Origin of the sequence: Allosphingosinicella deserti (assembly GCF_003012735.1) — a bacterium.
Taxonomy (GTDB): Bacteria; Pseudomonadota; Alphaproteobacteria; order Sphingomonadales; family Sphingomonadaceae; genus Allosphingosinicella; species Allosphingosinicella deserti.
This window is the reverse complement of record NZ_PXYI01000008.1, coordinates 1-110809: the sequence shown is the minus strand read 5'-3', so window position 1 is coordinate 110809 and position 110809 is coordinate 1. Positions and strand designations below refer to the sequence as shown.

The 110809-nt window shown below is 66.2% G+C and carries 118 protein-coding genes (1 of these 118 cut by a window edge); 34 read left to right on the top strand and 84 right to left on the bottom strand.

Translation table 11 applies throughout. From position 1 onward, the window contains the following. Positions 1-603, bottom strand: the 5' portion of a protein-coding gene (locus tag C7I55_RS21435; RefSeq protein WP_106515076.1) for a 3-hydroxybutyrate dehydrogenase. It extends 183 nt beyond the left edge of the window; the window shows 603 of its 786 coding nt (coding positions 1-603); its start codon is at positions 601-603; its stop codon lies off the left edge, out of view. A 156-nt stretch (positions 604-759) separates the two neighbouring features. Between C7I55_RS21435 and ypfJ the strand changes: the two genes are divergently transcribed. Beyond that, a complete protein-coding gene (gene ypfJ, locus C7I55_RS21430) occupies positions 760-1689 on the top strand; it encodes a KPN_02809 family neutral zinc metallopeptidase (RefSeq protein WP_106515075.1) in 930 nt (309 codons plus the stop codon). 43 nt (positions 1690-1732) lie between these two features. Here the strand turns inward: ypfJ and C7I55_RS21425 are convergent, their stop codons facing one another. After that, positions 1733-2260: an O-acetyl-ADP-ribose deacetylase gene (locus C7I55_RS21425; RefSeq protein ID WP_106515074.1), complete on the bottom strand. Its 528-nt coding sequence runs from the start codon at positions 2258-2260 to the stop codon at positions 1733-1735. Then, positions 2257-2949 (bottom strand): type 1 glutamine amidotransferase, encoded by a 693-nt coding sequence (locus C7I55_RS21420; protein WP_106515073.1) that lies wholly within the window; start codon positions 2947-2949, stop codon positions 2257-2259. The genes C7I55_RS21425 and C7I55_RS21420 overlap by 4 nt, the downstream gene beginning before the upstream one ends. Positions 2950-3116: 167 nt before the next feature. Between C7I55_RS21420 and wrbA the strand changes: the two genes are divergently transcribed. The 3 genes from wrbA (at position 3117) to C7I55_RS21405 (ending at position 5998) form a co-directional block, all read left to right on the top strand. Further along, positions 3117-3716 (top strand): NAD(P)H:quinone oxidoreductase, encoded by a 600-nt coding sequence (gene wrbA, locus C7I55_RS21415; protein WP_106515072.1) that lies wholly within the window; start codon positions 3117-3119, stop codon positions 3714-3716. A gap of 124 nt (positions 3717-3840) precedes the next feature. Continuing rightward, positions 3841-4587, top strand: coding sequence for a class I SAM-dependent methyltransferase (locus C7I55_RS21410; RefSeq protein WP_106515071.1), 747 nt, complete (start codon positions 3841-3843; stop codon positions 4585-4587). Positions 4588-4696: 109 nt separating this feature from the next. Then, positions 4697-5998, top strand: coding sequence for an MFS transporter (locus tag C7I55_RS21405; RefSeq protein WP_199192990.1), 1302 nt, complete (start codon positions 4697-4699; stop codon positions 5996-5998). On the opposite strand, the gene C7I55_RS21400 is transcribed toward C7I55_RS21405, so the two are convergent. From C7I55_RS21400 to C7I55_RS21380, 5 genes are read right to left on the bottom strand one after another with little or no spacing between them, the layout of a single operon-like run. Next, entirely contained in the window at positions 5973-7337 is a 1365-nt protein-coding gene (locus tag C7I55_RS21400; protein ID WP_106515070.1) for a cytochrome P450, read from the bottom strand. The genes C7I55_RS21405 and C7I55_RS21400 overlap by 26 nt on opposite strands. A 47-nt stretch (positions 7338-7384) precedes the next feature. Next, positions 7385-10822, bottom strand: coding sequence for a chromosome segregation protein SMC (gene smc, locus C7I55_RS21395; RefSeq protein WP_106515069.1), 3438 nt, complete (start codon positions 10820-10822; stop codon positions 7385-7387). A 31-nt stretch (positions 10823-10853) separates the two neighbouring features. Next, positions 10854-11573, bottom strand: coding sequence for a thioredoxin domain-containing protein (locus tag C7I55_RS21390; RefSeq protein WP_106515068.1), 720 nt, complete (start codon positions 11571-11573; stop codon positions 10854-10856). Continuing rightward, on the bottom strand, positions 11570-12313 hold the full coding sequence (locus tag C7I55_RS21385; RefSeq protein ID WP_106515067.1) for a thioredoxin domain-containing protein: 744 nt from the start codon (positions 12311-12313) through the stop codon (positions 11570-11572). The genes C7I55_RS21390 and C7I55_RS21385 overlap by 4 nt, the downstream gene beginning before the upstream one ends. Then, positions 12310-12927 carry a DUF721 domain-containing protein gene (locus C7I55_RS21380; RefSeq protein ID WP_408640622.1) on the bottom strand — a complete coding sequence of 206 codons (618 nt, stop codon included), beginning with the start codon at positions 12925-12927 and terminating at the stop codon, positions 12310-12312. Before C7I55_RS21380 ends, C7I55_RS21385 begins: the two co-directional genes overlap by 4 nt. Here C7I55_RS21380 and mutY point away from each other — a divergent pair. From mutY to C7I55_RS21360, 4 genes are all read left to right on the top strand, one after another. Next, positions 12912-13916, top strand: coding sequence for an A/G-specific adenine glycosylase (mutY, locus tag C7I55_RS21375; RefSeq protein WP_106515066.1), 1005 nt, complete (start codon positions 12912-12914; stop codon positions 13914-13916). The two genes, C7I55_RS21380 and mutY, sit on opposite strands and share 16 nt — an antisense overlap. Continuing rightward, the gene (gene nudC, locus C7I55_RS21370) at positions 13913-14848 is read left to right on the top strand and encodes an NAD(+) diphosphatase (RefSeq protein ID WP_106515065.1); all 936 of its coding nucleotides are present in this window, start codon (positions 13913-13915) and stop codon (positions 14846-14848) included. Before mutY ends, nudC begins: the two co-directional genes overlap by 4 nt. A gap of 93 nt (positions 14849-14941) precedes the next feature. After that, positions 14942-15664: a c-type cytochrome gene (locus C7I55_RS21365; RefSeq protein WP_106515064.1), complete on the top strand. Its 723-nt coding sequence runs from the start codon at positions 14942-14944 to the stop codon at positions 15662-15664. A 13-nt stretch (positions 15665-15677) separates the two neighbouring features. Next, entirely contained in the window at positions 15678-16124 is a 447-nt protein-coding gene (locus C7I55_RS21360; RefSeq protein WP_106515063.1) for a DUF1801 domain-containing protein, read from the top strand. A 15-nt stretch (positions 16125-16139) separates the two neighbouring features. Here the strand turns inward: C7I55_RS21360 and C7I55_RS21355 are convergent, their stop codons facing one another. From C7I55_RS21355 to C7I55_RS21345, 3 genes are read right to left on the bottom strand one after another with little or no spacing between them, the layout of a single operon-like run. Further along, complete coding sequence (locus tag C7I55_RS21355; protein ID WP_106515062.1) at positions 16140-16937, bottom strand: hypothetical protein; 798 nt, start codon at positions 16935-16937, stop codon at positions 16140-16142. Positions 16938-16939: 2 nt separating this feature from the next. Then, positions 16940-17824 carry an LOG family protein gene (locus C7I55_RS21350; RefSeq protein ID WP_106515061.1) on the bottom strand — a complete coding sequence of 295 codons (885 nt, stop codon included), beginning with the start codon at positions 17822-17824 and terminating at the stop codon, positions 16940-16942. A gap of 10 nt (positions 17825-17834) precedes the next feature. After that, positions 17835-18476, bottom strand: coding sequence for an extensin family protein (locus C7I55_RS21345; protein WP_106515060.1), 642 nt, complete (start codon positions 18474-18476; stop codon positions 17835-17837). A gap of 179 nt (positions 18477-18655) precedes the next feature. On the opposite strand from C7I55_RS21345, the gene C7I55_RS21340 reads away from it, so the two are divergent. Next, complete coding sequence (locus C7I55_RS21340) at positions 18656-19339, top strand: DUF2059 domain-containing protein (RefSeq protein ID WP_106515059.1); 684 nt, start codon at positions 18656-18658, stop codon at positions 19337-19339. Between the two features lie 56 nt (positions 19340-19395). Here C7I55_RS21340 and C7I55_RS21335 read toward each other — a convergent pair whose 3' ends face one another. Further along, entirely contained in the window at positions 19396-20409 is a 1014-nt protein-coding gene (locus C7I55_RS21335) for a zinc-binding alcohol dehydrogenase family protein (RefSeq protein ID WP_106515058.1), read from the bottom strand. A 142-nt stretch (positions 20410-20551) separates the two neighbouring features. On the opposite strand from C7I55_RS21335, the gene C7I55_RS21330 reads away from it, so the two are divergent. Next, positions 20552-21445, top strand: a complete 894-nt coding sequence (locus tag C7I55_RS21330; RefSeq protein WP_233222341.1) for a LysR family transcriptional regulator — start codon at positions 20552-20554, stop codon at positions 21443-21445. Between the two features lie 17 nt (positions 21446-21462). On the opposite strand, the gene C7I55_RS21325 is transcribed toward C7I55_RS21330, so the two are convergent. Continuing rightward, the gene (locus tag C7I55_RS21325; protein WP_146151103.1) at positions 21463-22302 is read right to left on the bottom strand and encodes a hypothetical protein; all 840 of its coding nucleotides are present in this window, start codon (positions 22300-22302) and stop codon (positions 21463-21465) included. A 186-nt stretch (positions 22303-22488) separates the two neighbouring features. On the opposite strand from C7I55_RS21325, the gene C7I55_RS21320 reads away from it, so the two are divergent. From C7I55_RS21320 to serA, 5 genes are all read left to right on the top strand, one after another. After that, positions 22489-23262 (top strand): ATP-binding cassette domain-containing protein, encoded by a 774-nt coding sequence (locus tag C7I55_RS21320; RefSeq protein ID WP_106515056.1) that lies wholly within the window; start codon positions 22489-22491, stop codon positions 23260-23262. After that, positions 23259-24803, top strand: a complete 1545-nt coding sequence (locus C7I55_RS21315; RefSeq protein ID WP_106515055.1) for an ABC transporter permease/substrate-binding protein — start codon at positions 23259-23261, stop codon at positions 24801-24803. Before C7I55_RS21320 ends, C7I55_RS21315 begins: the two co-directional genes overlap by 4 nt. 71 nt (positions 24804-24874) lie before the next feature. Further along, positions 24875-26221, top strand: coding sequence for an MATE family efflux transporter (locus tag C7I55_RS21310; RefSeq protein ID WP_106515054.1), 1347 nt, complete (start codon positions 24875-24877; stop codon positions 26219-26221). Positions 26222-26353: 132 nt separating this feature from the next. After that, the gene (locus tag C7I55_RS21305; protein WP_106515053.1) at positions 26354-27508 is read left to right on the top strand and encodes a phosphoserine transaminase; all 1155 of its coding nucleotides are present in this window, start codon (positions 26354-26356) and stop codon (positions 27506-27508) included. 147 nt (positions 27509-27655) lie between these two features. Beyond that, on the top strand, positions 27656-29233 hold the full coding sequence (gene serA / locus C7I55_RS21300; protein WP_106515052.1) for a phosphoglycerate dehydrogenase: 1578 nt from the start codon (positions 27656-27658) through the stop codon (positions 29231-29233). Positions 29234-29288: 55 nt separating this feature from the next. Here the strand turns inward: serA and C7I55_RS21295 are convergent, their stop codons facing one another. Then, the gene (locus C7I55_RS21295; protein WP_158266527.1) at positions 29289-29900 is read right to left on the bottom strand and encodes a PH domain-containing protein; all 612 of its coding nucleotides are present in this window, start codon (positions 29898-29900) and stop codon (positions 29289-29291) included. 155 nt (positions 29901-30055) lie between these two features. Here C7I55_RS21295 and C7I55_RS21290 point away from each other — a divergent pair, with 155 nt between their 5' ends. From C7I55_RS21290 to C7I55_RS21280, 3 genes are all read left to right on the top strand, one after another. Next, positions 30056-30376 carry an OmpA family protein gene (locus tag C7I55_RS21290; RefSeq protein WP_158266526.1) on the top strand — a complete coding sequence of 107 codons (321 nt, stop codon included), beginning with the start codon at positions 30056-30058 and terminating at the stop codon, positions 30374-30376. A 161-nt stretch (positions 30377-30537) separates the two neighbouring features. After that, entirely contained in the window at positions 30538-31827 is a 1290-nt protein-coding gene (locus C7I55_RS21285) for an adenylosuccinate synthase (RefSeq protein WP_106515049.1), read from the top strand. A gap of 13 nt (positions 31828-31840) precedes the next feature. Beyond that, positions 31841-32590, top strand: a complete 750-nt coding sequence (locus tag C7I55_RS21280; RefSeq protein WP_106515048.1) for a class I SAM-dependent methyltransferase — start codon at positions 31841-31843, stop codon at positions 32588-32590. Between the two features lie 39 nt (positions 32591-32629). On the opposite strand, the gene C7I55_RS21275 is transcribed toward C7I55_RS21280, so the two are convergent. The 6 genes from C7I55_RS21275 to C7I55_RS21250 all read right to left on the bottom strand — a co-directional run bounded on the left by C7I55_RS21275 (position 32630) and on the right by C7I55_RS21250 (position 37248). After that, positions 32630-32908, bottom strand: a complete 279-nt coding sequence (locus C7I55_RS21275; protein WP_199192986.1) for an acylphosphatase — start codon at positions 32906-32908, stop codon at positions 32630-32632. Next, positions 32905-33975, bottom strand: coding sequence for a chorismate synthase (gene aroC / locus C7I55_RS21270; RefSeq protein ID WP_106515046.1), 1071 nt, complete (start codon positions 33973-33975; stop codon positions 32905-32907). Before aroC ends, C7I55_RS21275 begins: the two co-directional genes overlap by 4 nt. After that, positions 33972-34523, bottom strand: coding sequence for a GNAT family N-acetyltransferase (locus tag C7I55_RS21265; RefSeq protein WP_199192984.1), 552 nt, complete (start codon positions 34521-34523; stop codon positions 33972-33974). The genes aroC and C7I55_RS21265 overlap by 4 nt, the downstream gene beginning before the upstream one ends. Next, the gene (gene fabI / locus C7I55_RS21260) at positions 34520-35323 is read right to left on the bottom strand and encodes an enoyl-ACP reductase FabI (RefSeq protein WP_106515045.1); all 804 of its coding nucleotides are present in this window, start codon (positions 35321-35323) and stop codon (positions 34520-34522) included. Before fabI ends, C7I55_RS21265 begins: the two co-directional genes overlap by 4 nt. Then, positions 35320-36201: a YihY/virulence factor BrkB family protein gene (locus tag C7I55_RS21255; RefSeq protein WP_106515187.1), complete on the bottom strand. Its 882-nt coding sequence runs from the start codon at positions 36199-36201 to the stop codon at positions 35320-35322. Before C7I55_RS21255 ends, fabI begins: the two co-directional genes overlap by 4 nt. 93 nt (positions 36202-36294) lie before the next feature. Next, a complete protein-coding gene (locus C7I55_RS21250) occupies positions 36295-37248 on the bottom strand; it encodes a DnaJ C-terminal domain-containing protein (RefSeq protein ID WP_106515044.1) in 954 nt (317 codons plus the stop codon). 131 nt (positions 37249-37379) lie between these two features. Here C7I55_RS21250 and pdxH point away from each other — a divergent pair, with 131 nt between their 5' ends. From pdxH to C7I55_RS21230, 4 genes are all read left to right on the top strand, one after another. After that, a complete protein-coding gene (gene pdxH / locus C7I55_RS21245; RefSeq protein ID WP_106515043.1) occupies positions 37380-37958 on the top strand; it encodes a pyridoxamine 5'-phosphate oxidase in 579 nt (192 codons plus the stop codon). Beyond that, on the top strand, positions 37955-38920 hold the full coding sequence (locus C7I55_RS21240; protein ID WP_106515042.1) for a cation diffusion facilitator family transporter: 966 nt from the start codon (positions 37955-37957) through the stop codon (positions 38918-38920). Before pdxH ends, C7I55_RS21240 begins: the two co-directional genes overlap by 4 nt. A 208-nt stretch (positions 38921-39128) precedes the next feature. Then, the gene (locus C7I55_RS21235; RefSeq protein WP_106515041.1) at positions 39129-39965 is read left to right on the top strand and encodes a PhzF family phenazine biosynthesis protein; all 837 of its coding nucleotides are present in this window, start codon (positions 39129-39131) and stop codon (positions 39963-39965) included. Positions 39966-40046: 81 nt separating this feature from the next. Beyond that, positions 40047-41150 carry an NADH:flavin oxidoreductase/NADH oxidase gene (locus C7I55_RS21230; protein ID WP_106515040.1) on the top strand — a complete coding sequence of 368 codons (1104 nt, stop codon included), beginning with the start codon at positions 40047-40049 and terminating at the stop codon, positions 41148-41150. Positions 41151-41175: 25 nt separating this feature from the next. Here the strand turns inward: C7I55_RS21230 and C7I55_RS21225 are convergent, their stop codons facing one another. The 4 genes from C7I55_RS21225 to C7I55_RS21210 form a co-directional block, all read right to left on the bottom strand. Then, positions 41176-41643, bottom strand: coding sequence for an NUDIX domain-containing protein (locus C7I55_RS21225; RefSeq protein WP_106515039.1), 468 nt, complete (start codon positions 41641-41643; stop codon positions 41176-41178). Further along, positions 41640-42674 carry a sensor histidine kinase gene (locus C7I55_RS21220; protein ID WP_106515038.1) on the bottom strand — a complete coding sequence of 345 codons (1035 nt, stop codon included), beginning with the start codon at positions 42672-42674 and terminating at the stop codon, positions 41640-41642. Before C7I55_RS21220 ends, C7I55_RS21225 begins: the two co-directional genes overlap by 4 nt. 296 nt (positions 42675-42970) lie before the next feature. Further along, on the bottom strand, positions 42971-43285 hold the full coding sequence (locus tag C7I55_RS21215; RefSeq protein WP_106515037.1) for a hypothetical protein: 315 nt from the start codon (positions 43283-43285) through the stop codon (positions 42971-42973). A gap of 130 nt (positions 43286-43415) precedes the next feature. Next, positions 43416-43769 carry a PH domain-containing protein gene (locus C7I55_RS21210; protein ID WP_158266525.1) on the bottom strand — a complete coding sequence of 118 codons (354 nt, stop codon included), beginning with the start codon at positions 43767-43769 and terminating at the stop codon, positions 43416-43418. Between the two features lie 415 nt (positions 43770-44184). Between C7I55_RS21210 and C7I55_RS21205 the strand changes: the two genes are divergently transcribed. The 4 genes from C7I55_RS21205 to C7I55_RS21190 all read left to right on the top strand — a co-directional run bounded on the left by C7I55_RS21205 (position 44185) and on the right by C7I55_RS21190 (position 50864). Next, positions 44185-47376 (top strand): TonB-dependent receptor, encoded by a 3192-nt coding sequence (locus C7I55_RS21205; RefSeq protein ID WP_106515035.1) that lies wholly within the window; start codon positions 44185-44187, stop codon positions 47374-47376. A 191-nt stretch (positions 47377-47567) separates the two neighbouring features. Next, positions 47568-48326 carry a SapC family protein gene (locus C7I55_RS21200; RefSeq protein WP_106515034.1) on the top strand — a complete coding sequence of 253 codons (759 nt, stop codon included), beginning with the start codon at positions 47568-47570 and terminating at the stop codon, positions 48324-48326. A gap of 8 nt (positions 48327-48334) precedes the next feature. Continuing rightward, on the top strand, positions 48335-49354 hold the full coding sequence (locus C7I55_RS21195; protein ID WP_233222339.1) for a cupin-like domain-containing protein: 1020 nt from the start codon (positions 48335-48337) through the stop codon (positions 49352-49354). 19 nt (positions 49355-49373) lie between these two features. Continuing rightward, positions 49374-50864 carry a tryptophan halogenase family protein gene (locus C7I55_RS21190; protein WP_106515032.1) on the top strand — a complete coding sequence of 497 codons (1491 nt, stop codon included), beginning with the start codon at positions 49374-49376 and terminating at the stop codon, positions 50862-50864. 18 nt (positions 50865-50882) lie between these two features. On the opposite strand, the gene C7I55_RS21185 is transcribed toward C7I55_RS21190, so the two are convergent. Further along, positions 50883-53210 (bottom strand): putative bifunctional diguanylate cyclase/phosphodiesterase, encoded by a 2328-nt coding sequence (locus C7I55_RS21185; protein ID WP_106515031.1) that lies wholly within the window; start codon positions 53208-53210, stop codon positions 50883-50885. Between the two features lie 13 nt (positions 53211-53223). Then, positions 53224-55371 carry a FecR domain-containing protein gene (locus C7I55_RS29295; RefSeq protein ID WP_106515030.1) on the bottom strand — a complete coding sequence of 716 codons (2148 nt, stop codon included), beginning with the start codon at positions 55369-55371 and terminating at the stop codon, positions 53224-53226. 245 nt (positions 55372-55616) lie between these two features. Here C7I55_RS29295 and C7I55_RS28280 point away from each other — a divergent pair, with 245 nt between their 5' ends. After that, complete coding sequence (locus C7I55_RS28280) at positions 55617-55775, top strand: hypothetical protein (RefSeq protein ID WP_158266524.1); 159 nt, start codon at positions 55617-55619, stop codon at positions 55773-55775. A gap of 55 nt (positions 55776-55830) precedes the next feature. Here the strand turns inward: C7I55_RS28280 and virB11 are convergent, their stop codons facing one another. The 8 genes from virB11 to C7I55_RS21140 form a co-directional block, all read right to left on the bottom strand. Continuing rightward, complete coding sequence (gene virB11 / locus C7I55_RS21175; protein WP_106515029.1) at positions 55831-56838, bottom strand: P-type DNA transfer ATPase VirB11; 1008 nt, start codon at positions 56836-56838, stop codon at positions 55831-55833. Next, on the bottom strand, positions 56835-57947 hold the full coding sequence (locus C7I55_RS29290; RefSeq protein WP_269845229.1) for a TrbI/VirB10 family protein: 1113 nt from the start codon (positions 57945-57947) through the stop codon (positions 56835-56837). Before C7I55_RS29290 ends, virB11 begins: the two co-directional genes overlap by 4 nt. Continuing rightward, entirely contained in the window at positions 57947-58645 is a 699-nt protein-coding gene (locus tag C7I55_RS28275; protein WP_158266523.1) for a TrbG/VirB9 family P-type conjugative transfer protein, read from the bottom strand. The genes C7I55_RS29290 and C7I55_RS28275 overlap by 1 nt, the downstream gene beginning before the upstream one ends. Then, positions 58642-59484, bottom strand: a complete 843-nt coding sequence (locus C7I55_RS21160; protein ID WP_106515028.1) for a virB8 family protein — start codon at positions 59482-59484, stop codon at positions 58642-58644. The genes C7I55_RS28275 and C7I55_RS21160 overlap by 4 nt, the downstream gene beginning before the upstream one ends. Further along, positions 59481-60770: a type IV secretion system protein gene (locus C7I55_RS21155; RefSeq protein WP_106515027.1), complete on the bottom strand. Its 1290-nt coding sequence runs from the start codon at positions 60768-60770 to the stop codon at positions 59481-59483. The genes C7I55_RS21160 and C7I55_RS21155 overlap by 4 nt, the downstream gene beginning before the upstream one ends. Next, entirely contained in the window at positions 60770-63142 is a 2373-nt protein-coding gene (locus tag C7I55_RS21150; protein ID WP_106515026.1) for a VirB4 family type IV secretion/conjugal transfer ATPase, read from the bottom strand. The genes C7I55_RS21155 and C7I55_RS21150 overlap by 1 nt, the downstream gene beginning before the upstream one ends. Continuing rightward, entirely contained in the window at positions 63121-63405 is a 285-nt protein-coding gene (locus C7I55_RS21145; RefSeq protein ID WP_106515025.1) for a type IV secretion system protein VirB3, read from the bottom strand. The genes C7I55_RS21150 and C7I55_RS21145 overlap by 22 nt, the downstream gene beginning before the upstream one ends. Before the next feature lie 96 nt (positions 63406-63501). Further along, positions 63502-63792: a TrbC/VirB2 family protein gene (locus C7I55_RS21140; protein WP_269845232.1), complete on the bottom strand. Its 291-nt coding sequence runs from the start codon at positions 63790-63792 to the stop codon at positions 63502-63504. 402 nt (positions 63793-64194) lie between these two features. On the opposite strand from C7I55_RS21140, the gene C7I55_RS21135 reads away from it, so the two are divergent. Continuing rightward, on the top strand, positions 64195-65091 hold the full coding sequence (locus tag C7I55_RS21135) for a phytanoyl-CoA dioxygenase family protein (protein WP_158266522.1): 897 nt from the start codon (positions 64195-64197) through the stop codon (positions 65089-65091). Positions 65092-65157: 66 nt separating this feature from the next. Here the strand turns inward: C7I55_RS21135 and C7I55_RS21130 are convergent, their stop codons facing one another. From C7I55_RS21130 to C7I55_RS21115, 4 genes are all read right to left on the bottom strand, one after another. After that, positions 65158-65649: a hypothetical protein gene (locus tag C7I55_RS21130; protein WP_106515023.1), complete on the bottom strand. Its 492-nt coding sequence runs from the start codon at positions 65647-65649 to the stop codon at positions 65158-65160. 101 nt (positions 65650-65750) lie between these two features. Beyond that, on the bottom strand, positions 65751-66377 hold the full coding sequence (locus C7I55_RS21125; protein ID WP_106515022.1) for an HAD hydrolase-like protein: 627 nt from the start codon (positions 66375-66377) through the stop codon (positions 65751-65753). 30 nt (positions 66378-66407) lie between these two features. Then, on the bottom strand, positions 66408-66809 hold the full coding sequence (locus C7I55_RS21120) for a hypothetical protein (RefSeq protein ID WP_106515021.1): 402 nt from the start codon (positions 66807-66809) through the stop codon (positions 66408-66410). Positions 66810-66875: 66 nt separating this feature from the next. Continuing rightward, complete coding sequence (locus tag C7I55_RS21115) at positions 66876-69047, bottom strand: prolyl oligopeptidase family serine peptidase (RefSeq protein ID WP_106515020.1); 2172 nt, start codon at positions 69045-69047, stop codon at positions 66876-66878. Between the two features lie 138 nt (positions 69048-69185). On the opposite strand from C7I55_RS21115, the gene C7I55_RS21110 reads away from it, so the two are divergent. Then, positions 69186-70691, top strand: coding sequence for an FAD-dependent oxidoreductase (locus tag C7I55_RS21110; protein WP_106515019.1), 1506 nt, complete (start codon positions 69186-69188; stop codon positions 70689-70691). Between the two features lie 95 nt (positions 70692-70786). Beyond that, on the top strand, positions 70787-71230 hold the full coding sequence (locus C7I55_RS21105; protein WP_106515018.1) for a cell envelope integrity protein TolA: 444 nt from the start codon (positions 70787-70789) through the stop codon (positions 71228-71230). A gap of 16 nt (positions 71231-71246) precedes the next feature. Here C7I55_RS21105 and C7I55_RS21100 read toward each other — a convergent pair whose 3' ends face one another. The 6 genes from C7I55_RS21100 to C7I55_RS21075 form a co-directional block, all read right to left on the bottom strand. Further along, complete coding sequence (locus tag C7I55_RS21100) at positions 71247-71633, bottom strand: hypothetical protein (protein ID WP_106515017.1); 387 nt, start codon at positions 71631-71633, stop codon at positions 71247-71249. Positions 71634-71899: 266 nt separating this feature from the next. Further along, positions 71900-72295: a hypothetical protein gene (locus tag C7I55_RS21095; RefSeq protein ID WP_106515016.1), complete on the bottom strand. Its 396-nt coding sequence runs from the start codon at positions 72293-72295 to the stop codon at positions 71900-71902. A 59-nt stretch (positions 72296-72354) separates the two neighbouring features. Then, on the bottom strand, positions 72355-72804 hold the full coding sequence (locus tag C7I55_RS21090; protein WP_233222338.1) for an ExbD/TolR family protein: 450 nt from the start codon (positions 72802-72804) through the stop codon (positions 72355-72357). An 82-nt stretch (positions 72805-72886) separates the two neighbouring features. After that, positions 72887-73390: a hypothetical protein gene (locus C7I55_RS21085; protein ID WP_106515015.1), complete on the bottom strand. Its 504-nt coding sequence runs from the start codon at positions 73388-73390 to the stop codon at positions 72887-72889. A 23-nt stretch (positions 73391-73413) separates the two neighbouring features. Continuing rightward, positions 73414-75756, bottom strand: coding sequence for a putative bifunctional diguanylate cyclase/phosphodiesterase (locus C7I55_RS21080; RefSeq protein ID WP_158266521.1), 2343 nt, complete (start codon positions 75754-75756; stop codon positions 73414-73416). A gap of 91 nt (positions 75757-75847) precedes the next feature. Beyond that, positions 75848-76450, bottom strand: a complete 603-nt coding sequence (locus tag C7I55_RS21075) for a YdeI/OmpD-associated family protein (protein WP_106515013.1) — start codon at positions 76448-76450, stop codon at positions 75848-75850. 137 nt (positions 76451-76587) lie between these two features. Here C7I55_RS21075 and C7I55_RS21070 point away from each other — a divergent pair, with 137 nt between their 5' ends. Beyond that, the gene (locus C7I55_RS21070) at positions 76588-76833 is read left to right on the top strand and encodes a KTSC domain-containing protein (protein WP_199192979.1); all 246 of its coding nucleotides are present in this window, start codon (positions 76588-76590) and stop codon (positions 76831-76833) included. Here the strand turns inward: C7I55_RS21070 and C7I55_RS21065 are convergent. After that, positions 76823-79819, bottom strand: coding sequence for a VIT domain-containing protein (locus tag C7I55_RS21065; protein WP_158266520.1), 2997 nt, complete (start codon positions 79817-79819; stop codon positions 76823-76825). The two genes, C7I55_RS21070 and C7I55_RS21065, sit on opposite strands and share 11 nt — an antisense overlap. Positions 79820-79953: 134 nt before the next feature. Beyond that, complete coding sequence (locus C7I55_RS21060) at positions 79954-81105, bottom strand: aromatic ring-hydroxylating oxygenase subunit alpha (protein WP_106515011.1); 1152 nt, start codon at positions 81103-81105, stop codon at positions 79954-79956. Between the two features lie 74 nt (positions 81106-81179). Between C7I55_RS21060 and C7I55_RS21055 the strand changes: the two genes are divergently transcribed. Continuing rightward, positions 81180-81584, top strand: coding sequence for an MAPEG family protein (locus C7I55_RS21055; protein ID WP_106515181.1), 405 nt, complete (start codon positions 81180-81182; stop codon positions 81582-81584). On the opposite strand, the gene C7I55_RS21050 is transcribed toward C7I55_RS21055, so the two are convergent. Both C7I55_RS21050 and rarD read right to left on the bottom strand, forming a co-directional pair. Next, positions 81573-82028: a hypothetical protein gene (locus C7I55_RS21050; RefSeq protein WP_106515010.1), complete on the bottom strand. Its 456-nt coding sequence runs from the start codon at positions 82026-82028 to the stop codon at positions 81573-81575. The two genes, C7I55_RS21055 and C7I55_RS21050, sit on opposite strands and share 12 nt — an antisense overlap. A 41-nt stretch (positions 82029-82069) precedes the next feature. Next, complete coding sequence (rarD, locus tag C7I55_RS21045; RefSeq protein WP_233222337.1) at positions 82070-82987, bottom strand: EamA family transporter RarD; 918 nt, start codon at positions 82985-82987, stop codon at positions 82070-82072. Positions 82988-83094: 107 nt separating this feature from the next. Here rarD and C7I55_RS21040 point away from each other — a divergent pair, with 107 nt between their 5' ends. Then, complete coding sequence (locus C7I55_RS21040; RefSeq protein WP_106515008.1) at positions 83095-83481, top strand: ribose-phosphate pyrophosphokinase; 387 nt, start codon at positions 83095-83097, stop codon at positions 83479-83481. 63 nt (positions 83482-83544) lie between these two features. Further along, positions 83545-84207, top strand: coding sequence for a hypothetical protein (locus C7I55_RS21035; protein WP_106515007.1), 663 nt, complete (start codon positions 83545-83547; stop codon positions 84205-84207). 73 nt (positions 84208-84280) lie between these two features. Here the strand turns inward: C7I55_RS21035 and C7I55_RS21030 are convergent, their stop codons facing one another. From C7I55_RS21030 to C7I55_RS20855, 36 genes are all read right to left on the bottom strand, one after another. Next, entirely contained in the window at positions 84281-84931 is a 651-nt protein-coding gene (locus C7I55_RS21030) for an adenylate kinase (protein ID WP_106515006.1), read from the bottom strand. A gap of 31 nt (positions 84932-84962) precedes the next feature. Then, a complete protein-coding gene (gene secY / locus C7I55_RS21025) occupies positions 84963-86321 on the bottom strand; it encodes a preprotein translocase subunit SecY (protein ID WP_106515005.1) in 1359 nt (452 codons plus the stop codon). Between the two features lie 107 nt (positions 86322-86428). After that, positions 86429-86950 carry a 50S ribosomal protein L15 gene (gene rplO, locus C7I55_RS21020; RefSeq protein WP_106515004.1) on the bottom strand — a complete coding sequence of 174 codons (522 nt, stop codon included), beginning with the start codon at positions 86948-86950 and terminating at the stop codon, positions 86429-86431. Positions 86951-87145: 195 nt separating this feature from the next. Then, positions 87146-87322: a 50S ribosomal protein L30 gene (gene rpmD, locus C7I55_RS21015; RefSeq protein ID WP_106515003.1), complete on the bottom strand. Its 177-nt coding sequence runs from the start codon at positions 87320-87322 to the stop codon at positions 87146-87148. Positions 87323-87327: 5 nt separating this feature from the next. After that, positions 87328-88065 (bottom strand): 30S ribosomal protein S5, encoded by a 738-nt coding sequence (rpsE, locus tag C7I55_RS21010; protein ID WP_106515002.1) that lies wholly within the window; start codon positions 88063-88065, stop codon positions 87328-87330. Next, the gene (gene rplR, locus C7I55_RS21005) at positions 88066-88419 is read right to left on the bottom strand and encodes a 50S ribosomal protein L18 (RefSeq protein ID WP_106515001.1); all 354 of its coding nucleotides are present in this window, start codon (positions 88417-88419) and stop codon (positions 88066-88068) included. Between the two features lie 3 nt (positions 88420-88422). Next, complete coding sequence (rplF, locus tag C7I55_RS21000; RefSeq protein ID WP_106515000.1) at positions 88423-88956, bottom strand: 50S ribosomal protein L6; 534 nt, start codon at positions 88954-88956, stop codon at positions 88423-88425. Continuing rightward, positions 88956-89351: a 30S ribosomal protein S8 gene (rpsH, locus tag C7I55_RS20995; protein WP_106514999.1), complete on the bottom strand. Its 396-nt coding sequence runs from the start codon at positions 89349-89351 to the stop codon at positions 88956-88958. The genes rplF and rpsH overlap by 1 nt, the downstream gene beginning before the upstream one ends. 10 nt (positions 89352-89361) lie before the next feature. Next, entirely contained in the window at positions 89362-89667 is a 306-nt protein-coding gene (rpsN, locus tag C7I55_RS20990; RefSeq protein WP_106514998.1) for a 30S ribosomal protein S14, read from the bottom strand. A gap of 41 nt (positions 89668-89708) precedes the next feature. Beyond that, entirely contained in the window at positions 89709-90293 is a 585-nt protein-coding gene (gene rplE / locus C7I55_RS20985) for a 50S ribosomal protein L5 (protein WP_106514997.1), read from the bottom strand. Beyond that, a complete protein-coding gene (gene rplX, locus C7I55_RS20980; RefSeq protein ID WP_106514996.1) occupies positions 90286-90606 on the bottom strand; it encodes a 50S ribosomal protein L24 in 321 nt (106 codons plus the stop codon). The genes rplE and rplX overlap by 8 nt, the downstream gene beginning before the upstream one ends. Before the next feature lie 4 nt (positions 90607-90610). Then, entirely contained in the window at positions 90611-90979 is a 369-nt protein-coding gene (gene rplN, locus C7I55_RS20975; protein ID WP_106514995.1) for a 50S ribosomal protein L14, read from the bottom strand. Between the two features lie 68 nt (positions 90980-91047). Beyond that, positions 91048-91317, bottom strand: a complete 270-nt coding sequence (rpsQ, locus tag C7I55_RS20970) for a 30S ribosomal protein S17 (RefSeq protein ID WP_106514994.1) — start codon at positions 91315-91317, stop codon at positions 91048-91050. A gap of 12 nt (positions 91318-91329) precedes the next feature. After that, the gene (rpmC, locus tag C7I55_RS20965) at positions 91330-91533 is read right to left on the bottom strand and encodes a 50S ribosomal protein L29 (RefSeq protein ID WP_106514993.1); all 204 of its coding nucleotides are present in this window, start codon (positions 91531-91533) and stop codon (positions 91330-91332) included. A 2-nt stretch (positions 91534-91535) separates the two neighbouring features. Then, positions 91536-91967: a 50S ribosomal protein L16 gene (rplP, locus tag C7I55_RS20960; RefSeq protein ID WP_106514992.1), complete on the bottom strand. Its 432-nt coding sequence runs from the start codon at positions 91965-91967 to the stop codon at positions 91536-91538. Between the two features lie 15 nt (positions 91968-91982). Further along, positions 91983-92678: a 30S ribosomal protein S3 gene (gene rpsC / locus C7I55_RS20955; RefSeq protein WP_106514991.1), complete on the bottom strand. Its 696-nt coding sequence runs from the start codon at positions 92676-92678 to the stop codon at positions 91983-91985. Positions 92679-92681: 3 nt separating this feature from the next. After that, the gene (rplV, locus tag C7I55_RS20950) at positions 92682-93059 is read right to left on the bottom strand and encodes a 50S ribosomal protein L22 (RefSeq protein WP_106514990.1); all 378 of its coding nucleotides are present in this window, start codon (positions 93057-93059) and stop codon (positions 92682-92684) included. Between the two features lie 3 nt (positions 93060-93062). Then, positions 93063-93338: a 30S ribosomal protein S19 gene (gene rpsS, locus C7I55_RS20945; RefSeq protein ID WP_106514989.1), complete on the bottom strand. Its 276-nt coding sequence runs from the start codon at positions 93336-93338 to the stop codon at positions 93063-93065. Positions 93339-93340: 2 nt separating this feature from the next. Beyond that, complete coding sequence (rplB, locus tag C7I55_RS20940) at positions 93341-94177, bottom strand: 50S ribosomal protein L2 (RefSeq protein ID WP_106514988.1); 837 nt, start codon at positions 94175-94177, stop codon at positions 93341-93343. A 13-nt stretch (positions 94178-94190) separates the two neighbouring features. Further along, on the bottom strand, positions 94191-94508 hold the full coding sequence (locus C7I55_RS20935; RefSeq protein WP_106514987.1) for a 50S ribosomal protein L23: 318 nt from the start codon (positions 94506-94508) through the stop codon (positions 94191-94193). Then, positions 94501-95127 carry a 50S ribosomal protein L4 gene (gene rplD / locus C7I55_RS20930; RefSeq protein WP_106514986.1) on the bottom strand — a complete coding sequence of 209 codons (627 nt, stop codon included), beginning with the start codon at positions 95125-95127 and terminating at the stop codon, positions 94501-94503. Before rplD ends, C7I55_RS20935 begins: the two co-directional genes overlap by 8 nt. A gap of 3 nt (positions 95128-95130) precedes the next feature. Next, positions 95131-95862 (bottom strand): 50S ribosomal protein L3, encoded by a 732-nt coding sequence (gene rplC, locus C7I55_RS20925; protein ID WP_106514985.1) that lies wholly within the window; start codon positions 95860-95862, stop codon positions 95131-95133. Positions 95863-96125: 263 nt separating this feature from the next. Further along, on the bottom strand, positions 96126-96437 hold the full coding sequence (rpsJ, locus tag C7I55_RS20920; protein WP_028969184.1) for a 30S ribosomal protein S10: 312 nt from the start codon (positions 96435-96437) through the stop codon (positions 96126-96128). 145 nt (positions 96438-96582) lie between these two features. Continuing rightward, positions 96583-97773, bottom strand: coding sequence for an elongation factor Tu (tuf, locus tag C7I55_RS20915; protein ID WP_106514984.1), 1191 nt, complete (start codon positions 97771-97773; stop codon positions 96583-96585). A 45-nt stretch (positions 97774-97818) separates the two neighbouring features. Beyond that, positions 97819-99891 (bottom strand): elongation factor G, encoded by a 2073-nt coding sequence (gene fusA / locus C7I55_RS20910; protein WP_106514983.1) that lies wholly within the window; start codon positions 99889-99891, stop codon positions 97819-97821. A gap of 59 nt (positions 99892-99950) precedes the next feature. Next, positions 99951-100421 carry a 30S ribosomal protein S7 gene (gene rpsG / locus C7I55_RS20905; protein ID WP_106514982.1) on the bottom strand — a complete coding sequence of 157 codons (471 nt, stop codon included), beginning with the start codon at positions 100419-100421 and terminating at the stop codon, positions 99951-99953. A 33-nt stretch (positions 100422-100454) separates the two neighbouring features. Continuing rightward, positions 100455-100826, bottom strand: a complete 372-nt coding sequence (rpsL, locus tag C7I55_RS20900; protein ID WP_028969180.1) for a 30S ribosomal protein S12 — start codon at positions 100824-100826, stop codon at positions 100455-100457. A gap of 550 nt (positions 100827-101376) precedes the next feature. After that, complete coding sequence (locus C7I55_RS20895) at positions 101377-101778, bottom strand: cupin domain-containing protein (RefSeq protein WP_106514981.1); 402 nt, start codon at positions 101776-101778, stop codon at positions 101377-101379. Between the two features lie 72 nt (positions 101779-101850). After that, positions 101851-102606: a MerR family transcriptional regulator gene (locus C7I55_RS20890; protein ID WP_106514980.1), complete on the bottom strand. Its 756-nt coding sequence runs from the start codon at positions 102604-102606 to the stop codon at positions 101851-101853. Positions 102607-102667: 61 nt separating this feature from the next. Continuing rightward, a complete protein-coding gene (locus C7I55_RS20885) occupies positions 102668-102997 on the bottom strand; it encodes a DUF3140 domain-containing protein (protein ID WP_106514979.1) in 330 nt (109 codons plus the stop codon). Beyond that, complete coding sequence (locus tag C7I55_RS20880; protein WP_106514978.1) at positions 102994-104271, bottom strand: Xaa-Pro dipeptidase; 1278 nt, start codon at positions 104269-104271, stop codon at positions 102994-102996. The genes C7I55_RS20885 and C7I55_RS20880 overlap by 4 nt, the downstream gene beginning before the upstream one ends. A 79-nt stretch (positions 104272-104350) precedes the next feature. After that, a complete protein-coding gene (locus C7I55_RS20875) occupies positions 104351-105769 on the bottom strand; it encodes an Nramp family divalent metal transporter (RefSeq protein WP_199192977.1) in 1419 nt (472 codons plus the stop codon). After that, positions 105766-107838 carry an amidohydrolase family protein gene (locus C7I55_RS20870; RefSeq protein WP_106514977.1) on the bottom strand — a complete coding sequence of 691 codons (2073 nt, stop codon included), beginning with the start codon at positions 107836-107838 and terminating at the stop codon, positions 105766-105768. Before C7I55_RS20870 ends, C7I55_RS20875 begins: the two co-directional genes overlap by 4 nt. 116 nt (positions 107839-107954) lie before the next feature. Further along, positions 107955-109337, bottom strand: coding sequence for a dihydrolipoyl dehydrogenase (gene lpdA / locus C7I55_RS20865; protein WP_106514976.1), 1383 nt, complete (start codon positions 109335-109337; stop codon positions 107955-107957). 71 nt (positions 109338-109408) lie between these two features. After that, positions 109409-110008: a hypothetical protein gene (locus C7I55_RS20860; protein ID WP_106514975.1), complete on the bottom strand. Its 600-nt coding sequence runs from the start codon at positions 110006-110008 to the stop codon at positions 109409-109411. Then, a partial coding sequence (locus C7I55_RS20855) for a 2-oxo acid dehydrogenase subunit E2 (protein WP_199192975.1) occupies positions 110005-110809 on the bottom strand: 805 nt, incomplete at its 5' end. The genes C7I55_RS20855 and C7I55_RS20860, both read right to left, overlap by 4 nt.

The window sequence follows — 110809 nt, the reverse complement described above, 5'->3', positions numbered from 1 at the left end:
CGTGTCCGGGATTTGATTCTCGACCAGCGGCGTCCATACATAGCCGGGGCTGATGCAGTTCACCGTCACGCCCGACGTCGCCGTTTCCAGCGCCACCGCCTTGGTGAGGCCGGCGATGCCGTGCTTGGTCGCGACATAGGGCGCCTTGTTGGGGCTGGCGACGAGGCTGTGCGCGGAGGCGGTGTTGATGATCCTGCCCCAGCCCTTGGCCTTCATCGCCGGCAAGGCGAGCCGCGTGGTGTGGAAGACGGCGGAGAGATTGAGCGCGATGATCAGATCCCATTGATCGGGCGGGAATTGGTCGATCGGCGCAACATGCTGCATGCCGGCATTGTTGATCAGGATGTCGATCGCGCCGAACGCCTCGGCGGCCTGATCGATCATCCGTTCGATCGCGGCGGGGTCGGTGAGATCGGCATTGCTGTAGAGCGCCTGGCCGCCGCTCGCCTCCGCAAGGCCCGTGCGGATCTCCTCGATCGCGGCCTCGTCGCCGAAGCCGTTGACGACGACGTTCGCGCCCTCGGCGGCGAGCGCCTGGGCGCAGGCGAGGCCGATTCCCGACGTGGATCCGGTAACGAGAGCGGTCTTTCCGTTGAGGAGCATGCGCGGACATCCTTGGCTGAGGTCCGCCGCTCTTTCCCGCGTGCGGGCGCGATTTGCAACCGCACGCCCATCCTGCGCATTCTCCCGGTTCGTACCCAGGAAGTCCGCATTCCGGCCCGCGCCGGGAGTGGGTCTTCGCAACAGGAAGTGAGCCGGATGCGCCTCGATGATTATCGGACGAGCGACAATGTCAGCGATCAGCGCGGGCAGAGTTTCGGCGGTGGCGGCGGCTTCGGCGGCGGCGGCGGCCTGTTCGGGATGCTGTTCGGCCTGGTGCTGAGCCGCTTCGGGATCGGCGGCGTGCTGATCCTCCTGCTCGGTTATTGCGCGCTGACCACCCTTGGCGGTGGCGGCGGCGGAACGCGCGGCGTCGGCGGGACGCAGGTGGCGCAGACGGGAACACGCGGCGGCGCCAATGCGCAGGAATCCTGCGCGCTCGATGCGGCGAGCAAATTCTCCTGCCAGGTGCTCGCCAATACGGAGGACACCTGGACCCGCATCTTCCAGGCCCAGGGCCAGAAATATCAGCCGGCCGGTTTCGTCTTCTACGGCGGCACCGGCCGCTCCGGCTGCGGCGCCGCCCAGTCGGCGATGGGGCCGTTCTACTGCCCGACCGACAATCGCATCTATCTCGACACCAGCTTCTACGGCGAGCTCCAGAACCGGTTCGGCGCCGCCGGAGACTTCGCCCAGGCCTATGTCATCGCCCACGAAGTCGGCCATCACCTCCAGTTCCTGACCGGCACCCTGACCCGCGCCCACGAGCAGCAGCAGAGCGTTTCGAGCCGCGAGGGCAATGCCATCCAGGTGCGCGTGGAATTGCAGGCCGATTGCTATGCCGGAGTCTGGGCCGCCAATGCCAAGGATGCGCAGGGCCGCGCGGCGCTGGAGCCGGGCGACATCCAGGAGGGTCTTCGCGCCGCCCAGGCGATCGGCGACGATACGCTTCAGCGCCAGGCGCAGGGCCGCGTCGTCCCCGAAGCCTTCACCCACGGCAGCGCCGAGCAGCGTCAGCGCTGGCTGAAGCGCGGCCTCGAGAGCGGCGATCCGGCGAGCTGCGACACGTTCGGCGCAGCGACGGTTTAAGGCGCCCCCTCTCTCCTACCTCTCTCGCGCAACGGGCGAGAGGTTAAGGGTTGGCGCCTTGTTCTTCGTCCACGGACCTCTGGAAGATTTCGGTGGCAGCGGGGCTGAAGCAGACGAACAAGATTTCGTCGAAGGCGTCCGGTGTCGCGGCGATTTCCGCGGCGACGGTCTCGGCGGCCACCTTTGCGGCGGCTTCGACGGGATAGCCGTATATTCCAGTGGAGATTGCCGGGAAGGCGATGGTGCGCAGGCTGTGCCGCCGGGCGAGCGCGAGGCTGTTGCGGTAGCAGCGGGCGAGCGTCTCGGGCTCATTCTTGCCGCCGCCGTGCCAGACCGGACCGACGGTGTGGATGACGTGCGCGGCCGGTAGTCGGTAGCCCCTCGTGATCTTCGCCTCGCCGGCCGGGCATCCGCCAAGCGTGCGGCACTCGGCGAGAAGATCGGGCCCGGCGGCGCGGTGGATCGCGCCGTCGACGCCGCCGCCGCCGAGCAGGCTCGAATTGGCGGCGTTGACGATCGCATCCAAGGCGAGCCTGGTGATGTCCGCCTCGATCGCCCGCCACTCGGTCATGCCGGCTCTTCCTTCAGAAAGCTGCGGATCCAGCCGCCGACGCAGGCGCTGTCGTTCGGGCGATCGAGCGAGGCGATCGCTGCGTCCGGATCGGGCAGGCGCGCACGCCGGCTCTCGACGAGAGCCTTGGCGAAGGCCGGATCGAATTCCGGGTGGAATTGCATCGAGAGCGCCGGCTGATCGGTGTAGGCGAGCATTCCGAACGGGCTGAAATCGTTGCCGGCGAGCACCTCGGCATGCGGCGGCGGCACCACGATCTGATCCTGGTGCGAGGCCGGCACCGACACGGCGGCTTCGCCGTTCATGAACGGGCGGCGCGCCTGGACGTCAAGCGTTTGCAGGCCGACGCCCCAGCCCCGTTCGGACTTCTCGACCTTGCCGCCGAACGCCTCGGCCATGATCTGGTGGCCGAAGCAGATGCCGACGATCCTGGCCTTTCCCTTGGCGGCGCGCAGGAACGCCTTGAGCGGATCGATCCAGGGATGATCCTCATACACACCCGCCGGCGAGCCGGTGACCAGATAGGCTGGGTAATCCTCGGGTCGCGCGGGCAACTCGCCGGCGGCGACGTCGTATGTCACCGTTTCGAAGCCGGGGCCGAGCAGATCGGCGAACATCTCGGGATAGGTGCCGAAGCGGCCGGCAAGGTCGGCGGGCGGCTTGCCGGTTTCGAGGATGGCGATGCGCATTGCTGCTATCTAGGAGCAGGCACGGGTTGAAGCCAGCTCCGCCTATGACTCAGCTCTTCCAGAATTTCGAACAGATCCTTCGAACTTATTCGGCTTTCTCGTCGCGGACAATGAGCCGATGGAGGACGTGCCGGCGGGTCCGCCGCGCACGCTTCGAGGAGGGTCACATGGCCAAGGTGCTGGTTCTGTATTATTCGTCTTACGGTCATATCGAGAAGATGGCGGAAGCGGTGGCGGAAGGCGCACGCCGCGGCGGCGCCGAAGTCGACATCAAGCGCGTGCCGGAGACCGTTCCCGAAGAGATTGCGCGCAACGCCCATTTCAAGCTCGATCAGGCGGCACCGATCGCGACGGTCGCCGACCTCGAACATTATGATGCGATCGTCGTCGGCACCGGCACCCGCTTCGGCCGGATGTCGTCGCAGATGGCGGCCTTCCTCGATCAGGCCGGCGGCCTGTGGGCGCGCGGCGCGCTCAACGGCAAGGTCGGCGGCGCCTTCACCTCGACCGCCAGCCAGCATGGCGGCCAGGAGACGACCCTGTTCTCGATCATCACCAACCTCCTCCACTTCGGAATGACGATCGTCGGTCTGCCCTACAGCCATGCCGGCCAGATGAGCGTCGACGAGATCGTCGGCGGCGCGCCTTATGGCGCGACCACCGTCGCCGCCGGTGACGGATCGCGCCAGCCGACCGAAATCGATCTCAACGGTGCGATGCACCAGGGCGAACTGATCGCGATCACCGCCGGCAAATTGTTCGGCTGATCGCGCGCGCGGCTTCGGTGCCCCTCCCGCCGAAGTCGCGCCTCTCCGCCGCGACGAAGGTCGACCGCGGCTTTGAACCGTCGCCGGAATGGTTCATGATGCAGCGAAACAGGAGAGAGTCGCGATGAGGCTGGTATCGATATCCGCAGGACTGCTGATGGCGCTCGCTGCGCCCGCCGCGGCCCAGACCGTTCCTTCCTCGATCAAGGCCGCGCTTGCCGACAGCAAGCGGCCCGAAGCGGATCGGGCGCGCGACTCGGTCCGAAAGCCCGGCGAGCTGCTCGCCTTTGCGGAGATCGCCCCGGGCGACAAGGTGGCCGACTTCATCATGGGCGGCGGCTATTTCACCCGGATCCTCGCCGCCGCGGTCGGGCCCAAGGGCCATGTCTACGCCTATCAGCCGGCCGAATTCATCCAGTACAAGGCATCGTACGGAACCGATCAGGATACAGCCGTCGCCGGCTACACGAACGTCACGCCTTCGCGCGTGTCGCTCGCCGCAGTCGCCTTTCCCGAACCGCTCGATGCGATCGTGACGGTGCAGAATTATCACGATCTGCACCTCAAGATGTCGCCTCCGGGCTTTGCCCTGAGCGTCGCCAAGACGCTCCACAACTCGCTGAAGCCGGGTGGCGTGCTGCTGGTCGTCGACCATGTCGCCAATGCCGATCCGGAGTTCAAGGCGCCCGACAGCCTCCACCGCATCGATCCCGCCGCAGCCCGCGCGGAGATCGAAAGCGCGGGGTTCACCTACGAAGGCGCGCTGCCGATCCTCGCCAATCCGGCCGACCCGCACACGACAAACGTCTTCGATCCGTCGATCCGCGGCAAGACCGACCAGTTCGTCTTCAAGTTCCGCAGAGCTGAATAGGCCGGACCAGGAGGACGGGCGCCGAAAAATAACCGCCACCAGCGGAGCAACGGTGGACTTCCGCGCCGTCTCGCGGCCTTATGCGGCAGGTTCGCGTGCGGGAGGCCTGGTGACTTCAGTTTCGGACAATGTGGACGGCCCGCCGGACCTCACCCATCGGCAGTGGCGGATGGTCGTGCTCGCGGCGCTGGGCGGCGGCCTCGAATATTATGACTTCATCGTATACGGGATCTTCGCGCAGGCGATCGCCGCCGCCTTCTTCCCGGCTGGCGCGCCCGCCGCGGCGCTCACCCTTTCGCTTGCGGTGTTCGCCGTCGGCTATCTCGCCCGTCCGCTCGGCGGAATGGTCTCCAGCCATTTCGGCGACCGCTATGGGCGCAAAACGGTGTTCGTGGTCACCGTCTTCACCATGTCGCTGTGCACGCTGGCGATCGGCCTGATCCCGACCTATGCCCAATGGGGCCTTGCCGCGACCTTGCTGCTGGTGTTGCTGCGCTTCGTTCAGGGGCTCTGCATCGGTGGAGAACTGCCGGGTGCGATCACCTTCGTGGTCGAGACCGCGCAGCGGCGTCCCGGCTTCGCCTGCGGCATCGTCTTTGCTCTCGTCAACGCCGGTGTGCTGCTCGCCGCTTTCGTCAATCTCGCGCTCGGCGCCTGGCTGCCGCCGGAGGCGATGCTGGACTATGGGTGGCGGATCGCATTCCTGTTCGGCGGCGTGCTCGGGCTGGTGAGCTTCTGGCTCCGCCGCAATCTGGAGGAGACTCCCGAATTCCTGCGCATCCGGCACGACGCCGCGCAGCAGCCGGTCCGCGAAGTGGTGCGCGATCATCGCGGCGCGATCCTGCTCGGCTGCTGCGTAGTGGCGCTGACCGCGGGCTTCAACGGGCTGCTGTTCGCGCACATGCCGGCCTATCTCGGCCAGGTGCTCGCCTATCCGAGGCAGGAGGTGGCGATCGCGATGAACGTCGCTTTGCTGGCGATGTCGCTGTCGCTGCTCGCCGCCTCGTGGCTGGCGGACCGGATGCCGCCGCAGCGGCTGCTGCGGGCATCGTCCCTGCTGCTGATCGTCGGCGGACCGATGGGCTATGCCCTGCTCGCGCGCGGGGATGCCGATCTGCTGCTGGTGCTGCCGCTGCTCGCGATAGCGGTCGCCGGCGCCAATGGCAGTTTCGCCTATCTGCTCGCGCGGCTGTTTCCGGCACGCGTGCGCTTCAGCGGAGTCGCCTTGTCGCTCAACATCAGCTTCACCTTACTAAGCGGATTGGGGCCGCTTGCCGCCAATGCGCTGATCGACGCCACCGGCTGGCGCGCCGCACCGGGACTGATCGTCGGCGCCGTCGCGCTGATCGGCCTGGCGGCGAGCTTCGCGTCGCGCGGGGCCGGAGTCAGCCGGAGCGACGCGAGAGGATGAGCGGCAGGCCGCCCGCAGGCCGCAAGGTGACCATTCCTGAGGGGCGGACATCGCGCCCGGGCAGCGGCGCGAAGCGCCACCCGGCGAGCCAGTAAGCCAGCACGCTCAGCATTTCCGCCGTCGCGAAGCGCAGCCCGACGCAGACCCGCGGACCGCCGCCGAACGGGATATATTGGAAGCGGTGACGGGTCGCTCTGGCATCCTCACGCCAGCGATCGGGAATGAACGCGTCCGGATCTTCCCAGAGCGACCGGTGGCGATGGATGATCCACGGCCAGATCGACACGAAATCGCCGGCCCGGATCGGATGGTCGCCGATGCGATCGTCGGCCACCGCCTGGCGATCGAAGCGTGGCACCGGCGGATAGAGCCGCATCGATTCCTCGAGCACCCGGCGGAGCAAGGGCAACCGCTCGGCGAGGCTCGAGTCCGCGGGCGCGGCGGCGAGCGCCTCCCGTGCCTCGGCGCTCACTTGCTCCTGCAGAGCCGCCTGTTCTGAAAGCAGGAACAGCGTCCAGGTCATCGCATTGGCGGTGGTCTCGTGCCCCGCGACGTAGAAGGTCGCGGCATTGTCGACCGCCAGCGCCTGCGCGTCCTCCGCCGGGAAGCGCGCGTCGAGCGCCGATATCATGTGGCTGAGGAAGTCGTCGCCAGGCCGCTGCCGGCGATCGTTGACCACCGCGCTCAACGTCTCGCGCAGATAGAGCTGGCCGCGCCGCCCGCGCCGGCCCTTGGCGGTGAGCGGTATCAGCGGCAGGCCGAGCAGGACCTGCAGCCGCGCGCCGCCCACCCCTTCGAGCGCGGCGGCGATGTGACCCATCGCCTCCGCGCCGGTGAGCCTAGGATCGCCGCCGAACAGGGCATCGGAGATCACCCGCATCGTCGTCGCCGTCGAAACTTCGGCCATGTCGATCGTGCAGCCGCTGCCCCAGCCGGCCATCGCCTGTTCGGCGGCCCGCGCGAAGGACGGGAACAGCGCGTCGACGGCGGCGGGCGCGAAACTGGCGGCGACGATCCGCCGCTGATCGCGCCACAAATTTCCGTCCGAGCTCAGCAGGCCGCGGCCGATGCTCGGCATCAGCAGCTTCTTGACCAGATCCGGCTTCTGATAATTGGCGGCATTGTCCAGCATGACATGCTGGACGAGCGCGGGATCGAGCGGGATGTGGACTCGGTGGCCGAGCACGGTGCGCTCGAAATGCGGGATCTCGAACGCGCGCTTCGACCAGCCGAACACGGCATTGCGCGCCCGCTCGCCGACGAATCCGCGCCAGACCGGGACCGGACCGTCGGGACGGGGCGGATGCGGCGGGACGTAGCGGAACATGGGTGCGGTCATGAGGTCCGTTCTTGCTGTTTGGCCCGTCGCCTTGCTGAGGGGCGATTTCACTCCGCGGCAAGCAGGCGTTCGGCGCTGCCGAGATCGACGCTGACCAGGCGGCTGACGCCCTTTTCGATCATGGTCACGCCGAAGAGACGGTGCATGCGGCTCATCGTCACCGCATTGTGGGTGACGATCAGATAGCGGGTCTCGGTCTCGCCGGTCATGCGATCGAGCAGATCGCAGAAGCGCTCGATATTGGCGTCGTCGAGCGGCGCGTCGACTTCGTCGAGGACGCAGATTGGCGCGGGATTGGTCAGGAACAAGGCGAAGATCAGCGCCACCGCAGTCAGCGCCTGCTCGCCGCCGGAGAGCAGGGTGAGCGTCGACAGGCGCTTGCCCGGCGGCTGGGCGAGAATCTCGAGGCCCGCTTCCAGCGGATCCTCGGACTCGACGAGTTCGAGATGGGCCTGGCCGCCTTCGAACAAGGTCGTGAACAGGCTGCGGAAATGCCGGTCCACGGCTTCGAAGGCAGCGAGCAGGCGCAGCCGGCCCTCGCGGTTGAGGCTGCCGATCGAGCCGCGCAGGCGGTTGATGGCGAGCCCGAGTTCCTCGCGCTCGGCGAGGCTGGCGCTGCGCGTCTCCTCCAGTTCGGCAAGCTCCCGCTCCGCGACGAGATTGACCGGGCCGATGCGCTCGCGCTCGGTGCTGAGGCGCTCGTGGCGGGTCGCTTCCTCGGCCGACGGCTCGATCGTCGCATCGTCGAAGCCGACCTTGTCCGGCAGCAGCGGTGGCGGACATTCGAAGCGCTCGCCGGAAATGCGGCCCATCTCCATGCGGCGCAATTCCTGGTTCTCGTGGCGGGCGACGGCGCCGGCGCGGCCTTCGCGCGCCGTGGCCAGGAGTTCTCCAACTTCGGCGAGCAGCGCGTCGGCCTTCCGCAGAGCCGCCTCCGCTTCGCGCTCGGCGACGGCCGCGGCTTCGGCCGTGCGGGTCGCCTCCAGATAGTCTGCTTCCATCGCTTCGAGCCGACGCGCCAGCGCCTCGGGCGCGCCGGCGAGGCTCTCCGCCTCCTCCTCCGCCTCGGCGATCCGCTTGGCCATGTCTGCCTGGCGCTTGCCTGCTTCGGAGGCGCGGACAGTCCAGTCGGCGGCTTCCTTGCGGGCCGCGTCGGCGCGCTGGCGATCGGCGCTGATCGCCCGCGCTTGGGTTGCCGCCTCGGCGCGCACGTCGGCGAGCCCGCGCTGCGCGGTTTCCGCGCTGGTGCGAAGTGCTGCGACCTGCGCCTCGGTCGCGCGCGCGTCCGGCAGCGCTTCGACGACCTTTCCGGCATCGGCAAAAGCGGTACGCGCGTCGGCAAGGTCGGCGGCGGCCTGCTCGATCCGCTCGGCGAGCCCGGTGCGGCGCATCTCCAGCCGCTCGATCTCGACTCGGGCGCTGTCCTCGGCGCGCGTCGCGTCGCGGATCGCGCTCGTCGCTTCGGCCTCGCTGCGGCGAGCGGCGTCGGCGGCGTCCCGCGCCTTCTGCATCTCCGCAAGCGCAGCGGCGATGCGCCCCTTCGCCTCCTCGACGGCCGCAAAGGCCGTGGGCAAAGCTGCCTGCAATTCGGCGAGGCGATTGACCCGGATCAGCCGCTCCGCCGCTGCCGCGCCGACGCCGGTCGCGACATAGCCGTCCCAACGCCGCAGCCGCCCGTCGCGTGTGACGAGCCGCTGGCCGACGGCGAGCGGGCGACCATCATCCTCGTCGACGACGCCGATCTGCGCGAGGCGGCGATGCAGGACTGCCGGCGCCTCGACATGGTCGAGCAGCCGCTCGCAGCCCGGCGGAAGCGGGGGATCGCTTTCCTCGATATCGGCGCCAGTCCAGCGCCGGGCGGCATCGCCCCGGACGACTGCGTCGAGATCGTCGCCGAGCGCCGCGGCGAGGGCGCGCTCGAATCCGGGCGCCGCCTTCAAATGGTGGATGGCGCGGTCACCGGTCGCGCCTTCGACCGCCTTGGCGAGCGCCCGCGCTTCCGATTCGAGCGCCGCATGGGCGGCCCGCGCCGCAGCGCCTTCGCTCTCGGCCGCGTCGCGCGCCGCCGCCGCCTGCTGGCGCGCCGTCTCGGCCGCGGCGATCGCTCCGGCCGCTTCCGCCTGCTTCTTCTCGGCCTGCTCGCGCTTGCCGCGCGCTGCCTGCAGGGTCTCGACCAGAGGTATCTCGTCGCCGAGCGCCTGCAGTTGCTGGGCGAGCCGCTGTGCCTCGATCTCGGCGCGGGCGAGCTTGCCTCGTGCCGCCTCCAGCGCCGCCAGGGCGACGCGGGCCTCGGCCTGCTCGGCCGCCTGGACGGTGCGCGCCTTGCCGAGTTCCGCCTCCGCGGCGCGGGCGGCATCCTCGGCCTCGACGGTGCGGATATCGATCGTGCCGCGTGCCGCCTCGGCGGCGGCGAGTCGGATTTCGATCTCCTCGCTTTCCCGCGCGAGTCGTTCGAGGGCCGCCTTGGCATCCTCGGCGAGCGCGGCCTCGCGGACCCGGTCGGCGGCGAGCGTCGCCTGGCGCGCGGTCAGGTCCTTGATCCGGCGCGCGACCATGTCGCGTTCGGCGCGCACGCTGGCGAGGCTGTGTCCGAGGGCGGTTGCGGCGTCGCGCGCACCCTGGGCGGCCTTGCGCCTGTCGGCGACCGCTTCGGCGGCCCCGGTCTGTCGTGCGGCGGCGACCCTCTGCGCATCGGCAGCGCGATCGACCGCGGCGACGGCGGCCTCGGCTTCCTTCTTCGCCGCATCCGCTGCATTCGCCGCTTCGCGCCAGCGGGCGAAGATCATCCGTGCCTCGGCGATGCGGATCTGATCGGAGAGCTTGCGGTAACGCTCGGCAGCCTTGGCCTGGCGGCGCAGCGCGGCCGCACGATTCTCCATGTCGCCCATCAGCTCGTCGAGCCGGGTGAGATTGGCCTCCGCCGCGCGCAATTTCTGCTCGGCATCCTTGCGGCGCACGTGGAGCCCGGAGATGCCGGCTGCTTCCTCAAGCATCGCGCGGCGCTCGGTCGGCTTGGCCGCGATGATCGCACTGATCTTGCCCTGGCTGACCAAGGCCGGCGAGTGGGCGCCGGTTGCGGCGTCGGCGAACAGCAAGGCCACGTCCTTGGCGCGGACATCACGGCCGTTGACCCGGTAGGCAGAGCCGGCGCCGCGCTCGATCCGCCGGGTGATCTCGACATCGCCGGGCGGAGCGAGCGCGACGTCGCCCGACACCTCCTCGGTCGGGCGCTCGACGAGCATGCTCACTTCGGCGAAATCGCGTGCCGGGCGCTGGGCGGTGCCGGCGAAGATGACATCGTCCATGCCGGCGCCGCGCATCGACTTGGGCGAGCTTTCGCCCATCACCCAGCGGATTGCCTCCAGCACGTTCGATTTGCCGCAGCCATTCGGGCCCACGACGCCGGTCAGGCCCGGCTCGATGCGCAGTTCGGCGGGCTCGACGAAGCTCTTGAAGCCGGAAAGCTTCAGCCGCTTTATCTGCATCCCCGCCCCCCCAGGCGCATGGTCCTGCTCCTTATCCGCCGGCCTGTCGGATTTCGGGTTCGATGGCGGACCAATCGTCGGCGCGCACCATCTTGCCGTTGACGAAGAAAGTCGGCGTGCCCTGAACTCCCTGTGCCGCAGCGGCTTCCGCCATCTTTTCGAGGCGGGCGAGCGCTGCCGGGTCGGCGAGGCAGGCCTTGCCCTTTTGCGGCGTGACGCCGGCGGCGGCCGCAATCTGGGTGAGCCCGCCGATGTCGGCGATGCGTGCCAGCCGCTCGGCCTCCGGCAAGGTCTTCAACTTGTCCTTCTCGGCTTGCGGAAGGCCGCTGATCCTGCCGATCCATTGCGGCTGCGCCGCGTAGAGGCTCTCGGTCAGACGAAAGTAGTTGGCCGGCGCCGCGCAGCGCGAGAGCAGAGTGGCGGTGACGTCGATGCCGTTCAGCACGAAGTTGCGGAATTCGAAGCTGACCTTTCCGGTGCGCACCCTGGCTTCCAGTGCTGCCTTCGCACTGGCGTTGAAATGGGCGCAATGCGGGCAGGTGAGCGAGCCATATTCGACGAGCTTCACCGGCGCCGCCGGATTGCCCATGCGGTAGCCGCCCTCGGCCGTCGTCACGATTGTCTTGGTCCAATCGCGGGCGGGCGCAGCCGCCTTGCGGGCCGGCGCGGCGCCGGCGGGTACGAGCGCGGCCGAAAGCCCGCCGGCCAGGGCGACTGCGCCGAGCGCCAGGATCAGACCGCGCCGAATCACTTGATCGCAGCCTGGATGAGCGGCTCGAGCGTCGGCCAGGCGCCTGCCTCGACGCGCTCGTTATTGATCACGAAGCTCGGCGTGCCCTGAATGTCATATTGCTTCGCATCCGCCTCGTTCTGCTGGACGAACCGCTGGATCTGCGCCTGATCGGTGAGGCATGCCTGGGCCTTCGATGCGGGAACGCCGCGCACCTTGGCGAACTGATCGAGCCCCGCCGCCTTTGCGAAGCCGAGCGCCGGAGTGGGTGACGCGCCGATCTGCTGCTGCTGCTCCGGCGTCAGAGCGGCGGCCTTGCCGAACCATTCCTCCTGCGACGCGAAGAACTGGTCGCTTAGCGGGAAGAAGGCGGCGGCGCCGTTGCAGCGCGCCAGCAGGGCAGCGGCAAGATCGACCGGATCGCGCACGACGTTGCGGAACTCGAAGCTCACCTGACCCGACTTCACATATTTGCTGACGATCACCGGCGCGCCTTGCTCGGAGAATTCGGCACAATGCGGACAGGTCAGCGATCCGAACTCGATCAGCTTCACCGGCGCATTGGGATTGCCCATGACGAACCCGCCCTGCGGCGTTTCGCTGACCACCTGCGTCCAGTCGCCGCCGTTCGGCGCCGGGATCTGCTTGAGAGGCACGTTCTGGGCGACCGCGCCCTGATTGTTGGAGGCGGCGTCGTCGCTGCCGCAGCCCGCAAGCAGGAGTGCGAGTGCCGCGAGCGCGGTGCCGGTCAAAGCCTTCATTTCTTCTTCTCTCCAATTCTTCCCACGATCGGAAGGGCAACGGTGACCCCGAGGCCCTGCCCTTCGCCTGCCGCAACGCCACGCGCAAGCGCCTCCATCACGGTGCGAAGCTCCGGATCGGCGATCTCTCGCAGCGAGTCGCTCATTTCCTGAGGGATCGGCCGCAGCGAAGGCGGAGCAACTCTCGACTTGGAGCGCTGCACCTGAACGATGCCTTGCCGGAACTGCACCCGGGTCACCGCCTCGTAGCCGAAGAAACGGTTCACCCGTTCGATGATCACAGGAACCACATGCTGCATGACCGGTGCATGCGCGCCTTCGACGACCAGGGTGAGCACACCGTTCGAGCGGCGTCCCGGCGGAAAGCGAATCGATTCGGGCGAGGAAACGCCGGCATAGCGATCACCGACGATCTCCTTCCAGCGGCTGACGATCGAGGATTGGACGAAACCGAAGCGCCGGAAAGCGGCACCGCCGATTTCCGGCAGCATGTCGGAGACGCTGCGTGCACGGCCTGCGCGCGGCGCCGCCTGCTGCTCCTTCTTCTTCGTCGTCCCGCCCGATTTGCCCATGCGGCCAAGCATGGCATAGGCGGCCCATGTCCGTCGATGCATCAATTGCGCTGCTCAGCTGGTATGCTGTGGATAAGAGGCAACTTCCGTGGCGCGCCGAGCCCGGCGAGACTCCGGATCCGTACCGGATCTGGCTGTCCGAAATCATGCTCCAGCAGACCACCGTCGCGGCGGTGCGCCCCTATTTCGACAAGTTCACGTCGCGCTGGCCCAGTGTCGAAGCGCTCGCCGCAGCCGAGGATTCGGAGATCATGGCAGCGTGGGCCGGCCTTGGTTATTATGCCCGGGCGCGCAACCTCGTCGCTTGCGCTCGCAGGGTCGCCGGAGAGCATGGCGGGCGCTTTCCTGATAACGAAGCCGAGCTCCGGAAGCTGCCCGGGATCGGCCGCTACACTGCCGCCGCGATCGCAGCCATCGCCTTCGGACGGCGAGCCGTGGTGGTCGACGCCAATGTCGAGCGGGTCGTCTCACGCCTGTTCGCGGTCGACGCGCCACTGCCCGGCGCCCGCGAGCGGCTCTATGCGCTCACCGAGACGATCACGCCCGAGACGCAATCCGGCGATTTCGCCCAGGCGATGATGGATCTCGGCTCGGCGATCTGCACGCCCCGCGCGCCGGATTGCGGCCGCTGCCCGCTCGCCCCGCTGTGCGCCGCGCGCGCCGCCGGAACCCAGGCGATTTATCCGGTCAAGGCCGCCAAGGCGCCGAAGCCGCGCCGCGACGGCGTTGCCTATTGGCTGGAGCATGACGGCCATGTCCGGCTGGTGCGGCGCCCGGCCAAGGGCCTGCTCGGCGGGATGCTCGCCCTTCCCACCGACGACGCTCCAGCGGAAGCGGCGTGGCGGGAGGCCGGCAGCGTCGATCACGTCTTCACCCATTTCGCGCTGACCATGCGCCTGCTCTGCGCCGAATCGGACCGGCGCGATCCCGACGGCATCTGGTGGCCCATCGCCCGGATCGGCGAAGCAGGTCTGCCCACCCTTTTCGCGCGGCTTGCCGCCCGCGGCAGCGAATGGAGGAATGCGGCATGACCCGCACTGGATTTACCGGCGCGTCGATCGACCGGGCCGACAATCTCAGACTGGACGAGGGGCGCGTGGCCGAGCTCGCCGCGCATGAGGGTGCGTTGCTGATGCAGCTCGAAGGGCTCGATCCGGTGCTCGACGCCGAGGGACGGCTGACCTGGTCGCCGCTGAACGGCGCGGCCGAGCGAATCTTCCTCGGGCTGCAGGGCGAAGTGCCCTTGTTCGCGCCCTTGATCCGGACCGAGCCCGGGCAGCGCGCCTGGAGCGTCTTCGGCCTGCTCGCGCGCATGGCGGCCGAGGATGCGGCCTTGTGGGGCGGCGCCAAGAGCCTGATCGAGTGGCATAACCGCCATCTTTTCTGCGGCGTCTGCGGCACTGCGACCGCGGTGTACCGCGCCGGCTGGGGCCGCCGCTGCGGAAACTGCGGTGCCGATCACTTCCCGCGGGTCGACCCGGTGGTGATCATGCTCGCCGAATATGACGGCAAGGTGCTGCTGGCCCGGCAGCCGCAATATCCGCCGCGTCGTTATTCGGCGCTCGCCGGCTTCATCGAGCCGGGCGAATCAGTCGAGGAAGCGGTCGCACGCGAGATCATGGAGGAGGCCGGAATCGGCGTCCGCAACGTCCGCTACGTCGCAAGCCAGCCCTGGCCCTTCCCCGGCCAGCTGATGATGGCCTGCGTTGCGGAAGCGCTCAGCGACGCGATCGTCCTCGACACGACCGAACTCGAGCACGGCTTCTGGGCGTCGCGCGACGAGGTCCGCGCGGCATTGGCCGGCGAACGCGACGCGCCTTTCCTGGCGCCGCCGCCCTTCGCCATTGCGTACACCTTGCTCCGCTGGTGGGTGGACGAAGGCCGCGCCGGGGCAGCGCATGCATCCTCGAAGGGCATGCGGTTCAGCAGCGATCAAGGTTCATCGGAACCGGATGCGCTTTGAGCCGCTTGCCCGTTGGCGCAGCCCCTTCTAAAGGGGCTGCCGAATTCCCATCCGCGCGCATTCCTTGCGCGCCCCTGGAGGTCTGAACACGGCATGGACAATCGCAACAATACGATTGCGGGCTGGGTGCTCGGCGCGGGCATCGTCGCGCTCGGCGCCTCGATCGTTACCGCGGAGATGTTCAAGGCGGAACGACCTGAAAAGATGGGCTATCCGATCGAGGGTGTAACCGGCGCCGAGGGTGCCGAAGGCGGTGCCGAGGCCGAGCAGCCGATCGCCAATCTGATGGCGTCCGCCGACATCGCCAAGGGAGAAGCGGTGTTCAAGAAGTGCACGGCCTGCCACACCGCGAACCAGGGCGGCGCCAATGGCACCGGCCCCAATCTGTTCGGCGTGATGGGCAAGCCGATCGGCAAGCATGCGGCCGGGTTCGCTTACTCGCCGGCCCTGTCCGGCCATGGCGGCACCTGGGGCTTCGAGGAAATGAGCCAGTGGCTGAAGTCGCCGCGCGACTTCGCCCCCGGCACCAAGATGACCTTCGCCGGCCTCGGCAAGCCCGAGGACCGCGCCAATCTGATCGCCTGGCTGAACGCGCAGGGCAGCAACCTGCCGCTTCCCGCCCCCGTCGCCGCTGCGGGCAACCCCGCCCAGGCCGCGGCCGAAGCCGCCGACCAGCCGGCGGCGGGCGACAAGGGTGAGGACGAGCCGGTGCTCAACGAGGCGACGGCCGCCGGCGCCAAGGGCGGCGCCAGCAACATCCACGGCGACGGCGCACCGACGGTGGACGGCCGCGCCGGCCAGCAGAAGACGCAATGACGGAGCGGGGGTGATGGTCTCGAGCCAGGCCGCCACCCCCGAAGCCTATCTGGCGGAGCTCGAGCCGGAGCGCGCCGCGTTCGTCGCCCGCTTGCGCGACCTGATCAACGCGAACCTCCCGAGCGGTTACGAGGAGCGGATGAACTGGGGGATGATCTCCTGGGAAGTGCCGCTGTCGCGCTACCCGAACACGTACAACGGACAGCCGCTCGGTTACGCGGCGCTGGCGGCTCAGAAGAATTTCACCGCCCTCTACCTCACCTGCGTCTACGCCTCCGAAGAGCGGACCGAGCGCCTCAAGCGCGACTGGGCGAGCGCCGGCAAGCGGCTCGACATGGGCAAATCATGCCTGCGCCTGAAGGGCCCGCAGGATCTTGCCGAAGAGGTGCTGGCGGCGACGATCCGGGCCGTGCCGGTAGATGTGCTGATCGCCGAGCATGAGCGTGCGCGGGCCCGTTGATCGAAATCACATTCGTCAGCTGGCGCCGTATTGGGCAAGGTCGACCGCTCCGACCGCCGCCGGGATGTCGGGATGCAATCTCGCCAGTGCCTTCGTTGCCCGCCGCAGATCGCTTTCGAGATAGGTCTTGAGGAATGGCGCGGCCGTCAGCGGATCGCGACCATATAGCCGCTCCACGATGGCAAGGCCGGTGACGAGCGCCTGCTCGCTCAGATAGCCCTGCGTTCGCGACGACCAGCCCTGCAGCCCGTCCGACTGGAACTGCGCGAAATTGCGGGCGCTGTTGGCAAGGAAGATGCCGAATCCCATCCACGTGGCAGCAAGATCAGTGTGGAGCTCGTGCAGGTCCCATCCGCCCGGAGGATCGGTCGCGGCCGTGCTCATCAGATAATGGGCAAGCTCGTGCGCGAGGGTTGCTATCATCGCCGTAGTATCGTTCGCCAACTCCGGATTGTAGGTGATGACCACCTTTGGGATGCCGTCCTCGCCGGTGATCTGAAAGGTGCCGCATGGCGCCGGCGCGTCCTCATGGCGAAGAAGCAGCGCCGGCCCGATTTGGGCTGGACGGTCACGCCGGCCCGCTTGCAGCTCACACGGCCAGTCCTCCATGCCTGCGGCGGCGCGGACATGTTCGAAAAGATCCGCAATCCGTCCGTGACCCTGGCGTGAGGAGGCGGGAAAGAAGGCTGGGCTCGGGAGCACCAGGGGCCGAGCGGCGCTCCCGAATTCAAGCCGCAACCACTTGAACGTGGCGAATTGCCATTCGAGTTCGTCCCGATCGATCGAGAGGCGCGCCCCGAACAGCGAAAGCATGGCTATTTGCAGAGCTCCACCGGCAGATCACGCGCGTGGTAATATTCGCAGACGAACTGCCAGGCCTCGTCGGCGGTTTCGACGAAGTGGAACAGGTCGAGATCCTTGTGGGCGATCACGCCTTCCTCGGCGAGCGCCTCGAACCCGACCACACGCTCCCAGAATTCGCGGCCGAACAGCAGGATCGGCAGCGGCTTGACCTTACCGGTCTGGATGAGGGTGAGCAGCTCGAAGAATTCGTCGAACGTGCCGAAGCCGCCCGGGAACACCGCCACGGCGCGGGCCCGGAGCAGGAAGTGCATCTTTCGCAGCGCGAAATAATGGAACTGGAAGCTCAGCGACGGCGTGACATAGGGATTGGGCATCTGCTCGTGCGGGAGCACGATGTTGAGGCCGATCGATTCCGCCCCGACATCGCAGGCGCCGCGATTCGCAGCTTCCATGATCGACGGGCCGCCGCCGGAGCAGACGACGAAATGACGCTGCCCGTCCGGGCCCTTGTCGACCCGGCTGCACAGCCGCGCGAGCTTTCGCGCTTCGTCATAATATTTCGACTTGGCCTTGAGCCGCTCGGCGACCAGCCGCTGACTGTCGGTCGCCGCGGCCGCGAGCAGCGCATCGGCTTTCTCCGGCTCCGGAATGCGGGCGGATCCGTACATCACGAAGGTGGAGCCGATCCTGGCTTCGTCGAGCAGCAATTCGGGCTTGAGCAGCTCGAGCTGGAAGCGGACGGGGCGCAGATCCTCGCGGAGCAGGAAATCCATGTCCTGAAAGGCGAGGCGGTAGGCCGCATCGGCTGTCTGGGGCGCCGGGGTCGGCTGGTTGGCAACTTCGGCTTCTTCGCGGGCGCGCTGAAAGACGCGCGTGGGGGGAACGATTTCGGTCATGGCGCGGCCTTTAGCGGCAATACGGGCCGCGTCCCATGTCGAAATGCAGGTGATCGCGGTGGAAGGCGTTGGCATCGGGGCCGAGCACGATCCCGAAGCGGCGGCAGCCCGCCTGATGTACCGCGCGCAGGAATCGCCGGACATCCTCGTCTGGCCCGTTCCAACCGGCGAGCACGGTGATCCGTCGCCCATCCTCCAGCACGAATGCCGCGATGTCCACGGCGTTGGCGCGGCCGTGCTCGCTGAGCTTGTTGCCTTGCTGCCCGTTGACCGGCCGGCAGGCATAGGTGCCGAAACTTTCGATCTTGATCACCCGGCTGTTGAGCCAGACCCGCGCATTGGTCTGCAGCGCCTCGCGGGTCCAGCGGGCGAACTGGCGCGCCACCGGACAGGTCATCGATTTCAGGTTGGTGGTCGGTGTGCCGATGTCGAGCAATTGCACTGCGCCGATCGCCGAACAGCCATTCTCGAACACTCGGTCCGGCAGCGCCTTGAAGCGCACGCCTTCCCGGGTGAGATCGGCGAGGCATTGCCGGACGTCCTCGGGGGGACGCGAGGCGGGGGCTCGCGGCGGTCGCTCATCGCGCTTCTGCCCGCCCGGAATGCAGCTCGGCAGCAGAAGAAGGGAGAGAAGGACGAGTCCGCGCCGCATGCTTGGACGCTGAGGATTGAACGAACCCGGGTCAAGACGGCACGTCGATGCAGCCGCTTGCTCCAGCCCTTTCTTGCCGGTCTGCCGAGCTGGCAATCACCCGCCCCGCTCCGCTCTCGATTCCGGTCGACGGCCGTTCCTCACTTCCGGAGCAGGTGCGGACGTCCTAGAGAAGAGTGATGATGACGATCCTGATTGCCGCCGCCGCGCTTGCCGGCGCGTCCAGCACCGCGACCGGGCAGCAACAGCCGACGGTCGTCTCCCCGAACGTGACCGAGATCGAAGCGGGGCAGCTGGAACTCGCCCGAAAGACCGCCGCGGCGTTGCTGCCCCCTGGCAGCTACGAGAAAATGATGCGAAGCTCGATGGAACAGATGGTCGGCACGATCACCAGCCAGATGTACAATTCGCGCATGGCAGACATCCTGCCCGAAGGCAGTGCTCCGGACCTGGAGATCGAGCGCGAAATCGGCGACAAGACGATCAAGGAGGTGCTCGGTGCCGGCGACCCGCACTTCGAGGAGCGGATGAGGATCACCAACCGGGTGCTGTTCCAGGAAATGGCGCCGATCATGGGCCGGATCGAGCCGGACGTCCGGGAAGGCCTCGCCCGTGCCTATGCCAGGAAATTCAGCGCCGCGCAGCTCCAGGACATCAACCGCTTCTTAGAGACCGGCTCCGGACGATTGTTCGCAGCGGAATCGATGATGACATGGGTCGATCCTGAAATCATGTCGCTGATGGCGAAGCTCACGCCAGAGCTGATGAAGGAGATGCCGGCCATCATGGAGAAGACCAAGGCCGCAACCGCGCACCTGCCCCCTCCCCCGGCCCCGTCCAAGAGCGAGGATGAGGAAGGCTGAGCCCGACGACGGAGGCGGACGGGCGCCTGTTCGGCGCCCGTCCGCCTCCGATCGCGTCAGAAGCCGGCGAGCACGGTCTTGCCGATTGCACCGCCGCTTTCGACCAGAGCGTGCGCCGTCTTGAGATTGGCGGCATCGATCGGAGAGAGCGTCCGGGTAAGAGTCGTCCTGAGCAGACCGGAATCGACGAGCTGGGCGACCTCCTCGAGTAGATGATGCTGCTCGATCATGTCGTTCGTCCCGAACATCGGACGGGTGAACATCAACTCCCAGGAGACGGTGATCGACTTGCGCTTCAATGGCGCGATGTCGAACGTCTCGGGATCGTCGATCAGGGCAATATGGCCCTGCGGCGCGACGATCGTCGGAAAAATGGGCAGTTGCTTTTCCGTGGCGGTGAGGCCGGCGACATAATCGACTTCACCGATGCCGATGCGAGCAAGCTCCGCGTCGAGCGGCTGGTGATGGTCGATGACGTGATGCGCGCCCATGTCGCGTACCCACGCCTGGGTTTCCGGACGAGACGCGGTGGCGATCACGGTCAGGCCGGTGAGGCGGCGCGCCAGCTGGATGAGAATGGAGCCGACGCCGCCGGCACCGTTGATCACCAGCAAGGCCCCTCCTCCTGACTTGCGGCCGTAGGGCACGCGCAGGCGGGCGAACAGCAGCTCCCAGGCGGTGATCGCCGTCAGCGGCAGCGCCGCCGCCTGCGCCCAGTCGAGCGACTTCGGCTTGTGGCCGACGATCCGCTCGTCGACCGCGTGCAACTCGGCATTGGTGCCGGGGCGGGTGATGTCGCCGGCATAGAAGACTTCGTCGCCGACCTCGAACAGCGAGACGTCGGAGCCGACCGCCTCGACGACGCCGGACGCATCCCAGCCCAAGACCTTGGGCGTGCCCTCGACGGGCAGTGCGCCGCCGCGAACCTTGACGTCGACCGGGTTGACCGAGACAGCGCGGACCCGAACGATCAGGTCGCGCGGTCCCGGGGTAGGTGCCGGAATATCGAGATCGAGCAGGGCGTCGTCCCGGTCTATGCTGCCGGACTCGTAATAGCCGATGGCCTTCATGATGATTGTTCCCAAAGCATGGCGCGGTTGCGCCGTCACTCGCCAGATCGCGGCCCCTGCGCAGCTTTTCCACCGCTAAGCGCGCAGGGTCGCCATTCATCCGTGAATGACAAGGTTTCGCAGCCCTGATAGGGAAACGCCTGTGCATGCCGACGAAGCAAGATTGCGGATCGATTGGGATGATTTGCGGCTGTTCCTCGAGATCGCGCGGGCTGGCACGCTTACCGCCGCCGCGTCTCGCCTGAGCCTCAGCCAGCCTACCGCCGGCCGCCGCCTGCGCGCGCTCGAAGCGGTGATCGGCGCCTCCCTGTTCCAGCGCACGCCCGCAGGTTTTCGGCTGACCGACGAAGGCGAAACCATGCTCGGCCATGTCGAGCAGATGGAAGAGGAGTCGATCGGGCTGGAGCGCAAGCTGCTCGGCGGTGCGCGCGGCCTCGAAGGCGTCCTGAGGCTGTCCTCTTCGGACTGGTTCGCCAATACGGTGCTCGCCGGCGCGCTCGCCGACTTCGGCATCGCCAATCCGCTGATCACGATCGAATTGCTCGCCGAGGCTCGTCTGGTCGATCTCGCCCGGCGCGAGGCCGACCTCGTCTTCCGATTCGTCCCGTTCAGCGGCGCGGACATCGTCCAGCGCCGCTTCGTCCACATCCGCTACGGCGCCTACGCGGCGGATTCCTATGTCGCGCGCTGCGGCGATCCGGAGACTAGCCCGGACGGTCGCGGTCATCATTTGATCACCCTCGATGCCGGGCTGGACCGCGCCGCCGACGTCGGCTGGCTCCGCAGCCGCTGGCCCGAGGCCCGGCTCTCGTTCAGGAGCAACAACCGCGACGCGCAGGGCGCAGCCTGCGCGCGCGGTGCCGGGATCGCGGTGCTGCCTCGCATCCTCGGCGACGCACTGCCTCTACGCCTTCTGCGCGGCGATCCACCGCCCGCACGCGACGTCTGGATCGGCTATCATCAGGATCTGCGGCGGCTCCGGCGGCTGCGGACGCTGGTCGATCACCTGGTCTCCGTCACTCCCAGGGAGATCTGAGCCAGTGCGATCGGATGTCAGATCTGGTTGCGGGCGTAGCAGCGCACCTTGGCCGAAACTCCGCTGCCGCTCGCGTGCCGCGCCTGCAGCACCCAGCGATTGACGCCGTTGGCATCCGAGCCGGGCAATATGGTGACGCTTTCGCCGGCGCCGTTGAACGCGCCGCTGATCTCCGTGAAATAGCAGAAGGCATCGGTCAGCGGCGCCAGCATCACATTCTGATTGGGCAGTGAGACATATTCCCCGGCCTGCCCCGGCGTCCCGGTGCCGCCCGGACCGATGAAGCGCGCAATCCGGCCGCTCTGCGGCTTGCCGACGAAGAAGCTGTGCGCACCGACGCCGAGCTGTTTCTGGCAGCTGTGCAGAACCAGAGTCGAGGGACCGAAGGGATCGCCCGACTGGTTGATGGTGATGCGCTCGCCACTGCCCCGCAAGGCACCGGTGACCAGCGTCATCACCGTCGCGCCGTCGCCCCACCACGCAAGGCGCGGATTGGTGTCGACGCAGCCGCTGCCGGGATTGTCGGCCGTCGCGCTGAATTCCTCGCTGCTCCAGCGCTCGGCGCCGGCCGGTGCCTTGATCTCGCTCCGGGCGAAGCAGCGGGCCCAGGCCGCGACGCCTTGCTGCTGCGACTGGCCTTCCAATTGCCAGAAGCCGTTGACGACCCGGATGCGAACGCTTTCGCCATAGCCCATGAACTTGCCGCTGACACGGGTAAGATAACAATAGTTATCGGCTGCGCCGAGCATCTTCTGCGCACCATTGCCCTGACCCCACTGGAAGAAGGAGTCGGCATGTGCAGGTGATGCTAGTGAAACAGAGCACAATGTGACCATGATCAGGCCGATTTTTCGCATGTGCGACTCCCCCCGATGTTTAGATGATTAAGGACTTGGGGCCGGTAAGAGTCAATATCATGCCTGCCAACAGGCACGACTTGCGGAAGATCGTAGATCTCCGTCTGCCGAGCCATGGCGGGTGAATGTTGCGGCCCTGGCACGAAGTGGGTCGAACCCCGGGGCACGCCGGGCTACAGATCGATCATGGCGAACGACCCGTTTCTGGAGCTGCACCACGTCGCCAAGGATCTTGGCGCTCGGCCGATCTTGCACGCCGTCTCGCTGGCGATCCCGGCCGGAAGCTTCGTTGCCCTCGTCGGGCCGAGCGGATCGGGCAAGACGACCCTGCTCAAGACGATCAATCGCCTGATCGAGCCGGATTCGGGGTCCGTGCGGCTCGACGGCACCGACATCAACGTCGGTCCGAAACACAGGTTGCGGCGGCGGATCGGCTATGCGTTTCAGGGTATCGGGCTGTTCCCGCACATGAATGTGGCCGAGAATATCGGCGTGGTCCCCCGGCTGCTAGGCTGGACCGAGGCCGCGCGCGCCGCGCGCGTTGCAGAGTTGCTCGATCTGGTCGCGCTTCCGGCGGACTTCGCCGCGCGGCGGCCGAATACCCTGTCCGGCGGCCAGACGCAGCGGGTCGGCATCGCCCGGGCGCTGGCGGCGCGCCCCTCGCTGATGCTGATGGACGAGCCGTTCGGTACGCTCGACCCAGTCACGCGCGACGAGCTCGGGCGGGCCTATCGCGCGCTTCATGACAGGCTGGACCTGACCACGATCATGGTGACGCACGATATTACCGAGGCCTTGCTGCTCGCCGACCGGATCGTCGTGCTGATCGAGGGCACCATCCGCGCCGATGCCGCGCCTGCCGAGCTTCTGGCCTATCGCGGCGATCCCGCTGTGGAGGCGATGATCGCGCTTCCGCAGGCACAGGCTAGACGTCTGGCGGCTCTGGTGGACGCGCGATGAGCCCCAGTCTCACCGAAGCGCTGACCGATCTCCCGACCTTGCTGCGCGCCCATGCCCTCCTCAGCGGGACCGCAGTCCTGCTCGCAATCCTCATCGGACTTCCGCTGGCCTTGCGGGCGGCGAGATCGAGGACGTTCCGGATTCCCCTGCTCGGCGCCGCCGGGCTGATCCAGACGGTGCCGACTCTGGCCCTGCTCGCCCTGTTCTACCCGGCGCTGCTGCTGCTCGGACGCGCGACCAGTCTCCCGGTCCCTGCGCTCGGCTTCCTGCCGGCCCTGCTCGCGCTCACCCTCTACGCTTTGCTTCCGATCCTGCGGAACGGGGTTGCCGGCCTCCACGGGCTCGACCCTGCGATCCTGGAGGCCGCGGACGCGGCCGGCATGACCGGCCGCCAGCGTCTGCTCCAGGTCGAGCTGCCGCTGAGCGCGCCGGTGCTGCTCGCCGGTATCCGCACCGCCGCGATCTGGACGATCGGCGCTGCGACGCTGGCGACCACCGTCGGGCAACCGAGCCTGGGTAATCTGATCTTTTCGGGGCTGCAGACCGAGAATTGGGTGCGCGTGCTGGTCGGCTGCGCAGCCTCGGCGGGGCTCGCAATCGCCGCCGATCTCCTGCTCGGCCTCGTCGAAGCGGGCGTCGCCCGCCGCTCGCCCCTCCGGATCTGGGCCGCGATGGGTATGTTCGGGATAGGCGTGCTGCTGGCCCTCATTTCAATTGGCGGCAGTGGATCGGAGCGCCGTACGATCGCCGTCGGAGCCAAAAACTTCTCGGAGCAATATATCCTGGCGTCGGCCATCGGACAGCGGCTTGGCGCCGCCGGCTTTCCGGTCGTGCAGCGTGACGATCTCGGCTCCGCCGTCGCCTATCGCGCGGTCGCGGCCGGCGATGTCGACGTCTATGTCGATTATACCGGCACCTTGTGGACCAACGTTCTGGGCCGCACCGACACGCCGCGCGCGGACGTGATGCGGGCCGAGCTCACCCGCCGCCTCGAGGCCCGCGATGGCGTCGTCCTGCTCGGACCGCTCGGCTTCGAGAATGCCTATGTGCTGGCGATGCGCCGGAGCCGCGCCGAGGCGCTGGGCGTGCGCACGATCGACGATCTCGCCAGGGTCGCGCCGCGGCTTCGGCTCGCCAGCGACATCGAATTCCTCACCCGCCCGGAATGGCGCGCGCTCCGCAAGGCCTACGACCTGCGCTTCGGCGACGCACGGGCATACAGCCCGACCTTCATGTACCGGGCGATCGCCGACGGCGGGGCGGACGTGATCTCCGCTTTCTCGTCCGATGGCCGGATCGCGGCGCTGGACCTCGTCACGATCGCCGATCCGCGTGGGGCGCTGCCCAATTACGATGCCGTGCTGCTGCTCTCGGCGCGCGCCGCCAAGGACAAGGCCTTGATCGCCGCATTACGCCCACTGCTCGGGGCGATCGACGTCGGTGCCATGCGGGCGGCGAACCTCAAGGTCGATCGCGCCGAGGGCAAGAAGACACCGGCCGAGGCAGCGACCCAGCTGCTGCGGACGCTGGAGAAACGATGATTATGATCCGGGTAATATTTGACTAGGCCCAGACGAGCGTGTAGACGAGCACGCGGCGGCAAGGGACGGGCATGAAGGATCTGACCAGGGGATCGATCCCGCGGCACCTGATCGGGATGGCCGCTTTCATCGGCTTCGGCCTCGCAGTACAGACGCTCTATGTCCTGATCGATCTCTATTTCGTGGCTCAACTCGGCGAGCATGCGGTCGCCGGCGTGACCGCGGCGGCGAGCACCATGTTTGCAGTGCTTGCCGCGAGCCAGCTCGTCTCCGTCGGCACGTTGTCGCTGATCGCTCAGGCGATCGGCCGAAAGGATCGCGAAGACGCCCAGGAGATCTTCGACCAAGCGCTGTCCATGGGTCTATTCGCCGCCCTGGCGACGCTGGCGCTCGGCTATGCGTTCGGTGGCCCGGCGGTCGTGGCACTCGCTGCCGATGCCGAAACGGCCGCGCTCGCCCGAACCTATCTGTTCGCCTTTCTGCCCTCGCTGGCGATCATGTTCCCGGGTGCGGCGCTCGGCTCCGCGCTGCGCGCATCCGGCGTGGTCGCCGGTCCGATGATCGTCCAGTGCCTCAGCGTGGCGACCAATGCATTGCTTGCGCCGGTGCTGATCGCCGGCTGGGGCACCGGCGCTCCGCTCGGCGTCGCCGGCGCAGGCCTTGCCAGCTCGATCGCGAGCATCGCCGGCACCATCGTCCTCGTCCTGATGTTCAACCGGTTGCAGACCTATTTGCGGTTGCACGGCCCAAGTCTTGCGCCAAAGCTTCGAGCATGGCGACGGATCGCCTGGATCGGCTTGCCGGCCTCGGGTGAGTTCCTTCTCATCTTCGTCGTCTCGGCGGTGATCTATTGGTCGATCCGCGGCTTCGGGGCGGACGCGCAGGCGGGTTTCGGCATCGGATCGCGGGTGATGCAATCGATCTTCCTCCCGGCGATGGCGATCGCCTTTGCCGCCTCACCGATCGCAGGGCAGAACTTCGGCGCGGGCGAAACCAACCGAGTGCGCGCCACCTTTCGCCACGCCGCGCTGATCGGCAGCGTGGTGATGGTGACGCTCACCTTGCTGTGCCAGATCCGCCCCGACCTGCTCGTCCACCCGTTCACCGACCAGCCGGCGGTGCAAATCGTCGCGTCCGACTATCTGCGAATCATCTCGTGGAATTTCGTCGCGGTCGGGCTGGTCTTCGCCTGTTCCGGCATGTTCCAGGCGCTCGGCAACACAATTCCGTCGCTGCTGAGCAGCGCCAGCCGGTTGATGACGTTCGTGTTTCCCGCACTTTGGCTGTCGGCACGCCCCAGCACCGAACTCCACGATTTCTGGTATGTTTCCGTGGCTTCGGTGACCATCCAGGCGGTGCTCAGCGTCATTCTGCTGCGCTGGGAAATGCGCCGCAAGCTCGGCGCCGCCGCGATCTGAGTCGCGTCCGGCACCGCCGCCTCCGCACCATCTTTCGGACGAGTTCGATTGACACGCCCGGCCACGCCGTTAAGGGCGTCGGCGGGCCACGCCGTCCCAACGCGGCGCGCGCTCTCTGCGAGGAGAGAATATATGGTTGTTGTGAAGCCGGACGTGCGGCCTGCGCGTCCTCATTTTTCTTCCGGTCCCTGCGCCAAGCCGCCGGGATGGGGTCCCGAACATCTTGCCCTTGGATCGCTCGGTCGTTCACATCGGTCGAAGCTCGGCAAGGCGCGTCTCAATCACGCGATCGAACTGACCCGCAAGGTCCTGCGCGTCCCCGCCACCCACCGCATCGGCATCGTTCCCGCCTCCGACACCGGGGCGGTCGAAATGGCCCTATGGTCATTGCTCGGCGTACGCCCGGTGACCCTGCTCGCCTGGGAAAGCTTCGGTGAAGGTTGGGTCACCGACGTCGTCAAGCAGCTGAAGCTGGACGCCAACGTCGTTAAGGCGCCCTATGGCGCGCTTCCGGATCTCGCCGCTGTCGATCCGTCGCATGACGTCGTCTTTACCTGGAACGGCACCACCTCCGGCGTGCGCGTTCCCAATGGCGAGTGGATCGCCAGGGACCGCGAAGGTCTGACCATCGCCGACGCCACCTCGGCGGCGTTCGCGCAGGATATCGACTGGGACAAGGTCGATGTCGGCACGTTCAGCTGGCAGAAGGCGCTCGGCGGCGAAGGCGGTCACGGCGTCCTCATCCTCGGCCCGCGCGCCGTCGATCGGCTGGAAAGCTACGTACCGGCCTGGCCGCTGCCCAAGATCTTCCGCATGACCAAGGGCGGCAAGCTGATCGAAGGCATCTTCAAGGGCGAGACGATCAACACGCCGTCGATGCTCGCGGTCGAGGATTATATCTTCGCGCTCGAATGGGCGCAGTCGCTCGGCGGCCTCTCTGCCCTCATCGCCCGCGCCGACGCCAATGCCGCCGCAGTCGATTCCTGGGTGCAGCAGACGCCGTGGATCGAGCATCTCGCCGCAGACCCGGCGACCCGCTCCAACACCAGCGTCTGCCTGAAATTCGCCGAAGCGGCGGTGCCCGGCCTCGATGCCGAGGCGCAGAATGCGCTGGTCAAGAAGATCGCGTCTTTGCTCGAAGGCGAAGGCGCGGCGTTCGACATCGCCGGCTATCGCGATGCCCCGCCGGGCATCCGCATCTGGTGTGGCGCCACCGTCGAGACCGACGATCTCGAAGCACTGTTCCCGTGGCTCGACTGGGCCTTCCAGGAAGTGCGCACCGCGTAACCGCACGCGCGACGATGCTAAAGGGGAGCCGGCGCGGTCGGCTCCCCCACCATTCTTCCCGTGTCCCTACCCTCCCCCCGCAGGGTACCCACCAAAGTATCGCTTTGATGGGAGGCTATGCAGGGCAGAGGAAAGAAAGGTAATACCATGCCCAAGGTTCTTATTTCGGATCAGATGGATCCCAAGGCCGCCGAAGTGTTCCGCGCTGCGGGCGTCGAGGTCGACGAGATTACCGGCCTCAGCAAGGACGAATTGAAGGCGATCATCGGCCAATATGACGGGCTTGCCATCCGCTCGGCGACCAAGGTCACCGCGGACGTGCTCGAGGCCGCGACCAATCTGAAGGTCGTCGGGCGGGCCGGCATCGGCGTCGACAATGTCGACATTCCTGCTGCCTCGGCACGCGGCGTCGTCGTCATGAACACGCCGTTCGGCAATTCGATCACCACCGCCGAGCACGCCATCGCGCTGATGTTCGCGCTCGCCCGCGAGCTTCCTGCCGCCGACGCTTCGACCCAGGCCGGCAAGTGGGAGAAGAACCGCTTCATGGGCGTCGAGCTCACCGGCAAGACACTCGGGCTGATTGGCGCCGGCAATATCGGCTCGATCGTCGCCGACCGCGCGCTCGGGCTCAAGATGAAGGTGATTGCCTACGATCCGTTCCTCACTGCGGAGCGCGCGGTTGCGCTCGGCATCGAGAAGGTCGAACTGGACGAACTGCTCGCCCGCGCCGACTTCATTACGCTGCACACCCCGCTGACCGATCAGACTCGCAACATCCTCAGCCGCGACAATCTCGCCAAGACCAAGGCCGGCGTGCGGATCATCAACTGCGCCCGCGGCGGCCTGATCGACGAGGCGGCGCTCAAGGAACAGCTCGAGAGCGGCCATGTCGGCGGCGCCGCACTCGACGTGTTCGTCGAGGAGCCAGCCAAGCAGAATCCGCTGTTCGGCACTCCGAACCTGGTGGCGACCCCCCATCTCGGCGCCTCGACGACCGAGGCACAGGTCAACGTCGCAATCCAGGTCGCCGAGCAGATGTCGGAATTCCTGACTCGTGGCGGGGTGACCAACGCGCTCAACATGCCGTCGCTCTCGGCCGAGGAGGCACCGAAGCTGAAGCCCTATATGGCGCTTGCCGAGAAGCTCGGCGCCATCGTCAGCCAGCTCGAAGGAGAGAAGGCGTCGGCGATCGCGATCGAGGTCGAAGGCGCTGCAGCGCAATTGAACCAGAAGCCGATCACCGGTGCGGTGCTGGCCGGGTTCATGGGCGTCTATTCGCAGAGCGTGAACATGGTCAACGCGCCCTTTCTTGCGAAGGAACGCGGCCTCGACGTGCGCGAGGTGCGTCATGACCGCGAGGGCGATTACCACACCCTCGTCCGGGTCACGATCACCACGCCCGAGGGGCAGAAATCGGTCGCCGGCACCCTGTTCGCCAATGCCGCACCGCGGCTCGTCGAGATTTTCGGGATCCGCGTCGAGGCCGAGCTCGACGGCGACATGATCTACATCGTCAACGAGGACGCGCCCGGCTTCATCGGCCGGCTCGGCACCCTGCTCGGCGAATCCGGAATCAACATCGCCACCTTCAATCTCGGCCGCCGGACCGCCGGCGGCGAAGCGGTGGCGCTGATCTCGGTCGACAGCGCGGTCGGCCAGGACGCCGCCGGCCGGATCAAGGCGATCGCCGGAGTCCGCACGGCAACCCCGCTGCGCTTCTGAGACCGCATTCCCTCCCGGCTGCGCCGGGAGGGAAAAGCCGTGTGGAATCGATCGTTCAGCCGAGCCCGCGTCGGCCGAAGCCCCCCGGACGAGCAGAGGCAGGAGTCGCATGGGTCCGATCGGGAGCCCGCGCCTGACGAGGCTGAAGTGCGGCGCGCCATTCCGCCAGAGCAAACCCGATCCAGTCGTGCGCGCCCGCGAGATCGAGGCCGACGAGATCGATCGGGGTACCGTTGCCGAGCTCTGCCACGAGATGATGGATCAGCCCGACTCCCGAAGGCCGCTCCCGGCAATCGACCTTGATGTAATAATGCTCGCCACGCCGGTAGCGAAGCGTGTTCATGCGGATGCCGGCCACCTGGGGCCACGGGATCAGGCGTGACGAGAAGAAGCCGTTGACCAGGATACCATCATCCCGCACCGCCAGAGCGGTCCGATCGCCGAAGAGCCGCTGCAAGGTCACACCGGACCAAAGTGCACAAACCAGGGTCAATCCGCCCATCACCCACGCGCCCAGCTCGGGGCCGAAGATGCGAATGAACCCATAGACTCGGCCGGTATGCACCGCCTTCAACGTCAGGGCACCCATCAGAAAGGCGCCTAGCGCCGTCACCACGAACAGCCCGGCCAAACGCCCGGTCGTAAAGATCAGCCGTTTCGGTCTCACGTGCGGCCCTCCGGTGCACGTCATGACCCGGCGTCCGTTAAGGACTGGTTCCCTGCCACCGCTCACTGTAGTTTGGAGTCATGCTTACGCCATTGCTGATAGCTGCCGCCCTCGCCGTGCCTCCCCCGCCCCCTCCTCGTTTGTGTGATCCGTTCATGGTGTTCTTCGATACGGAGAGCGCCGCCCTCACCACGCCCACGCTTGCGCTCCTCGAGAATGTCAGGAACGCAGCTGCGATGTCGGGCGCCGTGCCCCTGAAGATCGTCGGTCATGCCGACCGCGCCGGATCCGACGCTTACAACAGGCAGCTTTCGGCGCGCCGGGCGGGAGCGGTGAAAGCCTGGTTGCTGGCACGCGGTGTCCCTGGGAGCAGAATAGGCGCCGACGCTGTCGGCGAGGACCGGCCGATCGTCCAGACCGAAGATGGTGTGGCGCAGGCTCAGAACCGCTTCGTGTCGATCAGCCTGGGATGTTAGCCCGCTGATGCGCTCGCACCGGGCGCTCCCGCCGGCACTTCCTCCGAACGAGGGCTCCAGCGTCTGTCGAGCCCCACCTCCGGAACGGAATTGCAAAGCGCTTCCACCTCGAGGGATCAGGCTCTAGAGGCAGCGCATCCGATTTTCTCAAAGGTAGATACGTGGCCAATGTGACCGTGATCGGCGCCCAGTGGGGCGACGAGGGCAAGGGCAAGATCGTCGACTGGCTGTCGAGCCGGGCCGATGTCGTGGTTCGCTTTCAGGGTGGGCACAATGCGGGGCACACGCTCGTCGTCGGCGAGCAGGTCTACAAATTGTCGCTGCTCCCCTCGGGCATCGTCCGCGGCACCCTGTCGGTCATCGGCAACGGCGTGGTACTCGATCCTTGGGCGCTCAAGGCCGAGGTCGAGAAGCTGACCGCCCAGGGCGTCGCGATTTCGCCCGAGATCCTGCAGATCGCCGACACCTGCCCTTTGATCCTGCCGTTCCACCGCGATCTCGACGCGCTGCGCGAGGATGCGTCGGGCCAGGGCAAGATCGGCACCACCCGCCGCGGCATCGGCCCGGCCTACGAAGACAAGGTCGGCCGCCGCGCGATCCGGGTGTGCGATCTCGCCCATCTCGGCCAATTGGGGCCGCAGCTCGATCGCCTATGCGCGCATCACGACGCGCTCCGTGCCGGGTTCGGAGAGCCGCCGATCGACCGCGCGCGGCTCGAGGCCGAGCTCGCCGAGATCGCCGACTTCGTGCTGCAATTCGCCGGGCCGGTATGGCTGCGCCTCAACGCCGCCAAGGCCAAGGGCGAGAAGATGCTGTTCGAGGGTGCGCAGGGCGTGCTGCTCGACGTCGATCACGGCACCTACCCATTCGTCACGTCGTCCAACACCATCGCCGGCACTGCGGCGGGTGGTACCGGCCTCGGCCCGTCGGCCGCCGGCTTCGTGCTCGGCATCGTCAAGGCCTACACCACCCGCGTCGGCGCGGGGCCGTTCCCGACCGAGCTCGAGGATGAGATCGGCCAGCGGCTCGGCGAGCGCGGCCACGAATTCGGCACGGTCACCGGCCGCAAGCGCCGCTGCGGCTGGTTCGACGCGGTGCTGGTCCGCCAGTCCTGCGCGGTCTCGGGCGTCACCGGCATTGCGCTGACCAAGCTCGACGTGCTCGACGGCCTGGACGAGATCCGCATCTGCATTGGCTATCGGCTTCGCGGCGAAGAGTACAATCACCTCCCCGCCCATGCCGCGGATCAGGCCGCAGTGGAGCCGATCTACGAGACGATCGAGGGCTGGTCGCAATCGACAGCAGGCGCCCGCAGCTGGGCCGCGCTGCCGGCGCAGGCGATCAAGTACATCCGGCGGATCGAGGAACTGATCCAGTGCCCCGTCGCTTTGGTGTCGACCAGCCCCGAGCGCGAGGATACGATCCTCGTCAGGGATCCCTTCGCCAACTGACGGAGCCGGCCGGATGACCACCCGTGAAGCGACGAAGCTCCTGCCGCGGATCGGGGAAACACCCGTCATCGGCTCCGGCGACCGGTCGGTCGGCGACTGGGCTGCCCTCCTCGCCTTCGGCGCGGTCACCTGGCCATGGCTGCTCAAGGGCCTGAACGGCGGGTCGGAGGAAGCCCGCACGGCGCTGCTGGAGCGCCTTGCACTGCCTCCCGATGCGCTGCCGAACCTCGGCTCGTGGAAAGCGGACGCCGGCCTGTTGAGCCTCGTCGTCGACCATATCTTCGAGGCGCGTCCGAAGCTGGTGGTCGAGTTCGGCACCGGCGCCTCGACCCTGGTCATCGCCAAGGCACTGCAGCTCGCCGGCGGCGGCGAATTGATCAGCTTCGAGCAACATGCCGATTTTGTCGATTCGACCCGCCGCTGGCTGGCCGAACATGGCCTCGAAGCGGATCTGCGTGCGGTGCCGCTGCGCCCGTCGCCGGAGGGGTGGCCGGGCCTGTGGTACGCCCATGGGCCGCTTCCCGACGCCATCGACATGATGCTGATCGACGGGCCGCCCTGGACTATCCACCCGCTCACCCGCGGCGCGGCATCCTCGCTGTTCGACCATATCGCGCCCGGCGGAACGGTCTTCCTCGACGATGCGGCACGGCCGGGCGAGCGGCTGGTGGCGCGGCGTTGGCGCAAGGCCCGGCCGGACTTCGCGTTCCGGATGTGGAATGGCGGGACCAAGGGCACGCTAATCGGCACGCGAAGGTCATAGCCCCCACTCTGCCGGCCCTCCGCAGAGGTACGCCAGCCGTCAGACAGTCGGTTCCCGGGTGAAGTCTGGCGGCGCTTCGCCCTCTGCCGCTTCCACCTGGACCCGCTCCACCTGCGCCGCAGCCGGGCCGCGGTGACACCGACCAACCAACTCTCGCAGAGCCGCCTCTTCGCCGAAGCCGAGGATCTCGACGCTGCCGTCGCGCCGGTTGCGCACCCAGCCGCTTATGCCGAGCGCTTCCGCCGCATCGACCGTCCAATCCCTGAAGAAGACGCCCTGCACCCGTCCCGTGACGCGGATCCGGGCGCCCATGCTCATCCCCGCTGCGCCCGCTGCAGCATCTTCTGATCCGCCAGCACCAGCGCCATCATCGCCTCGACCACCGGCGCGCCGCGGATGCCGACGCAGGGATCGTGACGGCCCCTGGTGACCGCGTCCGCCGCTTCGCCGGCAGGCGTGATCGACGGGACCGGGGTGAGGATGGAGGAAGTCGGTTTGAACGCGACGCGCACCACCACCGGCTGGCCGGTGGAGATGCCGCCGGCGATGCCACCGGCATGATTGGCGAGGAAGTCCGGGCGTCCGTCCGTCCCCGGCCGCATCGGATCGGCATTGTCCTCGCCGCGCAGGCGGGCGGCGTCGAAGCCGTCGCCGATCTCGACGCCCTTGACGGCGTTGATCGACATCATCGCCGCGGCGAGTTCGCTGTCGAGCTTGGCGTAGATAGGGGCGCCCCAGCCGGCAGGGACGCCGGTGGCGACGCACTCGATCACCGCGCCGAGCGAGGAACCGTCCTTTCGGGCCGCGTCGATCAAGCTCTCCCATCGTGCCGCGGCGGCACGGTCCGGACAGAAAAAGGGATTGTCGTCGATCGCCGCATCGTCGAACGCGGCCGGATCGATGCGGTCGCCGCCGATTTCGACGACATAGGCGCGGATCGACACTTCGGGGACGACCAGCCGGGCGACGGCACCGGCAGCGACCCGCGCCGCGGTCTCGCGCGCCGAGCTGCGCCCTCCGCCGCGCCAGTCGCGAATGCCGTATTTGGCATCATAGGCGTAGTCGGCATGACCGGGACGGTAAGGCGGCGCGCTCTCGCCATAATCCTTCGATCGCTGATCGACATTCTCGATCATCAGGCTGATCGGCGTTCCGGTAGTGTTGCCTTCGAACACGCCAGACAGGATCCGCACCTGATCGGGCTCGCGGCGCTGGGTGGTGAAGCGGCTGGTGCCGGGACGGCGCTTGTCGAGCCAAGGCTGGATGTCGGCCTCCGAAAGCGCCAACAACGGCGGGCAGCCGTCGACCACCGCGCCGAGCGCCGGCCCGTGGCTCTCGCCCCAGGTGGTGAATCGGAAGGCGCGTCCAAACGTGTTGAAGCTCATGCGGTGATCCCAAGCGCGGTGAAGGCGGGCGCGTAATCGGCCTTGCCGCGCGCGGGACGCGGCGCATCGCCGAAAGCCAGGGCCATCAGATAGGGCCCGGCATAAGGCGAGGCGAACGGCGATGCCGTTTCGGCCGAAAAGCCGAAGCGTCCGTAATATTCGGGTTCGCCGAGCACGAAGACGAGCTCTTCCCGGGTCGCCTCTGCGATGGCGAGCGCACCCCGGATCAGGTTCGATCCGAGGCCGCTGCGCTGCAGGGGCGGCAGCACGCCGATCGGGCCGAGACCGGCCGCGCGATGGGTCCTGCCGTCGCCCTCCACCCGCATCCGGCTGAGCAGCAGATGGGCGATCACCTCGCCTTCCTGATCGGCGACGAGCGAGACGGTCGCGTCGCCGTCGCGCTCGAGGCGATCGACGAGCGCGGCCTCGGCAGGGGTCGGGAAGGCGAGCAGGTGGACGGCGCGGATCGCGGCGGCGTCGCGCGGCTCCGCCGGCCGGATGCTGCGGCTGCCGCCCTCGCCGAACCCGCTCTCGCGGAAGCCGCTCACGTGGTCGCGATGTCCGGCGCGTCCTCCGCCTTCATGCCGACGACATTGTAGCCGGCATCGACATGGTGGATCTCGCCGGTCACCCCCGAGGCGAGATCGGACAGAAGATACAGGCCGGCGCCGCCGACATCGTCGATGGTGACGTTGCGGCGGAGCGGGCTGTTATATTCGTTCCACTTGAGGATGTAGCGGAAGTCGCCGATCCCGCTCGCCGCCAAGGTCTTGATCGGACCGGCGGAGATGGCGTTGACCCGGATATTCTCCGGCCCCAGATCCATGGCGAGATATTTGACGCTGGTCTCCAGCGCCGATTTGGCGAGACCCATGACGTTGTAATGGGGGATCACCTTCTCGGCGCCGTAATAGGACAAGGTGAGCAGACTGCCGCCGTTCGGCATCATCGCGCGGGCACGATTGGCGATCGCGGTGAAGCTGTACGCAGAGACGTTCATCGTCAGCAGGAAATTCTCGAGGCTGGTCTCGACATATTTGCCGCGCAGCTCGTTCTTGTCCGAAAAGCCGATCGCGTGGACGACAAAATCGATCGTGTCCCAGCGCTGCTTCAGCGCTTCGAACGTAGCGTCGATGCCGGCCGGATCGGAGACGTCGCATTCCAGTAGGAAATCGGATCCGAGCTGTTGCGCCAGCGGTGCGACACGCTTTTGCAGCGCCTCGCCCTGATAGGAGAAAGCGAGCTCTGCGCCCTGCTCTCCAAGCTTCTTGGCAATTCCCCAGGCGAGCGATTTGTCGTTCGCGAGGCCCATGATCAGCCCGCGTTTGCCCGCCATCAACCCCGTCATTCCGCTTCCCCTACCGCCTTCGTCGCTTCGTGCTGCTCCTCTACGCTTGGTTCCGGCGGTTCCGCCAGTGCCGCGTTGAGCTGTGCGCCGATAACCACACCGAGGCCGATCACGAAGAAGAAAAACAGCGCGATGATCACCCCGGCGAGGCTGCCATAGGTGAGATCGTAGCCGCCGAGGCTCGACAGCGCCACTGGCAGCAAAGCCGTCGTCGCCAGCCACCATAGGGTGACGAACAGGGCGCCAGGCCATTTCTTGCACTTCATCTTGCGGTAGCGGCGGGGAGTCAGCGAGACGAAGATGAGGTAGATCGACCCGAACAGGATCAGCCCGGGCACGATCCGGAACAGGGTCAGCAAGCCGATCACATCCTCCGCACGCGGGATCACGCGGGAGATGAACTGGGTGATGCTCGACAGCAGGATCGAGGCGCTGAACGAGATCAGCATCATCAGCACCGATGCGACGATCAGCCCGACCGAGCCGAGCCGATATTCCCAGAAAGGCGCGCCGCCGGTGACGCCGTAGGCACGGCGCAGGATATCGCGGATCGTCTCGATGAAGCTGCCCGTGGTCCACAGGCCGACGAGCGCGCCGAGCCACAGCAAGTTGCCGGAGCGGGCGGCGAGCACGTCGCTGATCGGCTTGCGCAGGACATCCGCCACGTCGGGCGGCATCGTCTGCAGCAACGCCTGTACCGCCTGCAGCCCGCCCTCCGTCTGGCCGAACAGGCGCGCGGCCGCCGCGGCGACGATGACGAACGGGAACACCGTCATCAGCGAAAGGTAAGCGAGGTTGCCGGCGTGGATGAAGCCATCCGTATAGACTCCGAGGCCGACCCGCTTCATCACCTCGAACGGATATTGGCCCGGCCGCATCCGATTCCGGATTTGGCCGAAGCGCTGGCGTGTCTTGGCGAGGCGCTTGCGCCGGGCTTCCGGAGATTCGGGCGATATGGTCTGCACGAGTGGCTAGACGCCCAGCCCTGCCCTTGGGTTTCCTTTGCCCTTTCGGCTCCAGCTTTGAATGAAGCCGGCAAGCTCAGGATCGTCGGCCGGGATCTCGATCATCAGCGTGACCAGTTGATCGCCGCGGACGCCGCTCTTGCCGGTGAAACCCTTGCCTTTCAGGCGCAGTGTCTTGCCTGAAGACGAGCCCGCAGGAATCGAAACCATGACGGGGCCATCGACGGTGGGGACCTTGACCTTGCCGCCGAGCACGGCTTCGTCGAGGCTGATCGGCAGATCCAGGCGAATGTTGTCGCCCTCCCGAGTGTAGAAACGGTGGGGGGTGATGGCGATCGTAACGATCGCATCGCCATTACCGGCACCGCCCTGCTGACCCTGGCCGGCGAGGCGGATCTTGGCGCCTTCCTCGACACCTTTGGGCAGCTTGATCGACACCGTCTTGCCGCCTTGGAGAGTAACCCGCTGCTCCTTCAGCGTCGCTGCGTCCTCGAAAGGAACCGCAAGCCGATAGACCGTATCGGCGCCTTTCTGCGGCGGCGGCGCGCGGCGGCCGCCGAAACCCCCAAAGCCGCCAAAGCCGCCGCGGCGCTGCGCTCCGCCGCCGAACAAGCCCTCGAACACCTCCGAAAGATCCACTTCCTCGCCGCCGAACCCACCTTGCGGCCCACGCCCATACCCGCCCGGGCCGCCGGCCCCTGCGCCGCCGGCTCCACCGCCGAAGTTGAAGCCCTTTGGATTGCCGTCCTCGTCGATCTCGCCCCGATCGTAGCGGGCGCGCTTGTCCTTGTCGGTGAGGATGTCATAGGCCTGCGTGACCTTGGCGAATTTCTCGGATGCGGCCGGATTGTCGCGGTTGCGGTCCGGATGCAGTTCCTTGGCGAGCTTGCGATACGCCTTCTTGATCGCCGCTTCATCGGAATCGCGCTTCACGCCGAGTGTTGAATAGAGATCAGCCATGCGCGCTTCGTTCTCCACCATCGCTCAAAAGTCCATTGTTGCAAATGAGCAACAGCGTCGAAATGGGGCCGCACCCGCGCGCGCGCAAGCGTTGCCTTGTGCCGAAATTGGATCGGCGGCAAAGAGCGGCCATGGTTGATGATCCCCACGCATTGTTCGAAACCTGGATGGCAGAGGCGCGGCTTTCGGAGCCGAACGATCCCAACGCCATGGCACTGGCCACTGCCGATCGTTCGGGACAGCCGTCGGTGCGGATGGTGCTGCTCAAGGGCCACGATGAGCGCGGCTTCGTCTTCTACACCAATCTCGACAGCCGAAAGGGCGGCGAACTCGCCGGCAACCCGCATGCCGGGCTGCTGTTCCACTGGAAGTCGCTTCGGCGACAGGTGCGCATCGAAGGCCCGGTCGGACCGGTCTCCGAAGAAGAAGCCGACGCCTATTTCGCCACCCGCAGCCGCGACAGCCAGCTCGGAGCATGGGCCTCCGATCAGTCGCGACCGCTCGACACACGCGCGACCTTCGAGACCCGCTACGACGAGCTCCGCGCACGTTTTGAGGGCCAGAACGTACCCCGGCCGCCGCGCTGGTCGGGCTTCCGAGTCGTCCCGGTTCGGATCGAGTTCTGGAACGACCGCGCTCATCGGCTCCACGAACGGCGCCTGTTCACCCGAGCCGATGACGGTTGGAGCGAGGGCCTGCTCTACCCGTGACCCGAGCGCATGTTCACGGCGCGGCGCACGAGGCTGGCCCGCGGGCGGGCGGAGCGAACCTTGCCAAGCGTGCCGCGGTCGCCAGCGTCTCGGTTGCGCTGTTCCTGCTTCTGCTCAAGGCCTTCGCCGCCTGGACGACCGGATCGGTGGCGATGCTCGGCTCGCTCGCCGACACCGCCCTCGACGTGATCGCATCCTTGATCACGCTGTACGGTGTTCGCGTCGCTGCCGCGCCGGCCGACGAGGGCCATCGCTTCGGACACGGGAAGGCCGAAGCGCTGGCGGCGCTCGGCCAGGTGGCGCTGATCACCGCGTCTGCGATCGGCATCGCCTGGCGCGCGGTCGATCGGCTGATCGCCGGCACGGTCACCGCCGATGCGGAATATGGAATCGGGGTTTCGCTGCTTGCGATCGCCACCACCCTTGCCCTGCTGTCGTACCAGCGGCGGGTGATCGCCCGCACCGGTTCGGTGGCGATCGAGGCGGATCACGTCCATTATCAATCGGATCTCCTGCTCAACGCATCGGTGATCGCGGCGCTGGTCGTCGATCAATATCTCGGCCTTTCCGGCGCAGACCCCCTGTTCGGGATCGTCATCGCCCTGTGGCTGTTGTTCGGCGCCTGGCGGGCGTCGGCGCGGGCGATCGACCAGTTGATGGACCGCGAATGGCCCGAGGAGAAGCGCCGCCGCTTCATCGAAGCCGCCTCCCGCCATCCCGAGCTCAAGGGCATGCACGATCTGCGCACCCGCACCAGCGGCGCCCACGATTTCGTCCAGTTCCACGTCTGGGTCGATCCCGAGATGACCGTCGCCGAGGCGCACCGCGTCATGGACGAGGTCGAGCACAAGCTCGAGGAGGAATTCCCAGGCTGTGAGATCCTGATCCACGTCGATCCGGAAGGCCAGGTCGATCAACCCGGCAATCCGCTGGCGGAGACGGATCTGACGCCGCGGAAATGACAAAGCCCCAGGAAGGCGCTTGCGGGTGCCGAGGGCCGCGGGAACGCTTGTAGATGCGCTGCGCGCGTGACCCGGTGGAGCCCCGATATCGAGTCCACCCGCGCCCCGGCCTCGCCCTCAAGGGTGAGGAGCAGGAAGATGGGGTGGAGCCACTGTCACTCCGTTTCGCTCTTCGCTAGTCCCGGGTGTCCCACGGCCGGAGTCTAACATGTCCGAATATCGTCTCGTCCAAGTCGACGCCTTTGCCAACCGTCCGTTCACCGGAAATCCCGCCGCGGTGGTCCCGCTGGAGGAGTGGCTGGCTGACGCGACCATGCAGGCGATCGCCGAGGAGAATAATCTCAGCGAAACGGCATTCACGGTGCCGACAACGGGCGACGCCGATTACGAGCTGCGCTGGTTCACGCCGACGACCGAGGTTGCCCTATGCGGACACGCGACCCTGGCGAGCGGCCACGTTCTGATCGAAGGAGAGCAGGTCCGCTTCCGCACGCGCAAGGCAGGCATCCTGATTGTCGGACGCGACGGAGACGGCTACACGCTCGATCTGCCGGTGACCCTGGTTGCGGAAGCGACGGGCGAGGCGCTGAAGCCTTTCGTCAGCCACGACGGAAGTGCACTTGTCGATCTGCTTACCCAGGATGCGGCGAGCCGGGAAACGTGCAGGGTCTTCCTCAGCTACCAGGGCGCGGAGGCCACCGCGATCGTACTGTTCGAGGACGAGGAGGCGGTCCGCCGCTGCGCCCCGGACATGAAGCGGCTGGGCGAGATCGAGCTGATGGTGATCGTGACCGCGCCGGGGAGCGACGGCCACGACGTGGTAAGCCGGGTGTTCGTGCCCGCCTGGGGCGTCGACGAGGACCCCGTGACCGGCTCGGCCCATGGCGCGCTCGTTCCCTTCTGGTGCGACCGCCTCGGCCGCGACCGGTTCACGGCCTTCCAGGCGAGCCGCCGCGGCGGCGCGCTGACATGCCGCCGAGACGGCGACCGGGCGATCCTCGGCGGGCAGTGCGTGACGGTGATCGAAGGCACGCTTAGCCTCTGATTGGGAAGGGGGTCTGGAAACGGACGGGCCCCGACCCATCTTCAGCGCTCGACGGGCATTCGCCCAACCACAGGACAGACCATGGCCAGCAAGCTCTTCACGCCCCTCGATGTCGGCGCGCTTTCCCTTTCCAACCGCATCGTCATCGCACCGATGTGCCAATATTCCGCCGACGGGAGCGGCAATGCGACCGACTGGCACCTGATCCACCTCGGCACTCTCTCGCTCTCGGGCGCTTCATTGCTGATGATCGAGGCGACGGCGGTCACTCCGGAGGGAAGGATCTCCCCCGACGATCTCGGCCTGTGGTCGGACGACAACGAGGCCGCGCTCGCCCGCGTGCTCGCCGGCGTCCGACGCTATTCCGACATGCCGATCGGGATCCAGCTCGCCCATGCCGGCCGCAAGGCTTCGACGCGGGTACCGTGGGAAGGCGGCGCCCAGATCCGCCCGGACGAGCCGACCGGCTGGCAGACCGAGGCGCCCTCCCCGCTTGCGTTCGAGAACGGCGAAAACCCGCCCACCGAACTTGGCCGCGACGATCTCGTCCGGCTCCGCGACGCATTCGTCGCGGCGGCGGTCAGGGCCGATCGGCTCGGCATCGATGCCATCCAGCTGCACGGCGCGCACGGCTATCTGATGCACGAATTCCTCTCCCCGCTCTCAAACCGGCGCGAGGACGAATATGGCGGCAGCCTGGAGAATCGGATGCGCTTTCCGCTGGAAGTGTTCGACGCCGTCCGTGCCGCCTTTCCGGCGCACAAGCCGGTGAGCATGCGTGTCTCGGCCACCGATTGGGTCGATGGCGGCTGGGACATCGAGAGCACGACCGCCTTTGCCAAGGCACTCGAAGCCCGCGGGTGCGATGCGATCCACGTATCGAGCGGCGGCCTGCATCCCGCCCAGCAGATCCCGGTCGGGCCGAGCTACCAGGTGCCGCTGGCCCGTAAGGTGAAGGAGCAGGTCGGCATTCCCGTCATCGCCGTGGGCCTGATTACCGGCTTCGAACAGGCCGAGGCGATCGTCTCGACGGGCGACGCGGACGCAATCGCCCTTGCCCGCACGATCCTCTACGATCCGCGCTGGCCCTGGCACGCTGCCGCGGCGCTGGGGGCTCGGGTGAAAGCGGCCAAGCAATATCTTCGCTGCCAGCCGCGGCAGCACGCGGACCTGTTCAACGATTGAGCGAAGTCAGCGCTGTAGCCAAGCTCTAGAGCCCGCCGAGATCGGCCTCGAGCGCGTCCAGGATCGGCGATTGACTCGGCAGGATTCTGGCGCGCGCTTCCTCGAGCCCATACCAGGCCGCCGCGTCGATTTCCGGGAACGCACGGAATTCGCCGCTCTTCGGCGGATATTCCATGGTGAAATCGTTGCTGACGATCGAAGCGGCATCGAGATCGCCCTCGAGCGCGAAGGCATCGACCACCTTGCCGCCCGTCTGACGAATCCGGCACAGGAAGCGCGGCGTTCCCTGAGGACGGGTTCCGAGCTCTTCCTCGAACTCGCGGATGGCGCAAGCGGCAGCATCCTCGCCTTTCTCGACACCACCCTTAGGGATCATCCAGGCACCGTGATCGCGGTGCCGCCAGAACGGGCCGCCGGGGTGGGCGAGAAGCACTTCAAGCGTCTTGCCCTGCATCCGGTAGAGGATGATGCCGGCGCTGTGGGGGGCCGTCATTCGCCGTGCAGCGGCAAGGAGATGGTATGGCTCGTCCCGCCGCCGGGCGTCGAGCGGACGTCCGCGCTGCCGCCGACCCGCTGAACGAACGCGGCGACCAGCTTCGTGCCGAGCCCCTTGCGGCCCTGTGCCACCGGAGTGTAGCCGTTGCCATCGTCCGCGACTTCGATCCGAGCGTTGTCGCCTTCCCGGGTCGCACGCACCCAAATCGTTCCGCCGCTTTCATCGAAGGCGTGCTTGCAGGCATTGGTGACGAGTTCGTTCACGATGATGCCGATCGAGACCGCCGTCTCATGCGGCACCAGCATCGGCTCGATCTCCACTTCGAGCGAAATCCCCTCCGGAAGAATGCCGCGCCTGATCTGACGGCAGATCTCCTCCATCTGATCCTGCAAACGCACGGTCGCCAGACCCTGGCTGCTTGGCGCAAGCGCATCGTAAACGGCTGCGACCGCCTTCAGGCGCTCGGTGGCTTCCGTGAGGGCGGCCTTCACCTCGGAATTGCCGGAGCGATTTGCTTGCAGTGCGAGGAGGCTGGTCACGATCTGGAAATTGTTCTTCGTGCGGTGGTCCATCTCGCGGAGCGCATGGCCGAGGAAATTGATCCGCCGCTGGCGATCATATTCGCCGAGCCGCACCTCGCGCTGGTAAAGAGCAAGAGCAACGAGAATGACGATCTGGGCGAACAGGACGATCGCGAGCGTCATCGCAGTCGCCGTATCTGCGACCGCGAAGCTCTGACGATGCGGCAGCACGAAATACCAGATCAGCGCCATGCCGAGCACGAGCGATGCCGCGCCGCTCCGCCATCCGGCGACGAGAGTGGCGAGCACCGTGGACAGGAATGCCAAAGCGAATGGCGCCTGGGGACCGATCAGCGGGACGGCCATCAGCCGCAGACCGACGAAAAACCCGGTGATCGCAATTGCTGCGAGCAGCTGCGTCAGCCACTCCGGCAACAGGTGCGACAGCCGCTTCGGCAGGTCGAGCCTGACCACCCTGCGCACATCCGACCCCCAATCCATGCCCATGCCGGGCGCCCCATGCCCCGGTCAAAGCATTGGCTCCGTGCGAGATTTCTCCCGGGAGCCTTGCACGCCTCGTAGCACAGATGGTCGCTGGCCCGACAGCGTTTGTGTCGTTGATGGACGGCAAGCCGGGACGCTCGAAGATGGCAAAGAGAACCGGCAGGCGAGGCCCGCTCGAAGCAGCCGCGCCGATCAGCGGAAGGTGGAGCGCCGATCAGGGCTTCGTTCGTGCTGGGGCCATTTGCCCCGTTCGCGCCTTACCAGACATCGAACGGGGCTTTGGGGCGAATGGCGGTCAATCAGTAGCGGCGATAATCCCGGTAGTCGCGATAATCCGCCCGGTAACGCCGATCGTACCGATCGCCGCGGCGATAGTCGCGGCGGTCATCACGGCGAGCCTCGCGGATCTCACGACGGCATTCGCGCAACTCACGTCGATATTCGCGACGGCTGTCGGCCCGGCGCAGCTCGCGGCGGCATTCGCGCTGCTCCTGACGCACTTCCGAACCGCGACCGTAGCCGTAAGAGCCGCGACCACCCCAATTCTGGGCCGAAGCACCGGTGGCGGGAAGCACTGTGGCGGCCGCGAGCGCGGCAAATACGAGAATACGCATCACTCTCTCCTGTCATCCGTCCCGTCGGGACCTGGAACACACCCTTCAGAACGATTGGAAGGTAACCCACGCTCCATGAACCTGAAACTACGTCTCATTCATCGTCGCGAAAGCGTAACGGATGCGCAGATCAGGCGAGCCTGGCGGCGAGCAGCCGCTGTAATGCGGCGAGATCGGTCCCCGGATTGGCTCGGAGATGAAGTGGCTGCTGTTCGTCGGCGAGCCAGATCCGCAACACGCTGCGGCTGCCCTCGCTGGCGTCGGTGATCGCGAAGTGTCGCAACTGCCGCCACGGATAGGAGGCGGTCTCGATCTTCTCCTGCAGCAGATGTTCCCGCTGGACGAGCAGGATCCGCAACTCGGTGAACAAAATGAGCCCGGTTGCCGATGCGAACCCGGCATAAACCCGCTCGCCATCGACCAAATGAGGCGTGCGCTCGGCCGCTTCGGTGGGGCTGAGTTCGTCTACGTCGAGGATCCGCATTCGCCCTATCTGGGGCGGAAACAAGACGCCCGCAATGGCCGCGAAGGCGCGAAAAGCAGGATCCGTAACCAGCATCGCGCCAGGGAACGCTTGCTGCATCGCAGCATCGTTCTCCCGAGAACGGTTACAGCAGGTGCAAACTTCCGCTTCTGTGTTGCACAGCTGTCACAACTATCATGAGTCTGGCGATCGTCTCTGGCCCCGGCAATCTCGCAAGTTGCTGTACCCGTTAGCCATTTGAATATGTCGGATAAATGGCAGCTTGTTTTTCGCACATGCACATGACCGTCCGCCTTGATCGGTCAGGATGCTCGTGTTAGCGCTAACGAAATCGGAGTTACTAGGACGGCCAAAGAACTGGTCGGCCAATGTGCACAACTGGCCCGTAGAGCCTGAGACAATAGGGGAGGAAGCCATGAACAGCCTTACTAGTCGAACCGCGTCCGAAACACGCTCGGGCACGCTGCTGCGCGCATCGTTGCTGCTCGGCGTCTCCACCCTCTCCGCCGGCATGTTCACCGCGCCGGCCTGGGCGCAGGAGGGGACCACCGCCACCACCGCGACCGGCGAACCCACGCCGGCGGAAACCAACGCCGTCACCCCGACGCCGGCGGACGACGAAGAAATCGTGGTCACCGGCATCCGCGCCAGCCTCGAGGCGGCGATGGACATCAAGCGGGAGTCGAACGGCGTCGTGGACGCGATCTCGGCCGAAGACATCGGCAAGTTCCCGGACACCAACCTGGCGGAAAGCCTCCAGCGCATCCCCGGCGTCTCGATCGACCGCCGCAATGGCGAAGGGTCGCAGGTCACCGTCCGCGGCTTCGGCCCGACCTTCAACCTCGTCACGGTGAACGGCCGCCAGATCGCGACCTCGGACGTGAACGCCGTCGGCGGCGACCAGAATGTCGACTTTGCACGTGCCACAGGCCGTTCGTTCGACTTCTCGAACCTTGCTTCGGAAGGCGTCAGCCGGCTGGAAGTCTACAAGACCGGCCGTGCCGCCATCCCCTCGGGCGGCATCGGCGCTGCGATCAACGTCGTCACCCAGCGCCCGCTGGACGGCAGAGCCGAGGGCCTGCGCGGAAGCATCGGGGCCAAGGCGCTTTATGACACCAGCGGCGACGGCTTCAAGATCACGCCGGAAGTGTCGGGCGTGGTCAGCTGGTCGGACGCCGAGGATCGCTTCGGCGTGTCGCTGTTCGGCGCCTATCAGAAGCGCGAGAGCGCAGCGGCGAGCGCCACCTCCAACGACTGGAACATCGCGCCCTTCTCGTCGATGCCGGGCCGTGGACCGACGACCGTGATCACCAACGGGCCGACCGATCCCAACCAGCTGGTCGCGATCCCGAACGACAGCCGCTACCATTATTCGGAGTCGGAGCGCGAGCGCATCAATGCCTCCGGTACGCTGCAATTCAGGCCGATGGAGACGCTCACGTTCACTGCCGACGCCTTGTTCGCCCAGAACAAGATTTCGGAAGAGCGCGCCGATCAGACCAACTGGTTCAACCGGCCGTTCGACGCGGTGACGTTCGACGACGATCCTGTGGTCAAGACCGCCACGCTGATCCAGGAAGGCTCGCTCTACACCGTCAAGGACATGGGCTTCGAGCAGCAATATCGTGCGACCAAGACCCAGCTCGAATCCTATGGTCTCAACGCGAATTGGGAGATCGCCGACGGGTTCACCCTGAACCTCGACGCCAACCACTCGAAGTCGAAGAGCACGCCCGACGCTCGGAATGGCGCAAGCTCGACCCTGGTCAGCTTCGGTGCTCCGGTGATCGACTCCCACTCGGTGGACTATAACGGATCCATCCCGCTTCAGAATTACGTTTTCAACGACCGGGTCGTCGACGTCGATCAGGCAACCGGCGCGATCAATCGGCGCGGCAATGCGAACGGCGTGCTCGACATTGGCGATCTCGGGACCCAGGTGCAGCGCACCAACGCCTCGCGCCAGAGCCATCGCATCAACCAGTTCCGCGCCGACCTGAGCTGGGAGCTCGACGGTGAGAGCCGCTTCGATGTCGGCACGACCTATATCGACTCGAAGATGACCAGCCAGCGAACCCAAACGCAGCAGCAATTGGGCGACTGGGGAATCGGCAATGTCGGCGACGTCGCCCAGTTCGCCGGCGACTTGATCGAGACCTACTGTCTGAGCTGCAAGTTCGACCATTACAGCCCGACTTCCGCCGACATCGCGTTCCGCGGCAACGCCGTCGATCTCTACGAGGCGTTCGCCCAGGGCTATTCGAACAACCCCATTAGCGTCACCGGCAGCGATTTCGACCGGGTTCGCGAAAAGATCTGGTCGGCCTACGCCCAGTTCAGCTGGAAGGGCGATCTCGCCGGGAAGCGAGCGGGCCTCGTCGCCGGTGTTCGTTGGGAGAACACCAAGGTGGATTCGTTCGCCGAGTTCAATGAGCCGGACAGCATCAACTGGGCGTCGGATAACGATTTCACCCGCATCCTCCGCCTGGTCGACGACACGCTGGTCACCCGTTCGGGCGAGGGCGAGTACAACAACCTCCTGCCTGCGGTCGACTTCCAGATCGAGCCGATGGATAATGTCGTTGCCCGCGTCTCCTATTCGAAGACGCTTGCGCGGCCGGATTACGGCAATCTGTTCGCCTCCGAGCAGGCCAATGGCCCCAATCGGCCGACGGCGCTTGGCGGCGTACCAACCGGCAACACCGGCAACCCGAACTTGCGGCCGCTGGTCTCGGACAATTTCGACATCTCGCTCGAATGGTATTTCGGCCGCACAAGCTACATTTCGGCGGGCTTCTTCGCCAAGCGGGTGAAGAATTTCGTCGGCGTAGGCCAGGTCGATCGGCCCCTGTTCGAACTGCGTGACCCGAGTTCCGGTGCCGCCGGAACCCGTTCGGGCATCGCCCGGCAGGAGCTGGATCGGCTCGGCCTTACAATCAGCGACGTGAACCTGTTCACGATGACGGCGCTGCTGATCGAGAACGGCGGCAACATCGGAACGGCTTCCACCCAGTTCCAGTCCAACCTGGTCAACGGCAATCTCAACCAGGCCTTCGTCGACACGGTTCTGCGCCGCACCGACGTCGTCGCCAATGCCGCCGACCCGCTCTACACCTTCTCGGTGGCGACGCCGATCAACAACCGGCGCGGCAACATTCACGGCTTCGAAATCCAGGGTCAGCACTTCTTCGGGGACACCGGCTTTGGTATCTCCGGGTCGTACACCAAGGTGCTCGGCGACGTGAAGATCGATCGCGGTGCCGATCCAAGCGCCAACGTGTTCGCGCTCACGGGCCTCAGCGACAGCTTCAACATCACGGGCATCTTCGAGAAGAACGGCCTCTCGGCCCGCGTCGCCTACAATTGGCGCGACAAGTTCCTGGCAGCGGTGAACCGCGGCAACAACAGGAACCCGGTCTTCTTCGCGCCGTTCGGGACCCTGGATGCGAACATCAGCTACGACGTGACCGAGAATATCGCGGTCTCGCTCGAAGCGATCAACATCCTCAGCGAACCGGTCCGGTCCTATGCCCGGTCGGAGAACCAACTGTGGTTCGCGCAGGAGCAGAAGCCACGCATTCTGCTCGGTACGCGCTTCCGCTTCTGATCGCAGCGGAACGGGAGGGGGAAGGCCGCTGCGTGTCAGCGGCCTTTCCTCTTTCCGATACCGCGCGTCGCCATCGGCGTGGGAAGCCGCTAAGCTCTTTCCCGCGCGCTGGCGATGGACCATCATCGCCGCGGTCGCGGCGGCCTGAAGCCGAGCAGGGCCGAGTTGGGGACAGGGTTGAGCAGCGCGCCATGACCAGACAGGTTCTTCTCAACAATATCGATCATGCCGCGCTGAAGGTGGCGCCGCGGTTCGGCGCCGATTTTGGTGATGCCGTGAACCAGTTGCCGGTCTTCCCGACGGAATTCGAGGCATTGCAGCGCGAGTTCGCCATCTTCTTCCGCCGCGACGAGGAGGACCAGCTTCAGGCCGTCGTCCTGCTCGGCCTCGATCGCCAGGAAAATCTGTATCTTGGCAGCGAAGGCTGGCGCACGCGCAGCGTGCCTGCGATCCAGCGCCGTGGCCCCTTCTCGATCAGCCTCTCGCAGCGCGCGAACGATCCCGACGGGCGCCCCGCGCCGATGATCCACGTCGATCTCGACGATCCCCGCGTCGGCGACGCCGAGGGTCATGCCCTGTTCCTGCCACAGGGTGGCAATGCGCCCTATCTCAACGAAATTACGGACGTGTTGCGCACGATCTACGAGGGCCTGGAACTCTCGCGGCCGATGTACGCAGCCTATGACGCGCTTGCGCTCGTCCAGCCGGTTGCGGTCGAGATCGCGCTTGGGGAAGGACGCACCTACACCCTTCCCAATTATCATGCCGTTTCGGCCGAGCGGCTGTCATCGCTAGACGGGGCTGCGCTCGAGAGCCTGCATCATGCCGGCTTTCTGGCACCCGCGATCTTCGCCTTGTCTTCGCTTGCCAACGTCCAGCGCCTGATCGAGCTCAAGAACCGCAAGCTTTCGGGCGCAACCGACGGTCCGGTCGCGGGTGCGGGTGCATGAGGGAGACGATGCGCAAGACCCGGGTGCTGACCGGTATCGCGCCGGACTCGATCCCTTATGATCGTCTCATGACCGAGCAGCAGCCGGCGATCCTGAAAGGCGTGGCAGGCCAATGGCCGCTGGTCCGACGCGGCCTGGAATCGCCGCGCGCCGCAATCGCCTATCTGCGCCGCTTCCAGGGCCAGCGGCCGATCGTCGCCTATAGCGGCGCGCCCGAGATCAAGGGCCGGTTCTTCTACAACGAGGATGTCACCGGCCTCAACTTCCAGGGGGGCCGTGCGCCGCTTGGCGAGGTGCTTGCCCGCATCGAAGAGCATCTCGATAATCCGGCGCCGCCCGCCTTCTACATCGGCTCGACCGACCTCGATCTCTATCTTCCGGATTTCCGCGGCGAGAACGACCTGCCGCTCAACCACGACATGTTCCAGCGCAATCCACCGCTTGCGAGCATCTGGATCGGCAACCGGACGATTGCGTCGGCCCACTACGACATGTCCAACAATCTCGCCTGCTGCGTAGTCGGGCGCCGACGCTTCACCCTGTTTCCGCCGGAGCAGATCGACAATCTCTATCCGGGCCCGCTGGAGCCGACGCCGGGCGGCCAGGTCGTCAGCATGGTCGATTTCGACAATCCCGATCCGGTTCGCCATCCGCGTTTTGCAGAAGCGCTTGCGGCCGGCGAAATTGCCGAGCTCGAGCCCGGCGACGTGCTCTTCTATCCCGCTTTGTGGTGGCATCATGTCGAAGCACTCGAAGGCTTCAACGTGCTGGTCAATTATTGGTGGAACACATCGCCCGCCTTCATGGACACGCCGCAGAACACGCTCCTCCATGCTTTGCTGAGCCTCCGCGATCGGCCGGCACCGGAGAAGAAGGCATGGAAAGCCCTGTTCGATTATTATGTGTTCGGCCCGGCCGATCGACCGGCCGCGCATCTGCCCGAACATGCCCGCGGCAATCTGGCCCCGATGGACGATCTCAAGGCGCGCCGGTTGCGCGCTTTGCTGCTCAACCGGCTCAACCGCTGAAGACGAGAGGATCGCAAGCGTGGACGGGCAAGAGGTGAGGAAAGTGGTCATCGCCGGCGGCGGTACCGCCGGTTGGATCGCAGCCGCAGCGCTCTCGCGCCAGCTGGGCCGGCTGCTCGACATCACCCTCGTCGAATCCGACGAGATCGGCACTGTCGGAGTCGGCGAATCGACGATCCCGACGGCCCGCAGCTTCAACGCCCTGCTCGGCCTCGACGAACGCGAGTTCATGCGAGCCACCCAGGCGACGTTCAAGCTGGGCATAGCCTTCGAGGATTGGGCGCGGCTCGGCGATCGCTACCTCCACTCATTCGGCCAGATCGGCACCTCCACCTGGATCGCCGACTTCCACCATTTCTGGCTCGAGGCGCGGGCGCGCAGGATCGCCGGCGGCCTCGGCGACTATTGCTTTGAGCTTCAGGCCGCCGAAGCCGGCAAGTTCGCGACCGGCCCGGATGCGGCGATCAACTATGCCTATCATCTGGATGCGACCTTGTACGGCCGCTACCTGCGCGAGCGCAGCGAGCGCCAGGGCGTCTCCCGCGTCGAAGGCAAGATCGGACAGGTCGAACAGGATCCGGAGAGCGGCTTCATTCGCGCCCTGGTGCTGGAATCGGGCGCGCGGATCGAGGGCGATCTGTTCATCGACTGCACCGGCTTTCGCGGTCTGCTGATCGAGCAAACGCTCAAGGCCGGCTACGAGGATTGGGGCCAATGGCTCGCCACCGACAGCGCATTGGCGGTGCAGACGGGCTCGGTTGGCCCGGCGCTTCCCTATACGCGGGCGATTGCGCACGAGGCGGGCTGGCAATGGCGAATCCCGCTCCAGCACCGCGTCGGTAACGGCCTCGTCTATTCGAGCGCTCACATGGACGACGACGCGGCCCAAGCGCTGCTGATGGCGAAACTAGAGGGCGATGCGCTGACCGAGCCGCGAGTGATCCGTTACCGCACCGGGCGCCGCCGTAAGACGTGGGAGAAGAATTGTGTCGCGCTCGGGCTCGCCAGCGGGTTCGTCGAACCGCTGGAATCGACCTCGATCCACCTGATCATGATCGCGGTGACTCGGCTGATGCAGATGTTTCCATTTTCGGGCATCAGCGAGCCGGTGGTGCGCCGTTTCAACGACCAGGCGCAGAACGAGCTCGAACGAATCCGCGACTTCATCATCCTCCATTACAAGCTCACCGAGCGGGACGATTCGGCTTTCTGGCGCCAGTGCCGCGACATGGACGTGCCGGCGACGCTCGCCGACCGCATCGGCCTCTTCCGCGAAGCGGGTTTCGCCTATCAGGCCAGCGACGATCTGTTCCGGGTCGATTCTTGGGTCCAGGTGATGCTCGGGCAGCGGCTCGAACCGCTCGGCAACCACCAGGTGAGCCGATTGATGCCGCCGGAGCGGATGCAGCAATCACTCGCCGACCTCAAATCCAAAATCGCGGCGGCGGTGCAGCGCATGCCCACCCACCAGGACTTCATCGAGCAATATTGCGCACCCATTCCCGCCTGAACGCGGCGCTAGCAATGATCAGGCCGCCGCCTTCATCCTGTTGTCGAGCAAGGCGGAGAGCGCATCTGCTGAAAGCGGACGAGAGATATAGAAGCCCTGGGCGGTATCGCAGTGCATCTCGCCGAGCAGCCGCAGGCATTCTGCATCCTCGATCCCTTCCGCGACCACCTTCATGCCGAGTTCGTGCGCCATCGCGATGGTCGACCGCACCATGATCGCGTTGCGACGATCGCCGGCGATCGTCTGGACGAAGCTCTTGTCGATCTTGAGCTCCGTCGCCGGAAGCCGCTGGAGATAACCGAGCGAAGACTGGCCGGTGCCGTAATCGTCGATGGAAATGTTGACGCCGAGCGCACGCCAGCTCTCGAGTGCGGCCACGGCGCGCTCCGGATCGACCATCGCGGCGCTTTCGGTGACTTCGATCGTCAACCGATCCGGCCGCGTGACGCCATCGCCGAGCGTCGCTCGCACGGTCTCGATGAAACCGTGATCGGCGAGCAGGGTCGCCGAGACATTGACGGCGACGCCGATCGGATAGCCATTGTCTCCCCAGCTGCGCGCATCCTCGAGCGCCTGACGGAGAACATGGATCGTCAGATCGGCAGCCCGGCCGTTTGCTTCGATAACAGGAATGAAGCGATCCGGTCCGATCGGCCCGCGCTCGCGGTGATTCCAGCGCACCAGCGCCTCGACACCGATGATCCGCCCGCTCGCGATGTCGAGCTTGGGCTGGTAGGCGTTCCAGAGGTCGCCGCTTGCCATCGCCAAATCGAGTTCTGCGAGCAGCGAGAGCTGCCAATTCGCTTCCTGGCCGTCCGCTTCGGTGAACTTCTGCCAGCGACCGCCCCGACGCGCCGCGTTCAGCGCGGCAAGCTCGGCATCGGCGACCAGCGCGCGTGGACTGCGGCGGTCGCCGCCGCCCGCCGCAAGACCGAAGGTGAGCGAGACGTCGACGGGACGATCGAGGGCGAGCGGCGCGCGCATCAGGGCGGCGGTCTCTTCCAGGCGGCCGTCGAGGCTGGATTCGTCCTCGGCCCGCTCGATCCAGGCCAGGGTCGCACTGTCGGCGCGATAGACAATTCCCTGGGCGCAGCTGCGGCGCAGCCGTTCCGACACACGCAACACCAGCTGCCCGACGGCGTCCGCGCCCAGCCCGGACGCGAGCACGGTGAAATGTTCGATGTGGGCGACGACGACGTGGGCATCGGGGCGGCTCGTCAGGACGGCTTCGAGTGCGGCGAGGTTCGGCAGCCCGGTTGCCGGATCATGCCGCTCGCGCCGGCGCGCGCGGTCGGCGCCAAACGCGGCGAGCACGAGGCCGATTCCGCACATCAACACAGCCAGGGCGGGGACGATCGGGAACGTGGCCGCGAATCTCTGCTCGGAGGCAAATGGCGCAGCGACGAGGAGGCAGGTTGCGGCAAGCAGCATAGCAAGGTGTCTCGGCCGCCGGCCGCGGCTGAGTGCCGCCACCAGGACCAGCGCGAGGATCAGCGGCGCCAGGCCATTATATTCGTGCGGAATCCGGGCACCCAGCAGAGATTCGGCGGCGATCGCCTGGATCACCACGCCGGGCAACACGCCGTAGCGCGGCGTCGTGTAGCGGTCCCAGATCTCGATCGCGGTCGCGCCGATCATCACCCGTTTGTTCGCGAGCGCCGCCGCCGGAACCTTCCCGTCGACGACATCGATGACGCTGAACCGCGGGATCGTGTCGGGCTCGATCGCATAATCTACCGGAAAGTCCTGGCGGATATCGGCCGTCACGCCTGCCGTGAGGCTGGGAAGCGACGGACGCGGCGTGTCCGCGGTTTCGACGCCGAGTGGCATCCGGCGGACGGTCCCGTCGCTGTCGGGCTGCACATTGACCGCTCCGAGGAAGGCGCGATCGGCAAGCAACTTGATCGGCAGATTGTCGACGAAACCAGTGGCGCCGCTGCCGGCAGCCTGCCGGAAGGTAGGAATGATCACGCCGCCGCCGGCGCGGTCAAGCGCCGCGGCGAGCGCCCCATCCTCCTTGGGCTCGGTCGGCGAGGAGAAATCGACGTCGAAGGCGATCGACCGCGCGCCGGCCTCGCGGAGCCGGTCGACGAGCTTCGCATGGACGCTGCGCGGCCAGGGCCAGCGGGCAATCTGCTTGAGGCTGCGGGCGTCGATCTCGACGACGACGATCTCTCCGCTCGCCGGCCGCGAACGCAAGCCGAAGCGCAGATCCTGCAGACCTTGCTCGAAACCGGTTCCGAGACCGGTGAAGAGCATCCCGAACCCGATCAGCGCCACTGCCGCGACTGTCAGCCGCCGTGGAAGGCTGTCGATGCGCTGAGCGAGGCTTGCGAAGCGAGACATTGATAAGGCCCGATCAGTCGGCGCGCTGCAGACCGCTCAGACGATCCGTGCGCACGTCGGCGCGCTCGGCCGCGGCAGCGTCCGTATCCGCGATGAGATGCTCGATCCGCTCTCCGGCCTTGCCGCGCCCTTCTGACTCACCACCTTTGCCGCCGTCCTTCGGACCCGGGGATTCGGGTGCACCCGCATCGGGTTTACCGCCGTCGGGCCTGCCTGCGTCGGAATTGCCGGTCGCGGGCTTATCCGGGTCAGGCTTGCCTGTATCCGGCTTGCCTGCGTCGGGCTTATCCGTCTCCGGCTTGCCGGCGTCAGGTTTATCCGCGTCGGGCTTGTCCGTGTCCGGCTTGCCGGCGTCAGGCTTATCCGTCTCCGGCTTGCCTGCGTCAGGTTTACCCGCGTCGGGCTTGTCCGTGTCCGGCTTTCCGGCGTCAGGCTTGCCGCCGTCAGGCTTTCCCGTGTCCGGCTTATCCTTGTCGGGCTTATCCGTGTCGGGCTTGCCGGCGTCAGGTTTTCCCGTGTCAGGCTTATCCTTGTCGGGCTTATCCGCGTCAGGCTTGCCGGCGTCAGGCTTCCCCGTGTCCGGCTTATCCGTGTCGGGCTTGCCGGCGTCAGGTTTTCCCGTGTCAGGCTTATCCTTGTCGGGCTTATCCGCGTCAGGCTTGCCGGCGTCAGGCTTCCCCGTGTCCGGCTTATCGTTGTCGGGCTTACCTGTGTCGGGCTTGCCAGTATCAGGCTTTCCGGCGTCCGGCTTGCCGCTATCGGAATTGCCGCCGTTGCCGTTGCCGGTATTGCCATTGCCATTGCCGCCGGCGCTCGAGCCGCTGCCGCTGTCGGAACTGCCGCCGTTGCCGTTGCCACCGGCGTTCGAGCCGCTGCCGCCGTCGGAACTGCCGCCGTTTCCACCCGCCGGGGGCGTCGTCGTGCCGCCGCCCTGGTCGCTGCCGCCACCCGCCGGGGGCGTCGTCGTCCCGCCGCCCTGATCGCTGCCGCCACCCGCCGGGGGCGTCGTCGTCCCGCCGCCCTGGTCGCTGCCGCCACCGGTCGGGGGCGTCGTCGTCCCGCCGCCCTGATCGCTGCCGCCACCCGCCGGGGGCGTCGTCGTCCCGCCGCCCTGATCGCTGCCGCCACCCGCCGGGGGCGTCATCGTCCCGCCGCCCTGATCGCTGCCGCCACCGGCCGGGGGCGTCGTCGTCTCGCCGCCCTGATCGCTGCCGCCACCCGCCGGGGGGGGCGCCGTTCCGCCGCTTTGATCATTTCCGCCGCCGGTCGGAGGCGTCATCTCGCCGCCACCGGGCGGAGGCGTGTTGCCGTTCCCCGCGCCGGCCAACGTTGCGAGCGGCTTGCTGAGTTCCGCGAAAACGATCTCCGCGGGCGAAGGCCCGTCGATGAGGCCGCCGGTGAGATCCGACAAGGATTGCGGACTCTCGGCGATCGGGCTCTCGATGACCGCCGGCTCTGCCTCCGGGCCGGGCTGTGCTGCTGCGGAAGGCTCTTCCGACGGCGCGGTTTCCGCGGCCGCCGGCGCGCTGGCACCGAGCTTCGCGCCCAGTGAGGAGGTGACGGTACCGGCTGGATTGTCGGAGCGGATCACCTTGCTGACGTCGCCTTGGATGGAGAGCTGGAGAAGGTCGCCTGCGCCGACACTGGCGATGTTGCCTGGACGGATCAGCTCGGCCGCGCCCCCATCGAGCGTCGACACCTCGACCGCGCCTTCGGTCACCTGAACGGTGCCACCCTGCGGACCGACATTGACGGTGAAGGTGGTCCCTTTCACCACCGCCGCGAGATAGGGGGTCTGCACGCCGAAATGCGGGCTGCTCTTTTTCTCGATCCTGAACAAGGCGGTGCCGTAATCGGCGATCATCTGCATCAGGCCGCCGCGGCTTTCGGCGACGACCGGCACGCGCAACTGGCTGCTTTGCGAGATTACGACGAATTCCTGGCCGCGAACGATGACCGCGCGGGCACCGGCGCCCGTGGCGATCGTCGACCCGCTCGCGAGCAGTGCGCCCCTCGTCACCGCACGCGCGCGGCCGTTCTCGACCACACGGACGTTGCCGCTTGCTTCGGTGACTCGCCACTGCGGCGCCGGCGCGGCCACCGCACTGGTGCCGAGGGCGATAAAGAGCGGCGCCGCGGCGCCAAGAACGATCTTGTTCATAAAACCCCTGGCGGGAGCCGAAAAGGGGCTCCCTCGACGTTCGTGATTATCCGGGGAAGATTGCGAAGAGGTTCGTCATTATCGTTAAAGAAACCTCTCGCTCGGCTGGCGACAAGTACCGGCTTTTGTTGATGATTACGCGATTCAGGAGACGGTTTGAGAGAAACGCTCGAACCGTCCCCGGGGGCGGGCTTCCGTGGTTCCACTTAATTGCGGATCGCTCGCAAAAGCCTTAATCCAAGGTCATGACTCACCAGCCGGCAAAATCGATTTCCGACGCGGATCTCAAGGACGTGATGGCAATGGTCGCGCGCGGGCGCTCCATCCCGGCGGTGATCGTCGCCGCCATCGTCGAGCGTCTGGAGGAAGCCGAGCTTCGCACCATCCTAGCCGCGGCCGCCTGACGGCTGACGCAATCCTGCGCACGCGGATGACCCCGCCGCTTTCGGCGGCGGCCGCTCAATCCTGCTGATCGTTGAGCACCACTTGGGCAACGTGCCTGCGGCCGCCAGAGCGACTCAGCTGGACGAAGACGTCGATCGTCCGCTTGACGTAGAAGTGAACGTCATCGCGTCCAAGGCGAGTGCCGGCCTGCAGCACCAGAAGGGTGATCTGCTCCACCGAGCGTTCGGCGCTGTCGGCATGAACGGTGGTCATCGATCCAGGATGGCCGGTGTTGACGGCACGCAGGAAGGAATAGGCCTCCTCTCCCCGCAACTCGCCCAGGATGATCCGGTCGGGGCGCATCCGCAGGGAAGCCGCGACGAGATCGTTGGTCGATACCTCCCCCTCTCCCAACCGACTGCGCGACGCGACCAGGCCGATCGCATTGGAATGGCGAAGCTGGAGCTCCGGCGTATCCTCGATGAAGATCAACCGCTCCTCGATCGGGATCTCGCGAATCAATGCGTTGAGGAAGGTCGTCTTGCCGGTGGAGGTGCCGCCCGAAATCAGGATGTTCTTTCGAGCCCGCACAGCCGCCGCAAGCATTCCGGCAATGTCCCCGCTGCGCAGCTGCTCGCGCAGCGCCTCGTCGCCGGCGCCGGCGTGGAGCCCGGTCTGCACGCTGACGTCGCTGAGCGCACCGGCCGCGACATAGTCGGCCAGACTGAGATCGGTCTCGAGATGCTTGCGGATCGCCAGCGCCATCGGCCCGCGCGTCGCCGGCGGGGCGACGATCTGGATGCGGGCGCCATCCGGAAGAGTCGCCGAAAGCAAGGGATATTCGCGGCTGATCCCTTGATGCGACATGGCGGCGATCTGCCGCGCCAGCCGCCACAACATCGTGTCGTCGAGCTCGGGCGCGTCGAAGCGTTCGATCGCGCCGTCGGTGGTTTCCACCCAGACCTCGCCGGGACGGTTCACGTACACATCGGTGACGTCGTTGCGGCCGAGGATGGCGCTCAGCGGCTCCAGATAGGAGCGGAGGTAGACGCCCTGCGCTTCATCGGCCGCGGCGGGCTTCATCGCCGCGCGCCGACGCCGGTGAAATCGAGATCGCGGGCGACGAACACGCTGATGCTGGTCGCTGCCGGAACCTTCAGGGTCGGCCGCACCGGCTCCGGCTGGATCAGATTACCCAGTTGGGCGCCGCCGCCGGTTGTCGTGACGATCACCGAATTGTTGCTGCTCCGAGTCGCCAGCGCGAGCGCAATGTCGACGGAGGATTGCAGCAGCGCGCCGGCGAAGCGTTCGAAGAAATGGTTGTTGACCTTGGCCTTGACGCCGCCGCGGCCGAGCGTGTCGCTGGCCGGCGAACCGATCGCGATGGTCACCCCGTCTGGGCGCACGAGCCGCACCCAATTGACCAGGGCCCGTTTCTGGCCGGCTTGGACATCCGACCGATATTGACCGATGAGGCGGCTGCCCCGCGGGATCAGCACCCGCGTGCCGTCGAAGCCGCGGACGTCGCGCGAGACGATGGCGCGGGCGAAGCCCGGCCGTGTCGAATCGAACGCCGTTTCGAGAACGGCCGGGATCAGGGTTCCCTGGGGCACGGTCGCCGACGGATTGGCGAACATGCCGGCCCGCACGCGAGCGCCGAGCGTCGCTCCGCCGGCCGCGTCGGCCGATGTGGCGGCCCCGCCGGCCGGACCGGCGGCGGCATCGGCCGCCACCGGCCCAGCGGCACCGGCGGTGGTATCGATGACCAGCGCCGCGCCGCCGTCTACCCGTTGCGGCGGCGGCGGCGGTGGCGCGGGTTGGGGCGGCGCCGGCTGCGGAACGTAGACGACCTGCGGCTGCGCCGGCCGGGTCGGCACGAAGCGCGGCGCCGGTGCCGGGATCGGCGGGGCTGCCTGAGGTACGATCGCGACCGGCGGGGGTGCCGGCTGGACCGGGACGTAGAGAGGCGGAGGCGTCGCGATCTGCGCCGTCCGCGGGCCCGTAGCTTCCTCCGCCGGGGGCGTCCGGCGCCGCGCATCGAGCACCAGAAACAGGATCAAGGCTGCGATCGCCGCCAGCGACACGAACACCCAGGTAGGAGGCCCCGATCGCGGCAGCGCCACCACGGGCCGGATGTCCTCACCGGGCGCGGGCGGCGCGGTGCGCGGATCGAGATCGCCTGAAGCGGCCATCAGTGCTGATCCTCCATCGCCACGCGTTCCGCGGCGGCGCTCTTGCGGCCGGCACGAAATACGAGCCGCGGCATGACCTTGTCGATGACGAACACGCCCTCGCGGATGCTGCCGTCGGCGAGACTCTCGCGTCCGCCGTCGCCGACCGCATAGACGGCCGGAAGCCCGCCACCCGCCGGCCATTGAATGTAAGTGCGGGCGCCATCGTCGCTGATCGCACTCGGGCGCGCGCTGCGGTCGCCGCTGAGGCGATAGCGTCCTTCGTTCTGTACGGCGGACGACGCCGTGTCCCCCTGCAGCGCCTCGTCGAGGCGGAAGCGCACGACATAGGCCATCGGCTGGGCGGGATCAGACAGCGGCGCCAGCTCCATGGCGTAGAGCCGGGCGCTGGTCACCACGGTCAAATTGGTCGAGACATCGCTCTGCAGCGCCTTCACGAACAAGCGGTCGCCGCGGCGGTTCGCGGTGACTTGGAATGCCGCGCTGTCGCCGACGGCGACATTTTCGATCTGCTCGTCGGGGCCGAGCTCGACCATCATCTGGTAGCCTGGTGCGAGCTCGAGCAGGACCACCTCGCCTTCCTTGTAATCGACGACCTGGAGCCGCGGATCGCCCGCCCCCGGCACCGGCCGCACCTGCGCCGGAAGCGGCGCCGCTGCAACGAGCAGCACTGCCGGCAGGAGGTGCCGCCCGATCACAACTCGACCTCGGGCTGCGTGCGTACCGGCGGCGCTGGCCTCGGCACCGGGGCGAGCGGCGCAGCGGCCGCTGGCGGTGCCGGACGCGCCTGCCCGGGTGCGACGCCGCCTGCGGCGGCCTGACCGCCCGCGGGGGCCTGCGCAGCCGGTTCCGGCGGCGGCAATGCTTCGGCGTCGCGCCGATAGCGGACGACCTGGAAGCCGAGCGGATTGATGAAGCGGTCCTCCGCCGACATCGCGTGGGGCGTGAAGCGATAGCGCATCACCGCCGCCCAGGATCCGAGCGGAACCGCGCGCCCGCCGGCATCGCGGCGGATCGTGTCGAAGCGCACCATCGCGACATTCTTCGCCAGCGGCGAGACGCTCTTCACCTGAGTTTCGATCACCGTGCTGCGCGGATAGATAACGAGCGGGCTGTTCGGATTGGTGCCCTGCATCAGCGCGACATACTCGGCGCGTGCCTTCTCGGCCGACCACAAGGCGGTCTTGCGATAGCTCGCCTGGACCGAAGCGATGTCGAAGCCCTCGCGCGCCGTTACATATTGAACGAGGAAGCTCTGCGTGAGCGCGGTATCGCCGGAAACCTTGGCCGGGTTGAGCGGATCGAGCGCCTGGACATAGCCGGTCTGGCGATCGACCAGCAACGTATAGGGCACCACGGTCTTGAGTGGCGTCAGCATGACGAGGGCAAGCGCCTCCAGCAGCGCCACCGCCACGGCGATGCCGCCGACGATCCATGCCGCCTTGCGCGATTTGCGAAGCTCTTCGATGCGATCGTGCGACCAGCCCTCGGCATCCTTGTAATAGGCTTCGAGATTCTCGCGAGAAATCTTGTTCATTTCGTCCTGTCCCGCCTGCCCGCGCCGGCCGAGACGCGCCCGCGCGTCCGCCGCCGCTCGCCCCGATCGAGCGGCATCGATGCTGCCGACGGCTGCGTTTGATCCGTGTCGCGGCGCATTGCCGCTGCCATGCCCTGGGTGCCGAGCTGCGCGGCGGGCGGACGAGGCGCGCCCATCTCGCGCCGCTGCGCCGATTGAACCGCGTCGGCGATTGCCATGGCGCGCGAGCGGTCGTCGGTCGCTTCGCGCGTCGCCGCGCCCTGCGCGAACGCCGGCTGGCGCCCGCCGGCCTGCGCTGCCAACAGGCTCTCCACCCAGCGTCCGGGCGCGATCCGCCAGGCATCGGGCATGCGGAAGCCGCGCGCGACCTTCGCCGCTGCCACCAACGTGCCGAGCAGAACGAGAACGAACACCAGGGTCATGACGAGCAGCTCGACCGGAACGCTCGGCGTCGGGATGTTCGCGCGGCGCAAGGTAACGATGTTGGCGAGCCAGGATTCCATGAGGGCGAGCTGGACGGCGAGCACGATCGCCGTTCCGAGCGCGCCGAGCGCCGCGCCGGCGAGCCCACGCACCCAGCCCTCGAAGAGGCCGCGGGTGTGATCGAACAGCAGGAACAGCGCGAACAGCGGTCCGAGCGCCAGCAACAGCCCGGCGAGCAGCCGCACCGACGCGAACGCGGCGATGACCCCGGTCAGGAACAAGGTCCGCCCCTGCGCCACCCGTTTGGCATCCTGTGCCGGATCCCAGCGCGGCCGGTCCTGCAGTCCCTGCAGCCGCTGCAATTCCTGCTGCTGCTGCGCCGGCGTCAGCGTGCCCGTCGGCTGGACCAGGATGTCTGTCTGCGGCGGACGCCCGGTGCCGATCACGGTGAGCTCGTTGATCATGTCGTCGACGCCCTGGAGACGCGCGACCAGCCCGCCCTCGACTCCGGGGAGACCGGCCGATCCGCCGATCGCCGCCGCGAGCTGAGCGGGCCCGCGAAAGGCCACGTCATAGGCCAGGGTACGAAAGGCCGGCCAGCTCGTCGCGAGCGCGAGCACGACACAGATCTTGGCCAGTCCGACGAGCCCCTCGCGCGCGCTCGGCGCCTGGCCGAGCAGAAGGCGATAGCCGAACAGCGCCACGAACAGGGTCATCACGCCGGTCAGCGCCAGCGCCACACCGGAGCCGGGGGCGGCCAGCGCCTGGTACCCGCCGGCGCCCAGGGACTGGGCGTAGCAATCGATCGTCGACAGCAGATTGCTGAGGAACAGCCCGTCCGGGGAGAAAGTCGGGCAGGCCATCAGACGCGCTCCAGCAGCCTGGGGATCCAGGCTTCGGGATCGTCGCCGGCTTCGGCGCGGATGTCGTCGAGCAGGCGCACCGTGCGCTCGCGGCCGGACAGGATGGTCAGCAGATCCCGTTCGCCGGACAGGTTAAGGCGGACGACGACGCTGTCGGTGCCGTGCTTGACGAGGAAGCAATGGGCATCGTCCGGCATCGATCGGACGATCTCATATTCGTGCGGCGTCAGCCCGAACCCCTCGACATAGTCGGAGGCCCGCGCCTTGGGATTGGCCATGAAGATCTGGGTCGCTGCCTGCTCGATGATTGCGCTTGCGATCCGGCTTTCGAGCGCATCCTGGGCGCTTTGGGTGGCGAAGCCGACGATGCCGTTCCGCTTGCGGATCGTCTTTTCCCAATCCTTGATCCGGCGGACGAACACCTCGTCGTCGAGCGCCTTCCAGCCCTCGTCGACGACGATGATCGCCGGCGACCCATCGAGCCGCTCCTCGACGCGGTGGAACAGATACATCATCGCCGGCGTGCGCACCGCGGGATCGTCGAGGATCTGGGTCATGTCGAAGCCGACCGAGTCGGCCGTCAAATCGGTGAGATCCTGGACATTGTCGAACAGCCAGGCGCGCTCGCCGTCGCCCCACCAGGGCCGCAGCCGTGCCCACAAATCGGCGGAATGGGCGCGATGGCCGCCGCGAAACAGTTCGGCGATGTTGCGCAGGCGGCGATGCGCGGCCGGCTGCGCGAAATTGGCGTCGACCGCGTCCTTGATCTGCGCCATTTCGTCGACGTCGGCGCCGCCGGCGAGCACCGCCAGCCAGCCGATCAGGAACTGGCGGTTGGCATGGCTGTCGTCGATCTGCAGCGGATTGAGTCCGGACGGCGTGCCGGGGCGCAGCAGATCATAGCGGCCGCCGATCGCGCGGATGAACAATTCCGCGCCGCGATCCTTGTCGAAGAAGATGATCCGCGGTCGGAACTTGCGCGCCTGGGCGAGCAGGAAGTTGAGCACCACCGTCTTGCCCGATCCGGATGGGCCGATGACCGTGAAGTTCCCGAGATCGCCCTGGTGGAAGTTGAAGAAATAGGGACCCGCCGCGGTCGTCTCGAGCAGCGTCACCGCGTCGCCCCAATGATTGTCGGACGAACGGCCGATCGGGAAATTGTGGCCGCTGGCGAGGCCCGCGAAATTGGCGGTCGAAACCAGCCCCTTGCGCGCGATATATTTGAAATTGCCCGGGAATTGCGCCCAGAAAGCAGGCTCCAGCGCGATTTCCTCGCGTACCGCGATGATCCCGAGATCGCCCAATGCGGCGAGGATCTCGGCGACGCCGTCGTCGACGGCCTCCGGTGTGTCGGCATGGACCGCGATGCTGAGATGGTGCTCGCCGAAGGCGGCACGGCCGGCGGCGACATCGTCCTTGGCGCGCGACAGATCGGCGCGCAGGCTCACCGCCTCGTCCTCCGCCGAGCGCATCCGGCGAAGCGCCAGGTTCATGCCCGAAAGCGCGGCCTGGCGGTCGACGAAGCCGAACGATTGCGAAATGGTGAGTTCGAACGGCAGCCGCAGCAGATCGTCGAGCATCCCGGCCTGGGTCTGGCCCGGATAATCCTTGATCGAGACGATGCCTTGGAAGGCACGCGGCGTGGTGCCGGTGCGGCCGAGCTCGACCGTCTCCTGGCCGAAGCTGATCCGCCGGTAGGGCAGATACTCGCCGAGATCCTGGTTGGGCAGCAGCACCGGCCGGCTCTCGGCATTGAGCAGGGTCGACAGGAATTCGAGCGGTTCCGAGCAAATCCCGGCGATGCTATCGCGCACGCCGAGCAGGCGCGGCTGGTAATTGCCGAGCGCGGCGATGAGCGCGTCGCGGGCAGCGTTGAGCTGGCGCAATTCGTAGCCGGTGGAGGTGCCCGGCTGCTCGGCGGCGCGGCCGAGCACGCCGCGGATTCGATCGAGAATGCCGATCCTGCCCTGAAGCGGCCGCCGCACCAGCGTCAGATAGAGATCATTGACGTAGAGCTGCTTGGCCGCGAGGCGCGCCGCCCAGGCTTCGTCGAGCTTGCGCGAGAAGCGGTCCCCATGCTCCGCCGGCAGCTCCGCCTGGACTCGGCGGCGGACGATATGGTGATAGAGGGCGAAGCGGGACGATCCCACCGCCTGCAGCATCGCGTCGCGCAGGCGCTTGCGATAATTGATCTCGTCGGTGTCGGCGGTCTCGAACAGCAGGCCGCGCAGGTAGATCACCTGGAGCAACAGCCCGTCGCGAGTCTCGATAGTGTGATCGTCGACGTGCCGCGCATAAGGCAGATGGCGGCCGACCGGCTGCTCGCGGGCGATCACCTTGGGATCGCGGGTCAGGGGCGGTACGAGTTGCATTGCCACAGCCGATGGTTGCGCACGCGCGGACAATGGCGAACCTTGGCCAGCCACAGATCGAAGAAACGCGGCTCGCGCACGCACAGGACCGCGCCGATACCGTGGATGATCAGGGCTGCTAGCAGCACCCAGATCGAACGGAACACCAGGAACAATTCCGTCGCCAGCACCGCATTGACCACGAAAAAGCTGTAGGTGACGCCGGCGAACATCTGCGGCCGGGTGAGGGCGACGAAGATCTGATCCTGATCCAGCCGGTCCATCAGCGTGCGCCCTGCACGAGGGAGAGCGTGCGTAGGCGGACAGCCGCCCGGAATGAAGCGATCGCAGTTCCTGGATTGGTGGCCGTCACGGCCGCCTCAATTGCCGAGCGTCGCCGTCGACTGAATGCCGGCGACGATGCTGGCCGCACCGAACAGGATGAAGCAGCCGACGATCACGGTGGCGCCATAGCGCCAGTTGATCCGGCCGGTGAGCATCAGGAAGCCGACCGAAGCAACCGCGATCACCGCGACCACGGTGGCGATGGTGCCGAGCAGGGTGCCCTGGAGCCACTGCACCGCCGACACGATCACGCCGGAACCGGCTGGATCCGACAGGGAATCCTGCGCCCAGGCCGGCGCCGCCGACAGAGCGGCCATGCCCGCCAGAGCCGACGCACAACGCCGCAGATAAGAAATCGTCACCACTCGTCCCCCTCGACACTCACCACGGAGCGGGTGCGTCCGCCGGCCGCGATCCCTCGGCCGTCAAGCGGCAATACCACCGATTCGGCCCACGATCCGGACCTTGCCACCCCCCCATCGTTCCTAATCCAAAGTCTAAGTCCCACAAAGTGGTTTCGCGTGGTCCGCCAACACTTTCCGGCATGCCTTGGCTCTGGATCTGACGGAGCGCGTGGCGCCGCTTCCTCATCCGTGGGTCGGGTTCCCTTATCACCCATCGCGTTTGCGTTCGTGAGTCCTTGCTTTCCTGGTGCAGAACTTTAGGCGGATGGGGATCGGTTCGGCCCGCCAGGCGCGGAACGGCCGATCGGGCTGGAGGTGCGAGACGTGGCTGTCCCGACGTTCATCGATCCGGATCTCGAGGCGCGGTTCGCCGCGGAGGGCGTCGTTGTCCTGCGGCTGCTCGATGCCGACGAAGCCACGGCGCTGGGCCGAGAGTTGTTGGCGACGCTGCCTCGCCCCCTGCCCGTGAACGGCCGATCGATCTTCGCCAGCACGGTCGACGACGACGTGGAACGACAACAACGCCTGGCCGCCTTCGCGGCAGCCGTGCTCGAACCCGCCCTCGCCCATCATCTGACGGGCGGCAGGACCTGCGAGACGGGCATCGTCGCCAAACCCGCGGGCGGCGGCGTGCTGCCCTTCCACCATCACCCACCGTTCGTCGATCGACCTTATGATCGGGCGATCACCTGCTGGTGTCCGCTGATGGACACGTCGCCGCAGACAGGCGGACTGCGCATCATCCCCGGATCGAGCCACATCCTACCGTTCATCCGGGTGCCCGGGGCACACAATTATTTCGGGGGCTTCAAAGAGGCACTCGACAAGTACGCCGTCGATCTGACGGTCGAGGCCGGCGAGGCGATCCTGTTCGAGACGACCATGCTGCACGGCTCCGGACCGAACCACGGACCGGCCGACCGGATCGCGGTCACCGCGCTGCTCACCTCGGCGGAATCGCGCAACGCGCTTATTCTGGAAAAGGACGAGGATTGGCTCGAAATCTTCGAAACCGGGGACGATCCGGCATTTGCGGATTATGTTCGGACCTGGACGGTTCCGGATCATTGGAGGTCCATCGGCCTGCTGCCAAACCGCAACCGCATCATCGACGAACGAGAGTTTGCACGGCTGCTCGCGCGCGGCGCGCGGGCGACTTTTGCCAACGATGAGGGTGGCGGATCCGAGCCGGGCGGCACTAAGGCAGGGCAAGGATCATGACGTGATGGACAGGTTGCGCGCACCCGAAGCGTGCGCGCAACCTGTCCAGAAAGCGGGCGCTCCGGATCAGAGATTGAAGTCGGTGATCCGGCCGTTGCCGCGGGCGTAGCAGGTGAAGTCGTCCCCCCGCGCACGATCATAGCGGTCATATCGATCGTAGCGATCATACCGATCATATCTGTCATAGCGATCGTAACCGCGCTCGACGATGCCGCGGACGCGGTAGCGATCGTTGCCGGTGCGATCGACGTCCGTGATCCGGACTTGGCCACGGGCCATCCGCTCGGCCTCGTCGCCGCAACTGTTCACCGCCACGGAATAGCCGTCGCGGTAGCGATCCCGGTAGCCATAGCCGTAGCGGCCGCCGTCGCGATCGAGCGCCGAGGCGATCGCCGCGATGCCGCCGATAATCGCAACGCCGGCAATGACGTCACCCGCGTCGATGCCGCGATCATAGTGGCGCCGATACCGATATTGGGCCTCTGCCGGCGCGGCCATGGAGACGCTGAGCACGGCCGCTGTTGCGGCACCCGCAATGAGCTTGGAAACGGCTTTCATCGCATTCTCTCCCGAAAACTCGGCCCGAACACAAGGGCTTGCAGGATCGAACCCTATCCGAAAGGTGCTGACGACGCGCTGAACCGGCGGTTTGCTGGCGTTCAGCTTGCGAGCAGAAGGTTCTCGATCGCCGTACAGTCGGTGAAGACGTAGTCGGGCGCGAGGCGCGTCAGCGCTTCCGGGGCAGCGTAGCCCCAGAGCACTGCCCCTGCGGCGATCCCCGCTTCCCGCGCGGCATCGATATCGCGGGTCTCGTCGCCGATCGCGATCGCCTGCGCAGGGTTCACGCCGGCGCGCCGCACGGCCGCTTTCAGCTTGCCTGCCTTGCCGAAGAAGGCGGCGCCGCAGCCATAATGATCGATCGAGGCCGCCGCCGGACCGAGGATCCGGCGGACGTTCGCTTCGCCGTTCGAGGTGACGATCGCGATCCGGATCCCGCCGTCCTTCAGCCGCGCGAGCAGATCCGCGGCACCGTCGAACAGCGGGATGTGATCGGCGTCGCGCGCCACCATCGCCCGCATGTGCCGGGCGATCAGCGGCAGCTTCCGGGTCTTGACGCCAAGATAGTCGACGATCTCGCGGTTGCTGCGGCTGCGCAGCATCGCAATTTCGGAGTCGGAGACGCGGCGGAATCCGAAACGGTCGGCAATGTCGTTCAGGCTGGCCAGGAACCAGGCGGCGCTGTCGGCGAGGGTCCCGTCGAAATCGAAGATCGCGAGGCGGTACATTCAGGTTGGCCGTCTGCCCCCTGTCAGGGCTCAGGCGTCGTCCGTGCTCAGCCGCATGCTGTAGATCCGACCGTTGCGCACCGTGCAGGTGAAGCTGGTCGGAGCGCCGGCGCCGTCGGCCCCGAGCAACCCCTCGACCGTGTAATAGCCCTTGCGTTTTTCGACGTGGAGAATCTCGCTGAGATCGGCGTTGGCCCTCCCTTCCGCTTCCTGCGCGCAGGTGTCGACGGCGGCGTCCTGCTTCTGGCGATTGTTCGAGCCGATCGCCGAGGCGATCGCGGCGATGCCGCCGACCACGGCGACGCCGGCGATCACGTCGCCGCCGTCGATGCCGTCATTGTGGTGCCGATGATGCCAGCGGCGTGCATCCGCCGGCACCGAAAGGCTGCCGGCGATCATTGCCGCGGCGACTGCAAAGCCGATCGTCTTCATCTCATTCCTCCTCCGATCACGCAAATCGTTACGCAGCCGGTCCTGACGCGAAGCTGAACCGCAGGCTCAGCGCTTGGACGCCTGCTCCGCGGTGACGGTCATGCCGGTGTGCGCCGCGATGAACGCCCACATGTCGGCATATTCTTCGATGATCTTCTCGGTCGGCTTGCCCGAGCCGTGGCCGGCGCGAGTCTCGATCCGGATCAGCTTCGGCGCGTTCCCGGTGTCGGCCGCCTGCAGCGCCGCAGCATATTTGAAGCTGTGGCCCGGGACGACCCGATCGTCGGTGTCGGCGGTGGTCACCAGCACGGCCGGATAGGACGTGCCGGATCGGATATTGTGGTAGGGCGAATAGGCCCGCAGCGCGCGGAAATCGGCTTCCTTGGCGGGATAGCCGTAATCGTCGACCCAATAGCGGCCGGCCGTCCAGCGATCGAAGCGGAGCATGTCCATCACCCCGACGGCCGGCAGCGCGGCGGCAAAGAGATCGGGACGCTGGTTGACGACGGCGCCGATCAGCAGCCCGCCGTTCGAGCGGCCGTAGACGGCGAGTTGCTTGTTGGAGGTGATCTTCTGATCGATCAGATATTCGGCGGCGCCGATGAAATCGTCGAACACATTCTGCTTGTTGGCGAGCCGGCCGGCATCGTGCCAGGCCTTGCCGTATTCGCCGCCGCCGCGAAGATTCGCCATCACATAGACTCCGCCTTGCTCGACCCAGGCGAGGTTGGTCGCCGAGAAAGCGGGCGTCATCGACGCGTTGAAGCCGCCATAGCCGTAGAGCAGGGTCGGACGTGGCGTGCGAAGATCGAGGCCCTTCCGATAGACGAGGAACAGCGGGATCTTGGTGCCGTCCTTGGACGCGAAGAAGCGCTGCTCGACGGTGAAGTCCTTCGGATCGAAGGCGACCTTCGGCTGCGCCCAGGGAGTCGCCTGCCCGGTCGCCGCGTCGTAGCGGTAGATGGTGGTCGGCATGTTGAAGCTTGAGAAAGCGAAGAAGGTCTCGGGATCGTCGGCGTCGCCGCTGAAGCCCGATGCGGTGCCGATGCCCGGCAGCGACACCGTGTCGACCGGCTTGCCGTCGAGCGCAAACCTTCGGACTTCGGTCTTGGCGTCGGTGAGATAGGACGCGATCAGCCGGCCGCCGACCAGCGACGCCCCTTCGAGCGTAGCCTTGTCCTCGCCGACGACGTCGCGCGCTTCGGAGGCCGGGCGGTTGATGTCGGTAGCGACGATCTTCAGCCGCGGCGCACCCTTGTTGGTGACCCAGTAAAATGTGGTGCCGACATTGCCGACATAGCTCCAATTGTTCTCGAGCCCCGTGACGAAGCGGCGCGGCTGCGCATTGGGCCCGGCGAGATCGATGAGCGTGATCTCGTAGCGGTCGTCCGTTCCTTCCGACGAGGTGACGATCAGCCACTTCCCGTCCTCGGAGACCTCGACGATGTTGGAAAGCTTGGGCCGATCGGGCTGCGAGAAGACGAGCCTGTCCTCGGCCTGCGGCGTGCCGAGCTTGTGGAAGTAGACCGCCTGCTGCTCGTTCAGCGACTGGAATTGCTGATCGGCCTTCGGCTCCGGGAAGCGAGAATAATAGAAACCGGAGCCGTCCTTCGCCCAATCGAGATTGGCGAACTTCACCCAGCGGACTTCATCGTCCATCACCTTGCCGCTGGCGACGTCGAGCACCTTGACCACGCGCCAATCGGTGCCGCCCTCCTGGACCGAGTAGAGCAGATGCCTGCCGTCTTCGGAGGGTGCCCATTCTGCGAGGGCGGTGGCGCCGTCGGCGGACCAGGTGTTCGGATCGATCAGCATGCGCGGCGTGCCGTTCAAACCGGCCCGGACATAGAGCACGTTCTGATTCTGCAGGCCGGTGTTGCGGCTGTAGAAATAATTGCCGCCCTTCTTCCGCGGCAGACCGAAGCGCTCGTAGGAGAAGAGCTCCGTCATCCGCCTGGTGAAGGCGGCACGCGCCGGCAGCGTCGACAGATAGGCGTCGGTGACCGCGTTTTCCTGCGCGACCCACTGCTTCACCTTCGCGTTCACCCGCACATCGTCTTCGAGCCAGCGATAAGGATCGGCGACTCGCTCTCCGAATTGCTCCTCGACGATCGGCTGGCGCTCGGTCGCCGGATAAACGAGCGTCGCCTTGGCGGGACTTTGTGCGGCGGCGGGAGAGGCGTCGTTCATGACAGGCAGGGTCGCGCCGGCAAGCAGCAGGGCAGCAGCAAATCGCATGTGGGGGAAGACCTCGGGATCATTGGTGCGCGAGGGTTACACCGGCCGCGAGGTCCTTGCCAAGGCGGCGTTTTCTTCGATCGGGAACAGCGGCCAAGCCCCGGCATTTACCGGAGGAGATCACGAGCGGAGGCAGCCATGGCGAGCGGAGACGACGACAAAAGCTACTGGAACGCAACCGCCGAGCCGACCCGATTCCCGCAGCTCAAGGGAGACATGGAAGTCGACGTCGCGATCATCGGCGGCGGCATCGTCGGCATCACCACGGCGCGCCTGCTGAAGGAGATGGGCAAGACGGTCGCCGTGATCGAGGCACGGCGGGTCGGCCGCGAGGTCACCGGCAAATCGACGGCGAAGATGACGTCGCAGCATTCGATCATCTACCAGACGTTGGAACGCAAGTTCGGCGAGGACCGGGCGCGTCTCTACGGAGAAGCGCAGGAACGCGCGATCCGCGAGATGCAGCGGCTTGCCACCCACTACGAAGTCTCCGCGGACATCGAGGCGATGCCGGCATTCTGTTATACGCGCGACGAGAAACATGTCGCCGAGATCGAGAAGGAAGTCGAAGTCACGCAGCGGCTCGGCCTTCCCGCCAGCTTGGTGCGCGGCGACATCGGCCTGCCTTATGACGTGCTCGCCGCCATCCGCTTCGATGCGCAGGCCCAATTTCATCCGACCCGCTATGTCGCGGGGCTTGCCGAAACGCTGCCGGGCGACGGCAGCCACGTTTTCGAGAATAGCCGCGCGGTCGATTGGGAGCCGACCAGGGTCGTCACCGACACCGGCACCGTCTCGGCCGCGATCGTGGTGATGGCAACCCACCTGCCGCTCGGCCAGGTCGGCGGCTATTATGCGATGGCCTACCCCAAGGCCGAGCCGGTGATCGTCGCCCCGATCGGGCGGGCGCCCCCGGGCATGTACATCAACGCCGAGCAGCCCAGCCATTCGATCCGCACCCATCGCGGGCCGGACGGCAAGATCTACGCGATCGCCGCGGGACAATCGTTCAAGCCTGGCCATACCGACGAGGAGCGGCAGAATTTCGCCGATCTCGAGCGCTGGCTCGCAAGCTTCGACGCCGGCCCGATCGCCTATCGCTGGGTGAACGAGGATTATACGTCGATGGACAGCGCACCGTTCATCGGCTGGTCGTCGTCTACCCGCGACGGCTATCTGGTCGCGACCGGCTTCGACGCATGGGGAATCTCGAACGGCACGGCGGCGGCGATGATCCTCGCCGATCTCGCCACCGGGAAGGACGGCCACCCGTGGCTCGACGTGTTCGATTCTACCCGCATCAAGCCGGTCGCCGGCGGCGGCGAGTTCGTGAAGGAGAATGCGAGCGTCGCGGCCCACCTCGTCGCCGGCTATCTCTCGTCCAAGCCCAAGGATTACGACGCGCTCGAACCAGGGCAGGCCGCGATCATGAAGATCGACGGCGACAATGTCGCGGCGTTCAAGGACGAGACCGGGACGGTCCATGCGGTCTCCGCGGTGTGCAGCCACATGGGCTGCCTTGTCGGCTGGAACGAGACCGACAGGACATGGGATTGCCCCTGCCACGGATCGCGCTTCGAGCTTTCCGGCCGGGTCATTCACGGGCCGGCAACCCGGCCGCTGGGATCGAAGATCACCGGCTGACGGCACGACAAAGCTGGAGGCATTCGCAGTTAAGGCGTAGCTTGGGACCGCGCGCCGGAAGACGCTGGAACCCAACAAGCTGCGGAGAGGTCTTCATGCCGTGCCGAGCGATCCTGTGCCGGCTGGGGTGGCTTGCAGGGCCCGCACTGCTGTTCGTCGGCTGCAGCGCACCCGCGCCGGCTCCGTCCCCTCCGCAGGCAGCCGCGGCAGGGCTCGATCCGGGCGACGTGGAACGGGCGATCGCGACAGCGGCCCGGCAGGTTCGCCGCTGCTACCGCGCACCGCGGATCGGGTCGCTGGGACGCTCAATCGTCACACGGCTGCGTGTTCGCTACGCGGCGGACGGGAGCCTCATCGGCCTGCCGCTGCTGGTCTCTCAATCCGGAATCACTCCGGCCAACCAGATCTTCGCACCCCACATGGCGCGGGCCGCCACCGAGGCGGTGATCCGCTGCTCACCGATCACTCTGCCAAGCACGCTCCATGACGGTGGCTGGAGCGAGATCGACCTGACCTTCGGACCGCGTGCGCTCGCCTGAACGGTGAGCGGACAATTCAGTTGCGGCCGCTGTCACCGTCTGTACCGCCGCCCGGGCCGCCATCGATGCCGCCGTCGGAGTTGCCGGTGGTCGCACCACGGCCGCCGGTGGGTCGATATTTGTCGTCGTCTCCCGGGAGTCGGTCGGGTTTGGCAACGCTGCCGCCGCCCTCGTGGGTGCCGGACAGATCCTCTCCAGCGCCGCCAGAGCCCCCGCCATAGTCGCCGGCACCGCTGCTGCCGCCGAGCGGACCGGGACCGACATGATCGGCGCCCGTCCGATCCGGCCGGATCGGATCCGTGCCCGCCGTCGACTGGCCGCCGTCGGGAAGCGAAGGCGCACCTCCGGTCGGCTCCGCATCGCCGACCGCCGGGGGTCCGTCTCGTCGTGGTTCGTCCGCCATCCCTGGTCTCCCGATATTCTGTCGAAGCTTCGAACGGCCCCACCCCTTCACGGTTCCGGATACTGCCGAACGCGGGCCGCACGAGCTCAGAATTTCCGGAGAAAGCCCCTTTAAATTCGGTAACTTAGCCCCAGATCAGGATCGGCCACACTCTCCCTGGTGGCCAAGGGACCGGGTACCCCCCTTCCCGGTTCCTCAAAGGCCCCGCCGCGGTAACCCCCTTCCGCGGCGGGGTTCCTTATCTTGGGACGAAGCCGGCGGGCGGCTCAGGACTTCTTGGCCGCGGGCGCTGTCTCGGGTCCGCCGGTCTGGCGGCACGCCGGCAATCCGAGTTCCGCCATGTGGCGGCACTGGCGCACCTGGAGATCGGCATTGGGCGCGATGAAGATCGCCCAGTCGCCCGTATCCGTGCAGTGCGCAGTCCACAGCGCCATCGTCTTATATTGTTCCTGATAAGCGCCGCGATCGACCTTCTTGCAGCGGTTGCCGGTGTCGATGATCGCCCGGCGAAGTCCGAGATAGCGAGGGAGTTCGGACAACGCCTTCAGTCCGTCCGAGGTTGGATTCGCCGCCGTGACCTCGATCCTGTTCTGCTCCGGGGCGCCGTCCTCGCAGCCGGCGGCGAGAAGCGAAAGCGCAAGCAGCGGAACCCATTTCTTCATTTTCACTCACTCCTTGGGCGCCGCAGCGCCCGTGCGACGCGCGGCGGTCTGTTCGCGGTTCAGCGCTGCAGCGCGCCGACGAAGCCCTCGTTCCCGAGGAACCCGAGCCGTTCGATTCCCGCCCGCTTCACGATCGCGAGCGTGCGATCGAAATCCTCATAGCGCGCGGCACCGTCGGTGCGAAAGTGCAGCACCGCATCCGGGTTCCCGCGACGCATGGCGATGAGCCGCGGCGCAAGCGCCGCCTCGCTGATCCAGGTGCCGTCGAACGCGATCCTCCCGGTTTCGTCCATGTCCAGCCGGTGGGTCTCGGGCAAGGTCGACGCGGACGGAACGTCGGTCGGCAGGTTGAGCTTGACGCTGTGGGTGGCGACCGGAACGGTGATGATGAACATGATCAGGAGAACGAGCAGGACGTCGATCAGTGGCGTCGTGTTCATGTCGCTGATCGGTGCGTCCTTGATGGTCGCGTAAACCGGGCGGCGGTGCATGGTGTAGCGATATTTCACGGCCTCTCTCCTTGCTGTTATGTTATGTGATTACATAACATGTCATTGCCGTAAAGGGGCCATGCGGGGTCGCCCGTTATGTTCAACCGGTGTAGATGTGCCAGGCGCGATCGCGGGCGGTGGCGCCCGGTATGTCGACGGCCTTGCGCATGGTGACGTTGCCGACGCTGCCGAAGCCCTTGCCGCCCTTCATCGTGCCGAAGATCTGGATCGGCACCTCGACATAGACCCAGCCGGCGGCCTCGACCGGTTGCGTCGCCGGGCCGAGCGAGACCTTGTAGCGATCGTAGGCCGCGAAGTTGCGCTCAAACCGATCATAGCCCGCGTCGCTGGCGCTGCGCATCGCCCAGGCTTCGCGGGTGCGGCCGGCTTCGATATGATCGTAGTAGCGACGCAGCACAGCGGCGGCATCCTTGCCTTCATTGTCCTTGGGCGTGGGCCTGTTCTCGGGGCTCGGGTCGCCGCGAGGCGCCTGGGCAGGCGCCTCGACCCGAGGGGCATTCCTGGCGGGAGACGATTCCGACGACTGCTCGTCGCCTCGGCAGGCGGCCGCGCAAAAGCAGAGGACGATCAGGCTGGGGCGCATGTCGCCAGCCTAGCCGATCGGCCTCAAGCCGTCATCTTGGACTGGATGCCGTGAACGAGATCGGTCGCGCGCTCGAAGCTCATCGGGCGGCCGAACAGATAGCCCTGGATCTGGTTGACGCCAAGATCGCGCATGCGGGTGAAATCGTCAGCAGTCTCGACGCCTTCGGCGGTGACGGTCATGCGGAAGCTTTTGGCGAGGCTCACGATCGACTGGATGATCGCCACCGTCTCGCGATTGTTGCCCGCCTCCCGAACGAAGCTGCCGTCGATCTTTAATTTGTGGAAGACCGCCTTGTTGAGATAGCCGAGCGACGAATAGCCGGTCCCGAAATCGTCGAGCGCAATGCCGACGCCGAGCGCGCGGAGCCGCTTCAGTACGTCGAGCGAGCCTTCGGAATCGCCCAGGAAGACGCTTTCGGTGACTTCGAGTTCGAGCCGGTTGGCCTTCAGCTTGTAGCGCGACAGCGCCTCGCTGACCGTGTTGGGAAGCGCCGGCAGAATCAACTGGCGGGCCGAGAGATTGAGCGCGACGCTGATATAATCGGGCCAGACCGCTGCGGCGCGGCAGGCTTCCTCGATCACCCAGTCGCCGAGGTGCATGATCAGACCGGTTTCCTCCGCGAGCGGGATGAAATCGGCGGGCGAGACCATGCCGCGGGTCGGGTGGTGCCAGCGAATCAAGGCTTCGAACCCGACAAGGCTCTGATCGGCGGCATTGACCAGCGGCTGATAATCGAGCCGGAACTGCTTGAGCGACAGCGCCTGGCGGAGATCCTGCTCCAGCCGCAGGCGATCCTCCGCCTCGTTCTGCATGTCGGCCGAGAAATAGCAGCAGGTGCCGCGGCCCTGGGCCTTCGCCTGATACAGAGCGAGATCGGCCTTCTGGATCAGATCGTCGACGGTCTGCCCGTCAATCGGCCCGAACGCGCAGCCGATCGAGACTCCAATGCGGATTTCGACCTTCTCGATATGGTACGGCTCGGCGACCGCCACGATGATGCGGCGGGCGAGATCCTCGACCTTCTTGCGGCTCTGCGCGTCGCGGATGACGATGGCGAACTCATCGCCACCCATGCGCCCGACATGGCCGAGCTCGCCGACTTCCTTCACCAGCCGCTGCGAGACGTTCTTGAGCACCGCGTCGCCCTTGGGGTGACCGAAAGTATCGTTGACCGGTTTGAAGCCGTCGAGATCGAGGAACATGATTGCGCAGGGCACATTGCCGGAGGTCGCCGACGACAGGGCCTCGCCGAGCAGCTGGCGGACTCGTCCGCGGTTCGGCAGGCCGGACAGCACGTCCATGTTGGCGAGGTTGGTCAGCCGCTCCTGCGTCTTGCGCACTTCGGTGATGTCGGAACCGACGCCACGGAAGCCCTGGAACTGGCCGCCCATGTCGATGATCGGATCGCCGGCAAGGCTGATCCATCGCGTGCCGCGGCGGGTCTTGAGCTCCATCTCAAGGCTCGCGAAGGGCTGCCGCGCGAGCAGGGTCCGGCCGAGCGCGCTGTTGCCGCCAAGGGTCGCCGGCAGCGAATGGCCGATCAGCTGGTTGGCGGAGCGGCCGAGCAGCGCCGTCATGCGCGACGAGATGTAGACCACGCGGTTCTCGGCATCGACCTGCCACAGCCAGCCGACCCCGCGATGTTCATATTCCTTGAGCAGCAGGCGCACGGACTCGGCCTGGGTGCGCACGTACGCGATCGTCTGCAGCTGCTCGAAGCTCCAGCGGGTGAGCCGCGACACGCCGACGATGCCGACCGCGGCGACGCCGACGATGGTCAGGCCGACGGTGGGCGCAAGCTGCGAGCTGCCGAGATAATAAGCACAGCACAAAGCTGCGGTCATCGACGCGATCCAAGCGAAGGCCGCCGCCGGCGCCGCCGCAAGACCGATGGCGGCGATGATCATCGCCGCCATGACGCCGCCGATCACCACCTGGACGGCATGATCCTGGGTCGCGAACGCATAGGTCGGAAGCGAAACCCAGATCGCGGCCAGGCCGACCGCATCGAGGATGTTGCGGATCGGGGCACGGCCCTGAGCCGAGCGGCTGTTCGCGGCAGCGCCTTCGCGCAGCGCGACTCGCCAATAGGTGGAATAAGCCAGCACCACGACCGCGAGCCAGCCACCGACCATTTCGATCTTCAGGGCCCCGAACATTGACCAGGCGACGAGCAGCGCGCCGCCGATTGCGGTGATCGAGAAGAAGGGCGCGAAGTGAGCGCGGGTCAGCGCCTGCCCGTTGTGCAGATGCGCCTCCCGCAGCCGCTGGCTGCTGGCATCCGTGCCGACGCCATCGTCGGCAAGTTCCGCCGGCTCGACGTCCTGCGGTTCTAGATCCAGATTAACGGGCGCGTGGTACATTGGAACCTGCATGCTGCGGAGAGACCAATGGGTACGCCGAGAGGTTTGATGGAGTGTTAAGGACGCGGTGATTTTTCCGGTCCCGCAGACGTCATCGGGATGACTTCCTTTCGTATTTCCAGTTGCGGCTCTTGCCTTCTGCGATCCAGCCGACCGCCTCGGCAATGCGTCTCGCCCGGGTTTCCGGGCGCTTGGCTTCGACGATCCATTCCAGATAGTCGCGGCGGCAGGCGGGGCTGAACGCGGCGAATGTTTCGGCAGCCCGCGGGCGAAGGGCAAGCGCCGCCGAAAGATCATCGGGAATGGCCGGCTCGGGGACCGGCCGCTTCTTCGGTCGGGCCGGCGCGCCCTGCTCAGCAAGTGCCGCAGCATCGCGGATCATCCGCAACAATTCGGGCTCCACAGGGAGATCGTCGGGTTCTGTCATGCGACCGAATTGCCCCATCGCCCGCTCGGACGGGCTCTCTTCGACGATCTCGCCGCCCCGCCAGAAGCTCAAGGTCGCATGGGCCTTGAACGCCGCCATGTTGGCGAGCGGCCGGCCACCATATGAGAAGGAAGGCATTCCCCAGCGTATGCCTTCCTCGACGTCGGGGAGCGCGGCGTGGAATGCGGCCCGGATGCGTTCGAGTATCGGACGCGCGAAATCCGCCTGGCGCGCGATATAGTCGTCGATGCGGGGATCCATGCGCATGCCCGAACATCGCTCTCACGTGGCCTGGAGGCAAGTCCGACTCGTTCCAGCGTTGAATCGATTCGGCCTGGCGAAAGCGGGGGAACAGGCGAGTCGCACACGCGCTTGCGAACGATTCTCTCTTTGGGAGCAGGATCTTGCGCGCCGCCAAGCTGTCATCGAGCATGATCTCGCGTGTCGCCTATGACGAGGCCGAAAGCACCTTGAGCATCTGGTTCAAGGAGACCGGCCGCTACATCTACTCCGACGTGCCACAGGCGATCTATGACGGGCTGCGCAAGGCGCCTTCGGCAGGCCGCTATTTCAACGACTGCATCAAGCGGCGATATCCCTGCCGGCCCGATCCCGAACGTCGCAAGTTCCGCCCACGCTTCACCGGGTGACGCGAAGCTTGCCGATGAGCCGGACTCGCTCCCTGCCGTTGCCGCCTTCCATCCGATCGCCCGCGGGCATCAACTCGATTTCGACGACATCCTCGCGCTCGTTCGCCCTCGCGAAATTCCGGATCAGCCGGGCAGTCACTCGGGAGGCACCGTTGGGATTGAGGACATCTGCGGCAAAGACGTTCGCGTGCACTGTGAACGTGCCATCCGGTGCGCGGCGAAGCAGATATTCCTCCGGGCCGTAGCCGTCAGCCATGTCGTTGGAGAGGCGGCCGCCAATTCGGGTGGAGGGGTTGCTGTATATCGCCCGCTCTCTGTTCGGCTCGTCGACCCAGAGATCGAGATCGGTTTCCTCCGTGTTCCACTCGATCACGACGCGGATATCGACGTCGAGCGCCGCGATCAGTCGCGGATCGAGCGACACATCGGCCCCGCCGAGCTGGCGATAGAGTGGAATGAGGCGGTTCACCTCCATCAAGGCGATGAGTTCGATCCCCTCATAAGCTCGATCCCACGGCCGCATTACGACTTCCGTCAGCAGCGCAATCGCCCGCCCAAGGTCCGCCCGAGCCGCGGCGCCGCTGCGATGCTCGCCCCGCCGCGCCAGCGCCAGAGCAAGGCTTCGGAGCGGTTGCGGCCGATCCGGTTCGGCCTTCGAGACGGCTTCGTAGAGCTCGATCGCTCGATCGGCCTCTCCATAACGAAACAAGCGCTCGGCGACGACCGCCAAGGTCTCATTGTCGCGCGTCGGCAGTTCGAGTGCCGAGAGCAGCAATCTTCGGGCTTCCACTTCGTCGCCGCTCTTCCAGTAGAATTCGGCCACATCGAACCAAAAGGCCGGCAGAGCGCCGTGCTTCGCCTGCTCGCCATCCAGCACCGCGACCCGTTGCCTTTGCGGCGCATCCGCCAAAGCCTGGAGATAAGGCCGATCGGGAGACCAGCGCGGGACCTCGACGGTGCTTTGGACGGTGTTCGAGGCCTCAATCTGCTCACCGGGAACGCGACTTAGCGCCTCGTCGGCCTCAACGTCATCAGACCCGACCACCGTCACCGACATCGGCATCTCCAGGTTCGGGCGGGTCACACGCGTGGCCGTCACCGTAATCTCCTGATCCGTTGTGTCGAAGTAGCCGTCCGCCGGGGCGGCGGCCTCGGGCAGCACAGCTGCTCCTGGAGGAGGAGGAGGAGGAGGAGGAGGAGGAGGAGGAGGTGGTGGTGGTGGCGGTGGTGGCGCTCCGGCTTCGGACTCGGGTATCTTGGCGCGATCGGCTTTGGCGTTCCGATCGAAGGGCTGCGCCCACCAGCTCTTCTGTCCTTCCCACGCGGTGAGGACCTGCGTCAGGCGCGATGCCTTTGCCTCTTCGTCCTCCTGCCGGCGCGCCAGCACGTCCGCAGTGTAGGCAGACCGTTCTTCGGGCGGGAAGTTCACCGGCGGGGCGACCCCGGCGCGCGCATAGTCGGCGCCGGTCTCCAGCACGAGAAAGGAGATGTCCGGGCCTGCGACCTGGTGTTGTCTGGCAAACGCGATCAGGTCCTTCCGCTCTTCCTCACCGGCGGCAGCGCGGACGGCGAGACGCTCGGCCGCCCAGAGCGGTGCGGCGGCGGACCAGGATGCCGCCGGAGCCGCCGGGCTGTAGGTGCGCTCCACAATTCCGGCTTCGAGGCCGGCGATGCGGACAACGATGCCCCCGCTTTCTGGAAGCGGACCGACCACCCGCCAGCCGTTCGCCTGGGAGTCGAGAAGGACGGTCTCGATCGGGACCCCCGTGGTCGACCGAACGCCGACGATCCGTGCACCGCCGCGCGTAAGGCGAGCGAGAAGGTCGGTCCGGTTCGCGCTACCCAAGTGAAGCGCCTCGCCGCCCGATGCACTCGCAAGGGCGCGGAGTGCCGCCCGATCTGTATCCGGCGCACTTGATATCACGGTGAGGGCGCAGCCCGGCCGCAGTCGGGCGCGGCGATCGATTGTCGTCAGACCGTCCGTGAACAGGAGGCAGGCATCCGCGTCGATCGGCTTGCCCGCGAGCACGCCGAAGCTGGTTGCGCCGCGATAGCGTATCTCGCCAAGATGCTTGGCGAATGCAGCACCGTCGGCGAGGCGCACTCGCTCGACGCTGGTGGCGTCGAACAGGACGAGCTCGATGGCGGCCGGCCGGATGCCGTCGATCCAGGCGCGGGCCAAAGCGATTTCCTCGGCGAGCGCATCATCCGCCCGCGACAGCGATCGATCCCAAAGGACGGTGACCCGGCGCGGTCGCGCTGCCGTTTCCGTCGGCGGCGCTGCCTGGTCGACGACCTCGAAATACCGGTCTCCATCCGGTGCCTTGCCGATCGCGACCGACCTGCCGCCGGCCCCCGGGGCGATCACAAGGCTTTGGTCGAGGCGCGCCGTGTTGCGGCTGAGGAGCAGGACCTGTGTCTCTCCCTGACCGCGCCATTCCGGCTTGCTGCCATCCGGGAGGCGAACCTCCGGAACAGAGGCGGCGGCGGCCTCCACCCGAAGATCGAACTTGCCGATCTCCAGGTCACCAGAAAGCGGCAGCTCGTAACCAAAGTTCGGGTCGAGCGGAGTGACGAAGCGGACTCGCACGGTTCGCGCTGCCCCCGCATCGATCGGGTAGACTCGCGTCTTGAACTGGAATGCGCGAGAGACTTCGCCAAGCCCGGGATCGACCCTTCGCCGCAGTTGCGCTTCGTAGGCACGACGGGCCTCGATCTGGTCGACCAGCACACCGTCGATCATCTGCCCGCGAACGTCGAGGGCATAGCCGGTCACGACGGAGCCCTGCGGCATCTGCAGGACGAATTGCCCCTCGAGCCGCTCTTCGCCGGGATTGTGGAAGCGCGCAGTGACGAGGGTTTCGGCAAGCGTGCCATGGATCCGCACCGCAACGGCCAGTGTTTCGAGCCGCAAAGTGTCACGCTGCTTCGATGCGTCTTGGACGCCGTCCACCTGTGCCGTCAGGACAGGGTTCGCTGCAACCACCGGGGCTGCGACGCCTGCCAGAAGCGCAATTGCGATGCTCGACCAACAGCGTCTACCAAAGTGCTCCAGCATTCCCCCCGCCCCCGTTTTCAGAGAAGGCTAAAGCAACCTCGCGGCGGGTCAAGCAATGTGCCTCAGCCCCGGCTCCAGCCCGACTGGGGCGGCTGGTGGAGGTTCGCTTCGGGGATCAGCCGCCGGATCTTGCGCGCGAAGCTGCGCAGGCAGACTTCGCTCTCGCCGAGCGGCCCCGGAACCCAGCTGCGCGAGGCCATGCCCTGCTGAACGCCGCGGATCAGCGCCGTGTCCTCGTCGTTGACCCGGCGATTGATCCGCCAATTGAGATAGCGGGCGGCACGCATTTCGCGGCGATCGTCGGGCAAGGCATAGCTGATCTCGCGGATCAGGGTCTCGGTCGGCGAGACCGGCAGGAACTGCATGAAATCGACCTGATCGGGATAGATGTCGAAAGCGACGTTCGGCCACAGCTTGAAATAGAGCCAGCGCCGGCGAAGCGCCGGCGGCAGATGCTCGGCCGGCGGCAGCATCGCCTGGTACGCGCGTTCCGAAAGGTTGGCCGACGGGCGATCGAGCAGGTCGCCCGCCATGCGGTCGACATGGTCGTTGGCCTCGATCGTGTAGCCCCGGCCGAACAGGCGGGTCAGGCCGGGGTGGGCCACGGGGATGTGCAGGCCGTCGGAATAATTGTCGGCGACGTTCTTCCAGTTGACGTCGCGGGGGCGCAGGGTGACTCGTCCGAGCGCATGGAGCGCTTCGAAGCGATAGGGTTCGACCTCGTGATCGTAGGGCGCCATCATCTCGGCGACGGACGGGCCGCCGCTTTCGAGGCGCACGAAGACGAACCCGCGCCACGTTTCGAGCTCCACCGGCAGCAAGCCGAGCCCGGATTGGTCGAGGCCTGGATAGTCGCTCTTGTGCGGGACCCCGATCAGCCGTCCGTCGAGCGCGTAGGTCCAGGCGTGATAGGGACAGGTGAGTCGGCGTGCGCACCCGGACTCGCCGCTCACGATTCGCGACGCGCGATGGCGGCAGACATTCGTGAAGGCGCGAACCGCCCCATCCTCGCCGCGGATCACGATCACGCTTTCGCCGAGATAGTCGATCGTCTGCCACTGTCCGGCCCCGGCAATATCGTTGACGTGGCACACCACTTGCCAGGACGGACGGATCACCCGCTCCATCTCCACGGCGAAATATTCCGGATCGCGGTAGATCCAGCCTGGCAGGCTCGAAGCGGCGGCTTCGACGAGGTGCGGTGCGGTCGACATCGGCAGAGTGTGGCATTGGCGGAGGCATCTGTCACCACTTGCGCGGCCGCCTGCCTTGGCAGACAGTCCGCTGCATGACGATCGAACTTTCCGTACTCGCCTGGGGATGCATCCTCGGCATCCTTCACATCTTCATCGCAGTCCGCTTCAAGACCCGGCAATATGGCACGACGTGGGATGTCGGTGCGCGCGACGAAGATCTTCCGGCACCCAGTCCGATCGTCGGCCGTCTCGCGCGCGCGCAGGCGAACTTCTTCGAGACCTTCCCGATCATCGCCGCCGCGATCCTGATCGTCACTGCGGCGGATCTCGAAGACCAGCTGACCGCGCTCGGTGCGCTGCTCTGGCTAGGGGCGCGTGCCCTGTACCTGCCGATCTACGCCGCGGGTGTGCCGGTGGTCCGCACGATCGTCTTCATGATCAGCGTCGTCGGCATCGCACTCGTCCTGCGGCCGGCACTGGTCGCCTCACTGGGCTGACGGCTCCGGGGCGATGTTCGCGATCTCAGCGATGATGCCGTCGCCACAGCGCACCGCCACACCTTCGACCTTCTTGTCGTAGGGGAAGCGGCCGACGACGTGCTGCGTCGTCACGGCCTGCGTGGCGACATCGCCCTCGCCCTGCGTCCGCAGATGCACCTGCTGGAAGCGCGGCTCCGTTCTTTGCAGAGCGCCAGGTTCGATAGAGAGGGCATAGCCGCCGCTCGGCATCGTGACGTCGCCCTCGATGACGAGATTGCGCCGGTGGAGCGGCTTGCCGTGACGGGTCCAATAGCCTTCGACCCGGGCCTTCCAGCTCGCCGAGGAAAGCGCGTTGCACGGCGAGTAGACGGTCTCGGGCACGGGAACGTTGCATCCGGCGAGGAACGCGAGAATTCCGGCGAGGATCGGGACGCGCGTGGTGCGGAGGATCAGGAAGGACATCGCCGAAACACTAGCGGTTCATGTCGCAGCCCGCCAGAGCCTCATCGCGACAGCGCCGCCTCCTCCCGGCGCGCCTGCATCGACGCGCGCCCGGCACGCACGCCCTCGACGATGAAGACGACGAGGGCGGTCCAGATCAAGCCGAAGCAGATGAGATGCGACGTCGTCAGGGGCTCCCCAAACACGAGAACCGCGAGCAGGAACTGCAGCGAGGGCGCGACATATTGGAGGAAGCCGAGGGTCGAATAAGGAAGCCGACGGGCGGCCGCCGTGAACAGCAGCAGCGGGACGGCGGTGATCGCACCGCCGAGGATCAGCAAGATGTCGGTGGTGCGATCGCGAAGAAACCCGCTTTCGCCGGTGTTCTGAACCCAGAGCAGATAACCCAGCGCAAGCGGGCAGAGCAGGATCGTCTCGATCGACAGGCCTTCGAGCGCGTCGACCGGCGCCACCTTTCGGAAATAGCCGTAGGAGGCGAATGTCGCGGCAAGGGTGAGGCTGATCCACAGGGCACTCCCCGCCCCCGCGGCAAGGATCGCAACGCCGACTGCAGCGAGGCCGACCGCAAGCTTCTGAAACAGGCTGAGCCGCTCCTTCAGCAGGACCACGCCGAGCAGCACGTTGACCAGCGGATTGAGATAATAACCGAGGCTGCCTTCGAGCACGTGCCCGCTCACCACCGCATAGATGTAGACGAGCCAGTTGACCCCGATCAGCGAGGCGGTGAGCATCAGCGTCATGACCAGGCGCGGTGTTGCCAGCGCGGCGCGGATGCCGGACCACTTCTTCCACACTGTCGCAAGCGCACCGAGGAAGAAAAGCGACCAGACGATCCGGTGCGAGACGATCTCGATCGGCCCGACGGCGTGGATCGCCTTAAAGTAGAGGGGCAGCACGCCCCAGAGGAGATAAGCGGAAAAGCCGAGGAGGAGCCCGCCGCGCGCCTGGTTCTGAGTCACGAGGGGTCGGTTAGAACATCTCGGCGGCGGGCGATACCGCCGAAGCCCGGAAAGGGCGCGACGTGCCATGTTGGTCCGGCGCTCGGGTTGCGCTAGAGATTGGCGCGATGGCCGCGCTCGCCGATCCCGAAGAGGTTCGCCTCCATCTCGTCGCCGCAGCACAAGCAGGCACCGCCCTCACCTATTCGGAAGTGCTGGAGCGGCTCGGTTATGCATTCTCGCGTCCGAAAATGCGGGCGCTCTGCGCGATGCTCGGCAGCATCGACCGGGAGGCGGCCGAGCGGGGCGAGCCCGAGCTCGCGGTTCTGGTGGTCCGCCAGAGCGACGGCCTTCCAGGCCAGGGCTGGTGGGTCGGCGGCGGTGGCCGCGCCCGCGGTTATGAGGGGCCGTGGCAAGGCCCCGAAGCCAAGCGCTTCATCGACGCCGTGCAGGCGGAAACCTTCGCCTGGTGGCAGTGCCAAGCCGGGACAGGGCTCCAAGCAGCGGACAATTAACCATATCCGCTTACCCACTCTCCGTCCGCTTCAGGCACAAGGAGGGGAATGGGAGCTTCAGCGATGTCCAACGCGATGATCAGACTGCGCCACACGGCCCTTGCGGCCGCCTTCGTCCTCACCGCGTGCGGCGGCGGCGTCACCGCCGAGAACAATCTCGCGGGGCTCGACAACGAACTCAACGATGCGGATCCGGCGCTGACCAGCGCGCTCGAAGACCAGATCGCCGTTGATCCGCAGCTCGCCCAGCAATCGAACCGCAATGCCGTCCGCCCGGCGGAAACGCCGGCGCAGGCGCAATATCCAGCCCCGGTGCCGGGGGGAAGCGGCACGCCGCAGGCGCAACTCAGCGCCGCCGCCGCGGGCGAAGGCGGCATCGCCTGCCCCGGTGGCGCCAAATGGGATACGAATCCGGCTTGGGCACAGCGCCTGTCGGCCACCTTCCCCGTATATCCCGGCGGCCGAGTCACCGAATCCGCCGGCGCCAACCAGGGCGATTGCCGCATTCGCGCGGTCACCTTCACCACCGGTGATCCCGTGCAGCGCGTGCTCGACTGGTATCACACCCAGGCGGTCCGCGCGGGCTATTCCTCCGAGCACCAGATTCGCGACGGCGATCACGTGCTTGCCGGCGCGAAGGAGAGCGACAACGGTGCCTTCTACCTGATCGTCACACCCAAGAGCAGCGGCGCCGAAGTCGCCTTGATCGCCAACAAGGGCCGGTAGGACTCACCGCGCCCAAAGCAAAACAGCCCGCGCTCCAGGGCGCGGGCTGTTTTGCGTTGTCGGATCTCGGGCTTCAGCGGCCGTCGAGGATGCCCTTGATTGCCGTTCCGACCTCCGCCATCGGCGCCATGCCGTCGACCTTCCGGACGATACCGATCGGCTCATAATGGGGCAGGATCGGCGCCGTCTTGGCGCGATATTCGGCAAGGCGGGTGCGCACCGTCTCCGCATTGTCGTCGGGCCGGCGCTTGAACGCCTCCGAGCCGCAGATGTCGCAGCGGCCCTCGACCTTCGGCTGCTTGTAGCGATCGTGGTAGCCCTCGCCGCAGCTGGCGCAGGAGAAACGGCCGGTGATGCGGTCGACCAGCGCATCCTCGTCGACGGCGAGCTCGATCACGTAATCGAGCTTCATGCCTTTCTGCTCGAGCAGATGATCGAGCGACTTCGCCTGCACGTCGGTGCGCGGATAGCCGTCGAGAATGAAGCCGCGGCGGACATCGTCCTGATCGAGCCGGTCCGACAGGATACCGGTGACGATCTCGTCCGACACCAGCTCGCCGGCGTCCATCACGGCCTTGGCTTTGAGACCGACCTCAGACTTGGCCGCGACCGCGGCGCGAAGCATGTCGCCGGTCGACAATTGCACCATGCCGCGCTCCTGCTCGAGCCGCTGGGCCTGAGTTCCCTTTCCCGCACCCGGCGGGCCGAGCAAAATGATGTTCATCGCCTGACGCTCCCCTTTAGCGATTGTGCGCTCAGCGGCCGCGGCCGCCCTTGAGCTTCGCCTTCTTGATCAGATCGCCATATTGATGCGCGATGAGATGGCTCTGGATCTGAGTCACCGTGTCCATGGTGACGTTGACCACGATCAGCAGGCTGGTGCCGCCGAGGTAGAACGGGATTCCCGCCTTCGCGATCAGGAATTCCGGCACGAGGCAGATGATGGTGAGATAGGCCGCGCCGATCACCGTGATGCGGGTGAGGACGTAGTCGAGATATTCCTCGGTGCGCTTGCCGGGACGGATGCCGGGGATGAAGCCGCCATAGCGCTTCAAATTCTCAGCCGTCTCTTCCGGGTTGAACACCACCGCGGTGTAGAAGAAGCAGAAGAAGATGATCCCGGCGGCGTACATCAGCATGTAGAGCGGCTGACCGTGCTGGAGCGCGGCGGTGACCGTGATCAGGACGTCGCCCCAGGCGCTTTCGCCCTGAACGCGATTGCCGGCGAACTGGGCGATCGTCAGCGGCATCAGCAGCAGCGACGATGCGAAGATCGGCGGAATGACGCCGGCGGTGTTGATCTTCAGCGGAAGGTGCGAACGCTCCGCCTGCATCTGACCGCGCGCGGTCTGGCGCTTGGGATATTGGATCAGCACCCGGCGCTGGGCGCGCTCCATGAAGCAGATGCCGAGCACCAGGACGACGATCAGCGCGACGACGCCGAAGATCATCACCGGCGACATGGTTCCGGTGCGGCCGCCTTCGAACACCTGGGCGAGCGCGGTCGGAAGCTGGGCGACGATGCCGGCCATGATGATCAGCGAAACCCCGTTGCCGATTCCGCGGCTGGTAATCTGCTCGCCGATCCACATCAGGAACATGGTGCCGCCGATCAGGCTGACGACAGTGGTCAGGCGGAACACCCAGCCCGGGTCGAGCACGGCCGCGCCGTTGCCCCAGCCTTCGAGACCGACGGCGATGAAATAGCCCTGCACCGTGGCCAGCAGAACGGTGCCGTAGCGCGTGTACTGGTTCATCTTCTTGCGGCCGGCCTCACCCTCTTTCTTGAGAGCGGCGAGGCTCGGCGACATCGAGGAGGCGAGCTGCACGACGATGGAGGCGGTAATGTAGGGCATGACGCCGAGCGCGATGAGGCTCATGCGCTCCAGGCTGCCGCCCGAAAAGGTGTTGAAGAAATCGAGAACCGTGCCTCGCGTGGTGTCGAACAACGTGCCGAGCGCGCGTGGATCGATGCCCGGCAGCGGGATGAAGCTCAGCAGGCGGAACAGGATCAGCGCGCCGAGGGTGAACCAAAGCCGCTTCTTGAGATCGGTCGCCTTGGCGAAGCTCGCCAGGCTGAGGTTGGCTGCCATCTGGTCGGCTGCGGATGCCATGTGTCTACGATCCCGGAATCAAAGGTAAAAGGCGACGGAAGCTGATCACCCCCGCCGCCTCATATAGTGATTAGTCAGAGGCTGTCAGCCCTAGACCGCGAGGCGGCTCAGGCGTTCGTGCGCTTCTTGACGCTGTTCTTCTTGGCCTTGGCCTTCTCGGCCGCAGACACGACCTCGATCACTTCGACCGAGCCACCGGCGGCTTCGACCGCCTGGCGGGCACCGGCGGACGCGCCGGCGACGCGGAAAGCGAGCTTGGCGGAGAAGGTGCCCTTGCCGAGCAGGCGGACGCCGTCCTTGCCGCCACGGGCGAGGCCGGCAGCCTTCAGAGCCGCATGATCGAGCGTTCCGTCGGTAGACAGCTTGCCGCTGTCGAGTGCCTTCTGGATCGCGCCGAGATTCACCTCGGCATAATCCTTGGCGAAGATGTTGTTGAAGCCGCGCTTCGGCAACCGCATGTGGAGCGGCATCTGGCCGCCTTCAAAGCCGGCGATCGAGACGCCCGAGCGCGACTTGGCGCCCTTCTGACCACGGCCGGCGGTCTTGCCGAGGCCCGAGCCGATGCCGCGGCCGACGCGGACGCGGGATTTGCGGGCACCCTGGTTGTCGCGGATTTCGTTGAGTTTCATGTTCTGCACTCGCTTTCGCTTTTGTCGCGCTACCCCCGGGCGGAGCCGGAAGCGTTAAAAGCCTCTCCCCTTCAGGAGAGAGGAGATGCCGCCGAAACGGCGGCGAGGAGAGGGGGAGTCCGGCGCGTGGCCCGACTCCCCCTCTCCCCGGCCCTCTCCCCTAAAGGAGAGAGGGAGTAAAGAGGCAATCGCGGATTAATCCGCGACCGTCACCATATGCTGCACCTTCCGGATCATGCCGCGCACCTCGGGGGTGTCCTGCAGCTCGACCGTCTTGTGACGCTTGTTGAGGCCCAGGCCGATCAGCGTCTGGCGCTGGTCGGGGCTGCGACGGATCGGAGATCCGGTCTGGGTGATCTTGACTGTGGCCATCTGTCTTACTCCGTGACCAGCTGTGCGTCGGCCTGGGCGTCCGCATCCGCCGAGCCGCCGCGGCGCAGCAGATCGGCAATCTTCTTGCCGCGACGCTGAGCAACCGACTTCGGGCTGGTCTGTTCGGTGAGCGCCTCGAAGGTCGCCCGGATCATGTTGTACGGGTTGGACGTGCCGACCGACTTGGTGACCACGTCGGCAACGCCGAGGCTCTCGAACACCGCACGCATCGGACCGCCGGCGATGATGCCGGTACCCTGCGGAGCCGAGCGGACATAGACGCGGCCGGCGCCGAAATGGCCCATTCCGTCATGGTGCAGAGTCCGGCCCTCGCGGAGCGGAACACGAACCATCGCCTTCTTGGCGGCGGCGGTCGCCTTGGAGATCGCCTCCGGCACTTCGCGGGCCTTGCCGTGACCGAAGCCGACGCGGCCCTTGCCGTCGCCGACGACGACGAGCGCGGCAAAGCCGAAGCGCTTACCGCCCTTGACGGTTTTCGAGACGCGGTTGATGTGGACCAGCTTCTCGATCAGCTCTTCGCCCTGATCCTCGTCGCGGTTGCCGCGGCGATCGTCGCGACGGCCACGGCCGCCGCGATTGTCGCGATTGCCGCCGTCACGGCCGCCACGGCCGCCACGCGCACCGCGCTCGCGGCGCTGACCGCCGTCCGCAGGAGCGTTCTCGGCCGGCTGCGTGGTGCTCTGCTCCGAGGTCTCGGTGACCTGGTTGTTTTCGTCAGCCATTTAGAACTCCAATCCGCCTTCGCGGGCGGCATCCGCCAGCGCCTTGACGCGGCCGTGGAAAAGGAAACCACCACGGTCGAAGACGACCTGGGTCACGCCGGCGGCCTTCGCGCGCTCGGCGATCCGACGGCCCACGTCCTGGGCGCTGCCGGTGGTCGCGCCGGTGGTACCGCGCACGTCCTTTTCCAGGGTCGAAGCGGACGCGACGGTGCGGCCTTCGACGTCGTTGATGACCTGGGCGTAGATGTGACGCCCGGAGCGGTGGATCGAAAGCCGCGGGCGTTCGCCGGCGCGCTTCCGAAGCGAAGTACGGACGCGCTGACGGCGCCGTTCGAAGAGAGAGAGTTTCGCCATGGCTTACTTCTTCTTGCCTTCTTTGCGGAAGATATACTCGCCGCGATACTTGATGCCCTTGCCCTTGTAGGGCTCGGGCTTGCGCCAGCGACGGATCTCGGCCGCCAACTGACCGACACGCTGCCGATCATTGCCGGTGATCACGACCGTCGTCGGATCCGGGGTCGCGACGGTCAGGTCGGCCGGAACCTCGATGTTGACGTCGTGGCTGTAGCCGAGCTGCAGACGCAGGTTCTTGCCCTGCATCGCCGCGCGGTAGCCGACGCCGGTGATCTCGAGCGTCTTGGTGAAGCCCTCGGTAACGCCGGTCACGAGGTTCTGCACCATCGAACGCTGCATGCCCCAGAAGGAGCGGGCGCGCTTGGTATCGTTGGCGGGCTGCACCGAAATCGACCCATCGGCGATCTCGTAGCTGATGTCCTCGAGCATCTGCAGCTGCAGCGTGCCCTTCGGGCCCTTGACCGCAAGGGTGCGGCCTTCGGTGCTGGCGGTGACACCCGCCGGCATCTCAATCGGACGCTTACCGATACGAGACATCAGAACACCTCCGCGAGCACTTCGCCGCCGACATTCTGTTCGCGGGCCTCGGAATCCGAGAGAACGCCGCGGGGCGTCGAGACGATGGTAATGCCGAGGCCGTTGCGGACGCGCGGCAGATCCTGGCTGCCGGAGTAAACCCGGCGACCCGGCTTCGAGACGCGCGCCACGTGCTGGATGGCAGGGCGGCCTTCGAAATATTTGAGCTCGATGCGCAGGCCGGCGTGGCGACCAAGCGCTTCTTCCGTGTAGCCGCGGATATAGCCCTCGCGCTGGAGCACGTCGAGGACGCGCGCGCGCAGCTTGGACGCGGGCGAAACCACGCTGTCCTTGCGGGCCTGCTGGCCGTTGCGGATGCGGGTGAGCATATCACCCAGGGGATCGGTCAATGGCATGATCTATACCTTACCAGCTCGACTTCGTGAGACCGGGGATGAGGCCCTTGTTGCCCAGTTCCCGGATCATGATTCGCGAAAGTCCGAATTTGCGATAATTGGCACGCGGACGGCCGGTGATCTGGCAACGGTTGCGCACGCGGGTGGGGTTCGCGTTGCGCGGGATCTCTGCCATCTTCAGACGCGCGATCAGACGCTCGGTCTCATCGAGGGACTCATCGTCCGCAATTGCCTTCAGCTTCGCATACTGGCCGGCATATTTCTTCACCAGCTTCTTGCGACGCTCGTTCTTGTTGATGGAACTCAGTTTCGCCATGACTTAAGTTCTCGCCTTTCTTGCTTCAGGCATCAGGGGCCTCAGGCCGCCTGCTGCTGATCTTCTTCGGTGCGGGGGAACGGAAAATTGAACAGGCGCAGCAGCTCGCGCGCCTCGTCATCCGTCTTCGCGGTGGTGGTGACGATGATGTCCATGCCGCGCACCTTCTCGATGCGGTCATAGTTGATCTCGGGGAACACCAGCTGTTCCTTGAGACCCATCGCATAATTGCCGCGGCCGTCGAACGACTTCGCGTTGAGCCCGCGGAAATCGCGGACGCGCGGCAGGGCGATCGTGATCAGACGGTCGAGGAACTCGTACATGCGCTCGCGGCGAAGGGTAACCTTCACGCCGATCGGCATGCCTTCACGCAGCTTGAACTGTGCGATCGACTTCTTCGCCTTGGTGACGACCGGCTTCTGACCGGCGATGAGCTGCATCTCGGCAGCCGCGGTCTCGACCTTCTTCTTGTCCTGGGTGGCCTCGCCGACGCCCATGTTCAAGACGATCTTGTCGAGCTTCGGGACTTCGAGACGGTTCTTGTACCCGAACTTCTCGGTCATCGCCGCAACGATGCGCTCGTCATAGTCGCGCCGAAGGCGCGCGGTGTACTTGGCATCAGCCATTGATCAACTCCCCGGACCGCGCGGCAACGCGGACCTTCTTGCCGTCACGGATCTCGAAACGGACCCGGCTGGGCTTGCCGTCCTTCGGGTCCTCGATCGCAACCTTGGAAACGTGAAGCGGCGCCTCGGTGCGCTCCAGGCCACCCTGCGGGTTGGTCTGGCTCGGCTTGCGGTGACGCGTGATGATGTTGACGCCCGAAACGACGACCTTGCCGTCCTTCGGCATCGCCTTCGTTACTTCGCCGGTCTTGCCCTTGTCCTTGCCGGACAGGATGACGACGCGGTCGCCCTTCTTGATCTTTGCAGCAGCCATGATGTTACAGGACCTCCGGCGCCAGGCTGATGATCTTCATGTGCTTCTTCGCGCGCAGCTCACGAACCACCGGGCCGAAGATACGGGTCCCGATCGGCTCCTGGTTGTTGTTGACGAGCACAGCGGCGTTGGAATCGAACCGGATGGTCGATCCGTCGGCACGGTGGATGTCCTTGGCGGTGCGGACGATGACGGCCTTGTGGACGTCGCCCTTCTTCACGCGGCCACGGGGGGCGGCTTCCTTCACCGAGACGACGATGACGTCGCCTACGCCGGCGAAGCGGCGCTTCGAGCCCCCGAGCACCTTGATACACTGGACGCGCTTGGCGCCAGAGTTGTCGGCGACGTCGAGGTTCGACTGCATCTGGATCATCGATCCATTCCTTCTTTCACTTCAACCGGAACGAGTCCGGCGATCAGTTTCAACGTGAGGCCGAAGCCTCAGGCGATATCGGCCTTCTGCGGCGTCGCGTGGGTATCCACGCGATCCATGACGCGCCAGGTCTTCAGCTTCGAAATCGGCCGCGTCTCTTCGATGCGGACGGTCTCGCCCTCGCGAAACTCGTTGGCTTCGTCATGGGCATGGTACTTCTTCGACAGCTTGATGATCTTGCCGTAGAGCGGGTGCTTCACCCGCCGCTCGACCAGGACCACCACGGTCTTGTCGGTCTTGTCCGACACGATCCTGCCGGTGAGAACGCGCTTCGGCATTCTATCTACTCCTTAGGCCTTGGTCTGAGCGGCGCGGCTGCGCTCGCTCTGCAGCGTTTTGATGCGCGCAATGGTGCGGCGCACTTCACGGATCCGCGACGGCTTCTCGAGCTGGTTGGTGGCAGCCTGGAAGCGCAGGTTGAACTGCTCGCGCTTCAGCTCGCCCATCTGCTCGTTGAGCTGGTCGTCGGTACGGGTCTTCAGTTCGTCGGCCATGATCAGGCTTCCTCAACCAGGGATTCGCCAAGGCGGGCGACGACCTTGGTCTTGATCGGCAGTTTCTCCATGGCCCGCTCGAAAGCGACCTTGGCAAGCGGACCGGGGACGCCGTCGAGCTCGAACAGGATACGGCCGGGCTTGACGCGGGCGACCCAGAATTCCGGGCTGCCCTTACCGGAGCCCATGCGGACTTCGGCAGGCTTGGACGACACCGGCACATCCGGGAAGATGCGGATCCAGAGGCGACCCTGACGCTTGATGTGACGCGTGATCGCGCGGCGGGCCGCTTCGATCTGACGCGCGGTGATCCGCTCCGGCTCCATGGCCTTGAGGCCGTAGGCGCCGAAGTTCAGCGCGGTTCCGCCCTTGGCATCGCCATGGATGCGGCCCTTGAAGGCCTTGCGGAACTTGGTGCGTTTCGGTTGCAGCATTGCTCGTTCCTAAACTCAGCGGGCCGGGCGGACGCCGGAGGTTTGAGCCTCCATCATCAGCCGGTCCTGGGCCATGGGATCATGGCCGAGGATCTCACCCTTGAAGATCCAGACCTTGATGCCGCACACGCCATAGGCCGTGTGGGCGGTCGCTTCCGCATAGTCGACGTTGGCGCGCAGCGTGTGCAGCGGCACGCGGCCCTCGCGATACCATTCGGTCCGCGCGATCTCGGCGCCGCCGAGACGGCCCGAGCAGGTGATGCGGATGCCTTCGGCGCCGAGGCGGAGGGCGGACTGCACCGCGCGCTTCATCGCACGACGGAAGGCGATGCGGCGCTCGAGCTGATCGGCGACGCCCTGTGCGACGAGCTTGGAATCGATCTCCGGCTTGCGGATCTCGACGATGTTCAGGCTGACGTCGCTCTTGGTCATCGCACCGAGCTGCTTGCGCAGCTTCTCGATGTCGGCGCCCTTCTTGCCGATGATCACGCCCGGGCGTGCGGCATAGATGGACACGCGGCAGAGCTTGGCGGGACGTTCGATCACAACCTTGGAGATCGCCGCCTGCGGCAGCGTCTTCATGATGAACTTGCGGATCTTCAGATCCTCGACAAGCAGCCGGCTATAGTCGGCGCCCTCGGCGTACCAGCGGCTGTCCCAGGTCCGGTTGATCTGAAGACGAAGCCCGATCGGAGAGGTTTTCTGACCCATGGTTTACGCTTCCTGCTGCTCGCGGACGACGATGCGCACGCGGCTGAACGGTTTGATGATCCGGCTCGAACGGCCGCGCGCACGCGGCGTGAAGCGCTTCATCGAGATGCTCTTGCCGACCGAAGCCTCGGCGACGACGAGGGCATCGACGTCGAGATTGTGGTTGTTCTCGGCATTGGCGATCGCCGACGCGAGCACCTTGCGAACCTCGACCGCCATCGCCTTGGGCGAGAAGGACAGGATGTTGAGCGCGTCTTCGGCCTTGCGACCGCGGATCAGCGCCGCAACCAGGTTCAGCTTCTGCGCGGAGCCGCGGATGGTCGTGCCGACCGCGAGCGCCTCGTTGTCCGCGACCTTGCGGGGGGATGCCTGCTTGCCCATGGCTTACCTCTTGCCCTTCTTGTCGGCCGCGTGGCCCGGGAAGTAGCGGGTCGGAGCGAACTCGCCGAGCTTCATCCCGACCATCTCTTCATTCACCGAGACGGGAATGAATTTCTTGCCGTTGTAGACGTTGAAGGTGAGGCCGACGAACTGCGGGAGGATCGTCGAACGGCGCGACCAGGTCTTGATCGGCGCACGGCTGTTGGCGTCCTGCGCGGCCTCTGCCTTCTTGAGCAGAGAAAGCTCGACGAACGGACCTTTCCAGACGGAGCGGGCCATTGTTACCTCTTCTTCTTAGCATGGCGCGAACGGATGATCATCTTGTCCGTCGCCTTGTTGTTGCGGGTGCGGGCACCCTTGGTCGGCTTGCCCCACGGGGTAACCGGGTGACGGCCGCCCGAGGTCCGGCCTTCACCACCGCCGTGCGGGTGGTCGACCGGGTTCTTGGCGACACCGCGGGTCAGCGGTCGACGGCCCATCCAGCGGGTGCGACCGGCCTTGCCGAAGTTCTGGTTCTGGTTGTCGGGGTTCGACACCGCACCGATCGTCGCCATGCAGTTCGCGTGGATATAACGCTGCTCGCCTGAATTGAGCCTGACGATGACCATGCCGCGGTCACGACCGACAACCTGGACATAGGTGCCGGCGGAGCGGGCGATCTGAGCGCCCTTGCCCGGCTTCATCTCCACATTGTGGACGATGGTGCCGACCGGGATCGAGCCCAGTTCCATCGCATTGCCCGGCTTCACATCGGTGCGGCGGCCGGCGACGACGACGTCGCCCGGTGCCAGACGCTGCGGAGCGATGATGTAGGCCTGCTCGCCGTCCTCATACTTCACCAGCGCGATGAACGCGGTGCGGTTGGGATCATATTCCAGGCGCTCGACGGTCGCGGGAACGTCCCACTTGCGGCGCTTGAAATCGATGTAGCGGTAACGCTGCTTGTGGCCGCCGGCGATACCGCGCGAGGTCACATGGCCCTTGTTGTTGCGTCCACCGGTCTTGCGCTTGCCTTCGGTAAGCGCCTTGATCGGCTTGCCCTTCCAAAGCGCCGACTTGTCGACGAGGATCAGGCCACGCTGCGAGGGGGTCGTCGGATTATAGGTCTTGAGTGCCATTGCTCGCGCGCCCTCAGATATTCGTGGTGACGTCGATCGGCTCCTGGCCTTCGACGAGGGTCACCACTGCCTTCTTAACATCCGAGCGCGTGTAGGGACGACCCTTCCAGCGCTTGGTCTTGCCCTTCTGCGTCAGCGTGTTGACGCTCGCCACCTTGCGGTTGAACAGAGCCTCGACCGCCGCCTTGATCTGCGGCTTGGTCGCGCTCTGGGCGACCTTGAAGACGACCGCATTCTGCTCGCTGAGCAGGGTCGACTTCTCGGTGATGTGGGGCGCGAGGACGACATCATAATGGTTGATGTCGACCTGGCCGTTCTTTGCCTTAGCCATTGAAACGGGCCTCCAGCTTCTCGACAGCGGCGCGGGTCAGCACCAGAGTCTCATGCTTCAGAATGTCGTACACGTTGGCACCGACCGCCGGGAGAAGATCGATCTGGCGCAGGTTCGACGACGCCTGGGCGAAGCCGATGTTCAGCGCATCGCCGTCGATGACGAGAGCGGTCTTGCCGAGGCCCAGCTTGCCGAGCTGCTCGCGGACCGCCTTGGTCTTGGCTTCCGAGACGTCCAGGCTGTCGAGGACGATCAGCTGGCCGGCAGCGGCTTTGGTGCTGAGCGCCATCTTGAGGCCGAGCGCGCGGACCTTCTTGTTCAGCGACGGATTGAAGTCACGAACGCGGGGACCGTGGGCCTTGCCGCCGCCGACGAAGATCGGTGCGCGACGATCGCCGTGACGGGCGGTACCGCCGCCCTTCTGGCGGCCGAACTTCTTGCCGGTGCGGGCGACATCGGAGCGCTCGCGAGCACCGCGGGCGGTGCCGCGACGCTTCTCGAGCTGCCAGGTGACGACGCGGTGCAGGATGTCGGCGCGCGGCTCGACGCCGAACACGGCATCGTTGAGCTCGATTTCGCCGCTGCCCTGGGCATCGAGGGTCTGAACTGTGACCTTCATGGCTTAGCCTTCCTGGCCTTCGGTGGCTGCCGCCGGAGCGGGAGCCTCGGTGGTGACGGCGGCCTGGCGAACGCCGGCCGGATAAGGAGCGTCGGCGTGACGGGTGACCTTGACGGCGTCCTTGACCAGCAGCCAGCCACCCTTGTGGCCGGGCACTGAGCCCTTGACGAAGATCAGACCGCGCTCGACGTCGGTGCGGACCACTTCGAGGTTCTGCTGGGTGCGGTTCTTCGCGCCCATGTGGCCGGCCATCTTCTTGTTCTTGAAGACGCGACCCGGATCCTGACGCTGACCGGTCGAACCGAGCGAACGGTGAGAGACCGAGACGCCGTGAGTCGCCCGCAAACCACCGAAGCCCCAACGCTTCATGCCGCCCGCGAAGCCCTTGCCCTGCGTGACGCCCTGGATGTCGACCAGCTGGCCGATGGCGAAATGGTCGGCGGAGATCTCCGCGCCCACGTCGAGCAGCGCATCCTCGGCAACGCGGAATTCCGCGAGACGGGCCTTCGGCTCCACTTCGGCCTTGCCGAAATGGCCGCGCTCCGGCTTGGACAGGTTCTTGGCCTTGGCAGTGCCGGCGCCGAGCTGGACCGCGACGTAACCGTCGTTGTCGGCTTCCTTGCGAGCAACCACCTGAAGATTGTCGAGCGCCAGGACGGTAACCGGCACGTGGCGGCCGTCTTCCTGGAACAGTCGGGTCATACCCATTTTCTTAGCGATCACGCCAGTGCGCATGATCCACACTCCTTATACAGAGGCCCGCGGAAACGGAGCGTTCCCGCGGGCGTGCCAGCCCATAAAAAATGCGTGCCCCGCTTGGGCCATTCCCCGCCGAAACGGAGATGCGGGGGACGCAGACCACGGCAAGCCGTGCGGTATCCCAATTCCCACAAAGTTCTTACTTTGTGCGGGCCTCTTCAGAAAGCCCCTGCCGCGCCTGCCCCGAGGCCGCGCAGCGCAAATCCCGTGGCGCCGATTCTCGACACCGCGTCAGCCCTTTAGGCCAACTTGATCTCGACATCAACACCTGCCGCGAGGTCGAGCTTCATAAGCGCGTCGACGGTCTGCGGAGTCGGCTGGACGATATCGAGCAGCCGCTTGTAGGTGCGCACCTCGAACTGCTCGCGCGACTTCTTGTCGACGTGGGGCGAGCGGTTGACGGTGAACTTTTCGATGCGCGTCGGGAGAGGAATGGGGCCGCGGATGAGAGCGCCGGTGCGACGAGCCGTATCGGCAATGTCGCCGGTGGCCTGATCGAGCACACGATGATCGAACGCCTTCAGGCGAATGCGGATGTTCTGCGTTTCCATGTCCATACCGATGCGAAAGAGCCAGCCCCCATGCGGGGGCATTCAAAACACGGCTTCACCGGAGCCTCACGGCCCCGGTGCGGCCAAACTTTTCTTCGAGGCGAGCCGCCCGAATCACGGAGATCCGGGCGGCTGCAGCCCTATATTACTTCGTGATCTCGGCGACAACCCCTGCGCCGACGGTCCGGCCGCCTTCGCGGATCGCGAAGCGCAGGCCCTGATCCATCGCGATCGGAGCAATGAGCTTCACGCCGATCTGCACGTTGTCGCCCGGCATCACCATCTCGGTGCCTTCCGGCAGAACCACTTCGCCCGTCACGTCGGTCGTGCGGAAGTAGAATTGCGGACGGTAGTTGGCGAAGAACGGCGTGTGACGGCCGCCTTCGTCCTTCGAGAGGACATAGACTTCCGCCTGGAAGTCGGTGTGCGGACGGATCGAGCCCGGCTTGCAGAGAACCTGGCCGCGCTCGACTTCCTCACGACCGACGCCGCGGATCAGCGCACCGATGTTGTCGCCGGCCTGGCCCTGATCGAGCAGCTTGCGGAACATTTCGACGCCGGTGACGACGGTCTTGCGGGTGTCCTTGATGCCGACGATCTCGACTTCCTCGCCAACCTTGACGATGCCGGTCTCGACGCGGCCGGTGACGACGGTGCCGCGACCCGAGATCGAGAACACGTCCTCGATCGGCATCAGGAACGGACGGTCGAGCGGACGCTCCGGCTGCGGAATGTAGCTGTCGACAGCCTTCATCAGCTCCAGGATGGCGTCGTGGCCGATCTTGCGGTCCGAATCCTCGAGAGCGGCAAGCGCCGAACCCTTGACGATCGGAATGTCGTCGCCCGGGAAGTCGTAGGACGACAGCAGCTCGCGGATCTCGAGCTCGACGAGCTCGAGAAGCTCCTCGTCGTCGACCTGATCGACCTTGTTCATGAACACGACGAGCGCCGGAACGCCGACCTGACGGGCGAGCAGGATGTGCTCGCGAGTCTGCGGCATCGGGCCGTCGGCAGCCGACACCACCAGGATGCCGCCGTCCATCTGCGCGGCGCCGGTGATCATGTTCTTCACATAATCGGCGTGGCCCGGGCAATCGACGTGCGCATAGTGGCGCGCTTCCGTCTCGTACTCGACGTGCGCGGTCGAGATGGTGATGCCGCGCTCACGCTCTTCCGGCGCCTTGTCGATGTTGTCGTAGCTGGTGAACGTCGCGCCGCCGGTTTCGGCGAGGACCTTGGTGATCGCCGCGGTCAGCGAGGTCTTGCCGTGGTCGACGTGACCGATGGTGCCGATGTTGCAGTGCGGTTTCGTCCGCTCGAACTTAGCTTTCGCCATTTTGCCTAATCCTCGTTTCTATCCAATTTCAACCGTTCAGGCAGCTCAAGCGAGCTTCGCCTTGACCTCTTCCGCGACGTTCGCCGGGACTTCGTCGTAATGCGAGAACTGCATCGTGTACTGCGCCCGGCCCTGGGTGAAGGACCGCAGCTCATTAACGTAGCCGAACATATTCGCAAGCGGCACCAGCGCTTCGACCGCCTGGGCGTTGCCCCGGGTGTCGGTGCCCTGGATCTGACCACGACGGCTGTTGATGTCGCCGATCACGTCGCCGAGATAATCCTCGGGAGTGACGACTTCCACCTTCATCACCGGCTCGAGCAGCTTGATGCCGGCCTTCTGAGCCGCTTCGCGCATTGCACCGCGACCGGTGATTTCAAATGCCAGCGCCGACGAGTCGACGTCGTGATACTTGCCGTCCAGGAGCTGCACGGTGAGATCGATGATCGGGAAGCCGATCAGCGAGCCGCTCTCGGCGGTCTCACGCATGCCCTTCTCCACCGACGGGATATATTCGCGCGGGATATTGCCGCCCTTGATCTCGTCGAGGAACTGGAAGCCCGAGCCACGCTCGCCAGGCGAGACCTTCACCTTCACTTCACCGAACTGGCCGGAGCCGCCCGACTGCTTCTTGTGGGTGTAGGTGAGCTCGACCGGCTTCGCGAGATATTCGCGATAGGCGACCTGCGGCGCACCGACATTGGCGTCCACCTTGAACTCGCGCTTCATGCGATCGACGAGGATCTCGAGGTGGAGCTCGCCCATCCCCTTGATGATCGTCTGACCCGATTCGTGATCGGTCGACACTCGGAACGACGGATCCTCGGCAGCCAGGCGGTTGAGCGCGATGCCCATCTTCTCCTGGTCGGCCTTGGTCTTCGGCTCCACCGACAGCTCGATGACCGGCTCCGGAAATTCCATCCGCTCGAGGATGATCGGCGCGTTGGAAGCGCAGAGCGTGTCTCCGGTGGTGGTCTCCTTGAGGCCGGCGAGTGCAACGATGTCGCCGGCATAGGCCACATCGATGTCCTCGCGGCTGTTCGCATGCATCAGCAGCATGCGGCCGATCTTTTCCTTCTTGTCCTTCACCGAGTTGAGCACGGTGCTCTTCTCGAGCTTGCCCGAGTAGATGCGGGCGAAGGTGAGCGAGCCGACGAACGGATCGTTCATGATCTTGAAGGCGAGTGCAGAGAACGGCGCATCGTCGGCGGCCGCACGGGTGTCGGTCGCGTCATTGTCCGGGTTGATGCCTTCAACCGGCGGAATGTCGAGCGGCGACGGCAGATAGTCGACGACCGCGTCGAGCAGGGGCTGGACGCCCTTGTTCTTGAACGCCGAGCCGCAGAGGACCGGGACGAACGAGAAGTTGAGCGTGCCCTTGCGGATAAGGGCCTTCAGCGTCGCGGCGTCGGGCTCGTTGCCTTCAAGGTACGATTCCATGATGGCATCGTCCTGCTCGACCGCGATCTCGATGAGGTCGGCGCGTGCGGTTGCGGCCGCATCCGCCAGGTCGGCCGGAATGTCCTGATATTCGAACTTCGCGCCGAGCGACTCCTCGAGCCAGACGATGGCGCGATTCTCGACCAGGTCGACGAGACCCTTGAAGCTGCCCTCGATGCCGATCGGGAGATACAGGACGGCCGGGCGCGCGCCAAGGCGATCCTTGATCATGTCGACGCAGCGCTCGAAGCTCGCGCCGGTGCGGTCGAGCTTGTTGACGAAGCACATCCGCGGGACCTTGTACTTCTCGGCCTGGCGCCAAACGGTCTCGGATTGCGGCTCGACGCCGGCAACGCCGTCGAAGCAAGCCACCGCGCCGTCGAGCACGCGCAACGAACGCTCGACTTCGATGGTGAAGTCGACGTGCCCGGGCGTGTCGATGATGTTGATGCGGTGATCGTTCCAGAAACAGGTCGTCGCGGCCGACGTGATCGTGATCCCGCGCTCCTGCTCCTGCTCCATCCAGTCCATGGTGGCGGTGCCCTCATGGACTTCGCCGATCTTGTAGGACTTGCCGGTGTAATAGAGGATGCGCTCGGTCGTCGTCGTCTTACCGGCATCGATGTGGGCCATGATGCCGATGTTGCGATAGCGGTCGAGCGGATGGCTGCGGGCCATGATCTTAAACTCCAATGTCGGAAGGGAGCGCCTGGGCTCCGCTTCCAACGATATAGGGATTACCAGCGATAATGCGAGAAGGCGCGGTTGGCTTCGGCCATCCGATGCGTGTCCTCGCGCTTCTTGACCGCATTGCCGCGATTGTTGGCGGCATCGAGCAGTTCGCCCGACAGGCGGGCCGCCATCGTGTTCTCGCTGCGGGCACGCGCCGAGGAGATCAGCCAGCGGATGGCAAGTGCCTGGGCACGCTCGGTGCGGACTTCGACCGGCACCTGATAGGTCGCACCGCCGACGCGGCGGCTGCGGACTTCGATGCCCGGCTTGACGTTGTTGAGCGCGTCATGAAACACGCCGATCGGATCGCGCTTGGCGCGGGTCTCGACGGTGTCGAGCGCGCCATAGACGATGCCTTCGGCCACCGACTTCTTGCCGTCGAGCATGACGGAGTTCATGAACTTGGACAGCACCACGTCTCCGAACTTCGGATCGGGCAGGATTTCGCGCTTCTCTGGGCGACGACGACGGGACATTTCTTAAACCCTTCTTGACTTCAGCCGTATGGCTTACTTCGGACGCTTGGCGCCGTACTTCGAACGGGACTGGCGACGGTCCTTGACGCCCTGGGTGTCGAGCACGCCGCGCAGGACGTGGTAACGGACACCCGGAAGGTCGCGGACGCGGCCGCCGCGGATCAGGACCACCGAGTGCTCCTGAAGGTTGTGGCCCTCGCCGGGAATGTAGCTGATCACTTCGCGCTGGTTCGTCAGGCGAACCTTGGCGACCTTGCGCAGCGCCGAGTTCGGCTTCTTCGGGGTCGTCGTGTAGACGCGAGTGCAAACGCCGCGCTTCTGCGGATTCTGCTCCATCGCGGGAACCTTGGATTTCGCCTTCTGCGGCTCGCGACCCTTGCGGATCAGCTGATTGATCGTTGGCATGAAGCCCTTCACCTTAGTTACTTTACTGAGGCGCAAAATGCGCAAAAAACAGGGCGGCCGATCGGCCCCCTGGCCCTTGCGTCGCATCAGCAATGTTCAAGCTCTGGCGCCCGTCTCGACACGGCATCTGGGTCTTGTGAAAAGAACCACCACCGGCCCCGGGCGAGGCGGCCTATAACCGCGAGTCCCAGATGGGTCAACGGGCGATGTTTGCAAGCCCTTGAGCAGGAATCGGATTTGGCGCTCCGCGGTTGCTCCGGCTTACACCCCAAGGGATCGCGGCGCCGCTCGATGCGCGCAATGTCGGTGCGCATATCACCGAGCTCGGACCGTTGCTGGGCGATAACACCCGATTGAACGGCCTGATATCGCTCAACCGATGAAAGACGTTGCCGTACCGAGACGATGTCGCGCCTGATCTTCGAAACGACGCCGTGCACCTGATTGAGCCGTTCGTAGGTGAGGTCCGCAGCGTCGCTCATCGAAGAACCTGAGCCTGGATTAGCGTATCGGCAAAATGCCCGAAGCCGGCACACGGCGGCGGATCATTTCACTCCGTCGTCTCGCCCGTCCACTCGTCATTCTCGTGGTCGCGATCGGCCTGTTCCTTGGTCTTGTGGACGACCTTGTCCTTGTGCTCGGGCGGGCCATAAAGCGTGTAGAGCCGAAGCGGCGCGCTGCCGTCGTTGACGACGTTGTGCCGCGCGCCGGCCGGCACGATCACCGCGAAATCGTCCCGCACCTTGTTCGGCGCGCCGTCAATGTAGACGGTCCCCTCGCCTTCCTCGACGCGAAAGAACTGGTCGCGGTCCTCGTGAACCTCCTCGCCGATCTCCTCGCCAGGCTTCAGCGTCATCAGCACCAGCTGGAGATTCTTGCCGGTGTAGAGCACCCGGCGGAAATCCTCGTTCGCAACCGTGACCTCTTCGATGTTGTCGCAATAACCCTTCATATTCGCTGTCGCTCCCTTGTTACGAGCTCCTAGATCGGCACGTGAACCGAAAAGGCAAGGAGCCGGTGTCGGTCATCCATTTCGGGCGCACTGCGCGGCGGCGATCAAGTCCCTGACTTCGATCGAAAAGGGCATCCGCACGTCGTCGCGATATTGTTCGGCCTGGGCCCAGAAACGGCTGGCACCCGCCATCATCTCGGGGGTCGCGACCGCGCGGAACGGCGCCAGCAGGGCATTCCATTCGTCGAGGAAGGCCTGCGCCCGATCGCTTGCGGGATCGAGCGGCAGCGCCTCCTCGATCCGTGCGCCGAGCGCCTCCCACTGGCGCGAATAGGCGGCCTGATCGAAACCTTCGAGTGGCGGGTTCGCTGCCCAATGCGCAAGCTCCTCCGGCGTGTAATGGCGCTCCAGCACCTCTTTCCAGCCATCGTCCTTCATGATCGTATCTCCGTGGGATATCAGCGAGCAGAAGGTTGCAACGTCGATCGGCTCGCCGCGATCGATGCGGGACTTGACGGAGAGCAGCAGCGACCTGGCCTCTCCGAGCTCGGCGACGCGGACCGAGATCGCGTCCAGTTGCGCCTCGATCAGCCGTCCGAGATCGGGCAATCGCGCGCGGTCGAGGCGCTGGATCTGGGTGAGCGTCAATCCGGCACGCTTCAGCGCCAGGATTTGCGCCAGGCGATCGAGATCGGCCGGGCCGTAGACCCGCCGCCCGGAGGCCGTCCGCAGCGGCTGAAGCAGCCCGCGGGCTTCGTAGAAGCGCAAGGTTCGTGAACTCACCCCGGTGCGGCGCACCACTTCGGCTATGTCGAGAAGGTCGTCCATGGCCCCGCCGTAGCGCTTGACGCTGCGTCAACTTCAAGCGGCAATTTCGCCGGGTCAAACCTCATCTGAGCGGATCGTGGCCCCAGTTCATCAGCGAATAGCGCCAGCGCGAGGTCACCATGTTGGCGGGCTCCTGGGCGCGGTGGCGGCGGATGAAACCCACCGCCTTGCGCATCAGCCGGTAATCCTGGTCGTCGAGCGCCGCATCCGGGGTGCGCAGGATCGCGACGATCCCGCGCCCGGCTGCATGGCCGACGCTCTCCGTTGCGCCGTTCTTCTTCTGGCCGACGGACAGGCTTTGCGGGCTCTCGAGCCAGTCTTCGAGATCGCCCGCGTCCATGTTGATCGCGGCGGCAAAGTCGGCCTTCACTGCCCGACGATCAAGGGTCATCCGGCGGGCTTGACGACCTCGCCGCCCTTGATGACCACGTCGACGTGCTCGAGCGCGCGGACGTTGGCGGTCGGATCACCGTCGACAGCGATGATGTCGCCGTAGCGGCCCGCGGCGATCGCGCCGAGATCCTTCTCGCGGCCGAGCGCTTGCGCGGCAGTCCGCGTCGCGGCCTGGATCGCCTCCATCGGAGTCATCCCATATTCCACCATCCAGCGGAACTGGCCACCGGCGGTGCCGTGCGGCATCACGCCGGCATCGGAGCCGAACACCATCTTGACGCCGGCCTTGTGCGCAGCGCGAAAATTGTCGCGCTGGATCTGGGCAACTTCGCGATCCTTGCGCAGATTGTCTTCTAGCACGCCGTTCTTGGCACCTTCGGCCTGGGTATATTCGGTGTTGAAGATGTCCATCGACAGATAGGCGCCCCGCTCCCTGGCAAGGCGGATGCCTTCGGCATCGATCAGGCTGGCGTGCTCGATCGTGTCGATGCCCGCGCGGATCGCCGCCTTGATGCCGGCGGCACCATGGGCATGGGCGGCGACCTTCAGGCCCCATTGATGCGCCTCTTCGGCGATGGCGCGGAGCTCGTCCTCGGAGAGCTGCTGCTGCCCCGGCTCGGTGTTGCGCGAGAACACTCCGCCGGTCGCGCAGACCTTGATCACCTCGGCACCATATTTCCGCTGCTCCCGGACGCGGGCACGCAGTTCCTGCGGACCATCGCCCACCGCCTGTCCCTTTGCCTTGAACGACGGCGGCAAATAGGTCTGATCGCAATGGCCGCCGGTCGCCGACAGCGCGTGGGCGGCGGGGACAATCCGCGGGCCGACCATCAGCCCCTCGTCGATCGCCTGTTTGTAGCCGACGTCGGAATAATGTTCCGAGCCGACATTGCGCACAGTGGTGAAGCCGGCGCGGAGCATGTCCTGCGCATTCTGCACGCCCTGCGCGACCCAGAACATGTCGGTGAATTGCAGGCCGGTATAACCGCCGAAGCGTGGATTGGAATCGAGGTGGACGTGCATGTCGATCAGACCCGGCAGGATCGTCTTGCCAGGCAAATCGATCCGCTTGGCGCCCTCCGGTATGTTCGGCCGTCCGCCGCCCCGCGACACCACGGACGCGATGCGGCCGTCGGTGATCACCACCACGGGCTCCTCGACCACCTTGCCCGCGAGGACGTCGACCATGCGATCGGCGGTGACCACGACGGTCTCGGCAGAGACCGGCGCAGCGGCAGCGAGGAAGATGGCGGTGGTCAGGGCTTTGCGCATTCGGACGGCTCCGGAAGATGGTGTGCGAGATCAGTAGCGATGGCGATCGGCCGGTGTCGAGCCGCGGCGCAGCCAGGAGTTAACCGATCAGCCTCTTCGCCTGATCGACGATCGTGATCACGGAGAGGATGCCGAACAGCCCGACCGCCCAGACCAAGACGCCGATCCGGTAGGTGGCCGGTCGGATCTCCGGCGCCAGCAGCCGCCGGTTGAGGACGATCAGCAGGGCGGAATAGACGAACATCATGAAGGCGGCGACGCAGCCGGCGATGACCAGCAGGATCAGCGGTTGATCGAGGCCGCTGCCGATGATCGCTATACCGACCAGCACCATCGTCCAGACGATGCCGGCGTAGAGCAGGCTTTCGCTGCTCCGCTTGGTGTAGCTCGTCCGCAGCACGTCCGCGGTGAGCCGGGCGGTATAATCGACGATGCCGAGCGCGGCGGCGAACAGCGAGAAGGCGCCGACGGCCAGGAACAGCGTGCCGAACCACGGGCCGACACGGGCCGACAGGGTCGCCGCCTCGATCTTCAGGAAGCCGATGTCCCGCGGCAGGTCCGTCCGTCCCGACAGGGTCGCGTAGGCGAGCAGCGAGGTGAACAGGATGGTGACGAAGCTGATCGCAACGAAGGTGGCGAGCTGTTCGATATTGGCGAACCGCCACCAGGCGCGCCAGCGGCGCATCGCCTCCGGATGCGGATCGAACTGCCAGCCCGTGCCGGCATCGGCGACCGGCTCGCCGGTCAGGGGGCTGACGATCCTCGGCGCGTGCACGCCCATGCCGAAGCCCTTGTCGCGGATCCAGTTGGACTGGCAGAGATTCTGGCCGCCGCCGGCGCCTGCATAAGCGAGTGCGCCGAGCAGCAACGGCCAGCCGAGCTGCGCCGCGGGGATCTGGACGTCGGCGGCAAGCGCCGGCGCCCTGGCCCAGAGATCGCCCGGGATTGCGAACAGGATCGCGGCCAGGATCAGCCCGCCGACGCAGGCGACCTTGAGCATCTGGGTGCGCTCGAGCGCCCGATAGACGACCGGGGACAGGGTGAGGATGAGCCCGATCGCGACCAGCAATGCGATCGCGATCAGCCGCACGTCGCCGCCCACGAGGAAGGTCAGCAGCGTCGCAGCGCCCGTCGCCCAGCCCGGCCAGAGATTGGCGAGGATGGCGAGCAGCGCGAAGACGAGCCCCCAATGTCTCCCGAGCCGGCTGAAGCCGGTGAGCACGGTCTCGCCGGTCGCAAGCGTATAGCGCTCGATCTCCATGTTGATGAAATATTGGGTAATCAGGCCGACCGCCGCCGCCCAGATGAAGACCAGGCCGACCTGGCTTGCGATATAGGGGTAGAGGATGAACTCGCCCGAGGCGAGGCCGACACCGGCGGCGACGACGCCAGGCCCGACGATCCGCCACCACGAGCGGGGCGCCGGCGGCATCTCCGCGGAGCCGAACGGGGGCAAGCCGCCGGCCGGCTCGCTGCGGGTGCCGCCGCGCACGCTCATGACGACGCCGCGTCCGCGGTGGTCGCTGCCCGAGTCTCAGCCTTCGCAGGCACGACCCGCGGCGGCTGTGCGAACGGGACGATGCCGAAACGCTGGTAGATCTCGCTGGGAAAATAGACGGTGCCGTTCTTGACCACCATTGCGATCGACTTGATCGCTTTCAGATCCCGGGTCGGATCGCCGGCGATCAGGAAGAAATCGGCGAGCTTGCCTTTCTCGATTGACCCGCGCCGCTGATCCTCGCCGAGATAGGCGGCCATGTCGAACGTGGCGCGCTTCAGGATCTGCGCCGGCGTCATGCCGATCTTCTGATAGAGTTCGAGCTCCCGATGATAGGTGAAGGCGCCGCCCATGTCGGTGCCCGGCACGATCAGCACGCCCTTGTCGTTCAGGATCTTCAGGGTCGCGACGATCTGCTCGAACGCGGCACGATAGGCCTGATCGTCGCCCGGCGCCGACAGATCGACCCAGGCCTGCTTCGCGCTGCGCTGCTCGGCGACCGGCAGGTGATCGAGATAGTCGGCCATGCCCGGCGGCACCTGCCCGTTGCGGGTCTGGGTGAAGGCTTCGTGGATCACCAGCGTAGGATCGATCGCCACCTTTCTGGAGACGATCAGATCGATCGTCTTGCGCACCTTGGGGCTGTCGAGATCGAGCCCCTTGAGCCGCCGAAGGGCGGTCAGCCGGAGCAGGTTGCGCGTGTCCTCGCCCGGCTGCAGCAACCAGCCGAGCACGAACTGGTTGATGTGGGTCAGCTCGTCATAGCCGGCCTCCATCATTGCATCGGCGGTCGAAAAGGCCGGGACGTGGCCGGAGACGCGCAGGCCCAGACGATGCGCTTCGGCGACCATCGCCGGCACCCAGGCCGGATCGATGCTGTTGTAGATCTTGATCTGCCAGTAACCGCGCGCCGCATAATAGCGCACCGCCTCCACCGCCTGGACCTCGCTCTCGGCGACGATGCCGTTGTTGGAGCTGAACGGGCTGCGACCCTCGATGAAGCCGCTCGCGACGATACGCGACCCGGCGGACTGGCCGCTTTCGATTCGCTGGATGATGCTTTCGAGCTCGTCATTGTCGTTGCCCATGTCGCGGATCGTCGTGATCCCGGCGGCGAGATTGAGCACCGCATCGTCTTCGGAGACATGGCCGTGCATCTCGGTCATGCCGGCGACCAGGGTTCCGCCGGCACCGTCGATCGTCACCTCGCCCGGCGTCGCCGGGCTGTCGAGCGGCTCGACCGCGGCGATGCTGTCCCGCCAGACGAGTACCGATCTCGGCTCGGTGAGCGCGAGCGTCTTCGGATCGAACAGCCGCACGTTGCGGATGCGGATCGGCGCGCCGTACGCATGCGCAGTCGATTTCTGGATCTCGGCGTAGCGCGCCGCCGACATCCGCTCGGCGAGGTCACGCAGCCGCTGATCCTCGCCCTCATAGCCCTTGCGCACGGTCACGCCGCGGCCGCCGATCGCGGCGAACAGCCGCCCTTCTTTGTCGAGCAGGAAGTAGTCCGGATTGAGATTGATCCCGCTCAGCGCATAAGCGGTGACCTCGACCGCGCCGCCGGCCCCGTTCAGCGTCAGCGTCTCGCCTTTGCTGAGCCGCAGCGTGCCGCCGGGAAGCGCCGGCAGCGCAAGATCGGCGTCGGCGAGCAGCGCCCGGCCGTAGATGCTGAGCGCGAAGGGGCTCGCATTCTGGGGAACGTACAGGCTGGGTTCGGCGACCGCCCCCGTGCCGCTGCCGGTGCTGTCGGTCCAGCGCGCGGACTTGCCCTTGAGCGCGAAGCTCTCGTCGACCTTGCCGCCGAAGGTCGTGGCGCCGCTGACCTTCCAGGCAGTGGGGAACCCGCGGGCATCGACGCGCACCGTCTCCGCGATGGTCGGACCGCGGCCGTTATTCTTGATGTCCCAGTCGATTCGGGTGGAGCCGCCTTCGGTCGCGGCATCGAGATGGCCGACGTTCCGGCCGCCGACGATGACCGTATAGGATTCGGTCAGCGGTGCGGCTGCAAGGGGCTGGACGGCGGTGGTTGCGAAAAGGGCGGCGGCGTAAAGCGTCGGTCGTATCATGACCGATGGTAGAGCATGCCGCCCGTCCGCCTTCAAGCGTTCGTCTTCGCGGTCTCCGAGTGCGCGACCCGTGAAAGGCGGTTCCGCCGGCGCAGTGACGCGCCGGCGGTGCGCCATCAATAATGGAGCGCGCGGCCGTAGGCGTCGAGCACGCTCTCGTGCATCATCTCGGACAAGGTCGGGTGCGGGAAGACGGTGTGCATCAGGTCTTCCTCGGTGGTCTCGAGCTGGCGGGCCACCACATAGCCCTGGATCAGCTCGGTGACTTCGGCGCCGACCATGTGGGCGCCGAGCAGCTCGCCGGTCTTTGCGTCGAACACCGTCTTGACGAAGCCTTCCGCCTCGCCGAGCGCAATCGCCTTGCCGTTGCCGATGAACGGGAATTTGCCGACCTTGACCTCGTGGCCGATTTCCTTGGCCTTGGCTTCGGTGAAGCCGACCGAAGCGACCTGCGGCCGCGAATAGGTGCAGCCCGGGATGTTCCAGGTCTCGAACGGATGCGGGTTCTTGCCGGCAATGGCCTCGACGCAGACGACGCCTTCGTGGCTCGCCTTGTGGGCGAGCCACGGCGGGCCGGTGACGTCGCCGATCGCGTAGATGCCCTCGACGTTGGTGCGGCCGAAACCGTCGGTGACGATGTGGCCGCGATTGGTTTCGATGCCGAGCGCCTCGATGCCGATATTTTCGGTGTTGGGCACAATGCCGATGGCGACGATGCAGTGGGAGAATTCCTCGACTGCGCCGCCCTTCAACGTCGCCTTGACACCGGTGGCGCTAACGTCGAGCTTGTCGACTCCGGAACTGGTGAGCAGGGTCATTCCCTGTTTGGTCAGCGCCTTGTGGACGAAGGCCGAAACCTCCTCGTCCTCCACCGGCAGGATGCGGTCGAGCATCTCGACGATCGTCACCTTGGCGCCCATGTCGGAATAGAAACTCGCGAACTCGACTCCGATCGCGCCCGATCCGATGACCAGCAGCTTGGACGGCATCTCGGCCGGCACCATCGCGTGACGATAGGTCCAGACGCGCTTGCCGTCCGCCTTGGCGAACGGCAGGTCGCGGGCCCGGGCACCGGTGGCGACGATGATGTGCTTGGCGTTGAGTTCGGTGGTTTTGCCGTCCTTGGTGACGGTCAGCATGCCCTTGCCCTTCAAGGCGCCCTCGCCTTCGACGACGGTGACCTTGTTCTTCTTCATCAGCCCTTTGACGCCGGCGTTGAGCTGGCCGGCGACCTTGCGGCTGCGGTCGACGATCTTGGCGAGATCGAAGCTGACCTTCTCCGCCGACAGGCCATAGGCGGAGGCGTGGGTCAGATAATGGTTGATCTCCGACGTGCGCAGCAGCGCCTTGGTCGGAATGCAGCCCCAGTTGAGGCAGATGCCGCCCAATTTCTCCCGCTCGACGATCGCCGTCTTGAGCCCAAGCTGCGCCGCACGGATCGCAGCGACATAGCCGCCGGGCCCGGAACCAAGGACGATGAGATCGTAAGTGTCAGCCATTAAAGCGCTCCATCCGTGATGGCGGCCGCAGCTTCGTCGCTACGTGCAGGACGCGGCGGGTGAACGACAGCCTATTCGAAGACATGAGTAAGTCCGCGGTGGGATGCAGGAAGACAGGACCACCAGATCAGCCCCGCCGCGGCACCTGCAAGGATCAGGCGCAGCCCCCCAGCGTCGCCGAACAGCTCGGCCCAATCGTGCAGGCCGGTCGCGGCGCTGAATGCCGGGGGTAACGCGGCAAACAGCAGGACCGCCACGGGGCGCCAGGCACGGCTCCGCTGCGGGGCAAAATAATCGAGCAGGAGATCGAGGCCGCCGTACAGCGAAACGGCGAGCATGAGCAGGGCCGCGATGCGGAGCGGCGCGGCGATAAAGATCGAGTCGTCAATATATCCGGCCAGCGCCTCCGGCACAGCCATCAAGGCGACGACGATCGCCCAGGCGCAGGCGGTGAGCAGGATTCGCCGGCTGCGCGTCGGTCCATCCTGTCCCGACACCCGATCGCTGCGACGGGCCTGTGCCGCCGCCGTCAAGACCAGCGCCGCGCCAATCGCCAAGCTGATCCAGAACGGCAATGGGGAGGGCGGGCCTGCATTAGCGATGACGACCAAGTTGGTACCCCGCGGCTGCCCGCCGGTGACGGCGGCAAGCAGCAGGCCATGATCGATCACGCCAGCATGCCCAGCGGGTTTTCGACCAGGCGCTTGAATGCCTGCATCAGCTGGGCGCCGTCGGCGCCGTCGATCGCGCGGTGGTCGAAGCTGCCGGTGGCGCTCATCACGGTCGCGATCTGCAGGCTGTCGTCGATCACGTAGGGGCGCTTCTCGCCGGCGCCGATCGCCATGATCATGCCCTGCGGCGGATTGATCACGGCTTCGAACTGCTTGATGCCGTACATGCCCATGTTGCTGAGGCTGGCGGTTCCGCCCTGATATTCCTCGGGCTTCAACTTGCCCTCCCGGGCGCGGCCGGCCAGCTCTTTGATCTCGGTCGCGATCGCCGACAGCGACTTGGTGTCGGCCTGCGCGACGATCGGCGTGATCAGGCCGGTCGGGGTGGACACCGCCACCGAGATATCGGCACGCTTGAAGGTGACGAGTTCGGTGCCGGTGTACATGACGTTGCAACTCGGCACCTCCATCAGTGCCGCCGCCAGCGCCTTGATCAGCATGTCGTTGACCGACAGCTTCACGCCGCGGGCCTCGAGCCCGGCGTTGAGTTCGGAACGGAGCTTGAGCAATTTGTCGAGCTGAACGTCGACGGTGAGATAGATGTGCGGGACATTCTGCTTCGATTCGGTGAGCCGCCGCGCGATCGTCTTACGGATGTTCGACAGCTTGACCGATTCATGCGGAATGTCCGGCACCACGGCCGGGGCAACCGCGTGGGCCGCTTGCGGCGCGGCCGGTGCCGCGGCCGGCGCGGCCGGTGCCGCGGCCGGCGCGGCAGCCGCTGCGGGCGTGGCCTGGCCC

What these genes read in the sequence shown, in the direction of transcription:
- ypfJ (WP_106515075.1), top strand. Translation starts at nt 760, where the DNA reads ATGCGCCTCGATGATTATCGGACGAGCGACAATGTCAGCGATCAGCGC.
- C7I55_RS21425 (WP_106515074.1), bottom strand. Translation starts at nt 2,260, where the DNA reads ATGACCGAGTGGCGGGCGATCGAGGCGGACATCACCAGGCTCGCCTTG.
- C7I55_RS21420 (WP_106515073.1), bottom strand. Translation starts at nt 2,949, where the DNA reads ATGCGCATCGCCATCCTCGAAACCGGCAAGCCGCCCGCCGACCTTGCC.
- wrbA (WP_106515072.1), top strand. Translation starts at nt 3,117, where the DNA reads ATGGCCAAGGTGCTGGTTCTGTATTATTCGTCTTACGGTCATATCGAG.
- C7I55_RS21410 (WP_106515071.1), top strand. Translation starts at nt 3,841, where the DNA reads ATGAGGCTGGTATCGATATCCGCAGGACTGCTGATGGCGCTCGCTGCG.
- C7I55_RS21400 (WP_106515070.1), bottom strand. Translation starts at nt 7,337, where the DNA reads ATGACCGCACCCATGTTCCGCTACGTCCCGCCGCATCCGCCCCGTCCC.
- smc (WP_106515069.1), bottom strand. Translation starts at nt 10,822, where the DNA reads ATGCAGATAAAGCGGCTGAAGCTTTCCGGCTTCAAGAGCTTCGTCGAG.
- C7I55_RS21385 (WP_106515067.1), bottom strand. Translation starts at nt 12,313, where the DNA reads ATGAAGGCTTTGACCGGCACCGCGCTCGCGGCACTCGCACTCCTGCTT.
- mutY (WP_106515066.1), top strand. Translation starts at nt 12,912, where the DNA reads ATGTCCGTCGATGCATCAATTGCGCTGCTCAGCTGGTATGCTGTGGAT.
- C7I55_RS21380 (WP_408640622.1), bottom strand. Translation starts at nt 12,927, where the DNA reads ATGCATCGACGGACATGGGCCGCCTATGCCATGCTTGGCCGCATGGGC.
- nudC (WP_106515065.1), top strand. Translation starts at nt 13,913, where the DNA reads ATGACCCGCACTGGATTTACCGGCGCGTCGATCGACCGGGCCGACAAT.
- C7I55_RS21365 (WP_106515064.1), top strand. Translation starts at nt 14,942, where the DNA reads ATGGACAATCGCAACAATACGATTGCGGGCTGGGTGCTCGGCGCGGGC.
- C7I55_RS21360 (WP_106515063.1), top strand. Translation starts at nt 15,678, where the DNA reads ATGGTCTCGAGCCAGGCCGCCACCCCCGAAGCCTATCTGGCGGAGCTC.
- C7I55_RS21355 (WP_106515062.1), bottom strand. Translation starts at nt 16,937, where the DNA reads ATGCTTTCGCTGTTCGGGGCGCGCCTCTCGATCGATCGGGACGAACTC.
- C7I55_RS21350 (WP_106515061.1), bottom strand. Translation starts at nt 17,824, where the DNA reads ATGACCGAAATCGTTCCCCCCACGCGCGTCTTTCAGCGCGCCCGCGAA.
- C7I55_RS21345 (WP_106515060.1), bottom strand. Translation starts at nt 18,476, where the DNA reads ATGCGGCGCGGACTCGTCCTTCTCTCCCTTCTTCTGCTGCCGAGCTGC.
- C7I55_RS21340 (WP_106515059.1), top strand. Translation starts at nt 18,656, where the DNA reads ATGATGACGATCCTGATTGCCGCCGCCGCGCTTGCCGGCGCGTCCAGC.
- C7I55_RS21335 (WP_106515058.1), bottom strand. Translation starts at nt 20,409, where the DNA reads ATGAAGGCCATCGGCTATTACGAGTCCGGCAGCATAGACCGGGACGAC.
- C7I55_RS21325 (WP_146151103.1), bottom strand. Translation starts at nt 22,302, where the DNA reads ATGCGAAAAATCGGCCTGATCATGGTCACATTGTGCTCTGTTTCACTA.
- C7I55_RS21320 (WP_106515056.1), top strand. Translation starts at nt 22,489, where the DNA reads ATGGCGAACGACCCGTTTCTGGAGCTGCACCACGTCGCCAAGGATCTT.
- C7I55_RS21315 (WP_106515055.1), top strand. Translation starts at nt 23,259, where the DNA reads ATGAGCCCCAGTCTCACCGAAGCGCTGACCGATCTCCCGACCTTGCTG.
- C7I55_RS21310 (WP_106515054.1), top strand. Translation starts at nt 24,875, where the DNA reads ATGAAGGATCTGACCAGGGGATCGATCCCGCGGCACCTGATCGGGATG.
- C7I55_RS21305 (WP_106515053.1), top strand. Translation starts at nt 26,354, where the DNA reads ATGGTTGTTGTGAAGCCGGACGTGCGGCCTGCGCGTCCTCATTTTTCT.
- serA (WP_106515052.1), top strand. Translation starts at nt 27,656, where the DNA reads ATGCCCAAGGTTCTTATTTCGGATCAGATGGATCCCAAGGCCGCCGAA.
- C7I55_RS21290 (WP_158266526.1), top strand. Translation starts at nt 30,056, where the DNA reads ATGGTGTTCTTCGATACGGAGAGCGCCGCCCTCACCACGCCCACGCTT.
- C7I55_RS21280 (WP_106515048.1), top strand. Translation starts at nt 31,841, where the DNA reads ATGACCACCCGTGAAGCGACGAAGCTCCTGCCGCGGATCGGGGAAACA.
- C7I55_RS21275 (WP_199192986.1), bottom strand. Translation starts at nt 32,908, where the DNA reads ATGAGCATGGGCGCCCGGATCCGCGTCACGGGACGGGTGCAGGGCGTC.
- aroC (WP_106515046.1), bottom strand. Translation starts at nt 33,975, where the DNA reads ATGAGCTTCAACACGTTTGGACGCGCCTTCCGATTCACCACCTGGGGC.
- fabI (WP_106515045.1), bottom strand. Translation starts at nt 35,323, where the DNA reads ATGACGGGGTTGATGGCGGGCAAACGCGGGCTGATCATGGGCCTCGCG.
- C7I55_RS21255 (WP_106515187.1), bottom strand. Translation starts at nt 36,201, where the DNA reads ATGCGGCCGGGCCAATATCCGTTCGAGGTGATGAAGCGGGTCGGCCTC.
- C7I55_RS21250 (WP_106515044.1), bottom strand. Translation starts at nt 37,248, where the DNA reads ATGGCTGATCTCTATTCAACACTCGGCGTGAAGCGCGATTCCGATGAA.
- pdxH (WP_106515043.1), top strand. Translation starts at nt 37,380, where the DNA reads ATGGTTGATGATCCCCACGCATTGTTCGAAACCTGGATGGCAGAGGCG.
- C7I55_RS21235 (WP_106515041.1), top strand. Translation starts at nt 39,129, where the DNA reads ATGTCCGAATATCGTCTCGTCCAAGTCGACGCCTTTGCCAACCGTCCG.
- C7I55_RS21230 (WP_106515040.1), top strand. Translation starts at nt 40,047, where the DNA reads ATGGCCAGCAAGCTCTTCACGCCCCTCGATGTCGGCGCGCTTTCCCTT.
- C7I55_RS21225 (WP_106515039.1), bottom strand. Translation starts at nt 41,643, where the DNA reads ATGACGGCCCCCCACAGCGCCGGCATCATCCTCTACCGGATGCAGGGC.
- C7I55_RS21220 (WP_106515038.1), bottom strand. Translation starts at nt 42,674, where the DNA reads ATGGGCATGGATTGGGGGTCGGATGTGCGCAGGGTGGTCAGGCTCGAC.
- C7I55_RS21215 (WP_106515037.1), bottom strand. Translation starts at nt 43,285, where the DNA reads ATGCGTATTCTCGTATTTGCCGCGCTCGCGGCCGCCACAGTGCTTCCC.
- C7I55_RS21210 (WP_158266525.1), bottom strand. Translation starts at nt 43,769, where the DNA reads ATGCGGATCCTCGACGTAGACGAACTCAGCCCCACCGAAGCGGCCGAG.
- C7I55_RS21205 (WP_106515035.1), top strand. Translation starts at nt 44,185, where the DNA reads ATGAACAGCCTTACTAGTCGAACCGCGTCCGAAACACGCTCGGGCACG.
- C7I55_RS21200 (WP_106515034.1), top strand. Translation starts at nt 47,568, where the DNA reads ATGACCAGACAGGTTCTTCTCAACAATATCGATCATGCCGCGCTGAAG.
- C7I55_RS21195 (WP_233222339.1), top strand. Translation starts at nt 48,335, where the DNA reads ATGCGCAAGACCCGGGTGCTGACCGGTATCGCGCCGGACTCGATCCCT.
- C7I55_RS21185 (WP_106515031.1), bottom strand. Translation starts at nt 53,210, where the DNA reads ATGTCTCGCTTCGCAAGCCTCGCTCAGCGCATCGACAGCCTTCCACGG.
- C7I55_RS29295 (WP_106515030.1), bottom strand. Translation starts at nt 55,371, where the DNA reads ATGAACAAGATCGTTCTTGGCGCCGCGGCGCCGCTCTTTATCGCCCTC.
- C7I55_RS28280 (WP_158266524.1), top strand. Translation starts at nt 55,617, where the DNA reads ATGACTCACCAGCCGGCAAAATCGATTTCCGACGCGGATCTCAAGGAC.
- virB11 (WP_106515029.1), bottom strand. Translation starts at nt 56,838, where the DNA reads ATGAAGCCCGCCGCGGCCGATGAAGCGCAGGGCGTCTACCTCCGCTCC.
- C7I55_RS29290 (WP_269845229.1), bottom strand. Translation starts at nt 57,947, where the DNA reads ATGGCCGCTTCAGGCGATCTCGATCCGCGCACCGCGCCGCCCGCGCCC.
- C7I55_RS21160 (WP_106515028.1), bottom strand. Translation starts at nt 59,484, where the DNA reads ATGAACAAGATTTCTCGCGAGAATCTCGAAGCCTATTACAAGGATGCC.
- C7I55_RS21155 (WP_106515027.1), bottom strand. Translation starts at nt 60,770, where the DNA reads ATGGCCTGCCCGACTTTCTCCCCGGACGGGCTGTTCCTCAGCAATCTG.
- C7I55_RS21150 (WP_106515026.1), bottom strand. Translation starts at nt 63,142, where the DNA reads ATGCAACTCGTACCGCCCCTGACCCGCGATCCCAAGGTGATCGCCCGC.
- C7I55_RS21145 (WP_106515025.1), bottom strand. Translation starts at nt 63,405, where the DNA reads ATGGACCGGCTGGATCAGGATCAGATCTTCGTCGCCCTCACCCGGCCG.
- C7I55_RS21130 (WP_106515023.1), bottom strand. Translation starts at nt 65,649, where the DNA reads ATGAAAGCCGTTTCCAAGCTCATTGCGGGTGCCGCAACAGCGGCCGTG.
- C7I55_RS21125 (WP_106515022.1), bottom strand. Translation starts at nt 66,377, where the DNA reads ATGTACCGCCTCGCGATCTTCGATTTCGACGGGACCCTCGCCGACAGC.
- C7I55_RS21120 (WP_106515021.1), bottom strand. Translation starts at nt 66,809, where the DNA reads ATGAAGACGATCGGCTTTGCAGTCGCCGCGGCAATGATCGCCGGCAGC.
- C7I55_RS21115 (WP_106515020.1), bottom strand. Translation starts at nt 69,047, where the DNA reads ATGCGATTTGCTGCTGCCCTGCTGCTTGCCGGCGCGACCCTGCCTGTC.
- C7I55_RS21110 (WP_106515019.1), top strand. Translation starts at nt 69,186, where the DNA reads ATGGCGAGCGGAGACGACGACAAAAGCTACTGGAACGCAACCGCCGAG.
- C7I55_RS21105 (WP_106515018.1), top strand. Translation starts at nt 70,787, where the DNA reads ATGCCGTGCCGAGCGATCCTGTGCCGGCTGGGGTGGCTTGCAGGGCCC.
- C7I55_RS21100 (WP_106515017.1), bottom strand. Translation starts at nt 71,633, where the DNA reads ATGGCGGACGAACCACGACGAGACGGACCCCCGGCGGTCGGCGATGCG.
- C7I55_RS21095 (WP_106515016.1), bottom strand. Translation starts at nt 72,295, where the DNA reads ATGAAGAAATGGGTTCCGCTGCTTGCGCTTTCGCTTCTCGCCGCCGGC.
- C7I55_RS21085 (WP_106515015.1), bottom strand. Translation starts at nt 73,390, where the DNA reads ATGCGCCCCAGCCTGATCGTCCTCTGCTTTTGCGCGGCCGCCTGCCGA.
- C7I55_RS21080 (WP_158266521.1), bottom strand. Translation starts at nt 75,756, where the DNA reads ATGTACCACGCGCCCGTTAATCTGGATCTAGAACCGCAGGACGTCGAG.
- C7I55_RS21075 (WP_106515013.1), bottom strand. Translation starts at nt 76,450, where the DNA reads ATGCGCATGGATCCCCGCATCGACGACTATATCGCGCGCCAGGCGGAT.
- C7I55_RS21060 (WP_106515011.1), bottom strand. Translation starts at nt 81,105, where the DNA reads ATGTCGACCGCACCGCACCTCGTCGAAGCCGCCGCTTCGAGCCTGCCA.
- C7I55_RS21055 (WP_106515181.1), top strand. Translation starts at nt 81,180, where the DNA reads ATGACGATCGAACTTTCCGTACTCGCCTGGGGATGCATCCTCGGCATC.
- C7I55_RS21050 (WP_106515010.1), bottom strand. Translation starts at nt 82,028, where the DNA reads ATGTCCTTCCTGATCCTCCGCACCACGCGCGTCCCGATCCTCGCCGGA.
- C7I55_RS21040 (WP_106515008.1), top strand. Translation starts at nt 83,095, where the DNA reads ATGGCCGCGCTCGCCGATCCCGAAGAGGTTCGCCTCCATCTCGTCGCC.
- C7I55_RS21035 (WP_106515007.1), top strand. Translation starts at nt 83,545, where the DNA reads ATGTCCAACGCGATGATCAGACTGCGCCACACGGCCCTTGCGGCCGCC.
- C7I55_RS21030 (WP_106515006.1), bottom strand. Translation starts at nt 84,931, where the DNA reads ATGAACATCATTTTGCTCGGCCCGCCGGGTGCGGGAAAGGGAACTCAG.
- secY (WP_106515005.1), bottom strand. Translation starts at nt 86,321, where the DNA reads ATGGCATCCGCAGCCGACCAGATGGCAGCCAACCTCAGCCTGGCGAGC.
- rplO (WP_106515004.1), bottom strand. Translation starts at nt 86,950, where the DNA reads ATGAAACTCAACGAAATCCGCGACAACCAGGGTGCCCGCAAATCCCGC.
- rpmD (WP_106515003.1), bottom strand. Translation starts at nt 87,322, where the DNA reads ATGGCCACAGTCAAGATCACCCAGACCGGATCTCCGATCCGTCGCAGC.
- rpsE (WP_106515002.1), bottom strand. Translation starts at nt 88,065, where the DNA reads ATGGCTGACGAAAACAACCAGGTCACCGAGACCTCGGAGCAGAGCACC.
- rplR (WP_106515001.1), bottom strand. Translation starts at nt 88,419, where the DNA reads ATGGCGAAACTCTCTCTCTTCGAACGGCGCCGTCAGCGCGTCCGTACT.
- rplF (WP_106515000.1), bottom strand. Translation starts at nt 88,956, where the DNA reads ATGTCTCGTATCGGTAAGCGTCCGATTGAGATGCCGGCGGGTGTCACC.
- rpsH (WP_106514999.1), bottom strand. Translation starts at nt 89,351, where the DNA reads ATGCCATTGACCGATCCCCTGGGTGATATGCTCACCCGCATCCGCAAC.
- rpsN (WP_106514998.1), bottom strand. Translation starts at nt 89,667, where the DNA reads ATGGCGAAACTGAGTTCCATCAACAAGAACGAGCGTCGCAAGAAGCTG.
- rplE (WP_106514997.1), bottom strand. Translation starts at nt 90,293, where the DNA reads ATGGCTGATGCCAAGTACACCGCGCGCCTTCGGCGCGACTATGACGAG.
- rplX (WP_106514996.1), bottom strand. Translation starts at nt 90,606, where the DNA reads ATGGCTGCTGCAAAGATCAAGAAGGGCGACCGCGTCGTCATCCTGTCC.
- rplN (WP_106514995.1), bottom strand. Translation starts at nt 90,979, where the DNA reads ATGATCCAGATGCAGTCGAACCTCGACGTCGCCGACAACTCTGGCGCC.
- rpsQ (WP_106514994.1), bottom strand. Translation starts at nt 91,317, where the DNA reads ATGCCGAAGCGCGTTCTCACCGGCAGGATCGTGTCGGACAAGACCGAC.
- rpmC (WP_106514993.1), bottom strand. Translation starts at nt 91,533, where the DNA reads ATGGCCGACGAACTGAAGACCCGTACCGACGACCAGCTCAACGAGCAG.
- rplP (WP_106514992.1), bottom strand. Translation starts at nt 91,967, where the DNA reads ATGCTGCAACCGAAACGCACCAAGTTCCGCAAGGCCTTCAAGGGCCGC.
- rpsC (WP_106514991.1), bottom strand. Translation starts at nt 92,678, where the DNA reads ATGGGTCAGAAAACCTCTCCGATCGGGCTTCGTCTTCAGATCAACCGG.
- rplV (WP_106514990.1), bottom strand. Translation starts at nt 93,059, where the DNA reads ATGGGCAAGCAGGCATCCCCCCGCAAGGTCGCGGACAACGAGGCGCTC.
- rpsS (WP_106514989.1), bottom strand. Translation starts at nt 93,338, where the DNA reads ATGGCCCGCTCCGTCTGGAAAGGTCCGTTCGTCGAGCTTTCTCTGCTC.
- rplB (WP_106514988.1), bottom strand. Translation starts at nt 94,177, where the DNA reads ATGGCACTCAAGACCTATAATCCGACGACCCCCTCGCAGCGTGGCCTG.
- C7I55_RS20935 (WP_106514987.1), bottom strand. Translation starts at nt 94,508, where the DNA reads ATGGCTAAGGCAAAGAACGGCCAGGTCGACATCAACCATTATGATGTC.
- rplD (WP_106514986.1), bottom strand. Translation starts at nt 95,127, where the DNA reads ATGAAGGTCACAGTTCAGACCCTCGATGCCCAGGGCAGCGGCGAAATC.
- rplC (WP_106514985.1), bottom strand. Translation starts at nt 95,862, where the DNA reads ATGCGCACTGGCGTGATCGCTAAGAAAATGGGTATGACCCGACTGTTC.
- rpsJ (WP_028969184.1), bottom strand. Translation starts at nt 96,437, where the DNA reads ATGGAAACGCAGAACATCCGCATTCGCCTGAAGGCGTTCGATCATCGT.
- tuf (WP_106514984.1), bottom strand. Translation starts at nt 97,773, where the DNA reads ATGGCGAAAGCTAAGTTCGAGCGGACGAAACCGCACTGCAACATCGGC.
- fusA (WP_106514983.1), bottom strand. Translation starts at nt 99,891, where the DNA reads ATGGCCCGCAGCCATCCGCTCGACCGCTATCGCAACATCGGCATCATG.
- rpsG (WP_106514982.1), bottom strand. Translation starts at nt 100,421, where the DNA reads ATGTCCCGTCGTCGTCGCCCAGAGAAGCGCGAAATCCTGCCCGATCCG.
- rpsL (WP_028969180.1), bottom strand. Translation starts at nt 100,826, where the DNA reads ATGCCAACGATCAATCAGCTGATCCGCAAGGGTCGCGAGCCGCAGAAG.
- C7I55_RS20895 (WP_106514981.1), bottom strand. Translation starts at nt 101,778, where the DNA reads ATGAAGGGTTATTGCGACAACATCGAAGAGGTCACGGTTGCGAACGAG.
- C7I55_RS20890 (WP_106514980.1), bottom strand. Translation starts at nt 102,606, where the DNA reads ATGGACGACCTTCTCGACATAGCCGAAGTGGTGCGCCGCACCGGGGTG.
- C7I55_RS20885 (WP_106514979.1), bottom strand. Translation starts at nt 102,997, where the DNA reads ATGACCCTTGATCGTCGGGCAGTGAAGGCCGACTTTGCCGCCGCGATC.
- C7I55_RS20880 (WP_106514978.1), bottom strand. Translation starts at nt 104,271, where the DNA reads ATGCGCAAAGCCCTGACCACCGCCATCTTCCTCGCTGCCGCTGCGCCG.
- C7I55_RS20875 (WP_199192977.1), bottom strand. Translation starts at nt 105,769, where the DNA reads ATGAGCGTGCGCGGCGGCACCCGCAGCGAGCCGGCCGGCGGCTTGCCC.
- C7I55_RS20870 (WP_106514977.1), bottom strand. Translation starts at nt 107,838, where the DNA reads ATGATACGACCGACGCTTTACGCCGCCGCCCTTTTCGCAACCACCGCC.
- lpdA (WP_106514976.1), bottom strand. Translation starts at nt 109,337, where the DNA reads ATGGCTGACACTTACGATCTCATCGTCCTTGGTTCCGGGCCCGGCGGC.